Annotated in this window: 108 protein-coding genes and 1 pseudogene (2 of these 109 running past the window's edge); 78 read left to right on the top strand and 31 right to left on the bottom strand. The window is 74.9% G+C overall.

Features of this window, described 5'->3' with window-relative positions; translation table 11 throughout:
- The 3 genes in view from ACYX4T_RS18920 to ACYX4T_RS18910 are tightly spaced (at most 29 nt apart) and all read left to right on the top strand, a layout consistent with a single transcriptional unit that may run on beyond the window.
- Nucleotides 1-213: the end of a hypothetical protein gene (locus ACYX4T_RS18920; RefSeq protein WP_476010826.1), read on the top strand. 702 nt of this gene lie to the left of the window's left edge; 213 of the gene's 915 nt are visible here — the last part of the coding sequence; its start codon lies beyond the left edge, outside the window; it ends in the stop codon at nt 211-213.
- Nucleotides 210-1244 carry a hypothetical protein gene (locus ACYX4T_RS18915; RefSeq protein ID WP_476010825.1) on the top strand — a complete coding sequence of 345 codons (1035 nt, stop codon included), beginning with the start codon at nt 210-212 and terminating at the stop codon, nt 1242-1244. The genes ACYX4T_RS18920 and ACYX4T_RS18915 overlap by 4 nt, the downstream gene beginning before the upstream one ends.
- 29 nt (nt 1245-1273) lie before the next feature.
- Nucleotides 1274-1753 (top strand): nitroreductase/quinone reductase family protein, encoded by a 480-nt coding sequence (locus ACYX4T_RS18910; protein ID WP_476010824.1) that lies wholly within the window; start codon nt 1274-1276, stop codon nt 1751-1753.
- A 9-nt stretch (nt 1754-1762) separates the two neighbouring features.
- On the opposite strand, the gene ACYX4T_RS18905 is transcribed toward ACYX4T_RS18910, so the two are convergent.
- Nucleotides 1763-3010 (bottom strand): alpha-hydroxy acid oxidase, encoded by a 1248-nt coding sequence (locus tag ACYX4T_RS18905; RefSeq protein WP_476010823.1) that lies wholly within the window; start codon nt 3008-3010, stop codon nt 1763-1765.
- Nucleotides 3011-3200: 190 nt separating this feature from the next.
- Here ACYX4T_RS18905 and ACYX4T_RS18900 point away from each other — a divergent pair, with 190 nt between their 5' ends.
- From ACYX4T_RS18900 to ACYX4T_RS18795, 22 genes are all read left to right on the top strand, one after another.
- A complete protein-coding gene (locus tag ACYX4T_RS18900) occupies nt 3201-3809 on the top strand; it encodes a hypothetical protein (protein WP_476010822.1) in 609 nt (202 codons plus the stop codon).
- A gap of 168 nt (nt 3810-3977) precedes the next feature.
- Nucleotides 3978-4856: a methyltransferase domain-containing protein gene (locus ACYX4T_RS18895; protein ID WP_476010821.1), complete on the top strand. Its 879-nt coding sequence runs from the start codon at nt 3978-3980 to the stop codon at nt 4854-4856.
- A 124-nt stretch (nt 4857-4980) separates the two neighbouring features.
- Nucleotides 4981-6744, top strand: a complete 1764-nt coding sequence (locus tag ACYX4T_RS18890) for a PHA/PHB synthase family protein (protein WP_476010820.1) — start codon at nt 4981-4983, stop codon at nt 6742-6744.
- Between the two features lie 169 nt (nt 6745-6913).
- Nucleotides 6914-7102 (top strand): hypothetical protein, encoded by a 189-nt coding sequence (locus tag ACYX4T_RS18885; protein ID WP_476010819.1) that lies wholly within the window; start codon nt 6914-6916, stop codon nt 7100-7102.
- Nucleotides 7103-7255: 153 nt separating this feature from the next.
- Entirely contained in the window at nt 7256-7630 is a 375-nt protein-coding gene (locus ACYX4T_RS18880; RefSeq protein WP_476010818.1) for a hypothetical protein, read from the top strand.
- A gap of 19 nt (nt 7631-7649) precedes the next feature.
- The gene (locus tag ACYX4T_RS18875) at nt 7650-8066 is read left to right on the top strand and encodes a helix-turn-helix domain-containing protein (protein WP_476010817.1); all 417 of its coding nucleotides are present in this window, start codon (nt 7650-7652) and stop codon (nt 8064-8066) included.
- Complete coding sequence (locus ACYX4T_RS18870) at nt 8063-8893, top strand: alpha/beta fold hydrolase (RefSeq protein ID WP_476010816.1); 831 nt, start codon at nt 8063-8065, stop codon at nt 8891-8893. Before ACYX4T_RS18875 ends, ACYX4T_RS18870 begins: the two co-directional genes overlap by 4 nt.
- 25 nt (nt 8894-8918) lie before the next feature.
- On the top strand, nt 8919-10568 hold the full coding sequence (locus ACYX4T_RS18865) for a class I adenylate-forming enzyme family protein (protein ID WP_476010815.1): 1650 nt from the start codon (nt 8919-8921) through the stop codon (nt 10566-10568).
- A 9-nt stretch (nt 10569-10577) separates the two neighbouring features.
- On the top strand, nt 10578-11033 hold the full coding sequence (locus tag ACYX4T_RS18860) for a hypothetical protein (RefSeq protein ID WP_476010814.1): 456 nt from the start codon (nt 10578-10580) through the stop codon (nt 11031-11033).
- Nucleotides 11033-11893 carry an Fpg/Nei family DNA glycosylase gene (locus ACYX4T_RS18855; protein WP_476010813.1) on the top strand — a complete coding sequence of 287 codons (861 nt, stop codon included), beginning with the start codon at nt 11033-11035 and terminating at the stop codon, nt 11891-11893. The genes ACYX4T_RS18860 and ACYX4T_RS18855 overlap by 1 nt, the downstream gene beginning before the upstream one ends.
- Before the next feature lie 5 nt (nt 11894-11898).
- Nucleotides 11899-13101, top strand: a complete 1203-nt coding sequence (locus tag ACYX4T_RS18850; RefSeq protein WP_274231209.1) for a histidine kinase — start codon at nt 11899-11901, stop codon at nt 13099-13101.
- Nucleotides 13102-13176: 75 nt separating this feature from the next.
- On the top strand, nt 13177-14064 hold the full coding sequence (locus tag ACYX4T_RS18845; protein WP_476010812.1) for a S49 family peptidase: 888 nt from the start codon (nt 13177-13179) through the stop codon (nt 14062-14064).
- A 109-nt stretch (nt 14065-14173) separates the two neighbouring features.
- On the top strand, nt 14174-15895 hold the full coding sequence (locus tag ACYX4T_RS18840; RefSeq protein ID WP_476010811.1) for a hypothetical protein: 1722 nt from the start codon (nt 14174-14176) through the stop codon (nt 15893-15895).
- Entirely contained in the window at nt 15892-16638 is a 747-nt protein-coding gene (locus ACYX4T_RS18835; RefSeq protein ID WP_476010810.1) for an ESX secretion-associated protein EspG, read from the top strand. The genes ACYX4T_RS18840 and ACYX4T_RS18835 overlap by 4 nt, the downstream gene beginning before the upstream one ends.
- A complete protein-coding gene (locus ACYX4T_RS18830; RefSeq protein ID WP_476010809.1) occupies nt 16635-16997 on the top strand; it encodes a hypothetical protein in 363 nt (120 codons plus the stop codon). Before ACYX4T_RS18835 ends, ACYX4T_RS18830 begins: the two co-directional genes overlap by 4 nt.
- Before the next feature lie 182 nt (nt 16998-17179).
- Nucleotides 17180-18037, top strand: a complete 858-nt coding sequence (locus ACYX4T_RS18825) for a LytR/AlgR family response regulator transcription factor (protein ID WP_274201091.1) — start codon at nt 17180-17182, stop codon at nt 18035-18037.
- Nucleotides 18034-19386, top strand: a complete 1353-nt coding sequence (locus ACYX4T_RS18820) for a DUF485 domain-containing protein (protein ID WP_476010808.1) — start codon at nt 18034-18036, stop codon at nt 19384-19386. Before ACYX4T_RS18825 ends, ACYX4T_RS18820 begins: the two co-directional genes overlap by 4 nt.
- A 4-nt stretch (nt 19387-19390) precedes the next feature.
- Complete coding sequence (locus ACYX4T_RS18815) at nt 19391-21130, top strand: sodium/solute symporter (RefSeq protein ID WP_476010807.1); 1740 nt, start codon at nt 19391-19393, stop codon at nt 21128-21130.
- A gap of 213 nt (nt 21131-21343) precedes the next feature.
- Entirely contained in the window at nt 21344-21700 is a 357-nt protein-coding gene (locus tag ACYX4T_RS18810) for a DUF485 domain-containing protein (protein ID WP_476010806.1), read from the top strand.
- Nucleotides 21697-23313, top strand: coding sequence for a solute symporter family protein (locus tag ACYX4T_RS18805; protein ID WP_476010805.1), 1617 nt, complete (start codon nt 21697-21699; stop codon nt 23311-23313). The genes ACYX4T_RS18810 and ACYX4T_RS18805 overlap by 4 nt, the downstream gene beginning before the upstream one ends.
- 111 nt (nt 23314-23424) lie before the next feature.
- Nucleotides 23425-23763 carry a rhodanese-like domain-containing protein gene (locus tag ACYX4T_RS18800; RefSeq protein WP_420791610.1) on the top strand — a complete coding sequence of 113 codons (339 nt, stop codon included), beginning with the start codon at nt 23425-23427 and terminating at the stop codon, nt 23761-23763.
- 10 nt (nt 23764-23773) lie between these two features.
- A complete protein-coding gene (locus ACYX4T_RS18795; protein WP_476010804.1) occupies nt 23774-24802 on the top strand; it encodes a DUF4328 domain-containing protein in 1029 nt (342 codons plus the stop codon).
- On the opposite strand, the gene ACYX4T_RS18790 is transcribed toward ACYX4T_RS18795, so the two are convergent.
- A complete protein-coding gene (locus ACYX4T_RS18790) occupies nt 24728-25279 on the bottom strand; it encodes a ferritin (protein ID WP_476010803.1) in 552 nt (183 codons plus the stop codon). The two genes, ACYX4T_RS18795 and ACYX4T_RS18790, sit on opposite strands and share 75 nt — an antisense overlap.
- A 30-nt stretch (nt 25280-25309) precedes the next feature.
- Nucleotides 25310-26695 (bottom strand): ferric reductase-like transmembrane domain-containing protein, encoded by a 1386-nt coding sequence (locus ACYX4T_RS18785; protein WP_476010802.1) that lies wholly within the window; start codon nt 26693-26695, stop codon nt 25310-25312.
- A gap of 468 nt (nt 26696-27163) precedes the next feature.
- On the opposite strand from ACYX4T_RS18785, the gene ACYX4T_RS18780 reads away from it, so the two are divergent.
- On the top strand, nt 27164-27895 hold the full coding sequence (locus ACYX4T_RS18780; RefSeq protein WP_476015311.1) for a class I SAM-dependent methyltransferase: 732 nt from the start codon (nt 27164-27166) through the stop codon (nt 27893-27895).
- A gap of 135 nt (nt 27896-28030) precedes the next feature.
- Here the strand turns inward: ACYX4T_RS18780 and ACYX4T_RS18775 are convergent, their stop codons facing one another.
- A complete protein-coding gene (locus ACYX4T_RS18775; RefSeq protein ID WP_476015310.1) occupies nt 28031-28969 on the bottom strand; it encodes a Rieske (2Fe-2S) protein in 939 nt (312 codons plus the stop codon).
- A gap of 167 nt (nt 28970-29136) precedes the next feature.
- The gene (locus ACYX4T_RS18770; RefSeq protein ID WP_476010801.1) at nt 29137-30345 is read right to left on the bottom strand and encodes an arginine deiminase; all 1209 of its coding nucleotides are present in this window, start codon (nt 30343-30345) and stop codon (nt 29137-29139) included.
- Nucleotides 30346-30384: 39 nt separating this feature from the next.
- Here ACYX4T_RS18770 and ACYX4T_RS18765 point away from each other — a divergent pair, with 39 nt between their 5' ends.
- Nucleotides 30385-31296: an SDR family NAD(P)-dependent oxidoreductase gene (locus ACYX4T_RS18765; protein WP_476010800.1), complete on the top strand. Its 912-nt coding sequence runs from the start codon at nt 30385-30387 to the stop codon at nt 31294-31296.
- Nucleotides 31297-31369: 73 nt separating this feature from the next.
- Here the strand turns inward: ACYX4T_RS18765 and ACYX4T_RS18760 are convergent, their stop codons facing one another.
- Nucleotides 31370-32185, bottom strand: a complete 816-nt coding sequence (locus ACYX4T_RS18760) for a CPBP family intramembrane glutamic endopeptidase (protein WP_476010799.1) — start codon at nt 32183-32185, stop codon at nt 31370-31372.
- A gap of 71 nt (nt 32186-32256) precedes the next feature.
- Between ACYX4T_RS18760 and ACYX4T_RS18755 the strand changes: the two genes are divergently transcribed.
- From ACYX4T_RS18755 to ACYX4T_RS18745, 3 genes are read left to right on the top strand one after another with little or no spacing between them, the layout of a single operon-like run.
- Nucleotides 32257-33474 (top strand): FAD-dependent monooxygenase, encoded by a 1218-nt coding sequence (locus ACYX4T_RS18755; RefSeq protein WP_476010798.1) that lies wholly within the window; start codon nt 32257-32259, stop codon nt 33472-33474.
- Nucleotides 33475-33498: 24 nt separating this feature from the next.
- Nucleotides 33499-33933, top strand: coding sequence for a hypothetical protein (locus tag ACYX4T_RS18750; RefSeq protein WP_476010797.1), 435 nt, complete (start codon nt 33499-33501; stop codon nt 33931-33933).
- Nucleotides 33930-34268, top strand: coding sequence for a DUF3817 domain-containing protein (locus ACYX4T_RS18745; RefSeq protein WP_274231190.1), 339 nt, complete (start codon nt 33930-33932; stop codon nt 34266-34268). Before ACYX4T_RS18750 ends, ACYX4T_RS18745 begins: the two co-directional genes overlap by 4 nt.
- Here the strand turns inward: ACYX4T_RS18745 and ACYX4T_RS18740 are convergent.
- On the bottom strand, nt 34243-35085 hold the full coding sequence (locus ACYX4T_RS18740; RefSeq protein WP_476010796.1) for a DUF2470 domain-containing protein: 843 nt from the start codon (nt 35083-35085) through the stop codon (nt 34243-34245). The genes ACYX4T_RS18745 and ACYX4T_RS18740 overlap by 26 nt on opposite strands.
- A gap of 159 nt (nt 35086-35244) precedes the next feature.
- Between ACYX4T_RS18740 and ACYX4T_RS18735 the strand changes: the two genes are divergently transcribed.
- From ACYX4T_RS18735 to ACYX4T_RS18725, 3 genes are read left to right on the top strand one after another with little or no spacing between them, the layout of a single operon-like run.
- Nucleotides 35245-36147: a hypothetical protein gene (locus ACYX4T_RS18735; protein WP_476010795.1), complete on the top strand. Its 903-nt coding sequence runs from the start codon at nt 35245-35247 to the stop codon at nt 36145-36147.
- Between the two features lie 43 nt (nt 36148-36190).
- Entirely contained in the window at nt 36191-37174 is a 984-nt protein-coding gene (pheA, locus tag ACYX4T_RS18730; protein WP_476015309.1) for a prephenate dehydratase, read from the top strand.
- Nucleotides 37171-37827 (top strand): histidine phosphatase family protein, encoded by a 657-nt coding sequence (locus tag ACYX4T_RS18725; protein ID WP_476010794.1) that lies wholly within the window; start codon nt 37171-37173, stop codon nt 37825-37827. The genes pheA and ACYX4T_RS18725 overlap by 4 nt, the downstream gene beginning before the upstream one ends.
- Before the next feature lie 26 nt (nt 37828-37853).
- Here the strand turns inward: ACYX4T_RS18725 and ACYX4T_RS18720 are convergent, their stop codons facing one another.
- Nucleotides 37854-38198, bottom strand: coding sequence for a metallopeptidase family protein (locus ACYX4T_RS18720; RefSeq protein WP_476010793.1), 345 nt, complete (start codon nt 38196-38198; stop codon nt 37854-37856).
- A 10-nt stretch (nt 38199-38208) separates the two neighbouring features.
- Nucleotides 38209-39483: a septum formation family protein gene (locus tag ACYX4T_RS18715; RefSeq protein WP_476010792.1), complete on the bottom strand. Its 1275-nt coding sequence runs from the start codon at nt 39481-39483 to the stop codon at nt 38209-38211.
- A gap of 117 nt (nt 39484-39600) precedes the next feature.
- Between ACYX4T_RS18715 and ACYX4T_RS18710 the strand changes: the two genes are divergently transcribed.
- The 5 genes from ACYX4T_RS18710 (at nt 39601) to ACYX4T_RS18690 (ending at nt 46386) form a co-directional block, all read left to right on the top strand.
- On the top strand, nt 39601-40518 hold the full coding sequence (locus ACYX4T_RS18710) for a hypothetical protein (protein ID WP_476010791.1): 918 nt from the start codon (nt 39601-39603) through the stop codon (nt 40516-40518).
- Between the two features lie 28 nt (nt 40519-40546).
- Complete coding sequence (locus ACYX4T_RS18705; RefSeq protein WP_476010790.1) at nt 40547-41707, top strand: glutathionylspermidine synthase family protein; 1161 nt, start codon at nt 40547-40549, stop codon at nt 41705-41707.
- Nucleotides 41708-41847: 140 nt separating this feature from the next.
- Entirely contained in the window at nt 41848-42660 is an 813-nt protein-coding gene (locus ACYX4T_RS18700; protein ID WP_476010789.1) for a hypothetical protein, read from the top strand.
- 78 nt (nt 42661-42738) lie between these two features.
- Nucleotides 42739-43149: a DUF350 domain-containing protein gene (locus ACYX4T_RS18695; protein WP_476015308.1), complete on the top strand. Its 411-nt coding sequence runs from the start codon at nt 42739-42741 to the stop codon at nt 43147-43149.
- 123 nt (nt 43150-43272) lie between these two features.
- Nucleotides 43273-46386 (top strand): arabinosyltransferase domain-containing protein, encoded by a 3114-nt coding sequence (locus ACYX4T_RS18690; RefSeq protein ID WP_476010788.1) that lies wholly within the window; start codon nt 43273-43275, stop codon nt 46384-46386.
- Nucleotides 46387-47302: 916 nt separating this feature from the next.
- On the opposite strand, the gene ACYX4T_RS18685 is transcribed toward ACYX4T_RS18690, so the two are convergent.
- Complete coding sequence (locus tag ACYX4T_RS18685; protein WP_476010787.1) at nt 47303-47932, bottom strand: endonuclease; 630 nt, start codon at nt 47930-47932, stop codon at nt 47303-47305.
- 75 nt (nt 47933-48007) lie between these two features.
- On the opposite strand from ACYX4T_RS18685, the gene ACYX4T_RS18680 reads away from it, so the two are divergent.
- From ACYX4T_RS18680 to ACYX4T_RS18665, 4 genes are all read left to right on the top strand, one after another.
- Nucleotides 48008-48820, top strand: a complete 813-nt coding sequence (locus ACYX4T_RS18680) for an HAD family hydrolase (RefSeq protein WP_476010786.1) — start codon at nt 48008-48010, stop codon at nt 48818-48820.
- A 125-nt stretch (nt 48821-48945) separates the two neighbouring features.
- Nucleotides 48946-49518, top strand: coding sequence for a phosphatase PAP2 family protein (locus tag ACYX4T_RS18675; RefSeq protein ID WP_476010785.1), 573 nt, complete (start codon nt 48946-48948; stop codon nt 49516-49518).
- Nucleotides 49515-50573, top strand: a complete 1059-nt coding sequence (locus ACYX4T_RS18670) for a decaprenyl-phosphate phosphoribosyltransferase (protein WP_476010784.1) — start codon at nt 49515-49517, stop codon at nt 50571-50573. The genes ACYX4T_RS18675 and ACYX4T_RS18670 overlap by 4 nt, the downstream gene beginning before the upstream one ends.
- A 2-nt stretch (nt 50574-50575) precedes the next feature.
- Complete coding sequence (locus tag ACYX4T_RS18665) at nt 50576-51025, top strand: GtrA family protein (RefSeq protein ID WP_476010783.1); 450 nt, start codon at nt 50576-50578, stop codon at nt 51023-51025.
- Between the two features lie 29 nt (nt 51026-51054).
- Here the strand turns inward: ACYX4T_RS18665 and ACYX4T_RS18660 are convergent, their stop codons facing one another.
- Genes ACYX4T_RS18660 through ACYX4T_RS18650 form a run of 3 tightly spaced genes read right to left on the bottom strand, consistent with a single transcriptional unit; the run spans nt 51055 to nt 53881 of the window.
- Nucleotides 51055-51504: an FHA domain-containing protein gene (locus ACYX4T_RS18660; protein ID WP_476010782.1), complete on the bottom strand. Its 450-nt coding sequence runs from the start codon at nt 51502-51504 to the stop codon at nt 51055-51057.
- Nucleotides 51501-52733 carry a PP2C family protein-serine/threonine phosphatase gene (locus ACYX4T_RS18655; RefSeq protein WP_476015307.1) on the bottom strand — a complete coding sequence of 411 codons (1233 nt, stop codon included), beginning with the start codon at nt 52731-52733 and terminating at the stop codon, nt 51501-51503. The genes ACYX4T_RS18660 and ACYX4T_RS18655 overlap by 4 nt, the downstream gene beginning before the upstream one ends.
- Nucleotides 52733-53881 (bottom strand): protein kinase domain-containing protein, encoded by a 1149-nt coding sequence (locus ACYX4T_RS18650; protein ID WP_476010781.1) that lies wholly within the window; start codon nt 53879-53881, stop codon nt 52733-52735. Before ACYX4T_RS18650 ends, ACYX4T_RS18655 begins: the two co-directional genes overlap by 1 nt.
- A gap of 554 nt (nt 53882-54435) precedes the next feature.
- Between ACYX4T_RS18650 and ACYX4T_RS18645 the strand changes: the two genes are divergently transcribed.
- On the top strand, nt 54436-54618 hold the full coding sequence (locus ACYX4T_RS18645) for a hypothetical protein (RefSeq protein ID WP_476010780.1): 183 nt from the start codon (nt 54436-54438) through the stop codon (nt 54616-54618).
- Nucleotides 54619-54703: 85 nt separating this feature from the next.
- Nucleotides 54704-55081 (top strand): hypothetical protein, encoded by a 378-nt coding sequence (locus ACYX4T_RS18640; protein ID WP_476010779.1) that lies wholly within the window; start codon nt 54704-54706, stop codon nt 55079-55081.
- Between the two features lies 1 nt (nt 55082).
- Here the strand turns inward: ACYX4T_RS18640 and ACYX4T_RS18635 are convergent, their stop codons facing one another.
- The 4 genes from ACYX4T_RS18635 to ACYX4T_RS18620 all read right to left on the bottom strand — a co-directional run bounded on the left by ACYX4T_RS18635 (nt 55083) and on the right by ACYX4T_RS18620 (nt 58682).
- Nucleotides 55083-56702: a peptide chain release factor 3 gene (locus tag ACYX4T_RS18635; RefSeq protein ID WP_476010778.1), complete on the bottom strand. Its 1620-nt coding sequence runs from the start codon at nt 56700-56702 to the stop codon at nt 55083-55085.
- A 55-nt stretch (nt 56703-56757) separates the two neighbouring features.
- On the bottom strand, nt 56758-57726 hold the full coding sequence (locus ACYX4T_RS18630) for a TIGR03557 family F420-dependent LLM class oxidoreductase (protein ID WP_476010777.1): 969 nt from the start codon (nt 57724-57726) through the stop codon (nt 56758-56760).
- Nucleotides 57727-57873: 147 nt separating this feature from the next.
- Nucleotides 57874-58170 (bottom strand): PASTA domain-containing protein, encoded by a 297-nt coding sequence (locus ACYX4T_RS18625; protein ID WP_476010776.1) that lies wholly within the window; start codon nt 58168-58170, stop codon nt 57874-57876.
- Nucleotides 58167-58682, bottom strand: coding sequence for an ATP-binding protein (locus ACYX4T_RS18620; protein WP_476010775.1), 516 nt, complete (start codon nt 58680-58682; stop codon nt 58167-58169). Before ACYX4T_RS18620 ends, ACYX4T_RS18625 begins: the two co-directional genes overlap by 4 nt.
- 215 nt (nt 58683-58897) lie before the next feature.
- Between ACYX4T_RS18620 and ACYX4T_RS18615 the strand changes: the two genes are divergently transcribed.
- The 15 genes and pseudogenes from ACYX4T_RS18615 to ACYX4T_RS18545 all read left to right on the top strand — a co-directional run bounded on the left by ACYX4T_RS18615 (nt 58898) and on the right by ACYX4T_RS18545 (nt 72025).
- Nucleotides 58898-60412 (top strand): alpha/beta hydrolase, encoded by a 1515-nt coding sequence (locus tag ACYX4T_RS18615; protein WP_476010774.1) that lies wholly within the window; start codon nt 58898-58900, stop codon nt 60410-60412.
- Between the two features lie 157 nt (nt 60413-60569).
- Complete coding sequence (nhaA, locus tag ACYX4T_RS18610) at nt 60570-61868, top strand: Na+/H+ antiporter NhaA (protein ID WP_476010773.1); 1299 nt, start codon at nt 60570-60572, stop codon at nt 61866-61868.
- Nucleotides 61869-62019: 151 nt separating this feature from the next.
- A complete protein-coding gene (locus tag ACYX4T_RS18605) occupies nt 62020-63129 on the top strand; it encodes a ParA family protein (RefSeq protein WP_476010772.1) in 1110 nt (369 codons plus the stop codon).
- Entirely contained in the window at nt 63126-63908 is a 783-nt protein-coding gene (locus ACYX4T_RS18600; RefSeq protein WP_476010771.1) for a PadR family transcriptional regulator, read from the top strand. The genes ACYX4T_RS18605 and ACYX4T_RS18600 overlap by 4 nt, the downstream gene beginning before the upstream one ends.
- Nucleotides 63909-64354: 446 nt before the next feature.
- A complete protein-coding gene (locus ACYX4T_RS18595; protein ID WP_476010770.1) occupies nt 64355-65362 on the top strand; it encodes a hypothetical protein in 1008 nt (335 codons plus the stop codon).
- Nucleotides 65355-66605, top strand: a complete 1251-nt coding sequence (locus tag ACYX4T_RS18590; RefSeq protein ID WP_476010769.1) for an SRPBCC family protein — start codon at nt 65355-65357, stop codon at nt 66603-66605. The genes ACYX4T_RS18595 and ACYX4T_RS18590 overlap by 8 nt, the downstream gene beginning before the upstream one ends.
- Nucleotides 66606-66706: 101 nt before the next feature.
- A complete protein-coding gene (gene gvpJ / locus ACYX4T_RS18585) occupies nt 66707-67087 on the top strand; it encodes a gas vesicle protein GvpJ (RefSeq protein WP_476010768.1) in 381 nt (126 codons plus the stop codon).
- Nucleotides 67088-67096: 9 nt separating this feature from the next.
- Nucleotides 67097-67903, top strand: coding sequence for a GvpL/GvpF family gas vesicle protein (locus ACYX4T_RS18580; RefSeq protein ID WP_476010767.1), 807 nt, complete (start codon nt 67097-67099; stop codon nt 67901-67903).
- A 7-nt stretch (nt 67904-67910) separates the two neighbouring features.
- Complete coding sequence (locus ACYX4T_RS18575) at nt 67911-68147, top strand: gas vesicle protein GvpG (protein WP_476010766.1); 237 nt, start codon at nt 67911-67913, stop codon at nt 68145-68147.
- Entirely contained in the window at nt 68144-69502 is a 1359-nt protein-coding gene (gene gvpO / locus ACYX4T_RS18570; protein WP_476010765.1) for a gas vesicle protein GvpO, read from the top strand. The genes ACYX4T_RS18575 and gvpO overlap by 4 nt, the downstream gene beginning before the upstream one ends.
- Before the next feature lie 36 nt (nt 69503-69538).
- Nucleotides 69539-69901: pseudogene (locus ACYX4T_RS18565) on the top strand (gas vesicle protein); the annotation flags it as partial.
- A 260-nt stretch (nt 69902-70161) separates the two neighbouring features.
- Complete coding sequence (locus ACYX4T_RS18560; protein WP_476010764.1) at nt 70162-70920, top strand: GvpL/GvpF family gas vesicle protein; 759 nt, start codon at nt 70162-70164, stop codon at nt 70918-70920.
- Nucleotides 70921-70961: 41 nt separating this feature from the next.
- Nucleotides 70962-71183 carry a gas vesicle protein gene (locus tag ACYX4T_RS18555; RefSeq protein WP_476015306.1) on the top strand — a complete coding sequence of 74 codons (222 nt, stop codon included), beginning with the start codon at nt 70962-70964 and terminating at the stop codon, nt 71181-71183.
- The gene (locus ACYX4T_RS18550; protein WP_476010763.1) at nt 71176-71487 is read left to right on the top strand and encodes a gas vesicle protein K; all 312 of its coding nucleotides are present in this window, start codon (nt 71176-71178) and stop codon (nt 71485-71487) included. Before ACYX4T_RS18555 ends, ACYX4T_RS18550 begins: the two co-directional genes overlap by 8 nt.
- Before the next feature lie 52 nt (nt 71488-71539).
- The gene (locus tag ACYX4T_RS18545) at nt 71540-72025 is read left to right on the top strand and encodes an Asp23/Gls24 family envelope stress response protein (protein ID WP_476010762.1); all 486 of its coding nucleotides are present in this window, start codon (nt 71540-71542) and stop codon (nt 72023-72025) included.
- 1 nt (nt 72026) lies between these two features.
- Here ACYX4T_RS18545 and ACYX4T_RS18540 read toward each other — a convergent pair whose 3' ends face one another.
- Nucleotides 72027-72635, bottom strand: coding sequence for a dTDP-4-dehydrorhamnose 3,5-epimerase family protein (locus ACYX4T_RS18540; RefSeq protein WP_476010761.1), 609 nt, complete (start codon nt 72633-72635; stop codon nt 72027-72029).
- Between the two features lie 60 nt (nt 72636-72695).
- Between ACYX4T_RS18540 and rfbB the strand changes: the two genes are divergently transcribed.
- Entirely contained in the window at nt 72696-73712 is a 1017-nt protein-coding gene (gene rfbB / locus ACYX4T_RS18535; RefSeq protein WP_476010760.1) for a dTDP-glucose 4,6-dehydratase, read from the top strand.
- Nucleotides 73709-74605, top strand: coding sequence for a glucose-1-phosphate thymidylyltransferase RfbA (gene rfbA / locus ACYX4T_RS18530; protein WP_476010759.1), 897 nt, complete (start codon nt 73709-73711; stop codon nt 74603-74605). Before rfbB ends, rfbA begins: the two co-directional genes overlap by 4 nt.
- On the opposite strand, the gene ACYX4T_RS18525 is transcribed toward rfbA, so the two are convergent.
- From ACYX4T_RS18525 to ACYX4T_RS18515, 3 genes are all read right to left on the bottom strand, one after another.
- Nucleotides 74602-74997: a DUF2267 domain-containing protein gene (locus ACYX4T_RS18525; protein WP_476010758.1), complete on the bottom strand. Its 396-nt coding sequence runs from the start codon at nt 74995-74997 to the stop codon at nt 74602-74604. The genes rfbA and ACYX4T_RS18525 overlap by 4 nt on opposite strands.
- A gap of 98 nt (nt 74998-75095) precedes the next feature.
- Nucleotides 75096-75248: a hypothetical protein gene (locus ACYX4T_RS18520; RefSeq protein WP_476010757.1), complete on the bottom strand. Its 153-nt coding sequence runs from the start codon at nt 75246-75248 to the stop codon at nt 75096-75098.
- 88 nt (nt 75249-75336) lie between these two features.
- A complete protein-coding gene (locus tag ACYX4T_RS18515) occupies nt 75337-75585 on the bottom strand; it encodes a hypothetical protein (protein ID WP_476010756.1) in 249 nt (82 codons plus the stop codon).
- Between the two features lie 148 nt (nt 75586-75733).
- Here ACYX4T_RS18515 and ACYX4T_RS18510 point away from each other — a divergent pair, with 148 nt between their 5' ends.
- Both ACYX4T_RS18510 and ACYX4T_RS18505 read left to right on the top strand, forming a co-directional pair.
- Entirely contained in the window at nt 75734-75994 is a 261-nt protein-coding gene (locus ACYX4T_RS18510; RefSeq protein ID WP_476010755.1) for a hypothetical protein, read from the top strand.
- Nucleotides 75995-76067: 73 nt separating this feature from the next.
- Nucleotides 76068-78023, top strand: a complete 1956-nt coding sequence (locus tag ACYX4T_RS18505; protein WP_476010754.1) for an aconitate hydratase — start codon at nt 76068-76070, stop codon at nt 78021-78023.
- 13 nt (nt 78024-78036) lie between these two features.
- On the opposite strand, the gene ACYX4T_RS18500 is transcribed toward ACYX4T_RS18505, so the two are convergent.
- Nucleotides 78037-81297: an arabinosyltransferase domain-containing protein gene (locus ACYX4T_RS18500; protein WP_476010753.1), complete on the bottom strand. Its 3261-nt coding sequence runs from the start codon at nt 81295-81297 to the stop codon at nt 78037-78039.
- A 183-nt stretch (nt 81298-81480) separates the two neighbouring features.
- Between ACYX4T_RS18500 and ACYX4T_RS18495 the strand changes: the two genes are divergently transcribed.
- Together ACYX4T_RS18495 and ACYX4T_RS18490 are read left to right on the top strand one after the other, a co-directional pair.
- Entirely contained in the window at nt 81481-82773 is a 1293-nt protein-coding gene (locus ACYX4T_RS18495; RefSeq protein WP_476010752.1) for a lipopolysaccharide biosynthesis protein, read from the top strand.
- Nucleotides 82770-83462, top strand: a complete 693-nt coding sequence (locus ACYX4T_RS18490) for a class I SAM-dependent methyltransferase (RefSeq protein WP_476010751.1) — start codon at nt 82770-82772, stop codon at nt 83460-83462. Before ACYX4T_RS18495 ends, ACYX4T_RS18490 begins: the two co-directional genes overlap by 4 nt.
- Before the next feature lie 45 nt (nt 83463-83507).
- Here ACYX4T_RS18490 and ACYX4T_RS18485 read toward each other — a convergent pair whose 3' ends face one another.
- Nucleotides 83508-86861: an arabinosyltransferase domain-containing protein gene (locus tag ACYX4T_RS18485; protein WP_476010750.1), complete on the bottom strand. Its 3354-nt coding sequence runs from the start codon at nt 86859-86861 to the stop codon at nt 83508-83510.
- A gap of 238 nt (nt 86862-87099) precedes the next feature.
- Here ACYX4T_RS18485 and ACYX4T_RS18480 point away from each other — a divergent pair, with 238 nt between their 5' ends.
- Both ACYX4T_RS18480 and ACYX4T_RS18475 read left to right on the top strand, forming a co-directional pair.
- A complete protein-coding gene (locus ACYX4T_RS18480; RefSeq protein WP_476010749.1) occupies nt 87100-88248 on the top strand; it encodes a glycosyltransferase family 4 protein in 1149 nt (382 codons plus the stop codon).
- Nucleotides 88249-88274: 26 nt separating this feature from the next.
- Nucleotides 88275-89012 (top strand): class I SAM-dependent methyltransferase, encoded by a 738-nt coding sequence (locus ACYX4T_RS18475; protein ID WP_476010748.1) that lies wholly within the window; start codon nt 88275-88277, stop codon nt 89010-89012.
- A gap of 70 nt (nt 89013-89082) precedes the next feature.
- On the opposite strand, the gene ACYX4T_RS18470 is transcribed toward ACYX4T_RS18475, so the two are convergent.
- The 5 genes from ACYX4T_RS18470 to ACYX4T_RS18450 all read right to left on the bottom strand — a co-directional run bounded on the left by ACYX4T_RS18470 (nt 89083) and on the right by ACYX4T_RS18450 (nt 96985).
- Nucleotides 89083-90960: a glycosyltransferase gene (locus ACYX4T_RS18470; RefSeq protein ID WP_476010747.1), complete on the bottom strand. Its 1878-nt coding sequence runs from the start codon at nt 90958-90960 to the stop codon at nt 89083-89085.
- Between the two features lie 65 nt (nt 90961-91025).
- Nucleotides 91026-93131 carry an acyltransferase family protein gene (locus tag ACYX4T_RS18465; protein ID WP_476010746.1) on the bottom strand — a complete coding sequence of 702 codons (2106 nt, stop codon included), beginning with the start codon at nt 93129-93131 and terminating at the stop codon, nt 91026-91028.
- 122 nt (nt 93132-93253) lie between these two features.
- The gene (locus ACYX4T_RS18460; RefSeq protein ID WP_476010745.1) at nt 93254-94147 is read right to left on the bottom strand and encodes a class I SAM-dependent methyltransferase; all 894 of its coding nucleotides are present in this window, start codon (nt 94145-94147) and stop codon (nt 93254-93256) included.
- A 91-nt stretch (nt 94148-94238) separates the two neighbouring features.
- On the bottom strand, nt 94239-94874 hold the full coding sequence (locus ACYX4T_RS18455; protein WP_476010744.1) for a hypothetical protein: 636 nt from the start codon (nt 94872-94874) through the stop codon (nt 94239-94241).
- A 53-nt stretch (nt 94875-94927) separates the two neighbouring features.
- Complete coding sequence (locus tag ACYX4T_RS18450) at nt 94928-96985, bottom strand: acyltransferase family protein (protein ID WP_476010743.1); 2058 nt, start codon at nt 96983-96985, stop codon at nt 94928-94930.
- A gap of 259 nt (nt 96986-97244) precedes the next feature.
- Here ACYX4T_RS18450 and ACYX4T_RS18445 point away from each other — a divergent pair, with 259 nt between their 5' ends.
- From ACYX4T_RS18445 to ACYX4T_RS18420, 6 genes are read left to right on the top strand one after another with little or no spacing between them, the layout of a single operon-like run.
- Nucleotides 97245-98123 (top strand): DMT family transporter, encoded by an 879-nt coding sequence (locus tag ACYX4T_RS18445; protein ID WP_476010742.1) that lies wholly within the window; start codon nt 97245-97247, stop codon nt 98121-98123.
- A complete protein-coding gene (locus ACYX4T_RS18440; RefSeq protein WP_476010741.1) occupies nt 98120-98944 on the top strand; it encodes a hypothetical protein in 825 nt (274 codons plus the stop codon). The genes ACYX4T_RS18445 and ACYX4T_RS18440 overlap by 4 nt, the downstream gene beginning before the upstream one ends.
- Nucleotides 98945-98946: 2 nt before the next feature.
- Nucleotides 98947-102468 carry a lysine--tRNA ligase gene (lysS, locus tag ACYX4T_RS18435; protein WP_476010740.1) on the top strand — a complete coding sequence of 1174 codons (3522 nt, stop codon included), beginning with the start codon at nt 98947-98949 and terminating at the stop codon, nt 102466-102468.
- Nucleotides 102465-102965, top strand: coding sequence for a hypothetical protein (locus tag ACYX4T_RS18430; protein ID WP_476010739.1), 501 nt, complete (start codon nt 102465-102467; stop codon nt 102963-102965). Before lysS ends, ACYX4T_RS18430 begins: the two co-directional genes overlap by 4 nt.
- Entirely contained in the window at nt 102962-104377 is a 1416-nt protein-coding gene (locus tag ACYX4T_RS18425) for an APC family permease (protein ID WP_476010738.1), read from the top strand. The genes ACYX4T_RS18430 and ACYX4T_RS18425 overlap by 4 nt, the downstream gene beginning before the upstream one ends.
- A complete protein-coding gene (locus tag ACYX4T_RS18420; RefSeq protein WP_476010737.1) occupies nt 104374-105504 on the top strand; it encodes an alpha/beta hydrolase in 1131 nt (376 codons plus the stop codon). Before ACYX4T_RS18425 ends, ACYX4T_RS18420 begins: the two co-directional genes overlap by 4 nt.
- Here ACYX4T_RS18420 and ACYX4T_RS18415 read toward each other — a convergent pair.
- Complete coding sequence (locus ACYX4T_RS18415; protein ID WP_476010736.1) at nt 105501-106463, bottom strand: helix-turn-helix transcriptional regulator; 963 nt, start codon at nt 106461-106463, stop codon at nt 105501-105503. The genes ACYX4T_RS18420 and ACYX4T_RS18415 overlap by 4 nt on opposite strands.
- Before the next feature lie 124 nt (nt 106464-106587).
- On the opposite strand from ACYX4T_RS18415, the gene ACYX4T_RS18410 reads away from it, so the two are divergent.
- Nucleotides 106588-108018, top strand: a complete 1431-nt coding sequence (locus ACYX4T_RS18410; protein WP_476010735.1) for an amidase — start codon at nt 106588-106590, stop codon at nt 108016-108018.
- Between the two features lie 27 nt (nt 108019-108045).
- Here ACYX4T_RS18410 and ACYX4T_RS18405 read toward each other — a convergent pair whose 3' ends face one another.
- Nucleotides 108046-110100 carry an HNH endonuclease signature motif containing protein gene (locus tag ACYX4T_RS18405; RefSeq protein WP_476010734.1) on the bottom strand — a complete coding sequence of 685 codons (2055 nt, stop codon included), beginning with the start codon at nt 110098-110100 and terminating at the stop codon, nt 108046-108048.
- 167 nt (nt 110101-110267) lie between these two features.
- On the bottom strand, nt 110268-110708 hold the full coding sequence (locus tag ACYX4T_RS18400) for an SRPBCC family protein (protein WP_476010733.1): 441 nt from the start codon (nt 110706-110708) through the stop codon (nt 110268-110270).
- 54 nt (nt 110709-110762) lie between these two features.
- Here ACYX4T_RS18400 and glf point away from each other — a divergent pair, with 54 nt between their 5' ends.
- The 4 genes from glf to ACYX4T_RS18380 all read left to right on the top strand — a co-directional run.
- Nucleotides 110763-111974 (top strand): UDP-galactopyranose mutase, encoded by a 1212-nt coding sequence (glf, locus tag ACYX4T_RS18395; RefSeq protein ID WP_476010732.1) that lies wholly within the window; start codon nt 110763-110765, stop codon nt 111972-111974.
- Between the two features lie 285 nt (nt 111975-112259).
- The gene (locus ACYX4T_RS18390) at nt 112260-114326 is read left to right on the top strand and encodes a glycosyltransferase (RefSeq protein ID WP_476010731.1); all 2067 of its coding nucleotides are present in this window, start codon (nt 112260-112262) and stop codon (nt 114324-114326) included.
- A 103-nt stretch (nt 114327-114429) separates the two neighbouring features.
- On the top strand, nt 114430-115041 hold the full coding sequence (locus ACYX4T_RS18385) for a DinB family protein (RefSeq protein ID WP_476010730.1): 612 nt from the start codon (nt 114430-114432) through the stop codon (nt 115039-115041).
- A 46-nt stretch (nt 115042-115087) separates the two neighbouring features.
- Nucleotides 115088-115343: the beginning of a hypothetical protein gene (locus tag ACYX4T_RS18380; RefSeq protein WP_476010729.1), read on the top strand. The gene runs 455 nt beyond the window's last position; only the first 256 of its 711 coding nucleotides appear in the window; its start codon is at nt 115088-115090; its stop codon lies beyond the right edge, outside the window.

The raw sequence follows: 115343 nt of genomic DNA, 5'->3' as shown, positions 1-115343 counted from the left end.
CCCGCCGGCGGCACCGAGCGCATCCCGGGCGCGCCCGGGGGCGGCCCGGGCCAGTACAGCGGTTCCCCAGCAGGAGCAACGGAGCGGATCGAGCCGTCACGCGGGGGTGCGCCCGGGCAGGGAGCGCCGCCCGCACCGGCCGGTCCGGGCCGGCCACCGTCGGCGCCCCCGGCGACCGGCGGACCCGACGGACACCAGGAGCGCAGGCGATGAACCACCCCGAACAGAGCCGCCCCACCGGTCACGAGCAGGCGGGCCACGCCCGTCCGGGCGGATACGACGAGGACCCGCGCCAGAACGAGGGCGGACCCGGACGCGCCGACGACCCCTACGGCCGCGAGGCCGCCGGGCAGTTCGGCGACCAGCAGGGCCAGCAGCACGGCGACCCCTACGGCGACCCGTACGTCGGCGCCCAGCAGCAGCACGGCCAGCCGCAGGGCGGGCAGTACGGCGGCCAGCACCTCGGCGGCGGGCCGTACGACCAGCCCGGCGGCCCGGCCGGCCAGCACGCCGGCGGCGGGCAGTACGACCAGCCCGGTCAGCACGGCGGCGGCCAGTACGACCAGGCGGGCGTGCAGCCGGGCCAGCACGGCGGCGGCGGGCAGTTCGACCAGGCGGGCCAGTTCGGCGGTGGCCAGTACGACCAGGCCGGCCAGTACGGCGGCGGCCAGTACGACCAGCCCGGCGCCCAGCCCGCCCAGCCCGGCCAGTACGGCCAGCACGCGGGCCAGGCGCCCGGCCAGCAGTACGCCGGGCAGGGAACCGGGATGCCGACCGGTGCCGGCCCGGGCGGACCCGGCGCCGACGGCCCGTCGGGGATGGGCGGGCAGCCCGGGGCCTACCCCGGTCCGCCGGACCACGCGGGCGGCGCGCCCGGCGAGCCGACGGGCGGCCGTGACGGCGGCAACGGCTTCGGCGGGCCCGGAGGCCCGGGCGAGCCGACGTCGGACGCCGGGCGGGGAGGCGCCGGCCCCGCCCACGACACGATCATCGACCCGCAGCGGGCGGCCCAGTGGCGCTCGCAGTGGGAAGAGGTCCGCATGACCTTCGTCGACCAGCCCCGGGATGCCGCGGCGCGGGCGGACGGCCTGGTCGGCGAGGTGCTCGAGGAGCTCTCGCGCACCTTCGCCCAGCAGCGCAGCGCGCTCGACCCGAACTCGCTGGAGGGCGACCCGTCCACCGAGGAGCTGCGCCGCGCCGTGCAGCGCTACCGCGAGTTCTTCGACCGGCTGCTCACGCTGTAGCCCCCGCTACCCGCCGGTACGGTCCGGCCGTGGTCTCGACCCAGGACTTCGGCCGTGCCCTCGACCGCCTCGCCCCCGTGGTCGGGGCGGTCACGAGGGCGCACATCGCGCTCTACCGCCGTACCGGCGGGCGCCTCGGGCACTCGCTCCCGGGGTTGCCGACGATGCTGCTGCTCGACCACGTCGGGGCGCTCAGCGGGCGCCCGCGCACCACACCGCTGCTGTACTTCACCCACCCCGACGACCCGGACGACCTCGTCGTCGTCGCCTCCTACGGCGGGCACCCCCGCCACCCGGCCTGGTTCCACAACCTGCGGGCCCATCCGGACACGACCGTGCAGGTCCGCGACGAGGTCCGCCCGGTCCACGCGCGCATCGCCGGCGACGCCGAGCGCGAGCGGCTCTGGCCGGCCGCCGTCGCGACGTACGGACCCTTCCGGGGCTACCGGCGCCGCGCGGAGGAGGCCGGGCGCACGATCCCGTTCGTCGTGCTCACCCGGCGGCGGTAGCTCCGGCTCCTATCCGCGCAGCCGGACGTGGTCCGGGGTCAGGTCCTTGACCGACGACACCCCGAGCAGCGCCATCGTCCGGCGGATCTCGGCGGTGAGGATGGTCGTCAGGTGCTCGACGCCGCGCTCGCCGCCGGCCATGAGCGCGTAGAGGTAGGCGCGACCGACCAGGCAGCCCGAGGCGCCGAGAGCGACGCCGGCGACGATGTCGGCACCGGACATGATCCCCGTGTCGAGCAGCACCTCGGCCTCGTCGCCGACCTCGGCGACCACCGACGGCAGCGTCTCCAGGGGCACCGGCGCGCGGTCGAGCTGGCGCCCGCCGTGGTTCGAGACGACCACGGCGTCGGCGCCGGCGTCGACCACCCGTCGCGCGTCCTCCGCGGTCTGGACGCCCTTGACGACGAGCTGCCCGTTCCACGTGGATCGGAGCCACGCGAGGTCGTCGAGGTTGAGCGCCGGGTCGAACATCGTGTTGATGAGCTCGGCGACCGTGCCCTCCCACGACGTCAGGGCCGCGAACTCCAGCGGGTCGGTCGTGAGGACGTTCAACCACCAGTGCGGGTGGCGGGCCATGTCGACCAGGGTCCGCGCGGTGAGGGCCGGCGGGATGGTCAACCCGTTGTAGGCGTCGCGCAGGCGGGCCCCGCCGACCGGGGTGTCCACGGTCAGCATGATCGCCTCGTTCCCGGCCTCCTGCGCCCGGCGCACGACCTCCTCGCTCGCGGCCCGGTCGCGCCACAGGTAGAGCTGGAACCAGCGCCGGGTGTCCGGGGCGGCCGCGGCGAGGTCCGCGGGCGAGATGGTGCCCATGGTCGAGAGGGTGTGCGGCACCCCGATGCGGCCGGCCACGCGTGCCACGGCCGCCTCGCCCTCGTGGTGCATCATCCGCGTGAACCCGGTCGGCGCGAACGCGAACGGGTAGGCCGAGGGCCCGCCGAGCATGGTCGTCGAGGTGTCGATCTGCGAGACGTCGCGCAGCACCGAGGGCCGGAACTCCAGGGCGGCGAAGGCGTCGCGGGCGCGGCGCAGCGAGAGCTCGGCCTCGGCGGCGCCGTCGGTGTAGTCGAAGACGGCGCGCGGGGTGCGGCGCCGGGCGATCTCCCGGAGGTCGGCGACCGTGTGGGCGCGGGCGAGCCGCCGGCGCACCGGGTCGGGATCGGGGCGGGCGAGGCGCAGGAGCGGGCGCAGCTCCGACGGCCGCGGCAGCCGGCGCGCCGTGCGGCCGGTGGTCGGGTGCTGCTGCGGGGTCGACATCGGCCACGCTCCTCCTCGCGACGGCAGGGCCCTCCCACCGAACGGGGCCGGACGCGGAACGTCAAGGACGGGCGACGAAGCGCGAGCAGCGCGCACGGGGAGGGGATGGTCCCCCCGTGGCGGCCGGCTCTGCGGTACAACCGACCGTGACGGGGCCGAGCACCGACGGTCCGGGGGAGAGGACGAGGTCGTGAGCTACCCGCAGCGCTCGTGGGACGACGGCGACGTGGAGGTCCTCGGCAAGAGGCTCTGGGCCGGCGGTGTCGCCACGGCCATCGTCGCCGCGGGCATCGCGATCGTCGGCGTGCTGATCATCTCGAACGTCTTCGAGCTCGGCATCCAGACCGCGGAGCGCAGCGGCGCGCTGGTCGACAACGCCATGACGATCATCCCGGTGTGCGCGGTCATCGCGGCGCTCGCCGGCACCGCGCTGCTGCACCTGCTGCTGCTCACCACGCCCCGGCCGGCGACCTTCTTCTCGGCGATCGTGCTGCTGGTGCTCGTGGTGCTGCTCCTGCAGGTCTTCCTCGCCCGCGGCGGCATCATCGACCACATCGCGACCGCGGTGCTCTACGCCGCGATCGGGCTCGCGATCATCTCGATGCTCTCGGGCGTCTCGCGGACCGCCGTGCGCCCCGCGTCGTCGGGCGGCTGGGGCGGGCGCCAGTACGACGGGCGCTACGACCAGCGCTACGGCAGCTACGAGCAGCCCCGCGAGCCCTACCCCGGGCCCTACGGCCAGGACGAGCGCACCACGCGTTACGACCCCCGCGGGCAGCAGGGCGGCCGCTGGGGGTAGTCGTCCGGGCGGCGACCGTGACGTTGATTCTATTGACGCCCCTTCCCTTGACCCTCCGTGCGGCGCCTGACGACGATCGAGGCGCGTGATGCTCCACGCGGGCGATCCCACCTGTCCGCGTCCAGCTCCGTCGCCCCCGGTGGGCGACACCGGGAGGAGAGGTCAGCGATGGCACCCACGGCGGTCAACGGCACGAGCAACGGCACGAGCGGCCGCGAGCACGAGGTCGTGCGTCGGGCACCGGCGCCGGGCGAGGCCTCGGGCACGACGCCCCACCACCCCGTCGACCTCGAGGCGGCCCGCCAGTCGATCCGCCTCGCGCTCCCCGAGCCGGGCAGCAAGTTCAGCCAGGACGACGAGTTCTGCGTCGTCGCCCAGCCCGACGGCTCGTGGGGCGAGTTCCGGTTCCACGACTACGACCGCATCTTCCAGGTGCCGGGGCTGTACGAGAAGATCTTCTACGACGTGCTGGGCTGCGACTCGCCGCGGTTCATGGTCGGGCTCCTCGACGACGCGCTGGCCGCCTCCGGGGTGGCGGCGTCCTCGCTGCGCGTCCTGGACCTCGGAGCGGGCAACGGGATCATGGCCGAGGAGCTCGCGGCGGTCGGCGTCGAGCACTCCGTCGGCGTCGACATCCTCACCGAGGCCCGCGAGGCCGCCCTGCGCGACCGCCCGGGCCTCTACGCCGACTACCAGGTCGCGGACCTCACCGCGCTCCCGGCCGAGGACCGCGAGGTACTCGCCGGCCACGGGCTGAACACGCTGACCGTGGTCGCGGCCCTGGGCTTCGGCGACATCCCGCCCCAGGCCTTCCGCACCGCCTACGACCTCATCGCCCCCGACGGCTGGGTCGTCCTGACCATCAAGGACGCCTTCCTCGAGGCCACCGACACGTCGGGCTTCGGCGGCATGATCGGCGAGTCGATCCGGTCCGGCGCGCTCGAGGTCGTCCGTCGCGAGCGCTTCCAGCACCGCCTCGCCACCGACCGCAGCCCGCTGCTCTACGAGGGCATCGTCGCGCGCAAGCGGGGGGCGCTCGCCGGCTGACCGGGCCGTGAGAGGGACCTCGGACTCGTCGGTAACCGTGTGATCCACGTCCCAGCGGGGCACACTCGTCGACGGGGCGTGTCAGGCGCGGCACGCCCGGTGAGTCGACGTGGAGGTCGCCGACATGACCGTGGACCAGGCCCGTACCGGAGCGCAGCGGAGCCCGGCCGTCCCGACGTTCCCGACCGTGGACGTCGCCCGTTCCCTGGAGTCGGTGGTCCCCGCCGACCTGCTGGCCGAGGTCGACCCGGCGCTGTGGGGACGCACCGTCGTGCAGCTCGCGCAGGGCCTGGCGACCCATCCGTCCGACGTGGGACGGGTGGTCGCCGGGCACGCCGCGCTCGCCGCGCGCATCGGCACGGCCACCGTCGCCCGGGCCTTCGGCTCGACCGCGGACGGCCCGGTGCCGATCGAGAAGGACGGCCGGTTCTCCGACCCGACGTGGGAGGAGAACCCGGTCTACTGGGGTCTGCGCCAGCAGTACGTCGCGCTGACCTCGACGCTGCACGACCTCGTCGACGCGGCCGGGCTGGACCCGGCGTCGCGGGAGCGGGCCGCGCTGCTCGCCGACGTGCTGGGCAGCGTGCTCTCGCCGACCAACCTCCTGCCGGGCAACCCGGCCGCGCTCAAGCGCGCCTTCGAGACCGGCGGGTCGAGCGTGGTGTCGGGCTTCCGGCAGATGCTCGACGACCTCGCCACCAACCAGGGCCGCCCGCGCCAGGTCGACCGGACGAACCTGCGCGTCGGCAAGGAGCTCGCCGCGACGCCGGGCAAGGTCGTCTACCGCAACCGTCTCATGGAGCTCATCCAGTTCGAGGCGCAGACCGACGAGGTCCACGAGATCCCGATCCTCGTGAGCCCGCCCTGGATCAACAAGTACTACGTCATGGACCTCGCGCCGGGTCGCAGCTTCCTCGAGTGGGCGGTGCAGCACGGGCACACCGTGTTCGTCATCAGCTACCGCGACCCGGACGAGTCGATGGCCGAGACGGGCCTCGACGACTACCTGGAGCTGGGCGACCTCGCCGCGCTCGACGTCGTGCAGGAGATCACGGGCGCGGAGAAGGTCAACCTCGTCGGGCTGTGCCTCGGCGGCCTGATGGCCACCATCACGCTCGCCATGCTGCACGCCCGGGGCCAGGGCGACCGCGTCAACTCGCTGACGCTGCAGAACACGCTGCTCGACTACAGCGACCCGGGCCCGGTGGCGAGCTTCGTCGACCCGGAGATCGTCGAGCGGCTCGAGCGCAAGATGGCGAAGACCGGCTACCTGCCCTCGGAGTCGATGGCGGGCACGTTCGACCTGTTGCGCGCCAACGACCTGATCTTCAACTACGTCGGGCCGAACTGGCTGGAGGGCAAGGCGCCGCCGGCGTTCGACATCCTCGCGTGGAACGCCGACTCCACCCGGATGCCGGCCAAGATGCACGCGTTCTACCTGCGGCACTTCTACCTGGAGAACGAGCTCGCGCGCGGTGAGCTGGAGCTGCTCGGCGAGCACCTCTCGCTGAAGTCGATCACCAACGACACGTTCATCGTGGGCGCGGTCAACGACCACATCGCCCCGTGGCGCACCTCGTTCACCTCCACCGGGCTGCTCGGTGGCGACGTGACCTTCACGCTGTCGAACGGCGGGCACATCGCCGGCGTCGTCAACCCGCCCGGCAAGAAGGCCAAGCATTGGATCGGCACCGTCGGCGGCGACGCCGCGCCCGACGCCGACACCTGGCTGCAGCGGGCGACCGAGGTGCAGGGGTCGTGGTGGGAGCCGTGGCGCGACTGGGTCGCCGAGCGCGGCGGCGGGATGCGCCGGCCGCCGTCGGTGGGGTCGGAGGCCCACCCGCCGCTCGGTGACGCCCCGGGCAGCTACGTCCTCGGGACCGGGTGACCTCCGCGGCACGGTCATGACCCCGGTGTGACCCTGCGTAACAGCGGGAGGTCGGCGGCCGATCGACGGTTGACGGCACCGGCCCGGGTCGTCACCGTGTTGCACGGGGCGCATCGCGTGCGCGTCCCCTGCAACCGGCCGCCTGCCTTCACCACCGAGGGTGTTGCCCGTGAACCGTCACGCCTCCGTCGCCCTGCGCCGCAAGGTCGACGCCGCCGTCGATCCCGTCTACGACCAGGTGTTCCTGCGCCTGGACCTCCTCCTGGCGACCCGCGAGGGCCGCTGCGGGTGCGATGCCTGCGTCGCGAAGGTCGCCGGGTGGCGCGATCGGCTGGTGGGGACGCTGCCGGCGCTGTGACCTGACCCCCGTGATCTGACCGCTGTGATCTGATCCTGTGATCTCACCGTGGCCGTGCGGTGACCGGACGTGACCGAGGCCACCGAGCCCCCGCGCCCGGACGGGTGTGCTTGGTAAACTGAGCGCTCGTCACCGACGACGGAGGGACCCCTCATGGCAACGCCGACCGCGCCGAAGGCCGACCCGGACCTCGACCAGCTCCGCGACCGGGCCGTCGACACGATCGCGCAGGTGCAGGAGGCCGGTCTGCGTCTCGCCGGCTCCGTCGCCGAGAGCTGGGGACCGGCCCTGCGCGGCCTGCCGGGCGTCCCCGGTCTGCCGGGCCTGTCCGGCGTCCCGGGCGCCGCGCAGGCCGCCGACCACGGCGTGGCCGGTCTGCCGCGCACGCCCGCCGAGGTCGTCGACCGGGTCTACGACACCGGTGTGCAGATGCTCGAGGCGCAGCGCTCGGTGGCCCACCAGGTGCTCGAGGCGGTCGCCCCGGCGCTCCCGTCGGCCCGCGCGACGGTGACGTCGCCGCGGCGCTGACGTCGTGGGCTGACGAGAAGTGGCCGGCCCGGGCGGGCCGTGGGAGGACCACCGCCGCGCCCTGGGCGGGTTCATCCGCAGCCAGCGCAAGCTCGCGCGCCTGTCGCTGCGGCAGCTCTCCGCCCTGAGCAACATCTCGAACCCCTACCTGAGCCAGATCGAGCGGGGGCTGCACGAGCCCTCGGTCCGCGTGCTGCACGCGATCGCGGAGGCCCTCGACATCTCGGCCGAGAACCTGCTCCTGCAGGCCGGTCTCGTGCGCGAACAGGCCGGGGGCGCCCCGGCGGACGCCGGCGAGCGGGGGGACTCGTCCACCGAACGGGCGATCCGTGCCGACCGTCGGCTCTCGGACGCCCAGAAGGAGGCCCTGATCTCCGTGTACCGCAGCTACACCGCGGGCTCGCCGACCGGCGGTGCCCCGGGAGCGACGTCGTGAGCGCGCTCGCCATCCCCGAGCCCACCTCCGCCCCCCGCGACGAGTGGGTGGGCGACGTCGTCGTCGCCGGCCACCGGCTCCACGTCGCCCACCGCCCCGGCGCGCCCGGGCGGCTGCCGCTGGTGCTGGTCAACGGCATCGGCGCGAGCCTCGAGCTGTTCGAGCCGCTCGTCGCCGCGCTCGACCCCGACCGGCCTCTGGTGCGCTTCGACGTGCCCGGCATCGGCGGGTCGCCGCTGCCGTGGGTGCCGCTGCCGATGGCGGGGCTCGCCGCGCTCCTCTCGGGGCTGCTCGACGAGCTCGGTTACGCGCGGGCCGACGTCCTCGGCCTGTCCTGGGGCGGCGGCATCGCGCAGCAGTTCGCGCTGCAGCACCCCGACCGCACCGCGAGCCTGGCCCTGGTGAGCACCGGGACCGGCGCGATGATGGTGCCCGCCCGCTTCAGCGTGCTGGCGAAGATGCTCACCCCGCGGCGCTACAACGACCGCGCCTACCGTCGCGAGGAGGGCGCGGAGATCTACCAGGGCGAGTCCCAGGTGGACGTCGACGCGGTGTTCTCCCGCGTGCACCCGGTGAAGTTCCGCGGCTACCTCTTCCAGCTCATGGCTCTCATGAGCTGGACGAGCCTGCCGGTGCTGCCGTTCATCGGGGCGCCGACGCTGGTGCTCGCGGGCCGTCGCGACCCGGTGATCCCGATCGTGAACGCGCACATCATGGGCGCGCTCCTGCCGCGCGCGACCGTGCACCTGCACCACGGCGGGCACCTCGGTCTGCTGACCCGGCCCGACGAGCTGGGTCGGGTCCTCGAGGACTTCCTGGACAACTGACAGCCTGCCAATAAGGTTCACCACCATGACGGCGGTGGACTGGCGGACCTGGGTGCCCGAGCAGCTCGCATATCCGGAGGTGCCCGTCGGGGCACTGCTCGACGGCGCCGCGCGGCGGTGGGGCGAGCGCACGGCGTTCCGCCACCACGACCGGGAGATCGGCTTCACCGGGCTGTGGCGGGCCGCCTGCGGCCTGGCGCACGACCTGCAGGCGCGCGGGGTCGCCCCCGGCGACGTGGTCGGCGTGCACCTGCCCAACGTGCTCTCGTTCCCGATCGCCTACTACGGGATCCTGCTGGCCGGGGCGACGTTCACGCCGGTCAGCCCGCAGCTGCCGCCCGACGGCGTGGCGGGCCAGCTCGCCGACGCCCGCGCGGTGGCGGTGATCGGCCTGCAGGACACCGGGTCGGGCGTGCCGCTGATCCCGACCGACGGCGTCACCGTGGGCGACGGCGCGGAGGCCGACCAGCCGCCGGTCGTCGACCTCGACCCGTCCGTCGCGCGGGCGCACCTCGCCTACACCGGCGGCACCACCGGCCGCCCCAAGGGCGTCGTGCTCACCCACGCAGGAGTCGTCACCAACGTCCTGCAGTACGCGTGCCACGGCAGCGGGTCGCGGCCCGTGCCGGGCGTCGGCGGGGACGTGGGCCTCGAGCAGCTCGGCCCGGCGCAGGAGTGGCCGGTGCGCCTGGGCGAGGGCTCGGGCATCGCCGTCGCGCCGTGGTTCCACGCGATGGGCACGATCGGCGGCATCGGCGTCGCCGTGGTGTCCGGGTCGACGAGCATCGTGCACGAGCGCTTCGACCCGGTCCGCCTGCTCACCGACGTCGAGACCCACCGCGTCACGACGATCTCGGGCGCCCCGCCGCTGTTCCACGCGCTGCTCGCGCACCCCGAGGCGGCCGGCCGCGATCTCACCTCGGTGCGGACCGTGACCTCGGGCGCCGCCCCGATGCCGCTCGCGCTCGCGCAGCGGATCGCCGCGCGGATGCCCGAGGCGGTCATCGTCGAGGGCTACGGCATGACCGAGGCGACGATGGGCCTCACGATGGGCGCCACCGCGCGCTCGGCGCACCGCCGCGTCGGCACGGTCGGCGTCCCCGTGCCCGACACCGAGATCCGGGTCGGCCCGTCGCCGTCGGAGCCGGTCGCCGCCGGGGAGGCGGGCGAGGTGTGGGCGCGCGGGCCGCAGGTGATGGTCGGCTACCTCGACCGGCCCGAGGCCACGGCGGAGACGCTGGTCGACGGGTGGCTGCGCACCGGCGACATCGGGGTGGTCGGCGAGGACGGCCAGCTCGAGATCGTGGACCGCGCCAAGGACATGCTGCTCTACAAGGGCTACAACGTGTACCCGCGCGAGCTCGAGGAGCTGCTGGTCGCGCGGCCCGAGGTCGCGTCCGCCGCGGTCGTCGGCCGCCCCGACGTCGCGGTCGGCGAGGAGCCGGTCGCGGTGCTCGTGCTCGCACCCGGGCAGGAGGCCTCCGCGGAGCTCGCGGCGGGCATCGTCGCGTCCCTCGACGAGCAGGTGGCGCCCTACAAGCGGCTGCGCGCGGTCCACGTCGCCGACGCCCTGCCGGTGTCCGCGGCGGGCAAGGTGCTCAAGCGGGAACTGCGCGACCAGGTCCGCGACGCGGGCCCGCTCGGACCACCCGTCTGGCGGCGTGAGCAGGGCTAGAGTGAGGTCATGGCCCGGATCCGCATCGTGCGCGCCGCCGACGGACGGCAGTGGATGGTGCGCCAGAAGCTGGAGTGGATCGACCCGGCCACGGGCGAGGACTTCGAGCACGACATGCAGGGTGGCCGGCTCGCCGCCATCGGCATCGTCTCGATCATGGGTCTGCTCTGGGTCGCGCTCCTGGCCTGGTGGTTCACGGGCAGCCAGGGTGTCGTCGTGCCGGTCTGGGTCTGGCTGATCCTGCTCGCGATCGCGCTGTTCTTCCCGAGCCGCTGGGTGCTGCGGCGCCCGCGCACCCTCGTCGCCGAGACGCCCGGGGGCAGCGACGGCTCGGCCCCCGAGCGCTGGGTGGGCTGGGTGCGGGGCACCTCGGCGGCGCGCGAGGAGATGATGCAGACGGTCCGCAGTCTCGAGACGCGCGCGACGCCCGCCTACGCCGACAGCCCGCTGCAGCCGGTGAGCTGATGCCCGAGCTGCCCGAGGTCGAGGCCCTCGCCGAGCACCTGCGCACCCACGCGCTGGCGCGGCCGGTGGCGCGGGTCGACCTCGCGAGCATGACGGTGCTCAAGACGTTCGACCCGCCGCTCTCCGCGCTCACCGGGCGATTGGTCACCGGCGCGGCGCGGCACGGGAAGTTCCTCGACGTCGAGCTCGACGGGCTCCACCTCGTCGTCCACCTGTCGCGGGCGGGCTGGCTGCGCTGGCACGACCAGGCGTCGACGACGCCGCCGAAGCCGGGCAAGGGGCCGCTCGAGCTGCGGGTGCACCTCGAGACCGTCGGCGGCCCCGGGTTCGACCTCACCGAGGCCGGCACCCAGAAGCGGCTCGCCGTCTACCTCGTCGAGGACCCGCAGCAGGTCCCGGGCATCGCGAAGCTCGGGCCGGACGCGCTGACGCTCGGGCGCGCCGAGTTCGGCGAGCTGCTCGCCGGGCGCACCGAGCGGCTCAAGACGGTGATCGTCGACCAGCAGGTGCTCGCGGGCATCGGCAACGCCTACTCCGACGAGATCCTGCACGTCGCGAAGCTGTCGCCGTTCGCCGCGGCGGGCAAGCTCGACGCCGAGGCCGTCGACCGGCTGCACCAGGCGATGGTCGGGGTGCTCTCCGCGGCCGTCGACCGCGCGGTGGGCCAGGACGCCGCCCGCCTGAAGGGCGAGAAGCGCTCGGGGATGCGGGTGCACGCGCGCACCGGCCTGCCGTGCCCGGTGTGCGGCGACACGGTCCGCGAGGTGTCGTACGCCGAACGGTCCTTCCAGTACTGCCCCACGTGCCAGACACAGGGTCGCGCGTTGGCGGACCGCCGGCTGTCGCGTCTGGTCAAATAGCTGTCGTGTTCAGCTGGTTGACCGATCCGCGCGTGCTCGCCGCCGTCGGCGTGGCGATCGCGCTGGTGGTCGCCGTCCTGGTCTACCGGCGGGTGAAGCGGCGCAACGAGTTCGCCTCGCCGCTCGAGCGCGCGACGTTCTCGACGCTGCACACGGTCTCGCTCGCCGCGCCCGCGCTGCGCGAGGGGCTCTCCGAGGGGTCGGCACAGTTCGCGGTGCCCTACCTGCGCACGCTGCTCGACACCGAGGCCCTGTCGATGACCGGGTCGGACTGCGTGCCGCTCGCCTGGGACGGCGAGGCCGAGCACCACAGCCTCGACGTGCGCCAGTACGCCGAGAAGGTCATGCGCACCGGCCGCCAGCAAGTGGCCAGCCGCAAGGACATCGAGTGCGGCTCGCAGGACTGCCCGGTGCGCGGCATCGTCGTCGTCCCGCTCGAGGTCGACGGCAACGTCGCGGGCACCCTGGCCGCGGTCAGTGCCGACACCCCGGGGCCGGTGCTGCTGCGCGCCTCGGCCGAGGTGGCGCGCTACGTCTCCAGCCAGCTCGAGCTCGCCGACCTCGACGAGTCCCGCGCTCGTCTCAACCGCGCCGAGGTCCGGGCGCTGCGCGCGCAGATCTCGCCGCACTTCATCTACAACGCGCTCAACACCGTCGCCTCGTTCATCCGCACCGACCCGGAACGGGCGCGCGAGCTGCTCATGGAGTTCGCCGACTTCACGCGCTACTCGTTCCGCCAGGCCGGCGAGTACACGACGCTGGCCGACGAGCTGAAGAACATCGACCGCTACCTGGCCCTCGAGCACGCCCGCTTCGGCGCGCGGCTGACGGTGAAGGTGCAGGTCGCGCCCGAGGTGCTCTCGGTGGTCCTGCCGTTCCTGGCGCTGCAGCCGCTCGTGGAGAACGCGGTGCGCCACGGCCTGTCGGGCAAGCCGGGCGGGGGGACGGTGACGCTGACCGCGGAGGACTCCGGTGCCGAGTGCACGATCATCGTCGAGGACGACGGGGTCGGCATGGACCCGAAGGCGCTCAAGGAGGAGAACCGCGACGCGCACCTCTCGGGGGCGCACGTCGGCCTCGGCAACGTCGACGACCGGATGCGCTCGGCGTTCGGGCCCGACTACGGGCTGATCGTGGAGACCGAGCGCGGCGCCGGCACGAAGATCATCCTGCGCGTCCCGAAGTTCCGGGCCGGCGTGCGCGTGTGACCGCCGGCTGCCGTGGTCGCGTCGAGCTGATCACCGGTCCGCCGGGTCCCGCGCATCGCCGTTAGCGTGGGTGGCATGAGCTCGCGTCTCGGTTCCGCCCTGTCGTCCGTCCTGCCCGGCCCCCTCGCGGCGGCCACGGGCCAGCGCACGGTGAGCGTCGTCCGGCTCCAGGGCGTGATCGCCGCGAACAGCGCGCCGGTGCCCCGGGCGGTCATCAACATCACCGCGGTGGAGGACGCCCTGCGCCGCGCGTTCACGGCCGACCGCGTGCAGGCCGTCGCGCTCATGATCAACTCGCCGGGCGGGTCGGCGACGCAGTCCGCGCTCGTCGCCGACCGCATCCGCGGCCTCGCCCAGGAGCACGAGGTCCCGGTGCTGGCGTTCTGCGAGGACGTCGCCGCGTCCGGCGGCTACTGGCTGGCCTGCGCCGCCGACGAGATCTACGCCCACCCGACCTCGCTCGTCGGCTCGATCGGCGTCGTCTCGGGTGGCTTCGGGCTCACCGGGCTCATCGAGCGCTACGGCATCGAGCGTCGCCTGCACACCGCCGGGCAGAACAAGGCGCGCCTCGACCCGTTCCAGCCGGAGAAGGCCGAGGACGTGGAGTGGCTGCTCGGGATGCAGGGCGAGCTGCACGAGATGTTCATCGAGTGGGTCCGCACCCGGCGCGGGGACGCGCTGCAGGAGACCGGCGACCTGTTCACGGGCGAGGTGTGGACGGGCAGGCGGGCCCGGGAGCTGGGCCTGGTCGACGAGCTGGGCACGGCGCGCGAGGTCCTCGCGCGCCGCTTCCCGGACGCCGAGCCGGTCACGGTCGAGCCGCGCCGCCCGCTGCTCGCACGCCTCGGGCTGGGCGGGGTGCTCGCGCCGCTGGCACCGCTCGCGGGGGCCGGTGCCGACCCCGTGGGCTCGGCGCTCGAGTGGGTCGAGCACCGGGCCCTGTGGAGCCGCTTCGGGCTCTGACGCGTCCCGCATTCGTTACCCACCGTCGCCCGGTCGGACCTAGGCTCCCGGGGTCAGGGCGAGGCGGGGGCCGGCCGTCGGGGCGGCCCCGTGCGGGAGGTGGTGGACCGTGCCGGTCCCCGACGTCCCGTGGGGCGGGCGCGACACGTCCGTCCTGAGCCACGAGCTCATCCACCGCTGGGTCAACGACGGCGCCGACCCCGCCGCCATCGACTCGGCCCGTCGGCGCCACGCCGCGCGCGGCGACGAGCTCCGTGCCGCCGCCCAGCGGCTCGAGCGCGCCCACGTGCAGCTGGGCGCCTCGTGGCGGGGTCGTGACGCCGACGCGGCCACCGCGCACGTGCGGACCCTCGTGGCGCGGATGAGCCGCCTCGGCGACGCCGTGACGGGCCAGGCCGGTAGCCTGCAGGGGGTCCGCGACGCGCTGGCCCGCGTCCAGTCGCTGGTCGGGCCGCCGCGCGCGCCCGCGCTGCCCGTCCTCGGCCGCACCCCGGCCGCACCGGGTCTCGCCGGCGCGCTGGCGGCCGGTGGCCCCGCCGACGGCTTCGGGGCCTTCCAGGCGGCACAGGCCGAGGAGCGCGCGGCCCAGGGCGCCTACCGGGCCTATCTCGAGCAGACCGGGCTCGCCGCGCGCGGGGCCCCGTCCGCCGTCGACGGACTCGCCGGGCGCTCACCGCTCGCCGCGCCCGAGGTCGGCGGCACGGCGCGCGGCGCCATGGCGTCGCCGGCGGGCCCCGGGGCGGGCGGTGGGGCCACGGCGCGCGGGGGCGTGCTGGCGCGGGCGGCGGGTCCGGCGCGGGCGCCCGGGGTGCCGGGTGTCGGTGGTGGGCCGCTCGGGGGTGCGCCCGGGGGCGCGACCGCCGCCGGCCGGGTCGCGGCGCCGCCGGGCGGTGCGGCGGCCGGTGCTCCGCCCGGTGCCGCGCGCGCCGACCCGGCACGGCCCGGGGCGGTCGGCCGGTTCGTGACGCGGCTGCTCGGGGGCACGCCGCCGGCGACGGGCGAGGCGCCGGGACGCGCGTCGGCGGCCGGCACAGGGCCCGGCGGCGGGGCCGGACCGGCAGCGGGTGCTGCCGGTCCGGGGGGCCGGTCCGGCAGCACCCGCTCCGCCGTGCCGCCCGGCGCCGGCAACGCCTCCGGACGCGGGCCGGGAGCGCCGTTCGCGCCGACGCCCGCGGACCGCCTCGCCGGCGGCGTCGGCCCGGGTCGCGGGGGAGCGACCGAGCGGCGCCCGGACGAGCGGCGGCCGCCCGGCGCCGGTCGCGGGGGTGGCGGTGTGTCCGGTGCCGGGGGCTCGCCCGACGCCGGGCCCGGGACCGTCTCGCCCCCGGGCAGCGGGTCGTCGCCGGGCTCGTCGAGCGGCGCTCCGCCGTGGCCGGGACCGTCGGCGTCGGCGTCGGCGTCCCCGTCTCCGTCTCCGTCTCCGTCCCCGGGCTCCTCGCCGGCCGGGCCGTCGGGCTGGCCCGCGCCGGACGGCCCCGCCCGGACGGCCTCGTCGGGCACCGCGGCCACCTCCGGACCCGCGGGCACGTCCCCGGCGCTCGGTGCGGGCGCCGCGGTCGGTGCCTCCGACGCCGCGCCCCCGGACGTCGGCTGGACCGCGACGGGGAGCCCGCCGACGGCGTCCACCGGCGCCGCCGGCCCGGGCGCACCCGGCGTCCCGTTCGTCCCGCCGGCGGGCGGCGCCGCGGCAGCGGGCGGGCCCACCGGCTCCTCCGCGGTCCGCCACCCCGAGTACCTCGTCGACGCCGACCCGTGGCGCGACCCGACCGGCGACCCCGACGAGCGCCGCCTGGTGACCCCACCCGTGATCGGGGAGCAGGACGACCGGTGACCGGCGTCGTGCTCGACCGTCACGAGCTGCTCTGGGTGCTCGAGCAGTGCGGTGCCGGGTGGCCCTACCCGCTGCGTCCGGTGCACTGGTCGGCGGAGACCGACGAGGAGGTCCGCCGCCACCGCACCGCCACCGAGCAGGCGCTCCGGTCCCGCGGCCTGCTCGAGCCCGCCCCCGCGCGGCTGCTCCTCGACGCCGGGCAGGCGGTCGCGGGCTGGGCGGTCGCGGTGGACCTGGTCCGCCGGGACGCGACCGCTCCCCTCGCGGCCGTGGCGCTGACCGACGGCCGCACCGCGGTGCTGCTCGCGTCGCCCGAGCACGCCGCCGCGCCCGTCCGCGTGTCGCCCTGCCCGCCCGACGGTCTCGCCGAGGCGCTGTTCGCGCTGGTCCCGCCCGTGCCGCCCGGCGAGGGCCCGCCCGTGCCGGTACCCGTGGGCACCACCGCCGCCGACCTGCCCACGACGCAGCGCACCGCCCGGTCCCGCGACCGCGCCGAGGACCTCCTCGCCACCGTCACCGCCGTCACCCAGGTCGGGGTGGCCGACCGCCGCGACGGCGTGCCCCGCCGCGTCGCCCCGCCGCTGTGCTGGCTCGACGGCCCGCGCGGGCGGCACGTGCTGCGCTCGCCCCCGGCACGCCCGCCCCTGCTGGTTCCCGCGACCGACGGACAACTGCTCGCCGACATCCGTACCGTGCTGATCGACGCGGCCGTGCCGCGCCCGTCCGGAAGGAGCACCGCATGAGCGCGCCGGAGCCGCCGAGGGAGGCAGCGGGCTCGGCGGGCGGCGAGGCCGCCATGAGCCCGGACGAGGCGCGCGCGTTCGCCGGGAGGGTCGACGCCCTCGAGCAGGGTGTGACGGAGGCGCAGGCGGCGCTCGACGGGCTCGGGGCGGAGTCGCTGGCGGTCGGGTCGGGCGAGGACAACGCGGCGATCGCCGCCTGGTACCGCGAGCTCGTGATGTCGGACACGGTGCCGGCGGCGCGCGCGCTCGCCGCGGAGCTCGCCGAGCTGCGGCAGGCCGTCCGCGACAGCGCCGCGGTGTGGGAGCAGGCCGACGCCGACGCGGCCGCGTCGGTGCGTCTGGAGCCCGGGCAGGAGTGAGGCGCGGCCCGTCACGTCGATCGGGTGGCCCAACGAGGTCCCCCCGAACGGGTGGTCCGTGCTCGCCACGCCCGCATCGGGCGACGGCACGCCGGGCGCGGACGATGGGGCACGGCAGGGTGGCGAGCCGATCGGGTCCTATCGTGGACGTGCGAACCTCGGCTGGGCAGGATGGCGTGGCAGTGAACACGAACGAGAACGACGGACTCGTAGTACTCGCCGTCGACGACGAAGAACCGGCGCTCATGGAGCTCGCCTACCTGCTCGAGCAGGACCAGCGGGTGGGCACCGTGCTGCGGGCCTCCGACTCGATCTCGGCCCTGCGGATCCTCACCGGTGGTGACCGGGTGGATCTCGGCGGCTTCTCGGGCGGCACCCCGCCCGCGGGTCTACCGGCGCCCGCGAAGCAGTCCGACGTGGACGTCCTGTTCCTGGACATCCGCATGCCCGGCCTCGACGGCCTGGAGCTGGCGAACGTCCTGTCGCGGTACGTCATCCCGCCGTCGGTCGTCTTCGTGACCGCGCACGACGACCGCGCGGTCGAGGCGTTCGACGTCGGCGCGGTCGACTACCTGCTCAAGCCGCTGCGCCCCGAGCGCCTCTACGCGTCCCTGTCGCGGATCCTGTCCTCGCGCGGCACCACGGTGCCCGTCGAGCCCGCCGCCGACGAGGAGGGCGACGACGAGGTGATCCCGGTCGAGCTCGCCGGCACCACGAAGCTGGTGCAGCGCTCGACGGTGCGCTGGGTCGAGGCGCAGGGCGACTACGCGCGCCTGCACACCACCGAGGGCAGCCACCTCGTGCGCATCCCGCTCTCGGTGCTCGAGGAGCGCTGGTCGGACGCCGGGTTCGTGCGGATCCACCGCTCGTACCTCGTCGCGCTGCCGCTCATCACGGAGCTGCGCCTGGCCGGCTCCGGGTACGTCGTGCGGCTGGGCAGCGGCGGCGACGTCGCCGAGCTGCCCGTCAGCCGCCGGCACACCCGCGAGCTCAAGGACCGTCTCGTCCGCTCGACGAAGCAGGCGTGGGGCCGACGGTGACCTCCCCCGGCGGTCCGGTGCGGGCCCCGGGGCCCGTCCCGGAGACCGCCGGGACGGACGGGGCCGACGGTCCCGGACGAGGCTCGGCCGGCGGCGCCACGACCGGCTCGTCCGGCCCGACCGGCGGAGCCGGTGACGGGGCCACCGACGGGACCGGGGCCGGCTCGGGCGACGGCTCCGCCGACCCGGCCCCGTCGGGCACCTCACCCACCTCGGCCACCTCGGCCACCTCCGCTACCTCCACCACCTCGGCCACCTCCGCCGAGGGCCTGCGCCCGGTGCCCGAGCCGCAGCCCGACGGCGACGCCGCGCACGCCGACCCGGCCGGCAGCGCGCCGGTCGGTGCCGGGATGCCGCACGAGACCTCCGAGGGGTGGTCGGGCGAGGGTCCGGACACGGGCACCGTGCGCCGGTCGCGCCCGTCCCGCGCCCCGCGCACGAGCGGGGTCCCGACCCCGCCCAGCCCGATGAGCGCCACCACCGGACCGGCGACGGGTCCGCAGGGCCCGACCGGTCGCGCCCCCGTCGTGGTGCCCGACCCGCCGCGGCGGCCGGTGCCCCCGACGTTCGCCTCGCCCGGCCAGCCCCCGCCCGGCGTGGCCCGCCGCCACGGCCGGCACGCGCGCCCGGAGCAGCCCGGCGCGGTGCACACCCCGCCGAGCGGCTACCGCCCCCGTCACGCGGCCCCCGACGCCGAGACCGAGCAGTTCGCGGCGACGCCGATGACGGGGCCGGGCGGCGTCGGCCCGATGCCGCTCGCCGCCCCCGTGGGCGCGCCGCCCGACGGCGACGCGGGCGTGGACGGCCGGGCTGTCGACGGCGGTGTCGACGGCGGTGTCGACGGCCGGGGTGGCCACCGCGGTGCCGACGGCCGGGGGGTCGACGGGGCCGCCGTCACCACCGACACGCCCCTGAACGCCGCGCCCGGCGGGGCCTTCCTGCACACCGGCCCCGGCGTCGTGGTCCCGCCGATGGGCGAGGGGACGGACACCGGGTCGGAGCGCGTGCGGGTCGTGCTCGCCGAGCGTCGGGTGCCGACGCGGGCGGTGCGCACCGTCGCCGAGATCGAGCAGCAGACCGAGACCGGCGAGCTGCTGCTGCGTAACCTCCTGCGCGCGCAGCTCGCGCTCGGGATGCGGCTCGGGCTGGTCGCGGTGTTCGTGCTCGGCGCGCTGCCGGTGCTGTTCCTCGTGCTCCCGCGGTTCGGGTCGTTCGAGGTCGCGGGCGTGACGCTGCCGTGGCTGGTCCTGGGCCTCGCGCCCTACCCGTTCATGCTGGCCCTGGCCTGGCTCTACGTCCGTACCGCCGAGCGCAACGAGCTCGACTTCGCCGACAACGTCGAGGACTGAGCGCGTGGACCTCGCGGGCATCGTCGCGCTCGCCGCCGTCGTCGTGGTCGGCGTCGTCACCATCGTCATCGGCTCGCTGGGCGTGCGGGTCGCGCGCACCACCGACGACTTCCTCGCCGCCTCGCGCACCGTCGGCACCCGCGCCAACGCCGCGGCGATCTCCGGGCAGTACCTCTCCGCGGCGTCGTTCCTCGGCGTCGCGGGCATCGTGCTCAAGGACGGGGTCGACGGGCTCTGGTACCCGATCGGCTTCACCGCGGGCTACCTCGCGCTGCTCTTCTTCGTCGCCGCGCCCCTGCGCCGCTCCGGGGCCTACACGGTGCCCGACTTCGCCGAGGTGCGGCTCGACTCGTCGCTGCTGCGCACGGTGACGACCTGGTTCGTGGTGCTCATCGGCTGGCTCTACCTGCTCCCGCAGCTCCAGGCCGCGGGGCTCGCGCTCACCGTCATCACGACGTGGCCGACGTGGGTCGGGGTGGTGGGCGTCGGGCTCGTGGTCACCGCCAGCGTGACCTTCGGCGGCATGCGCTCGATGACCTTCGTCCAGGCGTTCCAGTACTGGCTCAAGCTCACCGCGCTCGCCGTGCCCGTGCTCGTGCTCGTCGGGGTCTTCACGTTCGGGCCGGAGCGCGGGGACGCGCCCCCGCCGCCCTCGTTCACCGAGGTCACGACGGTCGAGGTCAGCACGCCGGTGACGCTGCAGGTCGCGACGCCGGTGGAGATCGGGGTCCGCGGGGAGGTCGACGGCGCGACGATCAACGGGCCGGTGTCCTGGGCGCCCGGCCTGCACACCGTCGACGCGGGCACCGAGCTGCGCTTCCCGGCGGGCTCGCCGGTCCCCGTCGTCGCGGACGCGGACCCGGACGGTGAGGCGTGGTCGGCGCCGCTGACCGGGTTCGCCGAGGACGGGCACTCGCTGCTCGCGACGTACTCGCTGATCGTGGCCCTGTTGCTCGGCACCATGGGCCTGCCGCACGTCCTCGTGCGCTTCTACACCAACCCCGACGGCCGGGCGGCCCGCCGCACCACGGTGGTCGTGCTCGCCATGCTCGGCGGCTTCTACCTGCTCCCGGTGGTGCTGGGCGTGCTCTCGCGGCTCTACGTGCCGCAGCTGCTCGTCACCGGGGAGACCGACGCGGCCGTGCTCCTGCTGCCCACGGCGGCGCTCCCGGGCTGGGCGGGTATCGCCCTCGCGGCGCTCGTCGCGGCCGGGGCCTTCGCGGCGTTCCTGTCGACGTCGTCGGGCCTGCTGCTCTCCGTCGCCGGCGTGCTGTCGACGGACCTGCTGCCCCGCCGGCTGGGGGACTTCCGCATCGCCGCCCACGTGGGCGGGGTGGTGCCCATCGTCGCGGCGCTCGGCGCGACCCGCCTCGACTTCTCCCTCACGGTGTCCCTGGCGTTCGCGCTCGCGGCCTCCACCTTCTGCCCGCTGCTGGTGCTCGGGATCTGGTGGAAGGGCCTCACCGACCGCGGCGCCGTGGTCGGCATGCTCGTGGGCGGCGGGGTCGCGGTCGCCGCGGTCGGGTCGACCCTCGCGGGCGTCGCCCCCGAGGGCTGGGCGGGTGTGCTGCTCGCCCGCCCCGCGCTCGTCACGGTGCCGCTGACCTTCCTGGTCATGGTGGTCGTCAGCCGGTCCACGCCACAGCGCGTCCCGGCGAACGTGGGGCGCACGCTGCTGCGCCTGCACGCCCCGGAACGCCTCGGACTGGGCGACGCCCGGCGCGGCTCCCGGCCCTCGGTCTGAGCCTCCCGTACCGTCCCGCACGCTCCGTACCGAGGCGCTTCCGCACGGTGAGATACGACGAACCGGACGAAGCTCGCCGATCGGTCGGCCCATCCTCGGCCGCTGGTCGAGTGAGAACGCGGTGAGTAGTCACACGAAAGGAGTAAGCGGTGTGATGCACATCAGTTTAAGGTTCGCCCCGATCGTGACGTCCGACGACCCCGCGGAGACCTCGTGAGTGCCACTGACGACGGGCAGGGTGGCTCGCCCGCGCTCGACGACCCGACCCCTTACCAGGAGGTCCAGCGTTCACCGGAGTTCGTCGCCCTGCGCAAGCGCTGGCGGGGCTTCATCTTCACGATGAGCGCGATCTTCCTGACCTGGTTCATGGTCTACGTGCTGCTGGCCGACTTCGCGACCGGCTTCATGAACACCCGGCTCGGCAACACGAACCTGACCATCGGTCTCGTGTTCGGCCTGCTGCAGTTCGTGTCGACCTTCGCGATCGCGACGCTGTACGTGCGGTTCGCCGACAAGAACCTCGACCCCGAGGCCGAGCGCCTCCGGCTGCGCGTGGAGGAGAAGCTGTGAGGACCCCGACGGCCGCACCGCCGCCCCCGACCCCCGAGGTCGGCTCGCCGATCCTCAACATCTCGATCTTCGCGCTCTTCGTCGTCGTCACCCTGGTCGTCGTCTACCGCGTCAGCCGCGGCCCGCGCACGGCCAACGACTACTACGCGGCGGGGCGGTCGTTCACCGGCCCGCAGAACGGCATCGCCATCTCCGGCGACTACCTCTCGGCGGCGTCGTTCCTCGGGATCGCCGGTGCCATCGCGGTCAACGGCTACGACGGGTTCCTCTACTCGATCGGGTTCCTCGTCGCCTGGCTGACCGCCCTGCTGCTCGTCGCCGAGCTCCTGCGCAACACCGGTCGCTTCACGATGGGCGACGTCCTGGCCTTCCGGATGCGCCAGCGGCCCGTGCGCGCCGCGGCCGCCGTCTCCACCCTGGTCGTCTCACTGTTCTACCTGCTCGCGCAGATGGCCGGCGCGGGCGGGCTCATCGCCCTGTTGCTGGGGATCGACGACAACCCCGACACGATCTTCGACGGGCAGGCGCTCGTGCTCGTGATCGTCGGCGCCATCATGATCGTCTACGTGCTGTACGGCGGCATGAAGGGCACCACCTGGGTGCAGATCATCAAGGCGACGCTGCTGGTCATCGGCACCGCAGTGATCACCGTGTGGGTCCTGGGCGTCTACGGGTTCAACCTCTCGGCGCTCTTCGGCGCCGCGGACGCGGCCTCGCCCGACAACCTCATCAACGCGGGCAACCAGTACGGGACGAGCACCACGACGAAGATCAATTTCATCTCGCTGGCCATCGCTCTCGTCCTCGGCACCGCCGGCCTCCCGCACATCCTCATGCGCTTCTACACCGTGCCGAACGCGAAGGAGGCCCGCCGCTCGGTCCAGTGGGCGATCTGGATCATCGGCATCTTCTACCTGTTCACCCTGGTCGTCGGGTACGGCGCCCCGGCCCTGGTCCCGGGCGGGGTGGAGGCCATCCAGAACGCCCCGGGCGAGGAGAACTCCGCCGCGCCGCTGCTGGCCTACGAGCTCGGCGGGACGTTGCTGCTCGCCATCATCGCCGCCGTGGCGTTCGCGACGATCCTCGCGGTCGTCGCCGGCCTGACGATCACGGCGTCGGCGTCGTTCGCCCACGACGTCTACGCCAACATCATCAAGAAGGGCGAGGTCGACTCCCGCGGTGAGGTCCGCGTGGCCCGCATCACGGTGGTCGTGATCGGCGCGCTGGCGATCTTCGGAGGCATCCTCGCGCTCGGGCAGAACGTGGCGTTCCTCGTGGCGCTCGCGTTCGCGGTGGCCGCGTCGGCCAACCTGCCCACGCTGCTCTACACGCTGTTCTGGAAGCGGTTCAACACCACCGGTTCGCTGTTCAGCATGTACGGCGGCCTGATCAGCTGCGTGGGGCTGATCCTGATCTCGCCGGTCACGCTGGGACAGGAGGCCGCCATCTTCCCGCTGCAGAACCCGGGCATCGTGTCGATCCCGCTGTCGTTCATCCTCGGCATCGTCGGCACCTACGTCGGGTCGCGCGAGGTCGTCAGCGAGCAGCGGTTCGCCGAGATGGAGGTCCGGTCGATGACCGGTGCGGGCGCGGCGAGCGCCAGCGACGAGTAGCCGTCGGTCCGGCAGCGCTGCGGAGCCCGTCTCCCCGGGGTGGGGAGGCGGGCTCCGTCGCGTCCGGCGGCCGGCGTCCGCTCACGGCCGCCTCGCCGGGACTGTGATGGGATGGGCGCCGTGAGTCACCCCGGACCCCCGTCGGTCGGACCCGGCCAGATCCCGCCCGGCGCCACCCTGCTCGACGTGCGCGAGGACGACGAGTGGGCGGCCGGGCACGCGCCGGACGCGGTGCACCTGCCGATGTCGCAGATCACCGGGCGGCTCGACGAGATCCCCGAGGGCCCGCTCGCCGTGGTGTGCAAGGTCGGGGGCCGGTCGGCGCAGGTCACCGCGTTCCTCGTCCAGCGCGGGCACGAAGCGGTCAACGTCAGCGGCGGCATGCTGGCCTGGGAGGCCGAGGGGCGGCCGATGACCGCCGAGGGTCCCGGGCCGGCCGCGGTGATCTGAGGGCCGCGCCGTGACCTGTCCGCGGTGCGGGCGGCCCCAGCCGCCCCTGGACGCGCCGGGTGCGCCGCGCGCGGGGGCGACCCGCTACTGCGTGCACTGCGGCCGGGTCCTCGCGGGCGTGCGCTGGGTGGCGCTGCCCCCGGACGCACTGCGCCCCCGCGAGCCGCGGACGCCGCGACGGCCGTACACCGGGCCCCCGCGCTACCGGGCGACCCCGCGCTGGAGCCTGCGCAGCTGGATGCCCGCCCCCGAGCCGGGCGACGAGGGCCCCCTGCCGGTCGCGCCGCCGCGCGAGCCCGACGAGGTCCTGCGCCGCACGGGCGATCTGCTCGCGCGGGTGGCGACGGTGACCGCCGTGCTCGCCGGGCTCGGGGCGCTCGCCGAGGCCGTCCGCTACGGGCTGCTCGTCGCGAGCCGCAGCGCGGCGCTCCCGTCCGGTCCCGTGACCGCCTCCGACGCGCTCGTCGCCCTGCTCGGCGTGCTCGCCCCCGCCGCCGCGCTGGCGACCGGCGTGCTGTTCCTGTGGTGGCTGCACCGGGCCCGCGGGATCGCCGCGACGCTGTCGGGCACGCGGCCCGCGCGGCGCTTCCGGGCGGTCGTCGTCGGCAGCGTGCTGCCGGGGCCGAACCTCACCGTTCCCGGGTCGGCGCTGACCGAGCTCGAGCACGCCGCCTCCGGGCTGCCGCGTGACGAGCGCCCCCGACCGTCGGCGCCGGTGCGCCGCTGGTGGGTGGCGTGGGACGCGAGCGTGGTGCTCGGCATCGCGGCCGTCATGCGCGGCCTGGGCGCGAGCACTCAGGCGCTCGCGGACTCGGTGCTCCTGCACGCCATCGCCGACGTCGCGGCGGCCGTCGCGGCGCTCGCGACCGTCCGCGTCGTCACCCACCTCACCGAGCTGCTCGCCCCGGAGCTGCGGCCCGCGGGGCGGGAGGCGGTGCTGGGGGTCGGGCCGGCGTCGTCCGGCTCAGTCGCCGCTGCCGAGGACGGCGACGCCGCCGGCGGCGGGCGGGGCCGTGGGGTCGGTGCCGAGGTCGGGTGACATCTCGCGGGCGACGAAGTCCTCGACGTGGAAGAGGTTGGCACCGGCGCGGCGCACGATGCGCAGGAGCGTGGTCATCGAGGCGACCTCCTCGACCTGCTCCTTGAGGTACCACTGCATGAACTGCTCGCCGAGGTAGTCGCCCTCGTCGCGGGCCGTGCGCGCCAGCGTCGCGATCTGGTCGGTGACCGCGCGCTCCTGCTCGAGCACCAGCTCCACGACCTGCTCGACCGAGTCGAACTCGGCGCGCACGTCGTCGACGCCCGGGATGGACACGGGCAGGTCGTTGTCGAGCAGGAAGCGCACGATGCCCATGGCGTGGTTCCGCTCCTCGAGCGCCTGGGCGTAGAAGTGCGCGGCCAGCCGGGGGAGGTCCTGGTCGTCGCAGTAGACGGCGACCGCGGTGTACTGCTGCGACGCCGTGAACTCGTTGCGGATCTGCGCCCGGAGCAGTTCGTGGAACGTCGCGGCGGCCATGCGCCCGAGTCTAGGTGTTCCGCCCGGTCCTCAGGTGCGTGCCGAGCGGCGGCCGTGCTTGCCGCCCGAGCGCGGGGCGGGCACCTCGGTGCTCGTGCGCCCCGCCGCGCCGTCGGCGACCGGGATGGCCCCCGACCAGCCGAACTGCTCGGTGTGGATGCGCGTCGGCGGCACACCGAGCTGGTCGAGGGCGGCCAGCGAGCCCGCCGTGACCGACGGCGAGCCGCAGACGAAGAAGTCGAGCTCGCGGCGCGCGGCGGGGTCGTCGGGCAGGACCTCGTCGAGCAGCGCGGCGTCGATCCGGCGGCCGTCCGTGCGCGTGACCTGCAGGTCGAGACGCCGGGACAGGGCGGTGAGCTCGTCGGCGAACAGCGGCTCGGTGCCGCGCTCGGCGAGGACGAGGCGGTGAGTACGGGTGTCGCCGCCGTCGGCGAGGGTGCGCAGCATGCTCATCATCGGTGTGATCCCGACGCCCCCGGCGAGCAGCACGAGGCCCGCCGACCCGGGGGCCGCGGCGTCGGTGAACGAGCCGTGGGGGCCGTCGAGCCAGACCTTGCTGCCGGTGCGCAGCGTGGACAGCAGCCCGGAGAAGTCGCCCTGGTCGCGGACGGTGAGCTCGAGACGGCCGGTGACGCGGGCGCTCGAGGCGATCGTGAAGGGGTGCTCCTCGGTGCCGACCACCGCGCGGCGCAGGCGCAGCCAGACGAACTGGCCGGGCGAGAAGCGCAGGCCGCCGCGACGCAGGTGCACGGGCGCGAGCACGAGCGTCGACACCGTCGGGCTCTCCCGGCGCACCCCGTAGACGACGTAGGCGCCCTGGCGGGAGAACAGCGGGCGCCACACCCAGCGGTGCGCGAGCACCCCGAGCAGCACCAGGACCAGCGCGGACAGCACGACGCGCATCACCGGGTCGGTGACGAGGTTGCCCAGCCAGAACACGTGCAGGCCGGCGAGCACGAGCGCCGCCGCGGCGAGCAGGACGTGCAGGCGCGCCCAGATCTCGTAGCGCGCACCGGGCCGCCGGCCCCGCACCGCGACCAGCCCGACCAGCAGCAGCGCGCCGACCGACGTCCACCCGGCCAGAGCGGCGTCGCTCGCCCGGAAGGGGTCGAGCAGGATCGGGTGGTTGACGACGGCGACGACGAGGTGCAGGCCGACCAGGAGGATCGCCAGCGTCCCGAGCCAGCGGTGCAGGCCGATCACCTTCTCGACCCCGAACGCCCGGGTCAGCGAGCGCACGCGGCTCGGGACGACGACCACCACGATCAGCAGGCTCAGCGCGAGCAGTCCGAGCCCGACCGAGAGCATGCCGATCACCGAGGTCCCGCCGGCGCGGGAGGCCATGAGGGCGACGGGGACCACCACGAGGGCGGCGAGCGCCGCCGTCCAGAGGGCACGGGTCAGCTTCAACGGCACGGCGCGGAACGGTAGGCAGCGTCGATCAGCAGCCCGGCGCGTCTGAGAGCCCGGGGTGGCGTGGCGCGACGACGGGCGCCCGCCGCGCGCCCACCCGCCCCCGGTTCCCCCGATCGGACCTATCCCTGCGCTGTCTGCGGTTCGCGGTTCTCAGGTTCGTGGGGCGGTACGAGCGATGCGGCATCGCTGGCACTGATCGCCAGGATCGCCACATCCTCGCCCGCGCGACACGCCGTCTGCCGGAGCCGAACGGCGCACGGGGTGGTGCCGGCGTCGCGTCCGCGCTGGCACTCACCGTCAATTGATCCCCCACCTCGCACCGTCGCGCGCCGGTCCGGGGCACCGTGCAGGATGCACCGCGTGATCCCGTCCTCGAGCACCTCCCGGTCGCAGCGGCGCCGACGGACCGCCGCGGTCCTCGCCCTCACGGCGGCGACCGCCGCGCTCGTCCCGCCGGCGCTGCGGTCCCTGCGCGGCGGGCAGCGGTTCGACCGCGCGGCCGCGGCGGCCGGGGTGTCGTCGCAGTTCGACCAGGACGCGAGCTCCTACGACCGCCTCGTCGGCGCGAACCCCGGCTACCACGAGCACCTGCGCCTGTCGGCCCGTCGCCTCGACCTGCCCGACCGCGGCGCCGGCGCCGTGCTGCTCGACGTCGGGTGCGGCACGGGGCTCTCGACGTCCGCGCTGCTCGAGACCTACCCGGAGGCCCGGATCGTCGCGGTCGACGCGTCGGCGGAGATGCTCGCGAAGGCCCGGGAGAAGGACTGGCCGGACACCGTGCGCTTCGTCCACGCGCGGGCCGAGGACATGCACGCCGCGCTGGCCGGCGAGGGCCCGTTCGACGGCCTGCTCGCCGCCTACCTCGTCCGCAACCTCCCCGACCGCGATGCGGGCGTGGCCGTGCTCGTCGAGCACCTGCGGCCCGGCGCGCCGATCGCGGTGCACGAGTACTCGGTCGCCGACTCCGGCTACGCCCGCGTCGTGTGGACCGCCGTCTGCTGGGCCGTGATCATCCCGCTTGGCCGGCGCGTCACGGGCGACGGCTCGCTCTACCGCTACCTGTGGCGGAGCGTGCTCGCCTTCGACGGCCTCGCGCGCCTCGAGCAGCGGCTGCGCGACGCCGGACTGCGCGAGGTGCACACCCGGCCCGTCGACGGCTGGCAGCGCGGGATCGTGCACACGGTGCTGGGGCGCCGCTGAGCCGGTGGATCCCCTGGCGTCCGACGCCCGCACGGCCGCGAGGCTGACGACACGCCGTGCCTCGCGCGGTCGAGCATGTGGCGATCCTGGCGTCAGACGCCAGGGATGCCGCATCGCTCGTGCTCAGCGCCCGGGTCAGCCCCGGCGGCGGGCGGCGCGGACGGCGTAGGTGCGCTCGGCGTACTCGATGTCGTCGGTCCAGAGGCGCTTGGCCGCCCACTCCATCGCCGGCCGCACCAGCGCCTCGACCCGCCGGGCCTTCGCGAACCCCGGGCGCGGGGAGTGGGCGATGGTCGCCTCGACGACGGCGGTGCGGGGGCGGCCGTCGGGGTGGGGCGCCAGCGGGGTCGCGTGGGTCTCGACGACGCTGCCGGCGCCCTCGCCGTCGGTGATGTGCATGACGATCGTGCGCGGCTCCGGGCAGGTGAACCGCGCCCGCACCGGCACGCCCCAGTTCCTCGTCAGCCGGAAGGCGACGCGCAGGTCGAAGTGGTCGTCGGCCTCGGACGCGTCGCGGCCCGGTGCCCGCTCGACGCGCAGGTCGGCGAACGAGTGCGGGTGGAACCACGCGCCGTGCCAGGGATCGAGCCGGTTGGCGATGACGTCGGCGGGCTCGCACGTGCCGACCATCGACGCCACGGCCACGAGGCTCTGGGCGACGGGCGGGCGCGCGGGCAGGATCGGCGCGTCGGTCGGTTCCTCACCGCCGACGGCGTCGAGGCGCACCCAGGCCAGCGCGCCGTCGTCGTGGGCGGGCAGGGTGCGCCAGCCGGCGCGCCCCGACGGGCCGAGCGCGAGGCCGTGCCAGCGGCAGATCAGCTCGCAGCCGGACTGCACCGCGGTGGACATGTCCGCCCCGAGGTGCGGGCACGCCCCGGGCCCGGCGTGCAGGGACCCGTCGGGCGAGCGCCACAGCACCAGCTCGACACCCGCGACGGTCGTACCGAACGGCGTCCCGGTGCGGATGTCGCGGCTCGCGCCGACGACGTACCAGTTGCCCGACGGGCGGGCCCGGGCGCGCGCCAGCGCGGCGTCGATGATCCCGACCTTGGCCTCGCGCCAGGTGGGCTCCATCGCCGCCCACTCCTGCCCGGACAGCCGCCGCAGCGGGTGGACCGGTTCGCGCCGTCGCGCCTTCAGCACGCGCCGCACGGTAGGCCGGGCGCCGTCGTGCCGCAGTGGGGGGACGCGGCCTGTGGCCGGATGCACGTGCTGCTGCGCCGAACGAGCACGTCAAGCGGTCAGACGAGCGGAGCCCGCTCCCACGGGCACGACAGGCAGCGCGGACCGCCGCGCCCGGAGCCGAGCTCGAACCCGGCGATCGTCAGGACCTCGACCCCCGCGGCCGCCAGGCGAGCGTTCGTCGTCGTGTTCCGCTCGTAGGCGACGACGCGGCCCGGTGACAAGGCGAGGGTGTTGTTGCCGTCGTCCCACTGCTCGCGCTCGGCGGCCACCGACTCCAGGCCGGTGTCGACGGCCCGCAGGGTGTCGATGCCCATCGCGCGCGCCGCGGCCGGCCGGAACGGTTCGGGGCCGGTGATGTGCAGGTGGTCGGGCCCGTCGGGGCGGACCGTCCACGCCTCGAGCCCCTCGAGCACGCCCGGGTAGATGACCATCGTGTCGACGTCGACCATCGTCGCCACCGTGTCGAGGTGCATCGTCGCCCGCCGCTGGGTGATCGGGACGGCGAGCACGGTGTGGGCGAGGCCGTCGACGAACATCGCCCGCGCGAACGACTCGGCGCCCGCGGGGCTCGTGCGCTCGCCCACCCCGATGGCGAGCACGCCGGGGGCGAGCAGCAGCACGTCGCCGCCCTCGACCGCCGACGGGTCGCGCGGGGCGGTGGGGGCCACGACGCCCAGCTCGGGGTGGTGGCGCTGGGCCAGCGCGACCAGCGAGGCCTCCCGGCGCCTCGCCGGCATGCCCATCGACGCCGCCACGACCCGCGTCCCCACCCGCACCGACGAGTCGCGGGTGAACATGAGGTTGGGCAGCGGGTCGACCGCGAAGTCGTGCGGTCCGGCCATCGCGCGCACCAGCGACTGGCCGGTGACGCCCAGCTCGGCGAACGTGCGTCCCCCGATGAGCGCGTCGGCGACGGCGTCGTCGTCGAGAGCCGCCAGCTCGGCGAACACGGCCGCGGCCAGCTCGCGGCCGAGCACGCGCTCGTCGACGGCGGCCTCGATGCCCGCTTCCCGGGCGTCCGGGGCGGCCGCGAGCGACTCGCGCAGCACGTCGCCCAGCAGCAGCACCCGCACACCCTCCCCGCGCAGCAGGTCGGCGAAGGCGTCGTGCTCGACCTGCGCGCGCTCGACCCACGGGATGCCGTCGAACAGCAGCCGGTCGGCGTTGCGGGGCGTCAGCCGCTCGAGCTCGGGGCCGGGGCGGTGCAGCACGACGGTGCGCAGGGCCCCGACCTCGGTGTCCACGTGTGGCGCGTCCGACTCCACGGTCGGCGACCCTAGGGTGCCCGCTCTACTGTGCGCGCCATGGGACTGCTCGAGGACAAGGTGGTCGTGGTCACCGGCGCCGGGCGCGGCATCGGCCGCGGTGAGGCGCTGGAGTGCGCGCGGCAGGGGGCGGCGGTCGTCGTCGCCGAGTTCGACGCCGAGGCCGGCGAGGAGGTGGCGAAGGAGATCACCGCGGCCGGCGGCCGGGCGATCTCGGTGCCCGGCGACGTCGCGGACGCCGACGTCGCCGACGGGCTGGTCACGGCCTCCGTCGAGCAGTTCGGCGCGCTCGACGCCGTCATCAACAACGCCGGCATCCTGCGGGACCGGACGCTCGTGAAGATGTCCGACGCCGAGTGGGACGACGTCGTCCGCGTGCACCTGCGCGGCCACTTCGCCCCCACGCGCGCCGCGTGCCGCTACTGGCGCGAGAGCGAGCGGCCCGGGCACCTGGTCCACACCGCGTCCACCTCGGGGATCCTCGGCAACTTCGGCCAGAGCAACTACGGCGCGGCCAAGGCGGGCATCGCGGCGTTCTCGACGATCGTCGCCATGGAGATGGCCCGCTACAACGTCACCTCCAACGCCATCGCCCCCTCGGCGCTGACTCGCATGACCGAGGCGCTGCTGCCGCCGGACGTGCGCGAGGACCGGCGGGCGAGCCTCGAGCGCGGCGAGTTCGACTTCTTCGACCCCGACAACGTCGCCCCGTTCGTCACCTACCTCGCCTCGGACGCCTCGTCGCACATCAGCGGCAAGGTCTTCGGGGTCCAGGGCGACTCGGTGGAGCTCTACCAGCCGTTCACCTCCGTCGCGGAGATCCGGGGCGACGGGCACCGCTGGGACCCCGAGGCGATCCCCGGCCGCATGGACGAGCTGTTCACCGAGGCCGGGATCGATCCGGCGCCGGAGAACATGATGGCGCGCTCCCGGCACCGCATCGTCGGCTAGGTGGGCCCCGCGCAGGTGAGCAGAAGGAAGTGCTCCAGCACTTCTTTCTGCTCACTGGGCGCAGCCCACCCACCTAGACGGGCAGGAACGGCAGCGCGCCGCGCAGCAGCGCCGAGCCGACGAAGGCGACGACGTCGAGCAGTGCGTGGGCGCCGACCAGCGGCCAGAGCCGCCCGGTGCGCTGCCAGTACCGCCCGAACACCAGGCCCATGAGCAGGTTCCCGAGCCCGCCGCCGAAGCCCTGGTAGAGGTGGTACGACCCGCGCAGCACCGCTGAGATCGCCAGCGCCCGGTTCTCCGTCACGCCCAGGCGGCGCAGGCCGTGCAGCAGGTAGCCGACGACGAGCACCTCCTCGGCCCAGGCGTTGGCGCACGCCGAGATGATCAGCACCGGCACCGTCCACCAGTGCTCGTCGAGCAGCGAGGGGATGACGGTGGTGTTGAGGCCCAGGGCACGGCTGGCGAGGTAGAGCCCGAGGCCGGGGATTCCGATGAGCGCGGCCAGGCCGACCGCGCCGAGCGCGTCGCGGCCGGGCCGGCGCGCGTCGAGCCCGACGGCGCGCGGGCCCGCCCCGGCCCGGACCAGCAGGTACAGGCCGAGCGCGCCCCACGCCACCAGGGCGAACGAGCTCGCGAGCTGCGCGGCGAGGTCGGCCCACGGGCTGCGGGCGAGGCTCTCGTCGATCGCGACCCGGCGCTCGTCGAGCCGTACGGGCGAGGCCAGCGCGTCGAGCAGCGAGACCAGGCTCCGCACCGCCGAGAGCCCGAGCGTCACGGCGAAGACGACGACCAGCTCGGTACGCAGCAGCCGCCGCTCGCGCGGGCCGAGGGGGGCGACGTCGGGCTGCCCCGGGCGGGCCCAGCTCCGCCACACCTCCCGCGCCGTCACGGCGCCACGGTAGTCGGGCGCCGGCCGGGGACCACGCGGGACGATCGTGCCCGACGGGGTAGCCCGCCCCGGTGACCCGCCACGCACTGATCTCCGGGGCCAGCATCGCCGGCCCCGCGCTCGCCCACCAGCTCGCCGCGCGGGGCTGGCGCACGACGGTCGTGGAGCGGGCGCCGCGCCTGCGCGACGAGGGCCAGAACATCGACGTCCGCGGCGCGGGGCGCGAGGTCCTGCGTCGCATGGACCTCGAGGACGCCGCCCTCGCCGCCGGGACGGGCGAGGTGGGCCTGCGGTTCGTCGACGACGACGGTGCCGCGGTGGCCGAGTTCCCGGCCGGCCGGGGCGACACGGCCGGCGGGACCGCGGAGATGGAGATCCTGCGCGGCGAGCTCTCGCGCCTCCTCCACGAGCGCACCGTCGACACCACCGAGTACCGCTTCGGCGAGCAGATCCGCGAGCTCAGGAACGACACGGACGACACCGACCACGGCGGACGCGTCACCGCCCGCCTGGACAGCGGCGAGGAGATCGAGGCCGACCTGGTCGTCGTCGCGGAGGGCACGCGGTCGCGGACCCGGGACCTGGTGTTCGGAGACGTCGAGGTCACCGAGCTCGGCCTGCAGGTCGCCTACCTCACGATCCCGCGCACCGCCGACGACGACCGCTGGTGGCGCTGGCACTCCGCCCCGGGCTCGCGCAGCACGAGCCTGCGCCCGGACAACCGGGGCACCACCCGGGCGATGCTCGCGTTCCTGTCCGACGTCCGCGGGCTCGGCGAGCTCGACCGCGACGCCCAGGTCACCGTGCTGCGCCGCACCTACGCCGACGTCGGCTGGCAGGCCCCCCGCGTCCTCGCGGCGCTCGACCCGGACGTGGGTGCGGCGATGTACCTCGACGCCGTCGCCCGGGTCCGGCTGCCGCGCTGGAGCACCGGGCGCACCGTGCTGCTCGGCGACGCCGCCTGGGCCACCGGCCCGTTCGGCACCGGGACGACGCTGGCACTGGTCGGCGCGTACGTCCTGGCGGGCGAGCTGGGCAGCACCACCGACGTGACCACCGCGCTCGCCCGCTACGAGCAGCGGATGCGGCCCTTCGTCGCGCAGGCCCAGGACGTCCGGCCGGCCGCCCTGCGCGCCATGAACCCGGGCTCGAGGGCGGGCCTCGCGGTGCAGCGCCGGCTGCTGGGCCTCGCGGGCTCGCTGTCGTCGGTGTTCGGCGGGGTGCTCGAGAAGCTCGGGAGCCGCCCGACGGAGGCCGTCGAGCTCCCCGACTACCGCACCGTCGTGTGACGGGACGCCGGTAACCTCGAGAGTGTGCTGCGCCTGCTCGCCACCCCCCGCTGGATCGGGTGGACGCTGTTCGCGCTGGCCGCCGTCCTCGTCTGCGGCGCGATGGCCTGGTGGCAGGTCGTGCGCGCCGAGTCCCCGGGCGGGTCGCTGCTGAACGCGGGCTACGCGTTCCAGTGGCCGCTGTTCGGCCTGTTCTTCGCCGCGCTGTGGTGGCGCATGCTGCGCGCCGAGGCGAGGGCTCTCGACGACGTGCAGGCGGAGCGGCGGGTCCGGGAGGCCCCGGCGCCCGTGCGCGCCGCCCCCGCCGACTCGCCGTTCGGGCCGCGCCCGGCCGGGGTCCGCCCCGGCGGGCCGGACGACGCGGAGGCGGGGAGCGAGCGGGCGCGCTGGAACGCCATGTACGCCGCGCTAGCCGCCGGCGAGGAGTCCCGCGAGACCCCGGAGGAGAGACCGTCGTGACCACCAGCAGTCCCCCCGACGCCCCGCCCACCCCGGAGGTCGTCGCGGCGCTGCGGCGCTACCGCGTCGGTGCGTGGGTGGTCGGCGTCGGCCTGCTCGTACTCGTGCTGGTCGGCATGCCCCTGAAGTACCTGGGCGGCGACGGCACGGTGGTCGCGATCGTCGGCCCGATCCACGGTTTCCTCTACATGGGCTACCTGCTGCTCACCGCGGACCTCGCCTACCGCGACCGCTGGGCGGTCGGCAAGGCGGTCCTGGTGGCGCTGGCCGGGACGATCCCGTTCGTGTCGTTCGTGGCCGAGCGGAAGATCACGCGTCCGCTGCGGGACGCGTGACGGGCCGCAGGCCGGGGACGTCCTCGCCGCCGCCGATGAGGGCGCGGACGGCCTCGCCGAGCTGACCGGGGCACGACAGCGGGGCCCCGAACGGCAACCGCACGTCGTGGTCGTCCCCCGCGGTCTCGACCCGCAGCCGCAGTCCGAAGCGGTCGACGCCCAGCGGCGCGAGCCGGTGACCGGGGCGGCGCAGGTGCACCGGCAACCGCGGGACCAGCGCGGACAGGGTGCCCGCGTGGGCGGCGGCGAGGTGGGCGAGCCACGGGTCGCCGGTGGCGGCCACGGGGTCGGGCGGCGCGGCGGCCATCGCGGTCGGGGCGAGCGCCTCGGTGCCCTCGGCGTCGGAGAGCACGACCATGGCGGGCTCCAGACGCAGCAGCGTCTCGCCGTGGCCGACGTCGAGCAGGCGCTCGTCGGGCAGCTCGGCGGCGATGCGCAGCGCGGCGCGGCGGGCCACCCGCAGCGGCAGCACCCGCAGCCGCCCGCTGACCCAGAGCAGCCCGCGCACCGGCCGCCGGACGGTCACCGGGGCGACGTCGGCCAGCTCCAGCATCACCGGCAGCAGTGCCTCGCCGCGCTCGCGGGCGCGCAGCACCAGCGGGTGGTCCTCGGGGAACTGCAGGGTCGCCGCACCCGTCGACGGCACGTGGTGCAGCGTCGGCGTCGCGCGGAGCTCGCCGTCGCCCGACCCGCCGTGCTCGCCGACGGCCTCGCCGATCACCGCCGCGTGCCGCGCGCGGCCGGCGAGTGTCCGGGCGCGCTCGGCGGGCGGCGGGACGGGCGGCAGCGACGTTGCCGGCGGTCGGCTCCTGGACATCGGACTCCCTCGGTGCGACGAACTAAGGGGAGCCTAATCAAACTTCGGCACGGAGCGCGAGACCCTGGGCCGGCAGAGCGGGGGCGTCGCCGTGGATCCACCCCGCTCGGCACGGACCGGTGGGCGGACCGCTCCGGGCCGCCCGCTACCGTGCCGGACGTGTCCACCGTCCCCCAGGCCGGCGGGGCACCGGTCGACGGTGTTCCCCCGCTGCTGCGCGCGATCGTTGACGACGCGACGCTCGTGGCGGAGGGACCGCGGCCGGACATGGCGACCGTCGTCGACGAGCACCTCGCGGCCCGCGCCGCCGACGCCGGCGGCCTGCTCGGCTCGCTGGTCGTGCCCGTCTCACGGCTCTCCGAGCTGGTGTCGGTGCTGGTCAAGCGCCGGCCGTCGGCGCCGTTGCCGATCGCCCTGGCCGTCGACACCGGGCTCGGCGGGGTGCCCAAGGCGCTGTCGCTGACGTCGTCGCGCGCGGCCCTGCTCGACCCGCGCACGGTCGAGATGCCGGCGCCGCACGACGTCGACACGATCTGGCTCGAGCGGGTCACCGAGTTCGTCCCCGACGACGTCGTCGCCGTCGTCGAGCCGCGCCGCCCCGACGCCGAGGGTTCGGCGGACTGGCTCGACGGGGTGCGCCGGGTCGTCGACCACGGCTGCCGGCCCAAGCTGCGCTGCGGCGGCGGGCGCGCCGGTGCCTTCCCCGGCATCGGGGACGTCGCGGGCTTCCTGGCCCTGGCCCTCGACGCCGGGCGGTCGTTCACGGCGAGCATCGGGCTGCGCTCCGCCGTGCGCCACACCGACCCCGCCACCGGCTTCACCCACCACGGCTGGCTGAACCTCCTGGCCGCCACGGTCCGCGGGCTCGGCCCGGGCACCGACGCGCCGGTCGAGGAACGCATCGGCGAGGCGCTGCTCGTCACCGACGGCGACGCCCTGGCCGGCGAGCTCGCCGCCGTCGGGCCCGACGCCGCCGTGCGCGTGCGCTCGCTGTTCTCGTCCTTCGGCTCCACGGCGGTCACGGAGCCCGCCCCGGAGCTCGCGCGGCTCGGCCTGCTCTGAGGTCCCAGCCCGGCGGTCCGTAGGCTCGGGTGACGTGACCGGTCTGCGCGTGGCGTTCCTCGGCCCGCACGGCACCTTCTGCGAGCAGGCGCTGCGCACCCTCACCCCGGACGTGCTCGGCGAGGCCCTCGGCGACCCCGAGCCGTCGCTGCACCCCTTGCCGAGCACCACCGCCGCCCTCGACGCCGTGCGCGACGGCAGTGCCGCCGGCGGGGCGGACGCGGCGTGCGTGCCGGTGGAGAACTCGGTCGAGGGCGGGGTGCCCGCCACCATGGACGGCCTGGTCGCCGAGCCGCCGCTGGTGATCGTGCGCGAGATCCTCCTGCCGGTGCGGTTCTCGGTGCTCGTGCGCCCCGGCACGACGATCGCCGACGTCGGTTCCGTCGCCTCGCACCCCCACGGCGAGGCCCAGACGCGCCGGTGGATCGCCGAGCACCTGCCCGCCGCCGAGGTGCGCCTGACGTCGTCGACGGCCGCGGCCGCCGCGCAGGTCGCCGCGGGGGAGGTCGACGCCGCGGTGTGCGCGCCGGTCGCCGCGGCGCACCACGGCCTCGTCGAGCTCGCCGCGGGCGTGCACGACTCGGGCGACGCGGTGACGCGGTTCGTGCTGGTCCGTCCGCCCGGCCCGCCCGGGCTGCCCGCGCCCACCGGCGCCGACCGGACCTCGCTCGCCGCCACGACCGTCAACCGGCCGGGCGCGCTGCTCGCCGTCCTCACCGAGATCGCGGTGCGGGGTGTGGACCTCACCCGCATCGAGTCCCGCCCGCTCAAGGACCGCCGCGGCGAGTACTGGTTCTTCCTCGACGGCATCGGGCACGTCGCCGAGCCGGCGATGGGGGAGGCGCTGGCGGCGCTGCGCCGGCGCTGCACCGACGTGCGGTTCCTCGGCTCGTACCCCCGCGCGGCGGTGCCCGGCGGCGACGAGCCCGGCGGGCGCCTCGCCGACCCGGGCCCGGGGCAGACCGTGAAGGACTACACCGAGGCGGCGTCCTGGCTGGCGTCCCTGCGCGAAGGGACCGGTGCATGAGCGACCTGCGGCTCGTCCTCGCCCGCCACGGGCAGACGCAGTCCAACATCGACCGCGTCCTCGACACGGTGCTGCCCGGGCCCCCGCTCACCGAGCTCGGCCGAGCGCAGGCCAGCGCCCTCGGGCGGGAGCTCGCCGCGGGCGCGGAGGGCACGGTCACCGGGCTGTACCACTCGCTCGCGCGCCGGGCGGCCGAGACGGCGGGGCTCGTCGCGGAGCACCTCGGGGTGGCGCCGGTGGAGGTCGGCGGCGTGCACGAGGTGCAGGTCGGCGAGCTCGAGGGCCGCAACGACGAGCCCGCGATCGGCGCGTTCCGCCGCGTGGTCGAGCGCTGGCAGACCGGCGAGCTCGACGTCGCCCACCCCGGTGGCGAGACGGGGCGTGACCTGCTGGCGCGCTACCTCCCGGTGGTCGCCGACCTGCGCGACCGCCACCCCGAGGGCGGCACGATCGTGCTGGTCAGCCACGGCGCGGCCCTGCGGCTGGCGGCGATCGAGCTCGTCGAGCACGTCGGCACCCCGCCGCTGGACGAGGAGCACGTCGCCAACTGCGGGCGCATCGTCCTGCGCCCGCGCGGCAGCAGCTGGGAGCTCGTGGCCTGGCGCAGCGCCGTCCCCGGCGGCCTGCCCGCCACCGACGACCCGACGGGCTAGGTGCGCCTCACGAGCGCGGAGCGCACCTAGCCCCAGCCGAGGCGGTGCAGGGTCTCCTCGTCGATGCCGAAGTGGTGCGCGACCTCGTGCACGACGGTCACGGCGACCTCCTCGCGCAGCTCGTCCTCGTCCTCGCAGACCTCGGCCAGCGCCGCGCGGTAGAGCGTGATCCGGTCGGGCAGGAAGCCGCCGTAGTCGCTGTAGCGCTCGGTCAGCGCGACGCCCTCGTAGAGCCCGAGCAGGTCCGGCTCCTCGGGGTGGCGCTCCTCGACGAGCACGACGACGTTGTCCATCGCGCGGGTCAGCGGGGCGGGCAGCTCGTCGAGGGCGTCGGCGACCAGCTCCTCGAACCGCTCCGGGCCGACCTCCACCGGCGGGGGGTCAGTTGCCGAGGCCCGGCACGGGCAGCGACGACGGGAGCGGCAGCGGCGCGCCGCCGCCCTGCTGCCCCGCCTGCCCGGCGCCGCCCTCGCCCGCGGTGCCGCCCGTGGCGGTGCCGCCCTCGGGCGCTGGGGTGGTGCTCGAGCCCGGCACCGACGCCGGCGCCCCGGGGCGCAGGGTCGGGGCCGTCGTCGCCGGCGCCTCGCCGCCGATGGTCACGCCCTCGGCCGCCGTGCCCGTCAGCGGGGCGAAGCCCGAGCTGTCGGGCAGCAGGGAGCCGAGGTTGCAGCTCACGCGCCGGGTGCCGGCGGTCCAGGACTCCTCGGCGAGGTTGGTCCAGTACACGGTGAGCTTGGAGTCGGTGAGCTTCTGCGCCGAGCCGACGTACTGCTCGGCGATCCGCTGGCACGTCGGCTGCAGGTAGTTGTCCTGGTCGTCGACCGACGGGAAGCCGTCCGGGAACTCGGTGCCGAGGTCGACGGTGCCCGCGACCTCCGCGGCGTGCGCCTCGGCGCACGAGGTGGGGTCGGCGACCTCCTTGCCCGCGAGCCCGAGGCACGTGCCCGGGTCGAACACGACGGCCTGGTCGGATTCGGCCACCCGGCCGCTCGACGCGAAGAGCGCGCCGGTGCGCCCCGGCGCCTGCAGCCCGCAGCGCACGGTCCGGTCCCCGGACTCCCACGCCGCCTGGGTCGGCTTGAGCGCGCCCGGCTTGTAGCGCCCGGCCGGGTCGAGCCGGCCCTGCAGGTAGTTCCGGGCCTGCGGGGCGCACTGGTCGGTGACGAGCTGCTGCCACGCCGGGTCCGCCGGGAACGGCGCACCGGGCGGCTGCGCGGCGGTCACCGCGCCGACGCTCTCGAACAGGTGGGACTGCGCGCAGTCGACCTCGGCGACGTCCGCGGCGTCGTCCCGGGTCCACGTGAGGCAGCGACCGGGCTCGGTGGTCAGCGGGGGCGCTTCCTCCTCGTCGTCGTCCGCGGGCGCGGCCCCGCCGGCGCTCGAGCCGCCGTCGTTCGCGAGGCCCAGGACGTCGGGCCCCGAGCCGGTGGCGGCGAGCGCGGTGGCCGCGATCAGCATGACCAGCGCGCCCGCGAGGATGCCGACGACGCCCCGGCGCATCGCGCGGCGGCGCGGGTCGCGCCCGTCGTCGGCGCCGAGGACGCGGTCGAGCCAGCGATCGACACCCCGTCCACCGGCTCGCCCGCCGGCAGCATCGTCGTCACCGTCGGGGCGGCCCTCGCCGGACGGCCCGGACTGTCGTTCCCGCAGCAGCATCGCCCTGTCATCATGCCGCCCTCGGGATTCCCCGAGCCGGGTGATCCGGTGTCGGGCAGGATCGGTGGTGACCGGCGCGCGCCGGACGGTGCCGGTGGACGGTGGGACGGAGGGGCCATGACGGGACGAGACGACGAGCGGGAGCTGCCGTCGGAGCGCCGGGCAGAGCAGGTCGACGTGGGCGCGTCCTCCGACGAGTCCGGGCGTCCCACCGAGCAGGTCGACACGTCGGCGGTGTCGTCCGGGTCGACCCCGGGGTCGTCGCCGTCGGGTGGCCGCCACCGCGGCCTGGACGACGACACCGACAGCACGCCGCCCTCCGGGGTGCCCGCCGCGTCCGCGGGGTCGGGGAGCGGTGAGCTCCCGGCCGTGGGCGCCGGTGCCGGCGCCGGCGTCGGGGCGCCGCAGGCCGAGGGCACCCGCCGGCCCGGTCGCGTCCGCTACCAGGACCCGGCGACCACCAAGCCCCGCGAGCCCACGGTGGCCGAGCAGCGCGCCCGCCGCGAGGCCCAGCGCCGCGAGCGGGCCCAGCGCGACGCGGCGGCCGCGGCGGAGGAGCGCAAGCGCAAGGTCCGCAAGCGGGTCCTGGTCGGCGGCGGGGTCGCCGTCGGCGTCGTGGCGCTCGTCGCCGTCGTCTACGCCGCCAGCCAGCCCGACGAGGAGGTCACCGCCCAGTGCGTCGACCCGGCCGGCGTCGTCGTGCCCGACGAGAACTGCTCCGGCCCCCAGCAGGGCGGCTACTACAACAGCGGCGGCGTCTTCGTGCCGATCTTCCTCGGCGGGTTCGGCAACCAGTACCACTACAACTACGGGACCAACGCGCCCGTGGGCACCGTCGCGGGCGGGGGGACGACCACCCCGCCGTCGAGCGGCACCAGCGTCCGCAGCGGCACGACGGGCAGCTCGCTCGGCAGCACGACCAGCAGCGGCACCGTCAGCCGGGGTGGTCTGGGCGTCGGCGGCAGCTCCAGCGGCACCGCGGGCCGGGGCGGCAGCTCGAGCAGCAGCGGCGGGAGCAGCTCCAGCGGGAGCTGAGCGGCCGGCATCGGGCAGGATCGACGCCGTGCAGCGCGCGACCGGCAGGCCCCGTCCCGACTGGCAGTCGAAGATCGAGGAGCAGGGGCTGGTGTTCGGCACCCCGGCGGCCGGGTTGAACGGCGCCCGGCCGTACTGGGACGAGTCCGTGCACTACGTGTTCGAGATGGCCGAGATCCTCTCGCTCGAGGCCGACGTCGAGCTCCTGCACTCCATGTGCCTCGAGGCCGTCGATCACGTCGTCACCACCGAGCGGTTCCGCGACTTCGCGCTGCCCGAGTGGAGCTGGGAGGCCGTCGCCGCGTCGTGGCGCCGCGGTGACCCGCACCTCTACGGGCGCTTCGACCTGCGCTACGACGGTGCCGGCCCGGCGAAGCTGCTGGAGTACAACGCCGACACCCCGACCTCGCTGCTCGAGGCCTCGATCTGCCAGTGGTACTGGCTCAAGGACGTCCACCCCGACGACGACCAGTGGAACTCGCTGCACGAGAAGCTCGTCGAACGCTGGGGCGAGATCGCCGCCAAGCTGCCCCGCAACGAGGTGCATTTCTGCTGGTCGCAGGCCGACCCCACCGGCGAGGACCACGTCACCGTGGCCTACCTCCAGGAGTGCGCGGCCGAGGCGGGGCTCGACACCGTCGGCCTCGCGATCGAGCAGCTCGGGTGGGACTCCGCGCTCGACCGCTTCGTCGACCTCGAGGAGTCGCCGATCGCGGTCGTCGACAAGCTCTACCCCTGGGAGTGGGTGCTGGGCGACGACTTCGGCAAGCACGTCGCGCGCAGCCTGCCCGAGACGGCGTGGATCGAGCCGCTGTGGAAGTCGCTGCTGTCGAACAAGGCGTTGCTCGCGGTGCTCTGGGAGATGTACCCGGGACACCCGAACCTCCTGCCGGCGAGCTTGGGCGACCCCGGGATGCTCACCGAGTACGTCCGCAAGCCGCTGCTGGGGCGCGAGGGCGCCAACATTGCGGTCGTCGCCCCCGGCTACGAGACCGAGACCGGCGGGGTCTACGGGGAGGAGGGCTACGTCTACCAGCTGTTCGACCCGCTGCCCGAGTTCGACGGCTACCGCCCCGCGTTGGGTGCCTGGATCGTCGGTGACACCGCCGCCGGCCTCGGCATCCGGGAAACCACAGGGCTGATCACCGACAATGGTGCGGCGTTCGTACCTCACCGTATTCCCGACTAGGCTGGACAGGTGGCATGAGGGTCGATCCGCTCGGTCCTCGGTCACGATGAGTACATGACGAGCACGGAGCAGCCCGCGGAGCGACCATCACCGCCGAGGCCGCGGCGGCGGTCCCGCGGCCCCTGCGGTGGCTGCTGCGGGTGCAGAAGCCGTGGGCCGGCCCCGTCGCGGGCGTGGTCGCGGGCGGCGTCGCGATCTTCACGATCGTCTGCTTCGTCGAGGTGGTCGACCGTGGTCGGCCACCGACCTGGGCCGGCATCGGCCTGGTCGCCGGCCTCTTCCTCACCATCGGGCTCGGTGTGTTCGCGGTCACCCTGCTCCGGAACGCCGGGCGCCGCTTCCGGACGCTCTACGCGGAGCTGGGAGCCGACCGGCCACGCCCGCCGGCACCGCCCCAGGCCACCGACGAGGTCCGGCTCGCGTGGGACTCCCCGGAGCGCGCCGTCGTCCGCCGGGGCGGCCGGCGGATCGGCGAGCTGCTCCCCGACCTGCCGATGGCCACTCCGTTGCTGACCCGTCCTCTGCTCGGCCACGGAACGGCGGTCGACGGTGAGGTCGGGCGGCTCGCCAGCGCCGTCCTCGACCGCGACGGCTCGCTGTGGCGGCTCGCACCCGGGTTCGCGGAGGGCCCGGACGGGATCGCCCACCGGTGCCGGCCGGGTGGCGAGAACGAGCCGGCGGAGTACCTCGAGGTCGACGGGCGCGGAGCGCTCGAGGTGCAGCGGTGGCTCGCCGACGCCGACCTGCGGTGGTGGGAGCTCCCCGTGCCGACCGTCGAGGCGCTGCGCCGCGGGACCGTGCTCGTCTGGCCGGACGTGCCGCAGCACCTCTCGGACGACGCCGTCCTGTTCGTGCTCTGGCGGCGCATCGCCGGCGCGCTGCGCGACGCGGCCCGCCACGAGCGCGGCGAGCGCGAGCGGTCCGGATCGCGCATGGCCACCACCCTGCCCTGACGCCCGTGCCCTAGTCTGGCGCCCCGTTCGTCCGGATGGAGGGCTTCAGACGTGCTCGCTCCCGATTTCTGGTCCACCATGGGCGTGAACATCGGTCTCATCGTGGTGTACGCGGTGATCGGCGCCGTGCTGATGTACGCCGGCTACTTCGCCATCGACCTGACGACGCCGGGCGACCTGCGGGGGCTCGTGCGCGAGGGCCGCCCGAACGCGGTGGTCGTCGCCTCGGCGGGCCTCGTGTCCATGGCGTTCATCGTCGTCACCGCCATCTACATCTCGTTCGGCAGCTTCGTCGGCGGCATTCTCAACACCTCGATCTACGGCCTGGTGGGGATCATCGCCCAGGTCCTGGCGGTGCGGGGGCTCGAGGCGGTCTCGCGGCTCGACGTCGACGCCTGCCTGCACGACGACCGTCTCACCGCCGACTCGTTCGTCATCGCGGCCATGCACGTCGCGCTCGGGCTCGTCGTCGCGGTCGCGATCATCTAGCGGGGGATCCCCGGGACACGCGCCCACCCCAGCCCCTCCACGGGGTCCTCACGACCTACCCTTCCCCGTGGTGCCCACCCTCGTGCTCGACGCCTCCCCGACCGCTCGTCCCCGGGATGCCCGGTGACGACGCTGGTGCGCGCCGACCACTCCACCTCGCCGCAGGAGGAGGCCGACCGGGCCCCTCGCCTGTCCGGAGGGTCGCTACTCGTCTGGGCCCTGCTGACGATCGTGCTGGGCCTCGCGGTCCCGCTCGCGCCGGTCACCGCCCAGGACACCACCGTCACGTGGCCGGGGCCGGCGGCCGCTCCCGGCGCCCCGATCTCCACCCAGCTCGCCCTCAACCCGCCGCGTCCGCTCGGGTTCTCCGCGACGGTGCCCTGCGCCGCGCTCCGTGCGGGCGGGGACGTGCTGCGCACCCTGCCCGGCGACCCGACCGGCGGCGGCCTCGTGCTCGCCTCGACGGGCGCGGCCGCGAGCCTCACGGTATCCGGGCAGACCGTCGCCGCCGGGCCGGTCCCGCCGGGCGACTGCGTCCTCGCGATCGAGGTCGACGGCGCGGGGCTGCGGGTCACCCGGGACGGCGCGCCCCTGCCGCTCGCGTGCGGCGACTGCGCCGGCGTCCTCCCGCCGATCATCGCCCAGCTCAGCACGAGCACCGACGGCACGCCCGCGGCCGCGGGACTCGGGGTCTCGGTGCGTACCGACGACCGGTACGCCTCGACGCCGGGCGTGCTCAAGACGATCCTGCTCGTCGCGCACCTCGCGGCGCTCTCGGTGCTGCTGGTGCTCGCCTACCGCCAGGGTCGCTGGCGGCGGGCGCGGGGCTGGGTCGCGCCGCGGTCGTGGCCCGGCCGGCTGCGTCGCCACCTGTCGTGGGCCGACGGCCTGGTGCTCGCGATCTCCGCGGGCTGGGTGCTCGTCGCGCCGATGAACTTCGACGACAGCTGGTACCCGCTCATGGCGCGCGACGCCGGCGAGGCGGGCTACATCGGCAACGCCGTCTACATGTTCAACGTCACCGAGAACCCCTTCGTGGCCTCGCAGTACGCGATGCAGGCCTGGGGAGCGATCGGCGGCTGGGGGATCGTCTGGCAGCGCTGCCTGCCGCTGCTCTACGGCCTGGCGACCTGGGCGCTCCTCCGCGCGTTCTTCGTGCTGATCTCCCGGCGGACCAACGTCCGCCGCGTCTGGGTGCCGTGGGCGCTGCTGACCGCCCACCTGCTGTGGTGGCTGCCGTTCGGGCTGACGCTGCGCCCCGAGCCGCTGATCGTGCTGCTCTCGGTGATCGTGCTGCTGCTGGTCGAGCTGGCCCGGGACCGCGGCACCCCGTTCCTCTACGTCGGGGCCGTCATGGCCGCGGCGCTGGCCCTCGCCTGCTCACCGACCGGGCTCGTCGCGGTCGCCCCGCTGCTCGTGGAGATCCCGCGCGCCTGGCCGCACATGGTGGCCGCCCCCCGGCGACAGCAGCTCACGTTGCTGCTGGTGCTCGCGGCCGCGTCGTCGGTCGCGGTGCCGGTGGCGTTCGCCGACGCGTCGCTGGGCGACGTCGTCGAGGCGTCGGCGGTGCACGCGTACTACTACGACACCGTCCCCTGGTACGACGAGCTCGTCCACTACCAGACCCTGCTCGGGCCGGGCCGGACGCCGTGGGCCGCGCGGGCCCCGATCCTCATCACGCTGGGGCTGACGCTGCTGGTGGCGGCGGGCAGCGGGCTGCGCGGTCCGGAGGACGACGCCCTGCGCCGCGTGCTGCTGCACTCCGCGGCGACCACCGCGCTCGCCTTCGTGCTGGTCGCGGCCAGCCCGACGAAGTGGGTGCTGCACTTCCCGGTCATCGCCGCCTCGGGCACGGTGCTCATCGCGCTCGCCCTGCTGCGCGGTCCGATGCCGCGCCACGACCGGGCGCTGGCCACCGTCGGCGGGGTCGCGGTGCTCGTGCTCGCCACGTCGGTGAGCTACGCCGGCTGGAACCTGTGGCGGCCCTACACCGACCGCGGCCAGTTCTTCGGCGACCACGCCGACCCCTACCCGACGCCCCTGAGCCAGAACCTGCTCGCCCCCCACTTCGGGCCGATCTTCCTGCGTAACCCGCTCGTCTGGGTCGGGATCGCCGTGCTCGCCGCGGTGTGGGCGCACTGGTCGCTGCGCCGCTGGCCGGACCGCCGGCTGCCCCGCCCGGAGCCCGACCGCGCGCTGCTCGCCGTCGCGTGCGGGAGCGTGGTGATCGGGCTGATCGCGGTCATGGTGCTCGCGCCGCTGCGGCAGTACCCGGGCTGGACGGTCGCGCTCGGCAACGCCAAGGACGTCGTCCGGCAGGGCTGCGGGCTCGAGGACAACGTCAGCGTCCTGCGCCCGACACCGGCCCTGCTCGGCGCGCCCGTGACGCCGGCGGTGACCACCGGCGACATGGTCGACGACACCGTCGCGCCCGTCCCCGAACCCGTCCCGGGCCTGGGGCGCGTGTGGCACGACGCCACCGACGACTCCAGCGGCCGCGGCACGCTGGTCACCGGCTGGTACCCGGTGCCCGCCGACTCCGGCGCGACCGACGTCGTCGTGCCGCTGCTCGAGGACGGCCCGCCCGACGAGCGGGTGTCGGTGGAGTTCGCCGACGGCCCCGCCACGGCCCCGCGGGTGCTCGGGCGCACCGGGATCGACTACCTCCCCCAGGCCGACGAGCGCACCTGGCAGCAGCGGCCCGTGTCCCTGGTCGACGCGCCCGGCGACCCGACGTTCGTGCGGGTGGTCGTGGACTCGACCGGCGTGCGCGGCTCCGACCGCCTCGCCGTCGCCCAGCCGTTCCTGGCGCGCCCGGAGCCGATCGCCCCGCTGCTCGCGGGCCAGCCCGTGCTGGTCGACCAGATGTCGACGGTGCTGTGGCCCTGCGTCGACCAGGTCGCGGTGCACGACGGCATCGCCCCGCCGTCGACGATCCGCATCCACGCCGACGAGGACCTCACCTCGGCGTACTATGGGCTCCAGGACAACCGCCTGCGCGGCGGCGTGTGGCGCTTCGACACCGTCGGCGTCACCTATGTGCGGCTGGCGACGGCCGTGCCGCCGGGATCGCAGCCCGCCAAGCCGTGGGGCCGGGTCGACCTCGTGGTCCGGGACCTCCCGACCGGCCGCTTCGGGGTCACCACGACCGAGCGCTCGAAGTCGGGCTGGGAGCGGGGCCCGACCCTCGCCCGCGAGGAGTACGTCGGCGTGCCGTACCAGGGCGCGGTGGGCTGACCCGGCGCGACGTCCGCGCCGGATCCCGTCGGGAGCGAGGGTGTGGGCCGCGGTGGCGGGGACCGGCGATGACCTATGCCCAAGATCGCGTCGGGACCGACGGGGTGGGCGTCGGCGATCGCGGGTGTCGTCGGTGACGTATGCCCAAGATCGCGTCGGGGCCGACGGGGTGGGCGTCGGCGATCGCGGGTGCCGTCGATGAGCTAACCCAAGATCGCGTCGAGAGCGACGGGGTGGGCCGCGGTGGCGCCGGGCACCGTTGGTGACCCCTGCGCACGAGCGCGTCGGGACCGACTCGGCGCTCCCGAGCACGGTGTGTTCGTGGCCGGTGCCCGTCACGAAGATCGGGCCCGACGGACCGACGGCCGCGCGCCCGGGGGCAGGGCGCCGGCGCGTTGCTCGCCCTCCTGTCCGGCGGCGTTGCGCGTCCGTGCGCAGCGAACGGCGCGCTCGCTGCTCGCCAGGGCGTCAGTCACCGAGGTCACAGCGCCGGCATCGGCGCTCCCGCCAGCGAGAGGGGTCAGCTCGTTGCGGTGCCGACGTGTGCCAGGAGCGGCGCCGTCGGCGGGGGTGCGGCCGCGTGCCCTCGGTGGCGCTCGCTCGCCCCAGAGGGATGGTCGGTCTCGACGCGATCTTGTGCATAGGTCGCGGGCCCACGCCGCCGGCACCGATCTGACGTCCCGGGGTGGGCGCCGGCAGCGACCTCGCCGGCCGGATGCCCCGGTGGTGCTCGCCCCGCGGGGCGGTCGGTCTCGTTGCGATCTTGGGCATAGGTCGCGAGCCAGCCCGGTGCGGTACCGAGCTGCAGCGCTGACGTGTGCCAGGAGCATCCGGCTCGGGTGCGGCCGCGTGCGCCCAGCCGGCGCTCGCTCCGCCGACCGGTCGGTCGCGGTGCGATCCCGTCCGCGGTGGACTCCTACCCCTCCCCGCGGACCTCCTCCCGCACCTCGTCGTCGCGGTCGGCGCGAACGAGGGCGGCGGCGAGGCGGGCGAGGTCGTCGCCCTCGACCTGCTCGGCGAGCTCCGCCGGGTCGGTCGGCAGCCCCAGCTTCTCGGCGCCCGCGAGGGCCTTCTCGTCGAGGTGCGGCCGGAACTCCGGCCACACCGCCTGGACCTCGCGCACGAAGATGTCGGCGCCGACCGGCCCGAGGCGCGGGAACGCGGTGAGGTGCTCGCGCAGGGCGGCGACGTCGCCGTCGGCGGCCTTCCGCATCCGGCGCAGGTCGCCGCCCCACTCGTCGAGGACGCGTTGCGCACCCTCCTGCAGCGCGGTGGTCGTCTGCTCGGTGCCCGTGTACCTCGCCCGCCCCAGCGTCCCGACGACGTCCTCCCACGACGCGTCGCGCATCCGCTCCGGGGTGCCGTAGCCGGCGTCGACGAGCTCGCGGCACGCCCGCGTCCCCAGCTTCGCCTGCACGCGCCGGGACAGCAGCACGCTCAGCACGAGCAGGCGGTAGAGCGGCGCGGGCTCGTCGCGCAGGGTGATGCCGGCCTCGTCGGCGAAGGTCCGGCCGGCCTCGTCGAGCAGCGAGTCGATGGTGCTCACCGGGGCGGTTACCCGAGCCCCGAGGCCCCATGCGGTCGTCGTCGCGGTCGTCGTCGCGGTCATAGTCTCGGAGACGTGCAGAGACCACGGCTGGTCGCGACCGACGTCGACGGGACGCTCCTCGGTGGCGCCGAGGAGCCCTCGCCGCGCACACGGGCCGTCGTCGGGCGGATGGTCGACGCCGGTGTGCCCCTCGTCCTCGCCACGGGCCGCCCGCCTCGGTGGATCCCGCGGGTGTGCGAGGCGCTCGGGGTGCACGCGCTGACGGTGGCGGCGAACGGCGCGGTGCTCTACGACACCGCCGGCGACCGGGTCGTGGCCGCCGAGACGCTCGACGTCGACGTCCTGGCCGCCGTGGCCGAGGGGCTGCGCGCCGCCGTGCCGGGCTGCGGGCTGGCCGTCGAGCGGGTGGGGGCCGGCGCCTACGACCGCCGCGAGGACCAGTTCGTCTCCGAGGCCGCCTACGTGCACGCCTGGCCCCACCCCGACCACCGTCACGTGGGGCCGGGCGACCTGCTCGCGGAGCCGGTGGTGAAGGTGCTCGCCCGCCACCCCACGCGGACCAGCGCGGACATGGCGCAGGCGGCGCGGCGGGCGGTCGGGCACCTCGTCGACGTCACGTACTCGGCGGCCGGTGGGCTGCTCGAGTGCGCGGTTCGCGGCGTGACCAAGGCGACGGGGCTCGCGCGGGCCGCGGCGCACCACGGTGTCGAGCCCGGGGACGTGGTCGCGTTCGGTGACATGCCCAACGACCTGGCCATGCTCCGCTGGGTCGGTCACGGCGTCGCGGTGGCGAACGCTCACCCGGATGTGCTCCACGTCGCGGACGAGGTCACCGCGAGCAACCTCGACGACGGTGTGGCGTCCGTCCTGGAGAGGTGGTTCTGACGCCCGTCGACCGGGAACCACCGCCCGGCGTGGCGACTGGACCACCACGGGGCCCGTTGTCAAGGCCCGCGTACCATCCGCGTCGAGGCCGGACGTCCGCACGCCTGCACCGGGAGGACCACCACGTGCTCGATCGAGCCGAGGATTCCGGCGTCACCGTCGGGCCGGTCCGGGGGGAGGTCGCGGTCCTGCGGGCCGTGCAGGAGCACCTCGCGACCCCGCCCATGGTCGGTGCCGCCCGCGCGATGTCGCTGTTCGGCGAGCACGCCGCCGGGTGGATCGCCCTGGGCGCCGTCGGTGCCGCGCTCGACGCGCCGCGGCGCCGGCAGTGGGCCACCGCGGTCGGCGGCGTGGTCGCCGCGCACGGCGCGTCGATCGCCGTCAAGCGCGTGGTGCGCCGCCGCCGGCCCCACGACCCGCGGGTGGCCGTGCACGTCGGGACGCCCAGCCGTCTGAGCTTCCCGTCCTCGCACGCCTCGTCCACCACCGCCGCCGCCCTGCTCTACGCCGGTCTCGCCGGCGGAGCGACGGCCGGCGCGGCGTCCCTCGTCGTCCCCGGCATGGCGCTCTCGCGCCTGGTGCTGGGCGTCCACTACCCGACCGACGTGCTGGCGGGCTCGGTGCTCGGAGCGGCGTTCGCCTTCGGCGCGCGCCGGGTCGTGCGCCGGGGCTCGGTCGGCCGCTGGAGGACCGCATGACCCCCGTCACGCCGCCCAGCTCCGCCCGCGAGCAGGAGGGCGCGAGCTCCGCAGAGGCCGCCCCGACCACCGAGGCCGTCTCCGACCAGGTCGCCGAGGACGAGGCCCGCCCCACCGAGCCCGCGGCGACCACCGCCTCCACCCGCCCCCGGTCGCTGGCCGTGCCGCTGGGCCTGCTCAAGGCGATGCGCCCGCGGCAGTGGGTGAAGAACGTCCTCGTGCTGGCCGCGCCGTTCGCCGCCGGCCGGCTGCTCGACCTCACCGTCCTGCCCGACGTCGCGCTGGCGTTCATCGCGTTCTCGCTGGCCGCCTCCGGTGTGTACCTGATCAACGACACCAAGGACGTCGAGGCCGACCGCGCGCACCCGAAGAAGCGCCACCGGCCCATCGCGGCGGGCATCGTGCCGCCGACGATCGCGGTGCTCACCGGCATCGTGCTGTTCGCCGGCGCGATCGTGGTCAGCCTCCTCGCCGACCCGGACCTGGCCCTCGTCACCGGCATCTACATCGCCGTGCAGCTGGCCTACTGCCTGTGGCTCAAGCACGAGCCCGTCATCGACATCTGCATCGTCTCGTCGGGCTTCCTCATGCGCGCGATCGCCGGTGGTGCGGCGGCCGGGCTGTACCTGTCGCCGTGGTTCCTGCTGACGATGGCCTTCGGCTCCCTGTTCATGGCGTCGGGCAAGCGCTACGCCGAGATGCGCCTCTCCGAGCGCACCGGCGCGAAGATCCGCAAGTCGCTGGAGCGGTACTCCGCGTCCTACCTGCGCTTCGTCTGGTCGCTCTCGGCCACCGTCGTGATCATGGCCTACGGGCTGTGGGCGTTCGGCATCGGCGTGACGGCCATGCCCGGGCGGCTGCCCTCCGCGCCGTCCACGTGGGCGATCGTGTCGGTCGTCCCGTTCGTGGTGGCGGTGCTGCGCTACGCGGTCGACGTCGACGGCGGCAACGGCGGTGAGCCCGAGGAGATCGTGCTCGGCGACCGGGTGCTCCAGGTGCTCGGCCTGGTGTGGGTCGTGCTCATGGGTCTCGCGGTCTACACGGCGATGGCCTGATCGTGGCCCCGCGGGCGCGCGGGCTCCTCGGCGGGCTCGTGCGCTACGGCCTGGTGGGGGTGGCGAACGCCGCCACCTACTACGGGGTCTACCTGCTCGCGCACCCGCACGCGGGCTATCTCGTCGCGCACGTCATTGGGCTGGGCGCGGCGATGGTCGTGTCGTTCCTGCTCAACTGCCGCTTCACGTTCCGCGTCCGCCCGACGTGGACGCGGCTGCTGCTCTACCCGGCGTCGCAGGCGGTCAACATCGCCGCCACGACGATCGGCGTGGTCGCGCTCGTGCACCTCGGCGTCGACGAGCGCCTCGCGCCGCTGCTGGCCGCGGCGCTGGCGCTCCCGGTGAGCTTCCTGGCGGCGCGGTTCGTCATCACCCGCGCGCCCGGTGCGCCGATGTCGCCGGTCGTGTCCTGGGACGCCCCGACCGGCCCGATCCCGCTGGGCGGACGCTGAGGTGAGCTGAGCTGACCCGGTCGGTGGGCTCAGCGACGGTCCACCGTGAGCGTCGTCCAGGCGCCGACGTGGATGCGGTCGCCCGGGCGCAGGGCCACCGGCGTGTCCGGGGTCAGCGGCTCCTCGCCGTAGTTCAGCGTCGTGCCGTTCGTCGAGCCCGCGTCGATGACGACCCACCGGTCAGGCGGCAGCGCGAGGAGCACGGCGTGCAGCTTGGAGACGCCGGGATCGCGTGGGGGGCCGCCGAGGTCGATCTCCGGGGCCTCGGCGCCGGACCGGTCGCCCGCGCGCCCGACGCGCATCTCGTCCGCGGTCAGGGCGACCTCGCGGGGCGTGGAACCGCTCGGGAAGTCGCCGGGGAGGTCGGCCGGGTCGGCCGTGGTGCGGCGCGCGCGGACGAGCTCGAAGTAGTCGCGGTCGGCCCAGACGGTGACGACCCACGAGCCGCCGACCGGGCCGACGTCGGGGGTCTCGCTCACCGGTCGACCACCCCCGGCCCGTCGAGCGGGATCGGGCCGGTGCGCTCGTCCGGGCCGCGCGCGTCGACGGTGACCGAGGGCCGGTCGGTGTCGGCGGGCGGCACGACCGGCACGAGCGCCAGCGTGGCGTTGTCGGACCCGCCGTCGTCGAGGGCCGCGGCCAGCAGGGCGGCGGCGGCCGCGAGCGCCGGGTGGTCCGGCACGCCCTCGCCGGTCGGCGGCGAGCCCTCGAGCGCCGGGGCGGCGAGGCCGGCGAGGACCGCGGGGTCGGGCAGGTGGTTCCACAGCCCGTCGCTGCACAGCAGCAGCAGGCCCGGCGTCCCGACGCGCACGCGGCGGGCGTGGGCGGGGCCGCTCGGGGCGTCGTGCCCGAGCCACCGGGTCAGGACGTGCGCGCGACGGTCACGGGCCGCGTCCTCGCGCGACATGATCCCCGCGTTGGCGATCTCCTCGGCCCACGAGTCGTCGGTGCTCAGCAGGCGCGACGACCCGTCGCCGGCCAGCCAGTAGGCGCGGCTGTCGCCGATCCACGACACGACCGCATCCCCGCCGCGCACGACCGCGGCGACGTAGGTGCAGGCGGGCGCGTCGCCGCCGCCGCGCCCGAGGTCCGCCGCGGCGGTGGCGGCGGCGGCCGAGGCGGCGGTGGCCAGCGCGTCGAGCTCGCCGCTCACGCCGGTGCCGGCCCGGCCGGACGGGGCTTCGCCGGGGCCGACGGGGACCGGGCCCGTGTCGCTCGCCGAGATCGCCGGGAAGCCGGTGGGCGGGGTGGGCGGCGCGGCCGCGGTCTCCAGGGCGGCACCGACCGCGGCGCCGGCGGCCACGAGCGAGGCCTCATCGCCGCGACGCGCGGACGCGACGCCGTCGCACACGACGGCGACCCACGTCTCGATCCCGCCCTCGACGCGGCGGCCCAGCTCGACGGCGTCCTCGTTACGGCGCCGGCGCAGGCCCCGGTCGGTGATCGCCGCGGCGTCGCCGAGGAGCAGCTCCACGTGGTCGCGCAGGACCGGCCGGTGCGCACCGCACGTCGGGCACGAGCCGTCGGACGCCGCAGGCGCCTCCTCGCCGCACTGCGGGCAGGGCGGCGGGGTGCCCTCGGCGAGCTCGGCGCGCAGGTCGGTGCGCTCGACCAGCGGGCCGCCGCCGGCCGCGGCGCCCCCCGCGTCCCCGGCGCTCCTGCTGGGCCCGCGCTCGCCGGGCAGCGGGGAGGTCCCGGCCATCTCCATCACGGGATCGCTGCTCCTCGAGCGTCGCGGGTGTCGCGGGCGGCGCCGACCGGACGGCTCCCGCCACGTCGGGTGGCACCATCCTCCGGGTCCGCCCCGGCGCCGACGCCGACCCCCACGCCGCAGTCGCCCGGACGGGCGGTGTAGCGATCGGTGCCGCGCGTGTCGGTGCCCGGTGTGGCGGTGTCGTACCCTCTCCGGACCCGGCGTGCCTCCTGTCCGAACGCCTCCACGCTGCGGTGGCGACGGGCGGGGTCGGCGTCGGTGGCGCGGGCGAGCAGGGCGACGAGGTCGGGGTCGTCGCGCAGCACGGGGTGCGCGGCCGGGTCGGGCAGGCGCAGGGCGTGGTGGCGCAGGTGGTCGAACTCCGCGACCAGCACGGCGACCGTCCGCCCCAGCGCGAAGACCTCGGACGCCACCGACGGCCCGGGGCCGCCGGGGTGGATCTCGGGGGCGACGAAGCCGGTGGTGGCCCAGACGTCGCTGTGGCGGTCCTCGACACGGCGCACGCTGCCCAGGTCGAGCACCGTGATCCCGCCGGGCCCGCGCAGCAGGTTGCTGGGGTTGAGGTCGGCGTGCAGCAGGCCGTGCCGGTGCAGCGCGGCGACCGGGCCCACCGCGCCCAGCACGGCGTCGAGGGCCTCGGCCGGCGGGCACGGCCGGTGGGCGGAGAGCGGCTCGCCGGGCACGTGGTCGAGCACGAGCAGGCGCACCGGCCCGTCGCGGCCGTCGGCGCGCACCACGTCGCGGGCGCGCACGAGCCCCGGCACGTCGAGGTCGAGCAGGACCTCGGTCTCCTCGACGGCCAGCGCACCCGCGGCGGGGCCGTCGGGGCCCTCGAGCCGCCCGAGCACGACGAGCGCGCCGTCGGAGGTCCGCGTGGCCGTGTACGACCACCCGCGCGCGCCGCGGGACATCGGAGCCCGGACCCGGTAGCGCTCGCCCGCGCGGCCCGACACGACGGCTCCGTCGGCGCCGACCGCGAGGTCCGGGCGGACGTCGTACGCGGCGCCGCACCACGGACAGGTGCCGCGCTCGGGGCCCGGGCGCCCGCCACGCCCCCGACCGACGGGCCCGTCGCAGCGCGCGCAGAACCGCGCCTGCTCGGGCACCGGGGGATCGCTGGTCCCCGGGCCGGGTCCGCCCATGCTCCGTCCGTCCGTCCCGCTGCGCTGCCCGCACCCGTCGTGCGCGGTCTCCACGCCATCGTGTCATCGCCCCGCGGGGTGCCGCGCTCCGCCGTCGGGCGTGATCAGCCGTCACCCGCTCGGGGACTCGTCCGTCCGGGTGGCTGCGGACGTCCGCTCAGCTCATGGGCCTGCCGCCACGGTCGCGGGACGCCCCCGCGGGGGAGGGTGCCGGGGCCGAACGGGTCTCCGCCTGCCATGCTGTCGCGGCACCGAAGCCGATCGGGGGGTTGGTGCCGCGCCCTTCGCGGGCCGGCGCGCGGCCACCCGTGCCGAGAGTCCGGAGGTCGTGCCCGTGAGCGCAGCCGACGACGTCGACCGTCCCGTCGGGTCCGACGAGCCGACCGGGGACCGGTCCGCTCAGCACCGCCGTCCCGAGGACTCGCGGAGCCCCGCGGGGGAGACCCTCACCGACGGGCTCAGCATGCCCGGTCCGGGAGCGGGTGCGCCCGCCGCCACGCCGGGCGAGGGCGGAATCCGCCGCGAGTGGGTCCGCCGCGGGTGGTGCGTCCTCGGTGGCCGACGCGGCCGCCGAGGCCGAGCGGGCGCTGGCGCAGGCCGCGCGCGACGCCGAGCAGGCCGTGCGGGACGCGCACTCCGACGGCACGCAGGCCGTCGAGAAGGGCTTCGCGGACGCCCAGCGGGCGACGGAGCGTGCCTACGAGGAGGCCTCGGCGAAGAACGACCGGCTGGCGTGACGCGATGGTGACGGGACCGCGCCCCGCTCCCGGGCCCCGTCGGCCGGCCCGCCCGTCCGGCGCGTCCGCGCGGGGTGGGTGAGACATGGCGGTCCAGATCCGCGTCACCGCCGACGGCGTGGTGGTGCGCTTCACCGGCACCGACCGCGTCTGGGCGTGCCGGCGCGGGGTCTACCTGCCGCTGAGCCGCGTGCTGCTGGCGCGGCCCATGGCCCGGCGCGACGCGGTCTCGGCGAGCCCGCGCGTGCACCTGCCCGGGGTGAGCGTGCCGACCGTGCTGCGGGCCGGCTCCTACGGCGTGGGCGAGCGGCGCCAGCTGTGGATGGTCCGGCGCGCGCAGAGCCTGCTGGCCATCTACCTGCGCGGGGACCCGTACCACCGCATCGTCATCGAGGTCCCCGACCCCGAGGCCACCAGCAGGACGATCAACGAGGCGCTGCCGCCGCGACGACTGCCGGCCTGATCTAGAGCGCGTCCGCGACCAGCGGCGCCAGCAGCAGGTCCGGGTTGTTCTGCGCCACGGCCTGCAGCCGCCACTTGTGCGGGAACAGCGCGAGCAGCTGCCCGTCGAGGCGCCGCGTGAGCACCTCGATGCCGACCGCGCCCTTGAGGGCCTCCGCGCCGGCCGCGTCGGTGGCGCGCGCGAGCTGGTAGTCGAGGCGGTCGAGCTTCACCGGCGCGCCGAACTCGTCGGCGAGCCGGGCCGAGACGACCTCGAACTGCAGGGGGCCGACCGCGGCCAGCACCGGCGCCTGGTCGCCGCGCAGGTCCGACGAGAGCACCTGGATGACGCCCTCGGAGTCGAGCTGGTCGATGCCCTTGCGGAACTGCTTGGTCTTGGACATGTCCGCGACCCGGCAGACCGCGAAGTGCTCGGGGGCGAAGCTGGGGATCGTCGGGAACGTGACCGGGTCCTCGGCCCACAGCGTGTCCCCGGGCCGCAGGGCGGTGGCGTTGACCAGCCCGACGATGTCGCCGGGGAACGCCTCCTCGATCGTGGAGCGGTCGCGGCCGAACATCGCCTGCGCGTACTTGGTGGCGAACGGGCGCCCGGTGGCGTCGTGGGTGAGCACCATCCCGCGCTCGAAGCGCCCCGAGCAGATCCGCACGAACGCGACGCGGTCGCGGTGGGACTTGTCCATCGAGGCCTGCACCTTGAACACCAGCCCGGAGAACGGCGCCTCGACCGGGCGCGCCTCGCCCTTAGCGTCCGGGCGCGGTCCCGGCGCCGGCGCGAGCTCGACCAGCGCGTCGAGCAGGCGCGCCACGCCGATGTTCGACAGCGCCGACCCGAACATCACCGGGGTCGCGGTGCCGGCCTGGAAGGACTGCTGGTCGAAGCCGGCGCCGATCTCGTCGAGCAGCGCGAGCTCCTCGGTCGCCCGCTCCCAGTCCGGGCCCTCCTCGGCGGCGGCGCGGTCGGCGTCGAGCACCTCCGAGGCCGCCTTCGACGCCCCGTGGGCGGTGCGGGTGAAGCGGTGCATCGTGCCGTCGGCCCGCTCGACCAGCCCGCGCAGGTCGCCCGCGATCCCGACCGGCCACGTGATCGGCATCGGGCGCAGCCCGATCGTCTGCTCCACCTCGTCGAGCAGCTCGAGCGGCTCGCGGCCGGGCCGGTCCCACTTGTTGACGAACGTCAGCACCGGCACCCCGCGGTCGCGGCAGACGTCGAAGAGCTTGAGGGTCTGCGGCTCGAGGCCCTTGGCCGCGTCGAGCAGCATCACCGCGGCGTCCACCGCGGCGAGCACGCGGTAGGTGTCCTCGGAGAAGTCGCCGTGACCGGGGGTGTCGAGCAGGTTGATGACCTGGTCGCGGTAGGCGAACTGCAGCACCGCGGAGGTCACCGAGATGCCCCGCTCGCGCTCCATGTCCATCCAGTCCGACGTGACGCCCCGGCGCCCGCCCTTGCCGTGCACCGCGCCCGCGGCCGAGATGACCTCGGCGTGCAGGGCGAGCGCCTCGGTCAGCGTCGACTTGCCCGCATCGGGGTGGCTGATCACCGCGAAGGTGCGCCGGCGCCGGGCCTGCGTCCCGGGGTCGTGGGTCGGCCCGTCCGACGTGGCCTCCACCGGCACCGCGGTCATCGTTCTCCTCCCTCGGGCCGCACGGCACGGCCCGTACCCGAGGGTACGACCGACCTCAGGAGGAGGGACGCAGCGCCCGCAGCGGCTCGGAGAGCTCCTTGGCGAAGTGGTCGAAGAACCCGTCGACGTCCGTGCCGGCGTTGATCAGCGCGAGGTGGTCGTAGCCGCCGTCGACGAACTGCTGGGCCACCGAGAGCTGCTTGTCGATGTCCGGGCCGCAGGCGAAGGCCTCGCGCATGTGGTCGGCGGTGATGGTGGCCGTCGCCGCGTCGAAGTTGACCGGGTTGGGCAGCTCGGCCTGGACCTTCCAGCCGGTGATCCCGAACCGGAACAGCCGGCGGGCCTCCTCGGCGGCCTCGTCCTCGGTGGCGCCGAAAGCCATGGGCACCTCGGTGTAGCGGGGGCCGTCGCCGCCGGCGTCGGTGAAGGCCTGGACGAGGTCGGCGCGCGGCTCGGTGGTGAAGATGCCGTCGCCCAGTTCGGCGGCGAGCTTCGAGGCCTGCGGCCCGCCGGTGGCGACGACGATCTTCGGCAGCGTCTCGGGGAGGTCGAACACCTGCGCGTCCTCGAGGGTGAGGTGCTTGCCCTCGTAGCTCTGGTAGCCGCCCTGCCACAGCAGCCGGATGATCTCCAGCGACTCGCGGAACATCTGGTGGCGCACGCTGACGCTCGGCCAGCCGTGCCCCACGACGTGCTCGCTGAGCCGCTCGCCCGACCCGACGCCGAGGGTGAAGCGCCCGTCGGAGAGCAGCGCGGTGGTGGCCGCCGCCTGCGCGATGATCGCGGGGTGGTAGCGGATGAAGGGGCAGGTCACGCCGGTGGCCAGCTCGATCCGTTCGGTCTTCGCGGCCATCGCGGCGAGCATCGACCACGCGAAGCCGGAGTGCTGCTGCTCGGAGACCCACGGGTGGTAGTGGTCGGAGATCTCGACGAAGTCGAAGCCGGCCTCCTCGGCGCGCACGCACTGGCGCACCATCTCGGTGGGCGAGTAGGCCTCGGCGATCAACTTGTAACCGATCTTCACGGACGGACACCTCCGGGGTCGCGGGCGTCCGCCGGGTGTTCCCGATCGCCCCGGGTGCACACGCGTAACGCCGCCCCGCCCGCGGACGACACCCCGGTCGGCTCCGGGGGTCGTCGGACCCCCGACCCGACGATCCCCGGAGCCGTCCTAGTTCGCGCCCGCGCCGTCGAGCGGCTTGTCGGGCTGCACGCGCGGCATGTTCCCGCCGCCGCCCCCGCCGCCGCCGCCCCCGGAGTCGGGCTCCACCCAGATCGTCACGGCCTCGCCGGCGGGCACCCGCGTGCCCGGCTCGGGCTGCTGGGCCGTCACCGTGCCCTCGACCGTGGGTGGCGTGTCGGGGTCGGGGTCCACGGCCACCACCCGGGCCGTCATGGCGACCTCGTGCGCCTGGGCCGCCGGCAGCCCGACGAGCGCGGGCACGAGCACCAGCTCGGGTGTCCTCATGCACCGCGACGGTAGTCAGCTCCGGGCGGCCGGTGCCACCAGAGCCGCAGGCGGGTGCCGTCCTCGACCGTCTGGAGCTCGTGCCCGTCGGTGAGGCGCGAGACCAGCAGCAGGCCCCGGCCGCGGTGCCCGGGGTTCGGGGGCGCCGGCCGCCAGCCGCCGTGGTCGGCCACGACGATCTCGAGCCACGGCCGGTCCGGGCCTCCCGTCGCGGCGAGGCGGGCGGTGACGTCCACGGGTCCCGCGCCCTCCGGGTAGGCGTGGTCGACCACGTTGGCCAGCGCCTCGTAGAACGCCGTGGCGATGTCGTCCAGCCGGTCCGCCAGCGCCTCGCCGTCGGGGCCGTCGGGGCCGTCGGGGCCGTCGGGGTCGTCGGGGTCGTCGGGGTCGCCGGGCAGCTCGGCGGCCGCGCGCACCCAGGCGACGAGCTCGCTGCGCAGGGCGCGGAGGTCCTCGACGTGCACGGTCGCGCGGGCGACCTCGTGCACGACCTCGTGCACCACCTCGGGCACGCCACCGCGCGCCCCGGTGCCCGGACGACCTTCCACGCCCCGTGGGTCGTCGGTGACGGACACGGCAAACCCGCCGGGGTGGGGGACGCGGGTCACGCAGGGTGACGGCGGTCGCGGTCCGGAGCCCCGCACGGGTGCGACGACCGGGCGGGCATGATGGGCCGCCCGGCGCACGCGGGCGCCCGGGAGCTCGAGCGGGGACGGCGGGAGTGGACATGGCCCAGGAGCACGTCCGGTCGGCCTCGCGCGTGACCGGGCGCCGGTCCGCCCGCGGCGTGCTGGCCGCCGCCGCCGCCCTGACCACCGCGGCGCTCGCCCTCGTCGGCTGCGCGCGCGGCCCCGAGCCCGGCGTGCCCCCGATCCCGCTGTCCTCGTCGGCCCCCGTCGCCGCCCCGGCCCCTCCCGGACCGCCCGGCGGCCCCCGTTTCACGCCCTGTCGCGGCGGGCTCGAGTGCGCCTCGGTGCCGGTCCCGGTCGACTACGCGAACCCCACCGGGCCGACCCTGCCGATCGCCATCGCCCGGCGGCCCGCCACGAACCCGGCCGCCCGGGTGGGCGTGCTGCTCGTCAATCCCGGCGGGCCCGGCGGATCGGGCATCGAGCTCGTGCAGGCCGGCGTGCTGCCGCGGGAGGTCACCGACCGCTTCGACGTCATCGGCTTCGACCCGCGCGGGGTCGGCGACAGCATGGGCCTGCAGTGCCCGCTGGGCCCCGACACCCCCTACCGCGGCGACCCGGACCCCGGCGACCCGGCCGACGAGGCGGCCACGAACGACGCCGTCGACCGCTACGACCTCGCCTGCGGCCAGCGCTACCCCGACCTGCTGCCCCACCTCGGCACGCGCAACGTCGCCCGCGACATGGACCGCATCCGCGAGGCGCTGGGCGAGGAGCGGATCGACTACCTGGGCTTCTCGTACGGGACGTCGATCGGCCAGGCCTACGCCCAGCTCTTCCCGACGCGCCTGCGCTCGATCGTGCTCGACGGCGTGGTCGACGTGAGCAAGCCCGGCCTGGACTCCGCGCAGGCCGAGAGCTTCGAGAACTCGCTGCGCCAGTTCGACGCCGCGTGCCGCGTCGACCCGGTCTGCCCGGTGCGCGCCGACCCCATCGGCACCCTCGACCGGGTGCGCGCCCGCGTCGCCGCGGACCCGCTGCCCGTGGCGGGCACGAGCCCGCTGTCCGCGGGGCTGCTCGAGATCGGCGTCGTCTACCCGCTCTACAGCACCGCGAGCTGGCCGCAGCTCGCCCAGGCCCTCGCCGCCGCCGACGCCGGGGACGGCGCCCCGATGCGCGCGCTCGCGACCGCCTACTTCCGGAGCAGCAACTCCGACACGTACAACGCCGTGACCTGCCTCGACAACGCCTGGCCCACCGAGGACGAGCAGGTGTTCGCGGCGGCGCGCGCCACCGAGGCGCGCGCCCCGCACTTCTCGGGCAACGTGCTGGTCAGCGGCCTGACGTGCGCGGACTGGCCGGCGCCGCAGCAGCCGCTGACGCCGATCGAGGGCTATACCGGCCCGCCGATGCTCATCCTCGGCACGACCAACGACCCGGCCACGCCGTACCGGAACAGCGTGGCCCTGCGGGACCGCCTGCCCGGCTCGGTGCTGCTGACCTACCGGGGCGACGGCCACACCGTCTACACCAACGGCGTCCCCTGCATCGACGACGCGGTGAACCGCTACCTCCTCGACGGCACCCTCCCGCCGCCGAACACCACCTGTTGACGACAGGCGTGTCAGCGGAGTGGCTCCGCGGACGTTGAGTGTCCGTAACGCCACTCCGACGACCGCCCGTGGCCGACTGCTCTGACGTAGGGTCTCCCGCGCTGCGCCGGGAAGTCTGGTCGACAGTGATTGACGCCTGCCCTCCGGAGGATGATCCGTGGCCTCGTCGACACCCCGCCGCCTCTTCGCCCGCCGCTCGTGGGCAGAGACGGCGCGGATCGCGGACGTCCTGCGCCGCGAGACGGTGGGCGGGATCCTGCTGGTCTCCGCGGCGGCCGTGGCGCTGCTGTGGGCGAACTCGCCGTGGCGCGAGGCCTACACGACGCTCTCGGAGCTGCGGATCGGCCCGGCGGCGCTGCACCTCGACCTGACCCTCGCGACCTGGGCGGCCGACGGCCTGCTCGCGATCTTCTTCTTCGTCGCCGGGCTGGAGCTCAAGCGCGAGTTCGTCGCCGGCGACCTGCGGGAACCGTCGCGGGCGCTGCTCCCGGTGGCCGCCGCGGTCGGCGGCATGATCGCGCCGGCGATCATCTACACCGCCATCAACGTCGGCGGCGACGGCCTCGCGGGCTGGGCCATCCCGACCGCCACCGACATCGCGTTCGCGCTCTCGGTGCTCGCGCTCATCGGGTCCTGTCTGCCCGACGCGCTGCGGACCTTCCTGCTCACGCTCGCCGTCGTCGACGACCTGCTCGCCATCTCCATCATCGCGTTCTTCTACACCGACCAGCTGCAGTTCGTCCCGCTGCTGCTCGCGCTCCTGCCGCTGACGGTCTTCACGGTCCTGGTCCAGCGACGGGTCCGCTCGTGGTGGCTGCTGCTGCCGCTCGCGGTGCTGACCTGGGTGCTCGTGCACGAGTCCGGGGTGCACGCCACGGTGGCCGGCGTCCTGCTGGGCTTCGCGGTGCCGGTGGTCCGCAAGAAGGAGGGGCCCGGCCCCGGGCTCTCGGAGCACTTCGAGCACCGGTGGCGGCCGATCTCGGCCGGCGTGGCCGTCCCCATCTTCGCGTTCTTCGCGTCCGGCGTGACCGTCATCGGGGGCGGCCTGGGCGCCGCGTTCACCGACCGCATCACCCTGGGGATCATCGCGGGCCTGGTGGTGGGCAAGGTGGTCGGCATCCTCGGCGCGACCTGGCTCGTCCAACGGTTCACGCGCGCGCAGCTGTCCGAGGACCTGGCCTGGAGCGACGTGCTCGGCCTGTCGCTGCTGGCCGGCATCGGGTTCACGGTGTCGCTGCTCATCGGCGAGCTGGCGTTCGGCACGGCCAGCGAGGCCGACGACCACGTCAAGATCGGGGTGCTGACGGCGTCGCTGCTGGCCGCCCTGCTGGCGACGATCGTCCTGCGCTACCGCAACGCCGTGCACCGGCGTATTCACGAGGAGGAACGGGTCGACCGCGACCGGGACGACGTCCCCGACGTCTACGAGGAGGAGGCTCGCGAGCACGACCGGTGACGGCACCGCGCCGCGCGGTGCAACGGATTGCCCTGCCGGCCGGTCGTGCGTGCGACCGCGGGCGACGAGCGCTGCGGCCGAGTGGACGAAAGCGTCACCGGGTCCGGGTGTCGGCCTTGCCGGGGCGGGGGTGGGGCCGCACCCTCGCCGCATGACCGGACCGGCGGGCCGCGCCGCCCGCACCGCCACCGGCCGGCGACGTGGGTCCCGCACGGACCGTCCGGTGGAGCCGGTGCCCGCGCCGGAGCCCGTGGACCCCGTGCACACCGCTGTGGCGCCGGTGGCGTCCGTGGACCCGGTCGAACCCGCGCCCGACGGCGTCGACCGCGACGCGCTCGCCCGGACGATCGCGATGGTCAACGACAAGGGCGGGGTCGGGAAGACGTCGCTCGTCGCGAACCTCGCCGGACAGTTCGCCGCCGCCGGGTACCGCTGCCTGCTCGTCGACCTCAACCGGCAGGCCAACCTCGCCGACGACCTCGGCTTCCGCGACGGCCCCGCCGACGACCGCGGCGCGGGGCTGCTCGTGTCGGTCGTCGCCGGCACGCCGCTGCGCCCCGTCGAGGGTGTCCGCCCGGGTCTCGACGTCGTCGCGGGCGGGGCGCGGCTGGTCGACCTCGTGCCGCTCATGGTGTCGCGGGTCCAGGAGCAGGGCCGGGCCGCCTTCCTGGCGCTGGCCGAGGTGCTCGCGCCGGTCGCCGGCGACTACGACCTCGTGTTCGTCGACTGCCCGCCCGAGACCACGATCCTCACCGACCTCGCGCTCGCCGCGGCCCGCTGGGTGCTCATGCCGACCAAGTCCGACGGCGGCGGCCTGGTCGGGATGCGGCTGGTCGGCGAGCGCTTCGCCCTGGCCCGCGAGCTCAACCCGGACCTCGGGCTGCTCGGCGCCGTGCTGTTCGCGACCGGCTCGCGCTCGCGCGTCGTGCACGCCGAGGTCCGGGAGGCCGTCGGGCGCGCCTTCGGCGGGCACTCGCCGCTGTTCACGACGTCGATCCGGCACGCCGAGCGCACGGCCCAGGACGCGCGGCGTCTCGGTCGGCTGGCGCACGAGCTCGAGCAGGAGGTCGCGGCCCAGCCGGCCTGGTGGGCGGCGCTGCGTGAGGGTGGGACGAGCGCGACCGCCCGCCGGCTGTCGCCGACCGCTGCGAGCGTCGCCGGCGACTACCGCGACCTCGGCGTCGAGCTGCTGAACCTCCTGCGCACCGCCGAGGAGAGCCCGACCGCCGACGCCCGACCCGAGCAGGAGGCCACGTCGTGACCGCCGAGCCCACCACCTCCGCCGAGGGCCCCGACCTCAGCTCCGCCTTCGGGCGGCCGGCGGCGTCGAGCCTGCGCGGCCTGCTGCCGCCGCGGCCCCGGCGCAGCGCCGAGCAGGACGACCCCGCCCACGGGGCGGGCCGGGTGGAGCCGGACGGCCCGGCCGACGAGGACCTGGCGGACGAGGACCTGGCGGACGAGGACCGGGCGGACGAGGACCTGGCGGACGAGGACCTGGCGGACGAGGACCTGGCGGACGACGACCTGGCGGACGACGACCTGGCGGACGAGGAGCTGGTCGACGAGGCCCCGGCGCCCGCGGTCCCCGCCCCGCGCGAGCGGTGGGACCGGGCCGCCCGGCGGGAGCGTCGGGACACCGGGCGGCGGGCCGGGGACAGGGCCGACGCGGCTCCGGCCGTCCCGGCGCCGCGCGGCACCGGCACCGCCAACCACCGCTGGGGCTCGGTGCGGATGGCCTCGCGGGAGCACGTCGAGCTGCTCGTGCTCGTGGCGCTGCGGCGCGGCCCGGCGAGCGGACGCGAGCTCGCCGAGCGGCTGCGCGAGGACAGCGGCGGCGGGCTCGCTCCGCCCCCGACGACGGTCCAGCGGACCCTCCACCAGCTCGCGCGCCACGGACTCGTGGAGCGAGACGGGGACACCGCCCGGCGGCGGTACCGACTCACCACCTTGGGCATCCGCATCAGCCATGCCCGTGTGCGCGCGTGGCGAGCCATGCAGCGGGCGGTCGACGCCGTCGTGACCGCCGCCGACAAGGGCTGAATGCGGAATTATTTCCCGTTCTCGGAAGGCCATGACCCGCCCGGAGCTGTGCTCCGAGTGGACCACTGCCTCCGCGTGAATCCGGCAGCCGCACGACACCCGCGTGACGGATCGACCGTACCGACTACCGGCCGTACCCTCACGATCTCTTTGTGTCGTCACGCGAACGCGTACCGGGACAAGATCGTGCTTTCGGGCTACGAGAACCTTGCATCCTGACCAGCGGATCCTCGACAATCGGCGGTGGGAGTTTTCGCATCCGCTTCGCGCCCGAACGCCTGGTCCGTCAGCGTGCGCCCGTGATCGGTAATTGCGGCGAACGGCCTATCAACCATTTGATCTTCTCGGTCTAGCGCTTTCCGGAACGACGCGATGTAATGTCCGGCTCTGCAAGCGGCGGGCTGTGGTCCACCGCACTGGGGGACCAATCCGTTCGGAGGTGCACGGTGCCGGGAACCGGCCTGAAATTGGCCCTCGCGGTCATCGGCGGCTATCTGTTGGGCCGCACGAAGAAGATGAAGCTCGCCATCATGCTGGGCGGGGCGCTCGCCGGGAAGAAGATCACGACCGATCCCACGCAGCTGCTGGGCATGGTGACGAAGCTCGTGTCGGCCTCGCCGGAGCTCCAGAAGCTCGACCAGGCGGTCCGCGGGCGGCTGCTCGAGGCGGGCAAGGACGCCGCGCTGGCGGTTGCCAGCTCGCGCATGGAGGCGCTGACCGACAACCTGGTCAACCGCGTCGAGAACCTCGGCAAGCCCGCCGCGGACGCGACGGGTGCGGCCGGGCAGGCGGTCGGCGAGACCGCCGGTGCCGCGGGTGACGCCGTCGGCCAGGCCGGCGGCGCGGTCGGCGACGCCGCCTCGACGACGGGCAAGGCCGTCGGGGGTGCCGTCGGTGGCGCGGGCAGCGCTGTCGGCGGGGCCGCGCGCGGGCTGTCGGGCCGTGGCGGGCGTGGGAAGCAGGCCGAGGAGGAGCCCTCGGAGGAGGGCGTCGACGTCGCCGAGGAGATCGAGGACGCCGACGCCGACCGGGCCCCGGACGCCGAGGACGCCGAGGACGTCGACGAGACCGAGGACGTCGACGAGAGCGCCGGCGACGCGGGTGAGGACGAGTCCGGGGAGCGCGAGGAGCCGCAGCCGGCCCGCGCCTCGTCCGGATCGTCGGCGTCGTCCGGTCGTCGTCGTTCGACGAAGTCCTCCTCCGGTGGTGCGAGCGGCTCCGGGGGCTCGGCCGGCTCCTCCGGTGGCGAGCGGCGCCGTCGCTCCAGTTCGTCCTCCTCGGAGGACGGCGCGTCCTCGTCGCGGTCGACGAGCAACGGCGCGTCGCGCCGGTCGGGCTCGAGCGGTCGCTCGCGGTCGTCCTCGTCGTCCTCGTCCTCCACCGAGGGCACGTCCCGCAGCCGCGCGGCGGCCGGGTCGGGCTCGCGACGGACGGCGGCGAAGCGCGATGACTGAGGCAGCCACCGACGTCGCGTCCAACGGGCACCGGCCCGACACCGACGCCGGCTCCGGATCGCTCACCGACATCCTGCCGACCGATCGGCTCAAGCAGGCCGCGCAGGCCCTGCTCAAGGCCGCCACCGACAAGGCGGTCAACGCGGCGCTCGACCAGGTCGAGGGCCTCACCGGCAAGCTCACCGACGTCGCCGGGAACCCGGGCAACCTCGGCGCCGTGTTCGGTGGCTCGTCGGACGACGACGATGCGTCGAGCGGCGGCATCGGAGGGGCCCTGAAGGGCGGTCTCTCGACCGTGAAGGACAAGGCCCTGGGGGCGCTCGGCATGGGCGACGACGGCGACGGCGACGGCGACTCCGACGAGAGCGGCGGCGGGAGCGGCGGCGGCAACACCAGCGGCCGCGGCAAGTTCAAGTTCATGAACATCTACGAGGTCCAGGACGTCGGGGTGCCGCTGCGCGTCGCCTACGACCAGTGGACCCAGATGGCCGACTTCCCGAGCTTCATGAAGAAGGTCGAGACGGTCAACCAGGAGTCCGACGAGAAGGTCACCTGGACCGCGAAGGTGTTCTGGTCGCGCCGGTCGTGGGAGACCACGATCCGCGAGCAGGTGCCCGACAGCCACATCCTGTGGGTCTCGTCGGGGGCGAAGGGCTCGGCGGACGGCATCGTCACGTTCTCGGAGTTGGCGCCGAACCTCACGCGCATCGTCCTGATCATGGAGTACTACCCGCAGGGCTTCTTCGAGAAGACCGGCAACCTGTGGCGGGCGGTCGGCCGCCGGGCACGGCTGGAGTTCAAGCACTTCTGCCGCCACGTCATGATGGACACGCTGATCAACCGCGAGGAGCTCGAGGGCTGGCGCGGCGAGATCCGCGACAGCGAGGTCGTCAAGACCCACGAGGAAGCCCTCGAGGAGGAGCAGCGCGCGGCCGAGGCGGACCGCGAGGACGTCGACGACGAGTACGCCGACGAGGACGAGTACGTCGACGACGAGGCCGCCGAGGACGAGGACGACCTTGTCGCCGAGGACGAGGACGCCGACGAGGACCTCGAGGACGAGTACGACGACGAGGACCTCGAGGACGCCGACGACGACCTGGCGGACGAGGAGCTCGCCGACGACGAGCTCGAGGACGCCGAGGACGCCGAGGACGCCGAGGACGCCGAGGACGAGGTGTCAGAGGACGACGGCGACGCCGACCGTCCCCGCCGCTCCCGTCGGCAGCGCACCCCGGCCTGATCGCGCATCCCGGTTGAGACCACAGCCGGGCCGACCGTCACACCCCACGACGGCGCCGGCGTTCGCCGGCGCCGTCCCCCGACGCACTGGAAGGGGGCACGGTGACCGTCGCTAAACAGCAGGGCGGAGGCGTGCAGAAGGAGCCTCAGGGCGGGCTCGCGGAGGTCCTCGACCTCATCCTGGACAAGGGCCTCGTCATCGATGCGTTCGTCAAGGTGTCGCTGGTCGGCATCGAGCTCATCACCATCGACGCCCGCATCGTCGTCGCGAGCGTCGACACCTACCTGCGGTTCGCCGAGGCGACCAACCGCCTGGACCTGCACCAGAAGGGTGGCAAGGACCTCGGCCAGGTCGTCGGCGGCATGACCGAGGGCGCCACCCAGGGCGGGGCGAAAGGCAAGACCAAGGGCGTGCTCGACGCCGGCAAGGAGAAGTGGGACGAAGTGCGCGGTGAGCGTCAGAGCAACCGCGAGAAGGCGTAGGGGGCGGACGTGACCACGACGGAGGACACGAAGGGCGCCCAGGAGACCCGTCGGGGCTCCTACATCTACGGCATCGTGCCGGCCGGGGTGCGCATCCCGGACGGCCTCGACGCCATCCCGTACGGCGACCAGGACGGCGAGCTCGGCCTGGTCACCGAGGGGCGGCTGGCGGCGGTCGTCAGCGACGTCGCCGCCGATCGTGCCCTCGGCACCCGGCGGGACCTCATGGCCCACGAGGCCGTGCTGAACGCCATCGCGCAGGAGACCCCCGTGCTGCCGATGCGCTTCGGCGCGGTCGTCACCGACGACGACGCCGTCGCCGAGGAGCTCCTGGCCCCGCACCAGGACTACTTCGTGCGGGCGCTCGAGCAGCTCGAGGGCCACCTCGAGTTCCGCCTGCGCGGCGACTACGACCAGGACGCGGTCCTCGGTCGGATCGTCGAGGCCGACCCCCGCATCCAGCAGATGCGGGAGAAGATCGCCGGGGTCGACGAGGACGCGAGCTACTACGACCGCATCCGGCTCGGCGAGGCCATCTCGCAGGCGATGGATCAGATCCGCGAGGAGGACGCGCAGGCGTGCGTCGACGCCCTCGCGAAGTTCGCCGTCGCCACCGAGGTCAAGGAGGTCGGCGGGGACAACGGCGCCGTCCACCTGGCGTTCCTCGTCCGCACCGATCACCGCAGCGACTTCGAGCGCGCCGTCGACGAGCTCGGCGACTCGTGGTCGGGCCGGGTGGAGCTGCGGCTCATCGGTCCGACCGCGGCGTTCGACTTCCTGCCCGAGTTCGACGCGCCCGACGAGTCGCAGGCCTGAGGACGACGTGGGTTTCTTCACCGAGCTGCTCCTGCTGCCCCTGGCCCCGGTCCGCGGGGTCGCCTGGGTGGGCGAGAAGATCGCGGACCAGGTCGACCACCAGATGAACGACCCCGCGGTCATCCGGGCGCAGATCGACGAGCTCGACGCGGCCTTCGACCGGGGCGAGATCACCGAGGCCGACCGTGACGAGCAGCAGGAGGTCCTGCTGCAGCGTCTCGTGGGCGGCGGGGGTGGAGCGTGACCCGCTCGGCCGACACGCCGCCGCTGACCGACCAGGAACGCTCCCGCCGCCGTCGCCGCACCACCGGCGACGGCGGCGAGGGCGGCGGTGACCAGGAGCAGGCCGCCTCCCGCTCCGGGTCCGACGGGAACGGCACCGCACCCGACGGTGACCGTCCGCGGCGGCGGCGGACGTCCGACGACGCGGCGGAGCCCGAGCGGCCCCGCCGTCGGCGCCGGTCCGCCGGCTCCGACGAGGCCCCGACCGAGGACCGTCCGCGCCGCAAGCGCCGTCCTGCCGACGAGGGCTCGGGTGACGGGGCGGAGCGCGAGCGGCCGCGCCGGCGGAGGCGCTCGACCGAGGACGGGGCGACCGACGAGGATCGTCCCCGCCGCAAGCGCCGTCCCGCCGGCGAGGGCTCGGGGGACGCGACGTCGGGTGACGGGGCGGAGCCGGAGCGGCCGCGCCGGCGGAAGCGCCCGACCGAGGACGGGGCGACCGACGAGGATCGTCCCCGCCGCAAGCGCCGTCCCGCCGGCGAGGACCCGGGCGAGGACGCGGAGCAGGAGCGGCCGCGCCGGAAGCGGCGTCCCGCGGACGACGAGTCGGCCGAGAGCGACCGACCCCGCCGACGGCGTCGTCCCGAGGGCGACGGCGAGGAGCGTCCGCGTCGCCGGCGCACGGCCGCGGCCGGCACCGAAGGCAGCACGGAAGGGTCCGCCGAACAGGAACGCCCGCGCCGTGGTCGCCGGACCGCCGAGGACGGGTCGGACCAGGACCGTCCCCGACGGCGACGCCGTCCGGAGCCGGAACCGGAGGCCGAGGACGTCGACGCCGACGTCGCCGACGAGCCGGGGGACCGCGGCGACGAGGAGCCGGCCGGCGAGGCCGACGACCAGCCCGAGGACGACGTCGAGGACGGGGCGGACGAGGAGCTGGACGACCAGCCCGAGGACGACCTGGACGACGAGGCCGACGAGGACCTGGACGACGAGGCCGACGAGGCGGACGAGCCCGAGGACCTCGAGGACGAGGACCTGGACGACGAGGCGGAGGACGAGATCGACGAGCCGGAGCCCGAGCCGGAGCCGGAACCGGAGCCCGAGCCGCGGCCCAAGAAGATCCCCGCTCGCAAGATCGCTCGCTGGGCCGCGGAGCAGGTCCAGGAGATGAGCGGCAAGGAGAGCGAGGCGATCACCTCGGTGCGCAAGACCGAGGACGGGTACGTCGTCGGTCTCGAGGTCGTCGAGAGTCGCAAGATCCCCGAGACCAGTGACATCCTCGCCAGCTACGAGGCGGAAATGGACTCCGACGGCGAGCTGATCAGCTACCACCGGGTGAAGCGCTACACCCGGGGTCGCGGCGACGACGACTGATCGTCGGCCACCGGGGGGACACGAGAAGGAGAGATCATGAGTGACCCGGTGCGCTGGACCGGGCAGATGCCGTCCACCCCGAACCAGGGCGGTGGCCGTCAGCCGGCCGGTCAGGGCGGCGGGGACGGCACGAACCTCGCCGACATCCTCGAGCGGGTCCTCGACAAGGGCATCGTCATCGCGGGCGACGTCCAGATCAACCTGCTGGACATCGAGCTGCTGACGATCAAGCTGCGGTTGGTCGTGGCGTCGGTGGACCGGGCGAAGGAGATGGGCATCGACTGGTGGGAGCGCGACCCCACCCTCTCCTCGGGCCACCAGCAGCTCGAGGAGGAGAACCGCCGCCTGCGCGAGCGGCTCGAGGCACTCGAGGGTCGGAACGGCCAGGCGCCGTCGCTCGACCGCGTCGAGGACACCGACGACACCGACGACGCCGACGACGATGTCGAGGACGCCGACGTGGTGGACGACGACCTCGAGGAGGACCTCGAGGACGGCGTCGAGGAGGACGTGCCCGACGACGTCGAGGACGCCGAGGTCGTCGACGAGCCCGAACCGGAGCCGGAGCCCGCCCCGGCGCGCCGCCGCAGGAGCGAGCAGGGCGCGAGCCAGGAGCGGTCGGGTCGTCGGCGCGCCCCGCGCCGTCGGGAGGACGACCGGTGAGCGACAGGCTGACCTACGTCTACGCGATCGCCCGCGACGTCGGCGCCGTGTCCGGGCTGCAGGGCGTCGGCGGCGGCCCGGTCCGCACGATCGAGGTCGACGGCGTCACCGCCGTGGTGAGCGACGTCGACCGCGGCGAGTTCGAGGAGCGGGCGCTGGAGGAGCGGCTCGAGGACCTCGAGTGGCTGGCCGCGACGGCGCGGGCGCACCACCACGTCGTCGACACCCTCGGACGCGACCACCTGGTCGCCCCGCTCGCGCTCGCGACCGTGTACTTCGACGACGACCGGGTGCGGTCCGTCCTGGCCGAGGGCCGGGAGACGTTCGCGGCGGTGCTCGACCGTCTCGCGGGCCGGGCCGAGTGGGGCGTCAAGGTCTACGCCCGCAGGGGCGGGCGGAGCGCGCCGGCCGAGGAGGCCAAGCCGCGCTCGGGCGCCGAGTACCTGCGGGCACGGCGCAAGGCGCTGCGCGACACCGACTCCGCGCTCGACGACGCCCGCGAGGCCGCGGAGCAGGTCGACGACGCGGTCACCGCCCTCGCCGCCGCGACCCGCGCCCACCGCCTGCAGGACGCGCAGCTCTCCGGTGAGACCGACCCGATGGTCCTCAACCAGGCCTACCTCCTGCCCGTCGAGCGGGTCGACGAGCTGCGCGCGCTCCTCGCGTCCTACGCCGACCACCCCCGCGTCCGGGTCGAGCTCACCGGCCCGTGGGTGCCCTACTCCTTCGCGCAGGCGGCGCAGGGCGCGTCGTGACGGGGCCCGGCTCGGGCGAGCTCGAGCCCCGGGCGACGTCGTTGTTCGGGGACGAGGAGGTCGCGCTCGTCGACCTGCTGGACCGGCTCCTCGCCGGTGGCGTGGTGCTCGCGGGAGACGTGACGATCTCGCTCGCCGGCGTCGACCTCGTCCGCATCTCGCTGCGCGCGCTCATCACGTCGATCAGCCCGGTGGAGCGGCCGGGCACCCTCGCGGCGCGGACGGAACGCGCCGACCGGGAGCTGGAGGCCGGGCATGGCTGAGGAGAAGGAGGAGCCCGGTCACACCCGGACCAACCGCGTCGAGATCGACAAGGACGCGGTGCGCCGGGACCTCATGAAGCTGGTGCTGACGATCGTCGAGCTGCTGCGCCAGCTGATGGAGCGGCAGGCGATCCGGCGGGTGGAGCAGGGCGACCTCACCGAGCAGGAGGAGGAGGACCTCGGCACGTCGTTGATGCACCTCGCGGACGCGATGGACGAGCTCACCGAGCAGTTCGGGCTCACGCCGGCGGACCTCAACCTGGATCTCGGCCCCCTGGGCCCGCTGCTGCCCCGCGATCGCTGAGGATCGCCGATCCGGGCGACTCCCCCCGCCTGGTCCGGGGTATCTGGACGACATGACCAGCGCGGAGCGTCCGAGCAGCACCCCGTCCAGCCCGACCCCCACGGCGACCTCCGTCCCCGGTGCCGCCGGCGCCCCGACCACGGTCGAGGGCACCACCGAGGTCCTGCCGTCGGTGGTCCAGAAGGTGACGGCGTTCGCGGCCCGCGAGATCCCCGGGGTGGTCGCGCTGGGCGGCAGCACCTCGCGCGCGGTCGGCGCCGTGCGCCAGACGCTCACCGGCAACTCCGAGAACACCGCCGGCGTGCGCGTCGAGCTGGCCGAGCAGAAGGCGCACATCGGGCTCGACGTCGAGATCGAGTACGGCGTCGGTGCCCGCGAGCTGGTCCGCGCGCTGCGGCGTCACGTGCCGAAGGCCGTCGAGGAGATCGCCGGCGTCACGGTCGTCGAGCTCAACATCGTCATCACCGACGTCCACCTGCCCGGTGCGGACGTCGACGCCGACGCCGACCCGGTGGCGCCGCCGGCCGCGACGATCTGAGTCACGCCCTCAGCTCGTCCGCCCGCGCGTCGCAGGCCTCGATCGTCGGGAGCGCTCCGGCGGCCCGCGCGGCGGCGAGCGTCGGGGCGGCGCGGTCCTTGTCCGACAGCACGAGGTCCGCGGCGGCGACGTGGTCGGTCCACGGCAGCCCGAGGGCGGGGTCGAGCGGGTCGACCCCGTGCTCGGCGGACGGGTCGTAGGGCGTCGAGCAGAGGTAGCTCGTCACGGTGCCGTCCTCGAGCGCGAGGAACGCGTGCCCGAGGCCCTCGGACAGGTAGACCGCGGCCATCGACCCCGGGTCGAGACGGGCGGCGTCCCACCGCCCGAAGGTCGGCGACCCGACGCGGATGTCGACGACGACGTCGAGCACCGCGCCCGCCACGCAGTGCACGTACTTCGCCTGCCCCGGCGGCACGTCGGCGTAGTGGATCCCGCGCAGCACCCCGCGGCGGGACACGCTGGTGTTCGCCTGCGCCACGGTGAGCGGGTGGCCGACCGCCGCGGCGAACGGCCCGCCCTGGAACGGCGCGGCGAACGCGCCCCGGGCGTCCGGGAACACCGGCGGGGTGAACCGCCACGCCCCGGGCACCGCCAGCTCCTCGACCTCCACGTCGGGGGAGCCTAGGAGCGTGCGTGGGAGCATCGTCGGCAGACCTGTCCGAGGGGGACGATGAGTACGGTTCTGGTGACGGGCGCCGCGGGGTTCATCGGGTCGAACTTCGTGCGGTACTGGCGCGCGGAGCACCCGACCGACCGGGTGGTGTCGCTGGACGCGCTGACCTACGCCGGGGTGCGCGGCAACGTCGAGGGCCTTCACGGCGTGGAGTTCGTGCACGGGTCGATCGCGAACAGCGAGCTGGTGGAGCACCTGCTGCGCGCCCACGGCGTGGACGTGGTGGTGAACTTCGCCGCGGAGTCGCACAACAGCCTGGCGATCCTGCGCCCGGGCGACTTCTTCGCCACCAACGTGATGGGCACCCAGGGCCTGCTGGAAGCCGTGCGGCGGGTGGGGGTCTCCCGGTTCCACCACATCTCGACCTGCGAGGTCTACGGCGACCTCCCGCTGGACGTCGACGAGGCGTTCACCGAGGAGTCGCCGTACCGGCCGCGGACCCCGTACAACGCGGCCAAGGCCGGCGGTGACCACGTGGTGCGCGCCTACGGGCTGACCTACGGCGTGCCGGTGACGATCACCAACTGCGCCAACAACTACGGGCCCTTCCAGTTCCCGGAGAAGGTGATCCCGCTGTTCACCACCCGCGCGCTGGCCGGGGAGGCGCTGCCGCTCTACGCGTCGACGAAGAACCGCCGGGAGTGGCTGCACGTCGACGACCACGCCCGCGCCATCGACGCGGTGCTGCACCACGGCACCGTGGGGGAGACCTACAACGTCGGCTCCGGGCACGAGGTGGACGTCGAGGGCGTCGCGGACACGGTCCTGGGCGCGCTGGGGCTGGGGCCCGAGCTCAAGACGATCGTGCCGGACCGGCCCAGCCACGACCGTCGCTACCTGCTCGACTCCACGAAGCTGCGCACCGAGCTGGGGTGGGCGCCGCGGACCGGGTGGGACGAGGGGATCGCCGCCACCGTGGCCTGGTACCGCGACCACGAGGCGTGGTGGCGCCCGCTGATCGGGCGCAGCCCGGTCGTCGAGGGCGCCGAGAACAGCTGGGGTGACCAGCGGTGAAGGGCATCGTCCTGGCCGGCGGCAGCGGCAGCCGCCTGCACCCGGTGACCCGGGCGGTGTCCAAGCAGCTGCTGCCGGTCTACGACAAGCCGATGATCTACTACCCGATCTCGGTGCTCATGCTGGCCGGGATCCGCGACATCCTGGTCATCTCCACCCCGGTCGACCTGCCCGCGTTCCGGCGGCTGCTCGGCGACGGCAGCGAGCTCGGGCTGCGGCTCTCCTACGCCGAGCAGCCCGCGCCGAACGGGCTGGCCGAGGCGTTCCTCATCGGCGCCGACCACGTCGGTGACGACACCGCCGCGCTGGTGCTGGGCGACAACATCTTCCACGGCCAGGGCTTCGGCTCCATCCTGGCGGAGCAGGTCAGGCGGCTCGAGGCCGACAAGGGCTGCGTGCTGTTCGGCTACCCGGTGCGCGACCCGGGCCGCTACGGCGTCGGGGAGGCCGACGAGACGGGGCGGCTGCTCTCCATCGAGGAGAAACCCGCGGCGCCGCGGTCGAACCGGGCGATCACCGGGCTCTACTTCTACGACAACGACGTCCTCGACATCGCCGCCCGCCTCACACCGTCCGCGCGCGGCGAGCTCGAGATCACCGACGTCAACCGCGCCTACCTCGAGCGCGGCGACGCCCGCCTGTTCGACCTCGGGCGCGGGTTCGCCTGGCTCGACACCGGCACCCACGAATCACTGATCGAGGCCAGCCAGTACGTGCAGGTCCTCGAGCACCGCCAGGGCGTGCGCTTCGCGTGTCTCGAGGAGATCGCGCTGGCCAAGCGCTGGATCACGCCGGACCAGGCGCTGGCCCTCGGCGAGCGCCAGGCCAGCTCCGGCTACGGCGACTACGTCGTCGACGTCGCCCGCCGTGCCGGAGCTGGCGCGATCGGCTAGTGCTTCTCGACGGGCTCGGTGCCGAGGAAGTCCTGGAAGTCCTTCGGCAGCTGGCTGGTGAAGTTCTGCCACTCGCCGTCGGTCAGCGCCGTCTCGAGTCCCTTGGCGATCGAGCGGGCGTGCTGGCGCGCCTGGGCGACGGTGACGCCGTCACCCTCCTGCTCGGCGATGCGCTGGTAGAAGGTGTCGACGTCGAAGCGCTCGCCGGCACCCTCCGACGGCAGCGCGTCGGCCAGGCCGCCCGGCAGCTGGGAGGCCAGGTCCTTGGCCTCGCCGCCCTCGAGGCGCTGGCCGAGGACGGTGAGCGTCGCGCGGATCGCCCGCTCGGCGGCCGCGTTGTCCGGCAGGCCGAGGCTCTCCTTGACCGCGCTGACGAATTCGTGCTCCTGCATCGTTCTCCTCTCGCGCTTCGTGACCCACAGGGGTCGGGACGATGCGCGCGGGTGCCCAGGAGGACGCGCTCGTCACACGTCGCTGCGGGCGAGGAGCCTCAGACGAGGGCGCGGAAGAACTCGACGATCTGCTCGGCGAAGCCGACGAGCAGCGCCAGGATCGCGGTGACCGTCGCTGCTGCGCTCTCGGGCGAGCTGATGATCCAGAACAGCACGAGGGCCAGGACGAGGAGCCCTACCACACGTTGCATGCGGCACAGCGTAACCGCCGTGATCGTGTCCGTCACGCCGGAGAGATCGAATTGCTCCCGGGGGAGCACCCCCGACCTCCGGTCGGGCTCAGCCGTCGTCGAGTCGCGCGCTGAGGCCGCGATTCAATTCGGACACCTCGAGCGTCCGCGGACCCTCGGAGAAGGTCGCCGAGGCGATGACGCCGTAGTTGACGAGCACCGCCTGGGTGTCGGTGAACGTGTACCGGTGGACCTCGCCGTCGCTGATGAGCTGCTGGAACCGCGTGACGACGTCGTCGAGGGGCTCCTCGAATTTGAGGGTGAGCGGGATCTGGGGCAGCGACACGTAGACCGTCACGATTCTCCTCCGACTCGCCGCGTCCGGCTGCCGCACATTCGGCCGGTCGCCACAGGAAATGCTCCGAGTGCCGCGCGTACGGAGAACGACGGCCACCGATCCTAGATCGCGGAGCGCGTGGGCGGGTCGGGTCGGGGAGGCGGGTGCCATGGAGATCGACGGTGTCGAGGTCTTCGAGCAGGCGGAGGAGTACGGCTACTCCTGGCACTGGGACGACCCGCGCGGATTCCAGTCCGAGATCCTCTGGCACCGCGAGGTCGGCCACCTGAGCCTCGGCACACGTCTGCTCCCGGGCGGGTGGACCCACAACCGGCTCGACCCCACCGCGTGGGGGAGCGCGCGGACGATCTACGAGGCCCGGCAGGTCGTCGAGACCTACGTGACCCAGGCGGCCGCCAAGCCCGGCTGATCCGGATGCAACATCAGCGACCGGACGGGGTACCCGTGGCGTCACCGCCGCACGACCTCTCCGGGAGGCCTCCATGCCGCACGGCGTCGCCCACCAGCTGATCGCGTCCCACCTGGTCGAGGGGGAGATGACGCCGGGCGAGGAGATCGCCCTGCGCATCGACCAGACCCTGACCCAGGACGCCACGGGCACGCTCGTCATGCAGGAGCTCGAGTCGCTCGGGCTCGACCGGGCGCAGACCGAGGTCTCGGTGCAGTACGTCGACCACAACCTGCTGCAGGCCGACGAGAAGAACGCCGAGGACCACGCCTACCTGCGCTCGGCGTCCCGTCGCTTCGGGCTCTGGTACTCGCAGCCGGGCAACGGCGTCTCGCACCCGACCCACATGCAGCGGTTCGGCAAGCCCGGCAAGACGATGATCGGATCCGACTCGCACACCCCGGCGTGCGGGTCGCTGGGCATGCTCGCGATCGGCGTCGGCGGGCTCGAGGTGGCGCTCGCCATCACCGGCAAGCCGCTGAGCATCCGCATGCCCGAGATCTGGGGCGTCGAGCTCACCGGCGAGCTCCCCCCGTGGTGCTCGGCGAAGGACGTCATCCTCGAGATGCTGCGCCGGCACGGCACCAAGGGCGGCACCAACCGGATCATCGAGTACCACGGGCCCGGGCTCGCGGGGCTCACGGCGATGGACCGGCACGTCATCACCAACATGGGCGCCGAGCTCGGGGCGACGACGAGCGTGTTCCCCGCCGACGACGAGGTCCGCCGCTTCCTCGCCGGCGAGGGCCGCGAGGACGACTTCTCCGAGCTGCTCGCCGAGGAGGGCACGGAGTACGACGTCACCGAGCACATCGAGCTCTCGGAGCTCGAGCCGCTCATCGCGCAGCCGTCGTCGCCGGGCAACGTGGTCCCGGTCCGCGAGGTCGCGGGCACGTCGGTCGGCCAGGTGGTCATCGGGTCGTCGGCCAACCCCGGCCTGCGCGACTTCGCGATCGCGGCGCGCATGGTCGAGGGCCGGCAGACCCACCACGGCGTCAGCTTCGACATCAACCCGACCTCGCGCCCGATCCTCGCCGACCTGACCCGCTGGGGCGGCACGACCTCGCTGATCCAGGCCGGCGCGCGCATCCACCAGTCGGGCTGCCTGGGCTGCATCGGCATGGGTCAGGCGCCCGCGCCCGGGACGAACTCGCTGCGCACCTTCCCCCGCAACTTCCCCGGACGCTCCGGCGGCGGGGCCGACGACCAGGTCTGGCTGTGCTCGCCCGAGACCGCGGCGGCCAGCGCCCTGCGCGGTGAGATCACCGACCCCCGCGAGCTCGCCGACGAGCTGGGCCTGACCTGGGGCGACCTCGAGCTGCCCGAGCCCACCGTCATCCCCGGCATGCTCGAGGAGCCGCCGCCGGTCGAGGAGTCCCGGGACGAGGAGCTGGTCAAGGGCCCGAACATCTCCGGGCTGCCCGAGTTCGAGCCGTTCCCCGACGCCGTCGAGGTGCCGGTGCTGCTCGCCGTCGGCGACGACATCTCGACCGACGACATCTCGCCGGCGGGCGCCGAGGCCCTGCCGTTCCGGTCCAACATCCCGGCGCTGGCGCGGTTCGCGTTCACGCGGATCGACCCCGACTACCCGGCGAACGCCGAGGAGATCAAGGACTCGACCGGCCACGCCATCGTCGGCGGCGCGAACTACGGCCAGGGCTCGTCGCGCGAGCACGCGGCGATCTGCCCGCGCTGGCTCGGCCTGCGCGTGGTGGTCGCGAAGTCGTTCGCCCGCATCCACTGGCAGAACCTGGCGAACTTCGGGATCCTCGCGCTCGAGTTCACCGGCGAGGGCGACCGCGACAAGGTCCCCCAGGGCAGCACGCTGTCGTTCTCCGACCTGCACGACCAGCTGCAGAAGGGCAGCGAGGTCGTCGGTCAGGTGGACGGCACCGACATGACCTTCCGCCACCAGCTCTCCGACCGGCAGGTCCGGATGGTCCTCGCGGGCGGGCTCATCCGGCAGGTGGCCGAGGGCGCGGACGCGTGACGCGGCCACGCGGTCAGGGTGCGCCTCCCACGGTCTCCCGGCCGCGGATCAGGTCGTAGCCGCCGGTCGGGTAGGGCTGGCGGAACTCGAAGACGTGGACGTCGTCGATCTCGCCCCCCACGTCCCGCACCCGCGTGACGAGGAGGGTGGTGTCGGCCTCGCGCTCGGCGTGGCCGAGCAGCCCCCCTCGGCGCGGGTCGAACGTCCAGTCGCCCAGCGCCTGCTCCGGTGTCTCCCCGAAACCGATCGCGGCGACGGCCGGCTCGGTGATCCCCGCTTCCTGCCGGGGTTGGCGCTGGCAGGGGAAGAGAGTACCGATCTGCCACGGCAGGCCGACCGCGCCGCCGGGCGGGAGGTACTGCTGCAACGGCGTCCAGCGCCGCTCCACCGGCGCAGTGAAGGCCAGCCACCCACCGGTCGTGGTGCTGGCGTCGGTGGCGACGAGCCGGACGGCGTCCGCGCCGTCCGGCGGGGCCGCGTCGTCGAGGAGGGGCACGGTGCGCCAGGCCACCGACTCCTCGTCGGTGCCGAGGTACCGGTCCCGGACCGGCTCGACCCCGGTGGTGCCCGTCCGGCCGTACTCGACGCGCAGCGTGACGTCGCCGCGGGTGCGTCCCGCGACCAGGACGGCGAGGGCCGTGCCGTTCGACGGGTCGGGGAGGCGGAACCACCCGGTCGTCGAGGTCCCCGTGCGGGCGTCGGCGTTCGCCCCGGGGCCGGGCACGAGGAAGCTGCTCCACGCCGACGTATCGGCGGGTGGTCCGGCGGCACCCGCCGGGAGGGCGACGCCCGGCACGAACGCCTCGGTGGTCTCCTCCGATCGCGGGCTCGCCGAGCCGGGGACGGCTACCGGAGCCGACTCCGGCGTGCCCGCGACGGGAACGGGGGGCAGGGGCCGGGCGTCGCGGGGATCGAGGACGTCGATCTGCCCGGCCAGGCCGCAGCGGGTGCCCCACGGATCGCGCCAGGCGTCGACCTGGGGGGACCAGGACGTCGAGGTCCGGTGGGCCGCCCGCACGAAGTCACCGACGGTCCACGCGGTCGCCGCGCCGAGGTGGAGGCCGACGAGGAGCGGCACGGCGACCGCGAGGGCCAGCCGCCGCCGGTCCGGGTCACGCCGGCGGTGGGCGGCCAGCGCGACCGCGCCGGCCACCACCGCGAGCCCCAACGCCCACCAGAGCGGGCTGTCGAGCTCCGCCCCCCGGAGGGTGGGGAAGTCGCCGTCCGCCGGGCGGCCGAGACCCCACCCGTACGGCCACATCGCCCGCCCGTGCCACGCGAGGGCGATGACCACCACGGCCGACAGCCCGGCGGCGACGAGCGCGACGCGCGGCACACGGCGCTCCCGATCCAGGGCCGCGAGCAGGCGGGGACCGATCACCAGGACGAGGGCGAGGAAGACCGCGCCGAGGCCGGCGAAGGCGCCGAAGTGGTGCGTCGGCTTGCTCGGGGTGGGCAGCAGCAGGAAGAAGGCGAGCAGGGTGGACCACCCCGCGAGGGGGAGCCGCGCGGGTACCTGGAGGTCCCGGGCGCGTGCCGCCACGAGCAGCACCAGGAACCAGACCAGCGCGAGCAGGCAGAGCAGCACGGCGGCGCGACGGGCGTACGAGCCGTGGTGCGACAGCGTGTCGAGGAGCGCGTTGTAGCGCAGGAACTCCACGTACCACGTCTGGGCCCGCTGGATCGGCGCGAAGATCTCCTGGGAGCGGACGAAGTCGCGATACGCCCCGTCGGCGAAGCCGAGGAGGCTGGCCACGGCGATCGGAGCGGCGACGAGGACCCACCAGCCCGCCGCGTGGCGGCGGCTCGTCGACCGCTGCCGCACCAGCCGTCGAACGGCGGGCCCGGCGGCCACGAGGGGCGCCAGGGCGATGAACCCGGTCGGCGCCGCCGCGGCACCGAGGGCGGCGAACCCGACCGCGAGGCCGAGCACGTCGAACCGGCGCCGTTCGATGCCCTCGGCCACCGCGACGAGCGTGGCCGTGGTCGCGCAGGCGACGACCGGTTCCGGGCGGACCCCCATGTCGTAGGGGAGCCACCACGCCAGGAACGCGGCGGCGAGCGCCCATCGCGCCGCCGCGGGAGCCCAGCGGCCGGCGGCGCCGCGGTCGCCCAGCGGGGTGCGAGCCACGAACCAGCGCGCGAGCCACCAGGTTGCGAGCCCGAGCACCAGGGACGGGACACCCAGCGCGACCGGCGTCGTGCCCACCGCGTCCTGCCACCAGGACAGGGCGTAGTAGGGCCAGGAGAAGGGCGTGAAGCCCTGGTTGTAGAGCTGGTAGTAGTTCGGGACGTACCCGGAGAAGGGCACGTTGGCGGCCATCGCGCTGTAGTAGCCGTCGTCGTCGGTGAGCGGCGCCAGGACGAGCCAGACGAGCAGGACCGCCGGGACGACGAGGTCCACGAGCCGGGCCCGGCGCAGTCGGCGCGCGAGCCCGACCAGCTGGGGGCCCGGGCGCGGCAGCCCACCGGCGCCGGGGGTGTCCCCGCGTCCGGGCACCCGTCGCCCGCTCACGACGCCGGCGGCGACCGCCCCGATCGCCAGGGCCGTCGCGACCACGACGAGGAGGGCGACCTTGACCGGGCTCGGCGAATGGGCGAAGGCGTCGTCCAGCGTGAGCCGCACCGAGAGGTCGTCGGGCGTCGCGCCCGTCAGGGGCGGCACCGAGGTCCGTAGGGCGTCGACCTCGGGCAGGGGAGTGATGAGTCCGGGGTCCGGCTCGGATTCCGGGAGCTGGTCCGGAGCGGCGTCGTCGCGGCGGCTCGTGGCGGTCGCGAGCACCTCATCGTCGAGGGTCACGCGCAACGCATCGGCGTCACCCGCGATCGCGAAGCGACAGTCCCCCGGCGGCAGTGGCCGCGCGACGAGGTCCTCGCCGTCACTGCGCACCGTCACGCCGCCGTCCCGAGAGGTGACGGTCATCGCGCTGTCGGCGGTGTCGCGCGACGACGGGCCCATCGTGGAGATGACGATCCCGTCCGCGGACGAGGCCGCCGCGCGCACAGCCCGGCAGCTGAAGCGGACGTCGATGGCCGCGGGCTCGTAGGCCGTCAGGAACAGCAACGTCGGGTCCGGCGCCCCCTGCGCGGCGGGCCAGCGCACCTCGGGGACGCTCTGCGACACGGGAGCGAAGGGGAGCAGCAGCGCGCCGACGAGGGCGACGACCCCGGCCGCCACCGCCACGGCCCAGGCCGCGGAGCCGCCCGTCCGGCGAGGCGCCGGTGGGAGATCGTCGCGGTCGACCTCCACCCGGACCGGGGCGTCCGTGCTCACCTGCCGCCGCTCCCTCGTGGTCGTCCTGCGGCAGACCACGGTAGACCGGGTCGTCCCCGGGCCACGCCCGTACCCTGGGTGCAGGCCCCGGTCGAGCGGAGACGCGGCGGGGCGTCGCGACCGTGGACCCACCGCCCCGATACGCTGCATCCCATCGCAGCACCGAGTGAGGAGTCGCTCGCCGTGAGCGACCGGGCGCCCGGCCGGGTCGGAGCCAGGAGGCTGGTCGGCGCCGCCGGCCTCGGCGTCCTGATCTCCGGCCTGACCGTCAACGTGTACCTGGCCGTCGTGGCCCGGGCGCTGTCGCCTGCCGAGTACGCCACGTTCGGCTCGTTCTGGGCCCTGGCCCTCGTCGTCGGCTTCGGCGCCTTCCTGCCGCTCGAGCAGGAGCTCGCTCGCCGACTCCCCCTCCCCGGTGATCGCCGGGCGCTCCTGCGCGCGGCGAGCGGCGCGGCCGCCGTCCTCGCCCTGATCGCGCTCGCCGTCCTCGTCCTCGCGCTGCCGATCGTCTCCCGATCCCTCGACGGCGACCTCTCGGTGCTCCTGGCCCTCGTCGCGCTGTGCGTGGTGTCCGCCGGGCAGTTCCTGGTGCGCGGCACGCTGATCGGCACCGACCGCCTCGTGCGACACGCCGCGGTGATGGTCCTCGACGCCCTGATACGGCTCGGGCTCGCCGTCGCGGTGTTCGTCGTCGGCGGCGCCGACGCGGCGGCGTTCTGCTGGGCACTGGTGCTGGCGATCGCTCTGGCGCACCTCCCCCAGCTGCCGGGCGCCTGGCGACGCGCGATCGCGTGGGGCCGGTCGGGCACCCCGGGGCACGAGGTCGATCGAGTCTCGGTCCGGGTGCTCACCCGGGACGCCATGCCCCTCCTCGTGGGGTCGGTGTGCGCCCAGCTGCTGCTCAACGGGCTGCCGGTTCTGGTCGTGGCCCAGGCCGGGGAGAACAGCGAGGCGGCGGCGGGCGTCTTCGTCGCCGCGTTCACGTTGGCCAAGGCACCGTTGTCGATGGTGGTGCCCCTGCAGTCGGCCGTGGTGCCGACCCTGACCCGCCTCATCGCCGCCGACCGCCGTCGCGAGGTGCTGGTCCTGATGACGAAGGGGGCCGCGGCCCTCGTCGCGCTGGCCGCCGTCGGCGTGCCGCTCGCGTGGTTCGTGGGCCCGTCGTTGGTGTCGCTCGTCTTCGGACCCGACTACACCATCGGCGGCCTCGACCTCGCCGTCATCCTGTGCGGCGTCCTGGCCCACATCGGGCTCGTGGTCGTCACCCAGGTGCACGTGGCCCGGGGGCGGCACCGGGACGTCGCCCTCAGCTGGGGCGCGGCCCTGCTGGCCGCCGCGGTGACGTTCTGGGCGGTGCCGGGGGTGATCCTCTCCGGAGAGGTCGCCTTCGGCGTCGGCAGCACCGTCGGTGCCCTGGTGAGCGGCCTGATCCTGGCGGCCTCCCGGCGCCGCCCCGACGAGAGGAGCGAGGCGTGAGCGGTACCGAGTACGACGAGGGGTACTACCTCGCGAACGGCCAGGCCGACGACCGCCCCGCCCTGCGCTGGTACACGCGTCTGGTCCGCCGCTACACCGCGGGCGGCCCCTATCTCGACTTCGGCTGCGGCACGGGCCACCTCGTCCGGCGCCTCTCCGCCCTCGGCCCCGCCGCGGGCTTCGAGGTCTCGGAGTACTCGGCGCGGACCGCGCGGGCCAACGCACCCGGCGCGACGATCAGCACGGACCCCGCGGAGCTCGACGACGGCGGCTTCGGCGCCCTCACGGCGATCCACGTCCTCGAGCACCTCGACGACGCCGTCGCCGCCGAGACCCTCGCCACCTGGCGGCGGATCCTCCGGCCCGGCGGCCACGCCCTCGTGGTCATGCCCGACCCGGCCGGTCGGGGCCGGAGCCTCGCCGGCGAGGCGTGGATGGGTTTCGCCGACCCGACCCACATCAACCTCAAGCCGCACGCCCAGTGGCGGGAGTTCCTCACCGACCACGGTTTCCGCGTCGAGCGTGAGGGCACCGACGGGCTCTGGGACGTGCCCTACGGCCGGCGGCCGATGCTGCTCGACGCCGCTCGCTACGCGGTCCCGGCGTTCGCACAGTTCCTGTCGGGGCGTCTCGTGCTCCCCGCGGGAAGCGGTGAGTCGTCGGTGTTCGTCCTGAGCCGCCCCGCCTGAGCCCCCTCCGCGGACCGACCGACCGGCAGGCCCCGCGCCGGCGTACTAGGGCTCGTCCTGCTGCTCGTCTCCCTCGTCGACTCCCTGCTCGTCGATCGGCACCGACATCGTGGTGTTCGGAGCCGGAGCCCAGCCGCTGACGACGACCCGGCGCGGGTCGATCCGGTAGCGAGGCTCGACCGGGACGAGGGGGTCGAGCCGGTACACCTGCCCGGAGGCGGCGTCCGGGGCGACGCGCAGCCGGGTGACCAGCGCCGTCACCTCGGAATCGCGCAGGCTCTGGGCGAACAGTCCGCCGCGGCCGGTCTGCCAGATGCCGTCGAACCGGAACGCCAGCGGTCGGTCGCCCCACACCACCCCGAGGGTGGCCGGCTCGTTGATGCCGAAGGCCTGGACGGGCTTGCGATCGCAGGGGAAGAGGAACGAGTACTGCCAGCTGACCGCCGTCGCCTCTCCCGGGCGCCGGTACTCCTCGAGGGTCGTCCACCGCTGCACGCTCGGCGCCGCGACCGCGATCCACCCGCCCGGAGCCACCGAGGTGTCCTCGGCCACGAGGCGAAGGACCGTGGCTTCGGGTGGCGGCCCGTCGGGACCCTCGAGCAGCTGCGAGCGCCAGATCACGGAGTCGACGGCGCTGCCGTCGAGGTCGACGCCCAACGGCGAGCCGCCGACCGGCAGGACCCGGTCGCCCACCACGCGGCCGTACTCGACGCGCAGGGAGTTGCCCCCGCCCGTGCGGCCCGCGACCGAGGTGGTCATCGCGGCCCCGGGACGGTCCGGGGGGATCGCGTACCAGGGCGTGGAGAAGCCGCCCACGGTGCCGTCGGAACCCGCGAACACCCCGGGTCCGGTGGGGGGCGGAACGAAGCTGCCCCAGGCGGGCAGGCCGGTCGGGGGCGGAGGGCTCGAGGGGAACCAGCCTCCCGGCACGAACGGCGACGGCCCGCCGGGCACCGCCGCCGGGAGGGGGAGGGGCACCAGCGGGCGTGCGCTGGCCGGGTCGAGGACCTCGATCTGTCGGGAGGCCGCGCACCCGGTGGCCAGGGGGTCGCGCACGGCGTCGGCCCACGGCGAGTAGCCGTCGGCCGTGCGGAGGGTGGCCAGGACGAATCCGCCGACGAGGTAGGTCGTCGTCACCAGGAGCACGGCGCTCGCGAGCAGCGAGACCGCGACGACGGGCGCGACCGGGCGCCAGTCCGGCGCCCGGCGCCGGACGACGAGGACGGTGACCCCGGCGAGGGCGAGACCGCCGAGCAACCACCAGCCCGGTTGGTCGAACGCGACGAAGGCGACCTGGGGCACCTCGTAGGGGTCGGGGAGCCCGAGCATCCACGAGTAGGGCCAGGCGTGGTCCCCGTGGCCGGCCAGGGCCGCGAGGACGACCACCATCAGGCCGACCCCGACCGTGACCGGCAGGGGCGGGCGCCATCGCGCCCGCTCGCCGTCGAGATCGGCGCCGGAGGTCCCGTCGGGGCCGTTCCCGCGGAGGAGCAGCGGCGCGCCGACGACGACGAGGGCGATCACGGCGGGCCCGACGGTGCCGAGCGTGCCGAAGTGGTGCGTCCACTTGCTCGGTGTCAGCCACAGCAGGGCGAAGCCGAGGAGCAGCGTCCATCCCGCCGCGGCGACGCGCGGGGGCACCGGCCGGCCCCCCGCGGCCCGGCCCCGCGCCACGAGGGCGAGCAGACAGCCCAGCGCGAGCACGCCGAGGAGCACCGGGTAGCGCTTGGCGTAGGTGCCCATCGGTCCGCCGTCGTCGAGCAGGAAGCTCCAGCGGACGATCTCGGAGTACCACGTCTCCTGCGCCTGCATCCCGAGGAAGATTTGCTGGGCCCGGACGAAGTCGCGCAGCGACCCGTCGGCGAACGCGAGCACGCCCACCAGCGCGCCCGGCGAGGCGAGCGCGACCACCGTGGCGATCCGGCGGCGCAGCGTCCCGACCTCGGCGAGCTGCCGCCACACCGACGGCAGCAGGGCGAGCAGGGGCGCGAGCGCCACGAAGCCGGTCGGCGCGGCCGTCGCCCCGAAGGCGGCGGCGGCGACCGCGATCCCGGCGAGGACCCAGCGGTCACGTTCGAGGGCGACCCGCAGCGCCAGGAGGCCCGCGATGACGCTGGTGGCCACGACGGCCTCGGCGCGCACCCCGACGTCGTAGGGGAGCCACCAGGCGAGGAACGCCACCGCGGCCACCGCGTGGAGCGCCACGGCGCGCCGTCGCGTCGGACCTTCGGGGAGGGCGCGGGCGAGGAAGGCCCGCAGCAGGACCCAGCTGAACAGGCCGAGCAGGAGCGAGGGAACCCGTTGGACGACCGGGCTGAACCCCGCGACCTGCTGCCACCACGAGAGCACGTAGTAGATCCAGGTGAACGGGGTGAAGCCCTGGTTGTAGAGCTGGTAGTAGTTCGCCACGTAGCCCGTGTAGGGCACGTTGGCCGCCATCGCGGCGTAGTAGCCGTCGTCGTCCGACATCGGGGCGACGAACGTCCAGAGGACCAGGACGGCCGGCACCACCGCATCGACGATCCGGGGGCGTGGCCACTCCCGCCACGGTCCGCGCCACCGCTCGCGCCACGCCGACCACGACCGGCGCCACGACGAGGGCGCGGCGTCCCACCGCGCCGCCCGCACGACACGGTCCCGCTCGCGCAGCGCCACGAGGACGACGACGACCGCGAGGAGCAGGAGGACGACGACCGCGCTCTTGAGCGGTGTGGGCGACGTGGAGAACTGGTCGTCGACGGTGAGCCGGACCGCGAGCCCGGCACCGCCGGGGCGCGCCGGCACGGAGGTCACCAGCGCGTCGACGTCGGGGACCGCGTCGGGACCCGCCCGGCCGACGACGCGGCCGTCGAGGGTCACGGTCATGCCGGACAGGTCGCCGGAGATCCCGATGGCGCAGGGGCCGGCCGGGAGCGGGATGTCCGCGAGCGGCACGCCGCGGGACTCGACCGTCAGGCGCTCGCCGCGCACGGTCGCGAGCAGGCCCACCGGAGCGGCGGGCGAGACCGGGGGCAGGGTGGCCAGCAGCAGGCCGTCCCCCGGCTCGCCCAGCGCGCGCCCGGTGCCCGCGGACGCGGCGGCCCGGGCGGCGGTGCAGTCGGCCCGGACGTCGAGGGCGAGCGGTCGTTGGGTGGTCAGCTGCAACGCCGTCGGCTGCGGGTCGGCAGGATCGAGCGGCCAGCTGACCTCGGGCTGGGAGACGCTCACCGGGAGGAACGGGAGCAGCACCGCGCACACGAGCGCCACGACACCGGCGAGCGTCGCGACGGCCGGCCACGAGGGCCGGCGGCGCACGCGCCAGCCGCCGGCGACGTCGGGGGTCGTCGGCGCCGGGTCGTCGGCCTCTGCGGGCCCACCCTCGGGACCGTCGGGCGGCGAGGGCGGCGGGGAGGCGGTCACCGGGCGTGCTCCGGAGTCGGACAGTGGATGCCGCACGCTAGCAACCCGACGGGCCCGGGGGCGCAGGCCCGCTCGCGGCCTGACGGGCAGCTGACGATCGGGTGCACCGGGAGGCGGCTGCCCCGCGAGCCCGCGCGCCCACCGATACCCGGGGCATCCGGGACCTCTACAGTGACAGCTAGTGATCGGACGTCTCGGGCCCGTCCCGGAGGACCGTGGAGCAGCTCAGGGGAGGCTCATGGACGACCACCACCCGCATCACGACCTCTGCATCGTCCTGACCTACTACAGCCCCTACGTGTCCGGGCTGACCAACGTCGCCCGTGATCTGGCCGAGGGCCTCGCCGCGCGCGGCTGGCGGGTGTGCGTGGTCGCCTCCAAGCACGATCCGGAGCTGCCCACCCATGAGGTGGTCAACGGCGTACAGGTGGTCCGCGCACCTGTCCTCGCCAAGGTGGGCAAGGGCACGATCGGTCTGAACCTGACGCGTCTCGCTCTCCGGGAGATGTCCCGCTCGACCGTCGTCAACCTGCATCTGCCGCTGGTCGAGGCCGGCTTGCTGGCGCGGCTGTCCCCCGTGCCGGTGGTGTCGACCTACCACTGCGACGTCTCCCTGCCCACGGGCGAGGGTCCGCTCGCGCGGCGACTGGTGAACGCCGCCCAACACCGGGCGATCGACTTCTCGAGCGGCGCCGCGCTGCGTCGGTCCGCCGCGGCCGTGGTCTCCAGCGAGGACTACGCCCGGCACAGCCGGATGTGGCCCTCGATCGAGGGGCGCTTGGTCGCCGTGCCACCGCCCTGTCCGCCCCGCCGCCCGGGCCGGCCGACCTACCGCCGCACCGCAGGACTCCACATCGGCTTCCTCGGGCGCATCGTCGAGGAGAAGGGCGTGGAGAACCTCGTCGACGCCTTCCTGGCCCTCGACGACCCCGACGCGCGGCTGCTCGTCGGCGGGGACTACCTCGACGTCGCCGGGGGCAGCGTCGTCGCGCGGGTGCGACGCCACATCGGCGACGACCCGAGGGTCGAGATGCTGGGGTTCATCCCCGAGGACGACCTCGACGACTTCTACGCGTCCCTCGACGTCTTCGCCCTCCCGTCGGTCAACGCCTTCGAGGCGTTCGGCATCGTCCAGGTCGTCGCGATGATGGCGGGTGTCCCCGCCGTGGTCAGCGACCTCCCGGGCGTGCGCACCGTCGTCGAGGAGACCGGGTTCGGGGCGATCGTGACGCCGCGCGACGTCAGCGGCCTGACCGCCGCCTTCGCCCGACTGCGCGACGACCCGCCCGACCCCGCCGTCGGCGCCGCCGCGGCCTCCGCCCGCTACAGCGTGGAGGCCGTCCTGGACGCCTACGACGCCGTCTTCGCCAAGGCCGGCGGACGGTGAGCCCGCCAGACCCCCGGAGGAATTCCGTGAGCACCGACCACAGCGCCGGGATCGACGAGGTCTCGCGGACCTGGACGCGGCTCGGCCGCGAAGACCCGCTGTGGGCGGTCCTCACCGACCGGGACAAGTCCGGTCGCCGATGGACGACGTCGGAGTTCCTCGAGACCGGGGCCGCCGAGGTCGACGCCGTGCTCGCCCGCCTCGCCGGGATCGGCGTCGAGCCGGTACGCGGGCGGGCGGTCGACTTCGGGTGCGGAGCGGGGCGCCTGTCGCACGGCCTCGCCACGGCGGGCTTCGAGCACGTGATCGGGCTCGACATCTCGCCGACGATGCTCGAGAAGGCTCGAGAGATCGTCGACGCGCCCGCCTGCGAGTTCCGGCTGGCCACCGGACCGGCGCTCGACGTGGTCGAGCCGGGCACGGCGGACCTCGTCTACACCTGCCGGGTCCTGCAGCACATGCCCAGCGAGCTCGCCCACCGTTACATCCGTGCCTTCTACGGACTGGTGCGGCCGGGGGGTCTCGTGGTGTTCCAGTTGCCGACCGCACCGGCCGCGACGGCGGCCGGGCTCGCACTGCGCGCCCTGCCCGGGCCGGTGGTTCGCAGGCTGCGTCGGGGCATGGAGATGCACGGCACCCCGGAGACGGAGGTGCGGGCGCTCGTGGCCGCGTGCGGCGCCGAGGTGCTGGCTGCCGACCCCGACGACAGCGCGGGTCCCCGCTGGGACTCGCGGCTCTACGTCACGCGCGCCGACCGGGGCTGACGCACGCCCGCGCGGGACCCGGCGGACGTGACCACGACGGGCGCGCCGGGCGACGGCTCGGCGTCCGGGCTCAGCTCCCGGAGAACAGTCGGCGCCAGTTCTCGCCCGTCGTGAGCCGTGGTGCGGCGGCCCGCCACGCCTCGGCGGCCGCACGTCCCTCACGAGCGAGTCGCCACAGGGTCGCGGCCCCCTCGCGACCGAGGGTCTGGAGGGACTCGGGGTCCCGGCGGCGCACCCGGACCCCGCTCTGGCCGGCGTCGGTCACGGCGACGTGGTCGAAGAGCCCGACGTGCCACCAGTGCGCCTCACCGGCGCCGATGAGCCCGCCGTGGCGGGGGACGCGCCCCAGCCACTGCTGGGCCAGTCGCTTCGCCATCACGAGGCGCTCCCGCGTGGGCTCCGGACCCGCGCGGACGATCTCCATCTCGGTCGGGGCCAGGCCGGGGGCCTTGGTAACGGGGTGGGTGACGGTCTCACCGTGCCCGGCTCGGCGGCCGCGGACGCGGGCGACAGCGGCCACACCGCCGTCGTCGAGGACCTGCGGACCGGCGAGGAAGTCGTCGACGGCCGCGATGAGGGTGGTGGCCAGGCCGTAGTTCATGGCGACGAGGTACCGGCCCAGCAGATCCGCGAGGACCCCCGTCACGTGCCGCACCGGGAACGGCGAGTGCAGCGCGGCAGTGATCATCGCGTTGCGCAGGTTGAAGTACCGGTGCCAGTCGTCCCAGTCCTTCCACGGGAAGTCGGCGTGCCAGACACCCGCTCCCGGCAGGGTCACCGTCGCGACGCCGTGCGCCCGGGCCCGGTAGCAGTACTCGACGTCGTCCCACTGGAAGAACAGCGGCAGCGGATACCCGGCGCGGGCGACCAGCTCGGACGGGATGAGACAGGACCACCATCCGGTGTAGCCCGCGTCGACCCGCCGGTCCTGGACGTTCTTCGTGCCGTCGGGGAAGTGGGCGGTGACGTCGGACTCGCCGACCGCGCCCGGGCTGACGTGGCCGTTGGTGAGGTCGGTGAGCACCGCGTACTCGGCGCCGGCCAGGACCTGGGTCGGGTGCAGCAGGTTGAGCATCTGCGCACCGACGATGGTCGGGTCGGCGACACACCGACCGAACGCGGCCAGCCGCACGACCACCTCGGGCTCGCACCGGATGTCGTCGTCCATGAACAGGACGTCACCGTGCCCCGCCGCGCCCTCGACCACCTCGTGGAGACCGCGGGTGAACCCGCCCGACCCGCCGAGGTTCGGTTGGGGCACGTAGCGGAAGCGGTCGCCGAGTCGCGTGGCGACTCCGGCGAACCCCGCGCGGGTGTCGATCCGGTCGCTGCCCTGGTCGACGACGACGACGGCGTCGAGCAGAGAGAGGACGTCGTGCTCCGTGGTGAGCGCCTCGAGCGTGGCGACGCAGTCGTCGGCGCGGTTGTGCGTGCAGACCACCACGCTGGTGGTGCGCGGTGTCGTGGGGGCCGCCACGGTCCACCGGACGTCGTGGAGCAGCAGCTCCTCGTCGTCGGTGACGATCTCGATCCACAGTCCGCCACCGTCGAGGAAGCGGTCGAGCGTGGCGGTGAGACTGACGTCCTCGGTGCGGGCGTCGTCGACCGCGAGGGTGCGCGCGACGCCGTTCGTGTCGGACGCCCGGAGCATCACCCGACCCACTCCGCGGGTGCGGCCCTCGAAGCGCACCTCGGTCGCCGTCGTCCAGCGCTGCCAGTAGCTCGCGGGGAACCGGCCGAAGTACGTGTTGGTGGTGACGCGGCTGTTCGGCCCGACGTTGATGTGTCGGCGCCGCCGTTCGGCCCGGCCGTGGAGGATGTCCACGTAGAGCTCGTCCGGGACCTCCGGCCTCGGCCCCGTGAACAGCCCGCGACCCACCACCAGGCGGTCCTCGTCGTCGTCGCGGGACACGCCGTGGGAGGTCGCGAGGGTCGCGGTGTCGGTCATGCGGGACGGGCTCCCAGTGTCGGTGCGGTCGGCCGGTACTCGGCCCCCAGCGTAGGAGGGGCCCGTCATCGCGCCATGAGGGCCGCGACCTCGCGGCCGACGACCGGCGCCAACGACGCGGTGAAGGTCGCGGTCAGGTGGTTGTCGTCGAGGTAGACCATGACCCGCCCGATCTCCGGGGGGCAGGTCGTGGGCAGGCAGATGCTGTCGGCGAGGTCGAGCACGGACACCGACGAGGGCAGTCCCGACGGGACCGGGGGCGACGACGGATAGACCGCCGAGCGGGGGACGTCGCATTCCGGCGCACCGCGCCCGTAGGTGTCGACGCAGCTCGGCGGGGCGTAGCCGAAGCGCGGGTTGTCCCGGACGGCCAGGACCGGCACGCCGGCGCCGGCCAGCCTCTCCCACGCCTGGACCATGCCCGACGGGGTCGACTCGGTACCCCCGATGCGCACGTTGTGCGTGCCCTGCGCGACGACCAGCGCGGGGGGTGACGCGGTGAGGGTGGCGAGAGCCTGCTGGTTCCAGGTGATGCAGTCGACCTCGCCGGTGTTGGACTCGGAGGTCGTCGACAACGGACACCCGGGTCGGATGAGCGTCTGGACGCGCCACCCGCGCTCTCGGGCGATCGGTGCCACGGCGGGCAGGAACTGCTGCATGTGGGAGTCGCCGGCCACGACGATGGTCGGTGCCGCCGGGTCGGCGGCCGGTACGAAGGTGCACGTCTCCAGCGCGGGCTGGCCGGGGACGCCGGTGCAGCCGGTGCCGGCGTCGCGGTAGTCGACCCAGTCCTCGTAGGCCGACACCGCGGGCGGGATCGGCTCGGCATCCGGCGACCCACGGTCGACGAACCCCGGTTCCCGGGAGACGGCGCCGGGGTGGTCGAGGTCGCCCGCGATCCCGGACGGCGTCGCGCGTGCCGTGGTGACGCCGTGCCACACCAGGCTGAGCAGCAGGACCGGGATCAGGGCGACCAGGGCCACCCGGTGGTCGGCGAGTCGGGTCCGGGAGCCGCGCCCCCGGCGGAGGAGGGGGTCCTCGACGAGGTGCCGGGTGGCGGCGGCGAGCAGCACCGAGGTGAGCACCACGGCACCGCCGAGGAGGACGCCCGGCTGCTCGTCGTGGGTCGTCGCCTGGGCCAGGAGCAGGACCGGCCAGTGCCAGAGGTAGAGCGGGAAGCTGATGCTGCCCAGGTACTGCAGCGGCCGCGACGAGAGCAGTCGTGCGCTGCTCAGCGGATGGGCGGTGTCGCCCGCGACGATGACCGCTCCCGCGCACATCACGGGCCACAGGGCCAGGTAGCCGGGGAAGCCGCCCTGGACGTCGAGGACCATGCCGCACGCAGCGAGCCCGACGAGCCCGGCCCACCCGAGCAGGACCCCCGCCCACGCCGGCAGACGGAGGTGGTGGAGCCACAGCGCGAGGAGGCCGCCGAGGGTGAACTCCCACACGCGGGCGAGGGCGTCGAAGTAGGCGTAGGTCTGGTCCGCCGCCGTCGAGAAGATCGACCAGGCGAGGGAAGCGACGGTGATGGCCACGAGCGTCGTGACGACGGCCTGGCGCACGTCCACGGCGCGCCGGCGCGCGACGAGCGCGACCGCAGCGACGACGAGGGGGAAGACGACCGCGAACTGTCCCTGAATCGACAGCGACCAGAAGTGCTGCACGACGCTCGCGCTGTCGTGCGAGGCGTAGTAGTCGACCGCGTCGGCGGCCAGGCGCCAGTTCTCCACGAAGAAGGCCGAGGCCACGGTCTCGCGGACGGCTTGCGGCCAGCGGGACTCCGGCAGGAACAGGACGCTCGCGATCATCGTGCCGACGATGACGACCGCCGCCGGCGGCACCAGTCGGCGCAGGGTGCGACCCCACTGCGCGACCACGTCGAGGCGACCCCGCTCGCTCGCGCGCGCCAGCTGACCGGCCGCCAGGAAACCGGTCAGGGCGAAGAAGACGTCGACGCCGCCCGAGACGCGCCCGATCCACACGTGGTAGACGACCACCAGCAGGCACGCGACGGCCCGCAGGCCCTCGATCTCGGGCCGGAACCGCGACCCGTCGCTGGGCTGGCGCCCCGGGCCCGGCGCCGCGGGGCTGCCCGCGGCAGGGCGGTCCGGGGCGGCGGCCGGGGCGTCGACTCGACTCCCGAGCCGACGATCGGCCGTGGAGGTCATCGCGTCGACTGTGCCCTTCCCACTCGCCGTCCCGCACACCGGGGTCCACCGGGAGCAACGAAGCGGTGACACGCGGTGTCCGTTCCGCCCGCTGTGTGGCGGTTTACGCGCCGCCGGTCGGCTCAGCCGAGGCCGGTCGACACCTCAGTACCCCGTGGGGCCGGCGGCGGCACCTGCGCGCGCGGCCCTGTGACCACGACGACGACCTGCTCGTTGTCGTGGGTGAACGCCTCGTAGGTGAAGGAGAGCCCCGCGCGGGCCACGTACTCGGTCCAGGCGCGGTGCTCGCCGTCCTCCCAGCCGGCGTGGTTGAGGTACTCGTCGAACACGATCACCGAGCCCGGTCGCAGCCGGGGACCGACGTGCTCGAGCACCGTGGCCGTCGAGGAGTGGAGATCGGCGTCGAGGTGCAGGAGGTCCACCGGCTCGGGGTGCTCGGCGAGGAACGCGGGCAGGGTGTCGGCGAACCACCCGACGACGAGCTCGGCGCCCGGGACCTCCGGGGGCTCGACCTCGCCGAAGGTGCCCGCGCCGAAACCGGCGCGCCAGTCCTCGGGCAGGCCCTGGAACGAGTCGAACCCGTAGACCTCGCCGTCGCCGCGCGCCGCGGCGATGGCGCGCAGCGTGGTGCCGGTGTAGACGCCGAACTCCAGGGCCAGCCCGCCACGCGGTGCGAGCCCGAGGGCATGGGCGAGGGTGGCGCTCGGGTCGGGGAACGTGCGGGCCCCGGGCATGGCGTCGCGGACGAAGCGGGCGCTCGAGGCGACCGCGTCGCGCTCTCCCGCGGCGAGCATGTCGCGGCGGTCACGGACCTCGCGCGCGTGCAGCTCGGCGCGCAGCTCGTCGACCTCCGTCCGGGCCGCGGCGAGCGCGGTGGCCTGCTCGCGCGCCCGGGCCTCGAGGGCCTCCAGCCGCGGGAGGACCCGGTCGTCGACGACCGCGGCCACCCCGTGCTCGACGGCGCGCACCAGCCGGACGTTCAGGGCGTGGCGCACGCGGGGGAGACGGAACGGCATCCCGTCAGGGAATCGCAAGGACGCCGACCGCGTCGAGGACGTGTCGCGGACCGGTCGGCGCCGGCCGACGAGGGGTCGACGAAGGGGCGGGCTACGCCGCGGCCGCCACCGGGGCGCCCCGGCGGCGACCGGGGACCGTCGGGCGGGTCGCCCCAACGACGAGCAGCGTGTGCCCGATCGCGAGCATGACCATCGTGGCGACGCCGAACGGCCAGTAGATGTGGCTGGTCAGGAACGACCAGGCCCCGACGACCGCGAACAGGGCCCCGACCGCGGCGAGCAGGCGCCAGGCGCCGGGGGCGCGGACCAGCGCGAGCACCGCCGCGAGCACGCTCGCCGCGAGGTAGGCGTAGGCGCCCTGGATGCCGAGGGCGTCGGCGATCTCGAACAGCGTCGCGACCCACGGCCCCGGGCCGAGGCGCATGGTCTCGTGCCCGCCGCCGACCCCCGCGAGCGCGTCGAGCGCGCCGTAGAAGGCGGCGTAAACGAGACCCAGCACGATGGCGAGTCCCTCCAGCACCCAGCCGAGCGGGCCGGCGGGGCGCGCGGCGCGCACGACGGCCCAGGGTCCGAGCGCCAGGAGCGGGAAGAGCACGAGCCCGATGACGTGCAGGTCGCGCCACCACTGCGCCGACTCGGGGGTGAGCACCGCGGGGTGGGAGCTGCCGAGCACCGCGAGCGCCAGGGCGGGCAGTGCGGTGGCAGCGACCGCGGTAGGGAGACGCATCCGTTGCATCCTCGCAAACCGCCCGCGCCGGGGGCGGCGGGCCTCCCGGGTGCTCATCGATCCAGCGCGGCCGGGAACAGCAGCGACACGACCGGGGCGAGGCTTCGTGCGTAGGACGCCGACAGGTGGTTGTCGTCGAGGTAGACCATGACGTTGCCGATCTCCGGGGGACAGACGGTTTCGGTGCAGAGGTGGTCGGTGAGGTCGAGGAAGCCGACGTTGGCGGGGACGTCCACCGCGGCGTACGGCGGCTCGGCGTAGAGCTCGTCGCGCGGCAGCTCGCACTCCGGAGCGCCGCGGCCGTTGGTCTCCACGCACTCCGCGGGCCACCAGTCGAAGCGCGGGTTGTCGCGCAGGGCGACGATCGGGACGCCGCCCGCGTCGAGACGTCGCCAGGCCTCGACGAATCCCGGCGGCGTCTCCTCCGTGCGTCCCGCGCGCACGTCGCGGGTCGCGCCGGCGAGCACCGCGTCGGGCGGCTCGGCGAGGAGGTGCTCGATCGCCGCGGCGTTCCACTCCAGGCACGGGACCTCGCCGATGTTGGCGTCCGAGCCGGTGGAGAACGGGCACCCGGGCCGGATCAACGTCCGGATCTCCCAGTTGCGCTCGAGGGCCAGCGGCTCGAGTGCCGGCAGGAACTGCTGCATGTGCGAGTCGCCGACCACGGTGATCACGCGGTCGGGGGTCTCGGCGGGAAGGTGGGTGCAGAGCTCGAGGTTGGGGCGCTCGGGTGGGGCGACGCAGTCGTGCTGGTACTCCACCCAGTCGTCGACCACCGCCGCGGTCGACGGTCGCAACGGGGGGTCGGGCGCGCCGTCGTAGACGAACCCGGGCAGGCGGGCGACCGCGCCCGGGTGGTCGGGGTCGCCGAGCTCGACGTAGGCGCCCGCGCGCCGGTCGGTCGCCGCGTGCCAGGTGACGAGGACGACGAGGACGGGGGCGAGCGTCGCCGCCACGAGGGCGACGGGTCGCCCCGCGGGCGGTCCGGCCGGCGCGATCCGGCGCGCGGGCCGTTCCACGAGGTGGTGCGAGCCGACGGCGAGCGCGACCGACAGCGCCACCACACCCAGGCCGCCGACCAGCCCGACCTCATCGCGACTGCGGAACGCCAGGTAGAGGATCAGGACCGGCCAGTGCCACAGGTAGAGGGGGTAGCTGATCTCTCCGAGGTACCGCCCGGCGCGTGAGGTCAGCAGCCGGTCCACCCCCAGGCCGGAAGCGGTGCTTCCGGCGACCACCACCGCCGCCGCGGCCGCGACCGGCCACAGCGCGAGGTAGCCCGGGAACCCGGCCCCCACATCGAGCACGGCGCCGCAGGCCACGAGGGCGACGACCCCGAGCCAGCCCAGGAACACGCGCAGGCCGTGCGGCAGCCGGAAGCGCTCGATGGTCAGGGCCAGCACGCCACCGATCGCGAACTCCCAGGCGCGGGCGAGGGAGTCGAAGTAGGCGAACGGCTGGTCGGCGGCGGTCGTGATCACCGAGTACGTGAGGGACGCCGCGCCCACGGCTGCGAGCACCACGAGCAGGCTGCGCCGGACGTCTGCGCCCAGCCACCGGGCGCCGCCGGCGACGAGCAGGACCAGCACGGGCGCCACGACGTAGAACTGCCCCTGCACCGACAGCGACCAGAAGTGCTGGGCGACGCTGGCCGCGCTGTTGTCGGCGTAGTAGTCGACGGCGTCGGCGGCGAGCCGCCAGTTCTCCAGGAAGAACGCCGAGGCGAGCAGCTCGGAGACGTTCTGGGACCAGCGCAGCGGGGACATGACGACGATCGCGCCCACGGCGCTGACCAGCAGCACGAGGCCCGCCGTCGGGAGCAGGCGCCAGAACAACCGCAGCCAGGTCGCCGCGACCCGGAGAGTGCCGCGCCCCGCGCCACGGGCGAGCATGCCGACGACGAGGAACCCGGACAGGAAGAAGAAGACGTCGACGCCGCCGGAGACCCGACCGACCCAGACGTGATAGATCACCACGAGGACCGCCGCGAGGCCGCGCAGCCCCTCGATCTCGGGGCGGAAGCGCGCGCGGCGCGCCGTCGCGTCCTCCGTGCGCGGGTCCGCGGCCGTCGTGCGGGTCGGACGGTCGTCGAGCGGGCCGGCGCTGGGCATGGTCGACCCGGGTCCTCCCGTTCGGTGACGTCCGCGGACCCGGACCTCGCCTCCGGGCACGGGACGGTACTCACGCTCCTGTCGGGTTCTGGTGGGACGCCGGAGCGCCCCGCGCCCGTCCCTGCCACCCGGTGTCACCTTTCGGACGTGACGATGGGATGCCACTCGCCCGATAGGGTGGCTACGAGGAGATCCTGTCGCGTTGCGTGGTCACTCGGTGCTCCACTGACCGGGTGACTGCGGTCGGCCGGGCGGCGAGGTGACGCTCCTCGCGGGCGCGCTCGCGGTCCTGGCCGCCCTCCTCTTCGCCATCGCGTCCGTGGCCCAGCGCGGCGCGGCCGCCGCGGTGCCCGACGACCAGGCGCGCGGCGGGCGGCTGATCGCCCGCCTCGTCCGCTCGCCGCGCTGGTGGGCCGGCACGGTCGGCGACACCGGCGGCTTCGTCGTGCAGGCCGCGGCGCTCGGTGTCGGCGCGCTGCTGCTCGTCCAGCCGCTGCTCGTCACGACCGTGCTGTTCGCGCTCCCGCTCGAGGCACGGCTGACCGGGCGGCGCATCGGACGCTCCGAGGTGCGGTGGGCGCTCGTGCTCGTCGCCGCGCTCGCCCTGTTCGTCGTGGTCGGCGAGCCGACCGCCGGTGTCGACCAGGCACCGTTCCGCGTCTGGTGGCCGGCGCTGGTCGCCCTGCTCCTGGCCCTCGTCGCGGCCGTCGTGGTCGCCGGCCGGCGGCGCGGGCCGCGACGCGCGGCGATGCTCGCGGTCGCCACCGGCCTCGCCTACGGCCTCGTCGCGGCGCTGACGAAGTCGGTCGTCGACCTGCTGGGCGAGGGCCCGCTCGCCCTGCTCACCGCATGGGAGACGTGGGCGCTGGTCGCGGCCGCGGTCGGCGGCACCCTGCTGCAGCAGGCGGCCTTCGGGGCCGGCCCGCTCGCGGCGTCGCTGCCCGCCGTGACCGTCGGCGAGCCCGTCGTCGCGGCGGTGCTCGGCGTCGTCGTGCTGGGCGAGCAGGTCCGCGCCGACGGGCTCGAGTGGGCCCTCGTCGGCGCCTGCGTCGTCGCCATGGTCGCGGCCACCGCCGCGCTGTCGCGGTCGTCGGCCGCGACCTCCACCCGAGAGCCCGAGCCCGTGGGGGCGCCGTGAGCCTGACCATCGACCTCGAAGCACGTGCCGCGGCGGCCTGGATGTTCGGGTCGTTCGTCGTCGTCTTCCTCGCCACGCGCGTCGTCGTGCGGCTGATCCGGGCGGGGAAGGGCCCGTTCCGCAACCAGTCGGTGGGCGGCGTGCACCTCCACCACCTGGTGTGGGGCATCTTCCTCATGCTCGTGGCGGGCGTCGCCGAGTTCACGTACTCGCCCGAGCCGCCCTGGCGCTACGTGCTCGCCGCCGCGTTCGGGGCAGGCGCGGCCCTCGCCCTCGACGAGTTCGCGCTCTGGCTGCACCTCTCCGACGTCTACTGGGAGCGCGAGGGGCGGGTGTCGGTCGACGCGGTGTTCGTCGTCGGCGCGCTGATGGCCCTGCTCGTCCTCGGCTTCAACCCGTTCGACCCGGACACCGCCGACGGCATCACGGTCGTCATCGGGACGATCGTGATCAACGGCCTGCTGTGCGTCGTCGCGCTGGCCAAGGGCCGCCCGCTGCTCGGGCTGCTCGGCTTCCTGGTCCCGGTGCTCGCGCTCGTCGGCGCCGTGCGCCTGGCCCGCCCGACCTCGCCCTGGGCGCGCTGGCGCTACCCGGAGGGCTCGAGCAAGCGGCTGCGGAGCCTGCGCCGCTTCCCCGAGCGCGAGCGGCGGCGGTGGAACGCGTTCGTCGACGCCGTGGCCGGGGCGCCGAACGCGCCGGCCGCACCGGCGCAGCCCACCGAGCCGGCGCAGCCCACCGAGCCGGCGCAGCCCACCGAGCCGGCGCCGCCCACCGAGCCGTCGGTGCCGGTCGAGTCGCGGGAGCAGGAGGGAGCACGCTGAGCATGGACGCCCCCACGGACGCCCACCCCGACGCCGACGGGCCCGGCCCGGACGAGGACACCGGCCACCCCGACGACCACCCCGACGAGCACGGCGTCCACCTCGGCCAGCAGGACATCCGCACCGCGAAGCTCGCCGCCCGGCGCGCCGCGGGGGAGACCGAGCCGTACCGCTGGCCGGTGGACGGTGGCGAGAACACCGCCCTCGCCGACATCCGCGCCGCTCACGCCGACCTCGCCCCGGACACCGTCACCGACGACGAGGTCTGGGCCGCCGGGCGCCTCACCGGCATGCGCCGGCAGGGCGGGCTGAGCTTCGGGACGCTGCGCGACCGCACGGGCGCGGTGCAGCTCTTCGTCGACACGGCCGTGGTCGGCCACGACGCCCACGTCGCGATCGACGACCTCGACCGCGGCGACTGGGTCGGCATCCGCGGCCGGGTGATGACGACCCGGCGCGGCGAGCTCTCCATCCGCGTCGAGGAGTGCGCGCTGCTGGCCAAGGCGCTGCGCCCGCCGGCCGGGGGACACCACGGCCTCGCCGACGTCGAGACCCGCTACCGCCAGCGCTACGCCGACCTGCAGGTCAACGAGCGCAGCCGCGACATCTTCCGCATCCGCCACGCCGCCGTGCGCGCCATCCGCAACCACCTCGCGGACCAGGGCTTCACCGAGGTCGAGGGCCCGGTGCTGCAGAGCATCCAGGGCGGGGCGTCGGCGCGGCCGTTCGTCACGCACCACAACGCCCTCGACCTCGACATGTACCTGCGCATCGCCCTCGAGCTGCACCTCAAGCGGCTCATCGTCGGCGGCATGGAGCGGGTGTTCGAGCTCGGGCGGGTGTTCCGCAACGAGGGCGTCGACACCCGCCACAACCCCGAGTTCACGATGCTCGAGGCCTACCAGGCCTTCGCCGACTACCACGACATGATGGACCTGACCGAGGGCATGGTCGTGGCCGCCGCGCACGCGGCGCTCTCCGACGACATCACCGTCCACTACCAGGGCCAGGCCATCGACCTGCGTCCTCCGTGGCCCCGGCAGCGCTTCGCCGACATGATCACCGAGAAGACCGGCGCGGTCATGCATCCGGACATGCCGCTCGACGAGGCCCGCCGGATCCTCGACGGGCTGGGCATCGCCTGGGAGCAGGGCTGGGGCGCGGGCCGGCTGATGAAGGAGGTCTACGACGAGCGCGTCCAGCACGACGTCGTCGGCCCCGTCTTCTGCATCGACTACCCGCGCGAGGTCTCGCCGCTGGCGCGCGCGCACCGCGAGGACCCCGCGTACAGCGAGCGCTTCGAGCTGATCGTCGCCGGCTTCGAGCTCTGCAACGCCTACTCCGAGCAGAACGACCCCGCCGAGCAGATGGCGGCGTTCGAGGCCGAGGCGCAGGCCAAGCGCAACGGCGACCCCGAGGCCGGCGACATCGACCTCGACTACGTCCGCGCCCTCGAGTACGGGATGCCGCCGACCGGCGGGCTCGGCATCGGCATCGACCGGCTCGTCATGCTCCTGGCCAGCGTCGACTCGATCCGCGAGGTCATCCTCTTCCCGACGCTGCGCCCCGAGTTCGCCCCGCCGCCCGGCGGCGGCCCCGGCGGTGCCCACCGCCCGGTGCTGCCGCCGACGCCGATGCCGGCGGCCGCGCTGACGGCCGCGGTGCCGCAGACCCCGGTCGCGGTGGCGAGCGCGGCGGGTGCGGCGGGTGCGGCCGGTGCGGTGGGTGCGGTGGGTGCGACACGGCCGCCGGAGACGCCCCGCCGGCCCTGGACGGTCACCCTCGTCGCCGCACTGACCGCGCTCGCCGGCCTGCTGCACCTGCTCGTGCACATGCCGGTCGTCCACGAGCGCCTCGGCGAGCGGGTCGAGGTGGACCTCGTGCCGCCGTGGTTCGCCGTCACCGGCCACGTGCTCTCGGCCGCGATCGGCCTGCTCCTGCTGCTGCTCGCCGACCAGCTCGCCAAGCGCAAGCAGACGGCCTGGCGCGTGGCGGTGGTGCTGTCCGCGGTGGCCGTCGTCGCGCACGTGCTCAAGGGACCGCACCAGGTGGGCCTGGGGATCAGCGTGGCGCTGCTGGTGCTGCTGATCGTCGCGCGCGGGCAGTTCCGCGCGCCCGCCGACCCGCCGTCGCTGCTGCGGCTGCTGCGGTTCGTCCCGATCTACCTGGCCGCGGTGCTCGCGTTCGGCTTCGTCTCGCTGGGCCTGCAGAGCGGGCGGATGACGCCGTCGCTGACGTTCTGGGGCGGCCTCGAGACGATCTTCGGCGGCCTCGTCGGGCTCGACGGACCGTACGTCTTCGACCGCCGCGTGTTCGCCGAGACGTTCCCGTACGCGCTGCTCGCGCTCGGGATCGTCGGGCTCGTCGTGTTCCTCGTGCTGCTCTTCCGGCCGCTCACCGCACGCGACCCGCATACCCGCGACGACTGGACCCGCGCCGAGACACTCGTGCACACCTACGGCTGGGACACGCTCGCGGCCTTCGCGCTGCGCGACGACAAGAGCTTCTTCTTCGGCTCCGACGGCCGGGCGATGATCGCCTACACCTACCTCGGCGGGTACGCGCTCGCCGCCGGCGACCCGATCGGTGACGAGGCCTCGCTGCCCGCGGTCGTCGACGAGTTCCTCGCGATGTGCGAGCGGCGCGCCTGGACCCCGGCGTTCCTCGCCGCCCGCGAGGAGGACACCCGCGAGGGCGGGCTGCTCGCGTCGCGGGGCTTCCGGTCGTTCTACCTGGGCGACGAGGCGATCATCGACTGCCCGTCGTTCACCCTCGAGGGCCGGGAGCGCAAGAGCGTGCGGGCCGCGGTGCGGCGCGTCGAGCGCACCCACCGGTTCCAGCTGCTCGCGGAGTCGGCGGCGTCGCCGAAGCTCGTCGAGGCGCTCAACGCGATCTCGGAGAAGTGGCGCGGGAAGAACCCCGAGCGCGGCTTCACGATGTCGCTCTCGCAGGACATCACCGGCGCGGCGGCCAACAGCGACTTCCTGCTCTGCGTCGCGCTCGACGCCGACGGCGTGCCCGGCGGCTTCCTGCGCCTGGTGCCGGCGTACGGCGGCCCGGCCACGGGCACGACGTTCGGCTATACGCTCGACCTCATGCGCCACGACCCCGGCGCGCCCAACGGCATGACCGAGTTCCTCATCGCGAAGAGCGCCCTGGCCCTGGCCGAGCGGGGCGTGGTCCGGCTGTCGATGAACTTCGCGATGTGGGGGCGCCTGTTCGCCGACGACGTGCCGTTCACGGCGACGCAGAAGCTCGCCCGGCGCGCGGTCGGCGTGCTCAACCCGTTCTTCCAGGTCCGCTCGCTGCACGACTTCAACGCGAAGTTCGGACCGCAGTGGCTGCCGCGGGTGCTCGCCTACCGCAGTCCCGCCGACCTGCCGCGCGTCGGCCTGCTCTACGCCGGCGCCGAGGGCTTCCTCGCCGTGCCGGGGCTCGGGCCGATGTTCGTGCCCGCCGCCGTCGGGGGCGCGCCCGCGCCGTCGGGGGCGGCGCCGGACACGACGACCCCGGCCGCGGCGTGAGCGTCATCGAGCGCCACCCCCGCCGCACCCGGGGGAACGGCTTCGGCGACGTCGTGCTCGTGGTGGTGCTCGTCGCGATGGCGCTGGCGGTCGTGGTCACCGTCGTCGTCATCGCCGGCAGCCGCGACCGGAGCTCGCCGGGCCCGCGCGGCGCGGGCGCGCTCGACGCGCTGCAGGCCGACCTCACCGCGGCGGGGCTGGTCGTCTGCCGGCGCAGCGACCTCGCCGACCCGCGGGCCACCGACGCCGTCGCCGCCCGCACGCTCGTCGTGGCCGTCGAGTGCCGGGACGGGCAGACCGCCACGGTGCAGGCCGACGCCTTCGCCGACGACGCCGACCGCGACGCGGCCGCGCGCAGCATCTCCGGGGCGGTGCGCCCGCGGGCGTCGGCGACCGTGCGCACGTACGGCGACCTCGTCGTCGTGGTTGCGGGGGGCGCGGAGGACGTGGTGGCCGACCGGATCGACGCGGCGCTGCTCGCGAAGGGAGCCGCGTGAACGCCAAGCTCGGCGTGCTGGCCCTGGCGATGATCAACATCGCGGCGATCGTCAGCGTCCGCAACCTGCCGGTGATGGCCGAGTACGGCTGGTCGATGCTGGCGCTGTTCGCGCTGTCGATCGTCGTGTTCCTCGTGCCGATCGCGATGGTCGCCGCCGAGCTCGGCACGGGCTGGCCCCGCGACGGCGGCGTCTACGCCTGGGTCAAGGAGGCGTTCGGCGAGCGCGCGGGCTTCCTCGCGGTCTGGTGCGACTACGCCGAGAACGTCGCCTGGTTCCCCACCGTGCTCTCGTTCATGGCCGCGAGCCTCGCCTACGCGCTGGACCCGTCGCTCGCCACCGACAAGGTCTTCCTCGTCGTCGTGATGCTCGCGTTCTTCTGGGCGACGACGATCGTGAGCCTGCGCGGGGTCGGGACGTCGTCGTGGATCGGCTCGGTCGGCACGGTGGCGGGGTCGATCGTCCCCGCGATCGGCGTCGTCGTGCTCGCGGCGGCCTACCTGGCGCAGGGCAACCCGACGCAGATCCCGTTCTCGGCCGGCGCGCTGGTGCCCGACGTGGAGATCAACAACCTCGCCTTCCTCGGCGGGATCATCCTGCTGTTCACCGGCATGGAGATGGCGGGCTTCCACGCCCGGGACACGAAGGACCCGGGCCGCACCGTGCCCCGGGCCATCGCCCTGTGCGTCGGGGTCGTCGTCGTGTTCTCGGTGCTCGGCTCGCTCTTCCTCGCCATGGTCGTGCCCGCGGGGGAGATCAGCCTGGTCAGCGGGACGATGGAGCTCTTCTCCCGGGTGCTCGAGCGCCTCGGTCTCGGGTGGGTCGTCGCCCCGCTGGCGCTGGTCGTCGCGTTCGGCGGCATCGCCCACCTCGCGCCGTGGATCCTCGGCCCCGCGAACGGCGTGGCCGCGGTGGCGGCGCAGGGGTCGGTGCCGCCGCGGCTGGGCCGGCGCAACGCGCACGGGGTGCCGGTGACCCTGCTGCTGCTCCAGGGCGCCGCGGGTACCGTGTTCACGCTGCTGTTCCTGCTGGTCCCGAGCGTGAGCACGTCGTACTGGATGCTCTCCGCGGTCACCGCGCAGATCGTCATCGTCATGTACGCGCTGATGTTCGCGGCGGTCGTGCGGCTGCGGCACACCCGCCCCGACGTGCCGCGGCCCTACCGCATCCCCGGCGGGCTGCCCGGCGTCTACCTCGTCGGCGGGGTCGGCCTGGTCGGGCTCGCGGTGGCGTTCGTGCTCGGCTTCGTGCCCCCGGGCCAGCTCGCGACGGGCAGCACGGTCACCTACGTGAGCCTGCTGGCCGTCGCCGTCGTGGTGCTCTCCTCGCCGCCGTTCGTCTTCGCCGCGCTCGCCCGGCGGCGGGCGCGGCGCGACGCCGGCTCCGACGACGGGGTCCCGGTGCCGGCGTGAGCGTCCGCGGTGTCGCCGAGATCGACATCACGACCACCTCGTTCCTCGGCGCGCTGGCCCTGCTGACGCTCGGCGTGGTGCTGCTGCTCGTGCTCGTCCTGCGCAGCCGCCTCGGACGCTTCAGCCGGTTCGGCCGGACGATCACGCTGCTCGTGACCTCGGTGCTCGTGCTGGTCGCGGCGGCGGCGGGGGTGAACGCGCACTTCGACTACTTCCGCACCCTCGGCGACGTCGTGGGCCTGCCGCCGTCGGACGAGGTGGAGCTCGCCGCCCTGCTCGCGCGCACCGACCGGCCCGACCGCGGCGTCGTGACGACGACGGCCCTGCCCGGGCGGACCTCGGGGTTCGTGGCGCGGCCGGGCACGGTCTACGTGCCGCCGGCGTGGTTCGCGCGACCGCGCCCGGAGCTGCCCGTGGTCGTGCTGCTGCACGGCACGCCCGGCACCCCGCAGGACTGGCTGGACGGCGGCCAGGCCGCGGCCACCGCCGACGCCTGGGCCGCGGCGCACGGCGGGACGGCCCCGATCCTCGTCATGCCCGACGTCAACGGCGCGATCGACGCCGACACCGAGTGCGTCGACGGCCCCGCGGGCCGGGCCGAGACCTACCTGACCGTCGACGTGCCCGCGTTCGTCCAGCAGGTGTTCCACACCGCGGCGCCCGGGCGGGGCTGGGCGGTGGCGGGGCTGTCCGAGGGCGGCTCCTGCGCGCTGGTGCTCGCCCTGCGCCACCCCGACCTGTTCGGCACGTTCGGCGACTACGCCGGGCTGGCCGGGCCCCGCGCCGGCGACACGAACGCCGACACCGCCTCCGCGGTCGCCCAGCTCTTCGGCGGCTCCCCGCAGGCGTTCGCGGCCCACGAACCGGCCGACATCCTCGCCACGCGCCGCTTCCCGGGGCTCGGCGGCTGGTTCGAGGTGGGCGACGCCGACCCCGAGCCCTACGCCGCCCTGGGCACCGTGGTCCCCGCGGCCCGGCGGGCGGGGATCGCGACCTGCGAGGTCGTCGTGCCCGGCGGCGGGCACACCTTCGACGTGTTCTCCCAGGCGTTCTCCGACTCGCTGCCCTGGATCGCGGGCCGCATCGGCGCCGGCCCGCCGGTGGCGACCTGCCCCCAGGGCCCCTAACCGAGGAGCAGGCCCCAGCGTGCGGCGCGGCGGGCGGCCGCCACGCGGTTGCGGGCCCCGGTCTTGGCCAGCACGTGCTCGACGTGGGTGGCCACCGTGCGCGGGCTGATCCCCAGCCGCGTCCCGATCTCCGGGTTGGACAGGCCGTGGGCGACGCCGTCGAGCACGTGCAGCTCGCGCACCGTGAGCCCGGCCGGCGGGTGCACCGCCCGGTGCAGCACGAGCACGCCCGACGCGGTGGGGTGCAGGTCGACGCCGACGACCTCGCCCGCCGCCGTCACCAGCAGCACCGGCCCGGGCACGGGCGCGCCCGCCAGGACCTCCGCGACGACCCCGGCCAGCGGCGACGGCGGCGCGACCAGCTCCGGCCGCCCGCCCGCCGAGAGCACCGCGACGCGCTCGGAGCGCTCGACCAGCAGGCCGTCCGTGCCGTCGGACCCGGGCGCGGCGGTCCGCGGGGCCGGCACGGGGACCGGGTCCAGCGCGGCGGCCAGGTCGGGCGCGAGCAGCTCGAGCAGGGCGACGGTGTCGTCGTCGGGGTGCCGGGCGTCGAGCATGCTGGCGTTGACCATGCCGACGTAGCGGTCGTCGGCGGTGAACAGGCAGAGCGTGACGCCGTCGCGGAAGCCCTGCGGGACGATGATCCGCTCGAACACCTCGCCGCGGCGCCGGGCCGGCTCGAGGTCCCGCACCCGCACCGCCTGCCGGCCCGCGCGGACCAGGGTGAACAGGCGGTCGGTGTGCATCCGCCGGTCGATCAGCGTGGTGACCGCGGCGGGGTAGGACGACGCGAGCGTGCGGTGCTCGCCGGCCGCCGGGTCCCACCGCGAGAGGGCCACGCAGTCCGCCGGCACCACGTCGGCGAGCCCGTCGAGGACGGCGCGGGCCGAGCCGGAGGTCCGCGCGCCGTGACGCCGGAGGAACGACCGCAGCTCGCGGGCCGCGACGACCGCCGTCATGCCTCGCGAAGCTACGCGCGTCGGGCACGCCGGACCAGGGACGACGGCCGTATCCGTCGACTGACCGATGTGCGCGGGGCGGCCGGGCGCCACGGTCGTCCGACCACGACCACCCGGAGGTCCCGTGAAGTTCGAGGAGTACGCCGAGCTCGACGCCACCGCCCTCGCCGCCCTGGTGCGCGACGGCGAGCTGTCCGCGCAGGAGGTGCGCGACGCCGCCACGTCCGCGCTCGACGACGTCGCGCCCCGGCTCAACGCCGTGGTCGGCGAGCGCTTCGACGCGCCGCTCGAGCACGCCGCCGACGGCCCGTTCGCGCACGTCCCCTTCGCCATCAAGGACCTCATCGCCCACGCCGCCGGCGTCCCCCAGCGGGCCGGCACGCGCCTGCTCGGCGACGGCGTGCCGATGCCGGCCGACACCCACCTCATGACGCGCTTCCGCCGCGCCGGGCTCGCGACCCTCGCCCTGACCGCCACCCCGGAGCTGGGCTTCAACGCGACGACCGAGTCGGTGGCGACCGGTCCGGTGCACAACCCCTGGGACACCTCGCGCAGCCCGGGCGGGTCGTCCGGCGGCTCGGCCGCCCTCGTCGCGGCCCGTGCCCTCCCGGTCGCGCACGCCAACGACGGCGGCGGCTCCATCCGCATCCCCGCCGCGGCCTGCGGCCTCGTGGGCCTTAAGCCCAGCCAGGGGCGCACCTCGCCGGGCCCCGACTACGCCGACCCGCTGCTCGGCATGGGCGTCGAGTTCGCCGTGACCCGCACGGTCCGCGACGCCGCCGGCCTGCTCGACGCCGTGCACGGCTACGAGCCCGGCGACCGGTACCTCCTGCCCGACCCGCCGCGGCCCTACGCCGACGAGGTCCCCGGGGGGAGCCGCCGGCTGCGGGTGGCGCTCTGGACCACCCCGTTCTCGGGCCACGGCGCGGTCGACCCGCGGTGCACGGAGGCCACCGAGGCAGCCGCACGGACCCTCGAGGGCCTGGGCCACGCGGTCGAGGTCGCCGGCCCGGAGCTCGACGCGGAGGCGTTCGACGCCGCCAACCTCGTCGCCTGGACGAGCTTCCTCGCCGACGGCGTCGACGTCCTCGCCGCCGCGCTCGGGGTGACGCCGGGGCCGGAGCACCTCGAGGCGGCGACGCTGGCCTGCGCCGAGCACGGCCGGACCCTGCGGGCGTCGGACCTCTACGCCGCCGACCGCGTCTTCAACGCCACCCGGCGGGCGGTCGCGGCGTTCCACCAGCGCTACGACGTCGTCCTGACACCGACGATGAACGTGCCGAACACGCCGCTCGGGTACCTCGACCAGAACGACGCCTCGCGCGACGCCCGCGGCTGGTACGACCACATCTTCTCGACGGCCGGCTTCACGGCGCTGTCGAACGTCACCGGCAACCCGGCGATCTCGCTGCCGCTCGGGCGCACCGAGGAGGGCTGGCCGGTCGGTGTGCAGGTCGTGGCGCCGTACGGCGACGAGTCGACGCTGATCGCGCTGGCCGCCGACCTGGAACAGGCGATGCCCTGGTCCGGGCACCGCCCGCCGACCCTCACCTGACCCCTGCCACGTGGGTTCCGGACGGCCTCAGAACGGGGGCGGGTCGTCGGGGTCGTGACGGGCCGGCGGTGTCGTCGCGGGTGGTGTGGGGGTGCGCCCGAAGTGGGCGGCGAAGTGTCGGCGCCAGTCGTCGAGGTGTTCGGTGTCCTGGTCGGGCCACCCGTCGTGGGGCAGTGCTCGTGGTCGGTCGGCGGGCCGGGGTGCGGGGAGTGGGCGCAGGATGCGTGGTGGTCGGGTGGTGTGGGTGATGCCGGCGCGGGTGCGGATGACGAACCAGCCGGGCAGGGGTTGGCGGACGTGCCAGCGGGCGTGGTGCTTGGCGCGGTGGTCGTGGGTGCACCAGGCGCCGAGGTTCCCGGTGACGGTGGGGCCGCCGTGGGCGTGGTCGCGGGTGTGGTCGATCTCGGCGCGGTGGGCGGGGCGGCGGCACCAGGGGACGACGCAGTGCCGGTCGCGGGTGCGGGTCCAGCGTTCGGCTTCGGCGCCGGGTCGGCGGCGCAGCCAGTGGTCGGGTGCGGAGCCGGCGTCGGGTGGTTGTCCGAACTCGCCGGAGGCCTCGAGGGCGGTGAGCCGGGCGTGGAGTTCGGTCAGCAGCGGCGCCCACGCCCCGTGATCGTTCGGGGTGCGGGCGGCGAGCACTGTCGTCGGAATCTGGAGTTCGACGATCGCGCCGGTCCGGGTCGCGCCCGGTGCCTTCCCCCGTGTGCGGGGGCTCGCTGGTCGGCTGCGGGCGAGCAGGACGTGCTGGAGGTGCCCGTCGCCGTCGACGAGGACGACGCGCCATTCGCCGTGGTGGCGGGCGGCGAGCAGGTCGCGGGCGATGGGAGCGGTGACCGCGCCGTAGCCGGGGACGGTGGCGGGGTGCTCGTCGAGCCCGAGCGCGGTCGACAGCCGCAGCCTGACCTCGACCGTGCCGTGGCGGACCCGCCCGTCCCGCCGCTCGGGCTCGACCACCGGATCGGGGAGGTGGGGGAGATCGAGGACGCCCTGCGCGGTCTCCCGGCCCGGGGCCGGCATGTCGAGGTCGAGGTGGTCGCTCCCGACCGGCTCGTCCCCGCCCGAGCCGGGCCCGCGGCCGTCCGGCCCGTCGCCATGGTCGCCGTCAGCCGGGCTTCCGGCATCGGGACCGCGATCGTCCGGCCCGTCGTCCGGTCCGTCGTCCGGCCCGTCGTCCGGCCCGTCGTCCGGATCGGCGTCGGGCCCTTCGTCGTCGGGTCCCTCGTCGTCGAGGCTGCTGCTGCCGTCGGCCGTGTGCGCGGCGCGGTACTCGGCCGTGAGCAGTGCGACGATGTCGGGGTCGGTCATGCCGGCGGTGGAGCCGTTGAGCAGGCGCATCCCGACCTGCAGCCGCAGCTGGTTGACCGGGGTGAGCACCCCGGCCGCGCGTAGCTGCGCGGCCAGCGCCTCCACCCGCGCCATGGACGCTATCCCGTCCGGGGTCGGCGCGTCGGCGAACGACAGCGTCGCCGTGCCCGACGGGTTCGCCGCCAGCGTGACCCGCCCGCGCGCCTCGGCGCGGCGCCGGCGCCGTTCCGCCCAGTCCGGGTCCAGCGCCAGCGCCACCTCCCCGACCCGCTCGCGCAGCGCCATCACCGGCAGCTCCGCGGCCTCGGGCAGCACCTCGGCCACCGCCGCCCGCGCATGATCGTCGGCCAGGTCGGCGACGCCCTCGCTGATCGCGCGGACCTTGGTCTCGTCCACCTCGCCACGCCACAGCGCCTCGCCCAGGGCAGGCAGCCGGCAGAACAGGTCATCAGCCAGCTCCAGGCGCCGCGAGGCCATCGTGCGCGAGCACCCCAGCACTCCGGCGACCTCGTCCCCGGAGAACTCGTCCGAGCTCGACAGCCGCCGCGGGCGCCCCTCGGCGTCCTCGGCCGCCAGCCCCAGCTCCCGCAACCCGGCCAGCAGCTGGGCCTCGGCGCGGTTGTGCACCGCGAACCGGGCCCGCACGAACGCCGCCAGCTCCGGCCCGTCCAACCCGGCCGGGTCGATCGTGTCCAGCAGCTCCGTCAGCTCGCCGTCGGGGGCACGACCAGCCAGCCGGGCCGCCAGCCCGGGTCGCTGATCCTGCTCCACGCTCATACCGAGGACGCTAGAACCGACCCCCGACATCGCCGGCGGGGAAACCCCAGCTCGAGCCCGGGCCGCCAGGTCACGGACCGGTAACGATCCCGGGGTCGCGAGGACACGCGAGGTCACGGGGCCGCACCGTCGGGAGCCGACCAGGTCCGGCGCGCCGACGGCGTTCCTCAGGTCACCGGGAGCTTCTCCAGGGCCGCCTGCAGGGTCTTCTGCGCCTCGTCGCCGAGGCTGTCCAGGGCCGGCACGAGCAGTGGCGTGGCGAGCTTCGCGACGCCGTGGAAGGTGAAGGTCGCCGTGTAGCTCAGCGTGCTCCCCGGGCCGTCGGCGGTGAGGACCAGGTCGTCCTCGCTCATCACGGTCTTGTTCCGCCCGACGATGCGCAGGTGGCCGGGGTCGTCGCGCTCGAGCGTGTAGATCAAGGTGGTCTCGCGGCCGCGGAACTTCGAGACGTTGCGCCACTGCTTGCCCACGCCGACCGGGGTGTCGTCGATGGGCGTGCACGAGATCGTCCCGGCGTCCCACTCCTCGGCGTTGGCGAAGTCGCGCAGGTAGGCCTGCACGGTGCCGACGGGGGCGGGTGAGTGCACGGTGCGCGTCACGGTGGGCATGTCGCCGGATACCCGGACCCGGGATCACCCACCGCCCCGGCTACCGTCGGTGGCATGGGTGCGGATCCGGACCTCGCCAGCCCCGATCTCGTCGTGGTCGGCTCGGGCTTCTTCGGGCTGACCGTGGCCGAGCGGGCCGCCAACGAGCTCGGCAAGCGCGTCCTGGTGGTCGAGCGGCGCTCCCACCTCGGCGGCAACGCCTACTCCGAGCCGGACCCGGAGACCGGGATCGAGGTGCACCGCTACGGGGCGCACCTGTTCCACACGTCGAACAAGCGCGTCTGGGAGTACGTCAACCGGTTCACCGACTTCACCGGCTACCAGCACCGCGTCTTCACGATCTACCAGGGCCGCGTCTACCCGCTGCCGGTGAACCTGGCGACGATCTGCGAGTTCGCCGGGAAGGCGATGACGCCCGACGAGGCCCGCGCGTGGGTCGCCGAGCACGCCGCCGAGATCGACGTCAACGACGCGCAGAACTTCGAGGAGAAGGGCGTGGCGCTCGTCGGGCGCCCGCTCTACGAGGCGTTCTTCGAGGGCTACACCGCCAAGCAGTGGCAGACCGACCCGAAGAACCTGCCGGCGTCGATCGTCAGCCGTCTCCCGGTGCGCTACACGTTCGACAACCGGTACTTCAACGACACCTACGAGGGTCTGCCCGTCGACGGCTACACCGCCTGGCTCGAGCGGATGGCCGACCACCCGAACATCGAGGTCCTCCTCGACACGGACTGGTTCGACCTGCGGGACCGGCTCGGCGACGACGTCCCGACCGTCTACACCGGCCCGCTCGACCGCTACTTCGACTACAGCGAGGGCGAGCTCGGCTGGCGGACGCTGGACTTCGAGCCCGAGGTGGTCACCACCACCGGCGACTTCCAGGGCACGCCGGTGATGAACTACGCCGACCGGGACGTCGCCTTCACCCGCATCCACGAGTTCCGGCACTTCCACCCCGAGCGGACGACCTACCCGAAGGACAAGACGGTCATCGTCCGCGAGTACTCGCGCTTCGCCGAGCACGGGGACGAGCCGTACTACCCGATCAACACGCCCGAGGACCGCGCCAAGCTCGAGCGCTACCGCGAGCTCGCGCGCAAGGAGGCGACGAACCGCCGGGTGCTCTTCGGCGGCCGCCTCGGGACGTACAAGTACCTGGACATGCACATGGCGATCGGCTCGGCGTTGACCCTCTTCGACAACCACATCGCCCCGTGGTTCACCGAGGGTGCATCGTTCGAGGGTGCCGACCTCGCCGAGACCTGAGCCGATCACTCGTTCGGTTGCTTCGGCACCGACTCCACGGGCGGCGAGCACCGGGAGGGCGGGCACACCGCGCCGCACAGCGGCAGCCACCCGACCTCGCACCACACCACGGCGCCGTCGGGGCCGACGGGCGAGTTCGACCCACGGAACTGCCCCACCGGCCTCGTCTGCTGACCGACCGCGGCCCCCGCCGCGGCTCCGCGAGGTGCCCGTCGGGGTGGCCGGCGACCTCGCCCGGCGGGGTGCTCCCCGGGCCGCGGGCGTCGCGCCGTTACCGTCGTGGACGTGACGAGCGCGGTCGGCAGGACACGGCGCGGCAGCGCCGCCGGGACGGTGGAGATGACGGCACGCCCCGCAGGATCCGCGCTGCTGCAGCGCGTCATCCTGCCCCGGCCGGCCGACCCGACGTCGGTGCGCGCGCTCTACCTCGACGAGGGCACCGCCACCTCGGTGCAGAGCGCGGCGCCGACCGCCTACCGGCCGGGCACCTACGACGACTCCGTCGAGGAGTTCGTGCTGCACGTGCGGCGCTCCGGCGAGCGGGTCGCCGACGTCACCTCCCGCACGAGCGTGCGCCTGCCCGAGCGCAGCGAGGTCTCGTTCGCCGCCTACTTCAACGCCTTCCCGGCCGCGTACTGGCGGCGCTGGTCGGTGCTCGACGCCGTGACGCTGCGCCTGCGGGTGAAGGGCCGCGGCCGCGTCGACGTCTACCGCTCCACCGCGCGGGGCGTGGCGGTGCACCTCGCGGGCGAGGTGATCGACACGACCGGCGGCGACACCGGGCACGACGCCGGCCCCGACACCGAGCACGAGGTCGTCGTCCCCGTGTCGCTGACGCCCTTCGCCGACGGCGGCTGGACCTGGTTCGACCTGGCGAGCGAGCACGGCAGCCTCGAGCTGGTGGCCGGCGGCTGGTTCGCCGACCGCGAGGCGCCCGGACGCGCCGCAGTGACCGTCGGGATGCCGACGTTCAACCGCCCCGCGGACTGCGTGGCCACGCTGCGGGCGCTCGGCGACGACCCGCTGGTCCGCGACACGCTGACCGCGGTGATCATCCCGGACCAGGGGTCGTCCAAGGTGCGCGACCAGCCCGGGTTCGAGGAGGCCGCGGCCACCCTCGGGGACCGGCTGCGGATCGTCGACCAGCCCAACCTCGGCGGCTCCGGCGGCTACGCGCGGATCATGTACGAGGCGCTCGAGAACACCGACTGCGAGCAGATCCTGTTCATGGACGACGACGTCGTCCTCGAGCCGGACTCGGTGCTGCGCGCGCTGGCGTTCTCGCGGTTCGCCCGCGACGAGATGCTGGTCGGGGGCCAGATGCTCTCGCTGCAGGCGCGCTCGCACCTGCACGCGATGGGGGAGGTCGTCGACCGCGGGCGCTTCTTCTGGCAGATCGCCCCGCACACCGAGGACGACCACGACTTCGCCGTCCACCCGCTGCGCGAGACGTCGTGGATGCACCGGCGCACCGACGTCGACTACAACGCCTGGTGGATGTGCCTGATCCCGCGCTCGGTGGCCGAGCGGATCGGGCTGCCGCTGCCGCTGTTCATCAAGTGGGACGACTGCGAGTACGGCCTGCGCGCCGGCAGCCACGGCATCCCGACCGCGACCGTGCCCGGCGTCGCGATCTGGCACATGTCGTTCGTCGAGAAGGACGACACCTCGGACTGGCAGGCGTACTTCCACGTCCGCAACCGCCTGATCGTCGCGGCGCTGCACGGCCCGGACAACCCGCGCGCGATGCTCGCCGACTCGCTGAAGCGGACCCTGCGCCACCTGTTCCTGCTCGAGTACTCGACGATCGCGCTGCACCACATGGCGATGCGCGACTTCCTGTCCGGGCCGCGCGCGCTGTTCGGGGCGCTGCCGACCGCACTCGGTGCCGTGCGCGCCACCCGCGCGGAGTTCCCCGACGGCACCGTGCACCGCGGCGCCGCCGAGCTGCCCCGCCCGGCGATCGGCGCCCGCGACGCCCAGCTGTGGCCGAAGCCGCCGGTGGGCAAGGTCGCGCAGGTCGCCGCCCTGGCCCGGGGCCTGCGCCACCAGCTGCGGGCGGTCGACCCGACCGCCCACGAGCGCCCGCAGCGCGACGTGCCCGCCGAGCACGGTCAGTGGTTCATGCTCTCGATGCTCGACGGGGCGGCGGTGACGACCTCGGACGGCTCCGGCGTGACCTTCCGCAAGCGCGACCGGGAGATGTTCTGGTCGATGCTGCGCGAGTCGGTGCGCCTGCACGCCGAGGTCGCGAAGGGGTGGTCGGCGCTGCGGCGCCGGTACCAGGAGGCCATGGGCGAGCTCGTGAGCCGGGAGTCCTGGCGCGAGCAGGTGTTCGACCGCTTCCGCTGAGGATTCCTCGGCGGTTTCTCCTGCGCAGGGCGGGAGGAGGACCGGACCTGTCCGCCTCCCGCCGTAGCTTTCCTCTCGTCAGGAACGAGGAGGAAGGCTCCCGATGACCACCATCGCCGCGCAGGAGGTCCCCATGACGACGGCCACCACCGCCACCGACGCCGACGAGCGTGCCGACCTCCTCGCCGAGCTGGCCCAGGCCCGCCACTGGCTGGTCTTCCCCACCCGCGACCTCACCGACGAGCAGGCGGCGTCACGCCCGACGGTCTCGCAGCTCTCGCTCGGCGGGCTGATCAAGCACGTCACGAAGGTCGAGGAGGGCTGGATGCGCTTCGCGCAGCACGGGGCCGGCCCGGAGGAGGGCTTCGAGCTCCCGGAGGGCATGTCGTTCGACGACTTCGAGGGCTGGATCGCGAGCCTCGACGAGAAGCCGGACTGGCTGGTCGAGCGCGAGAACGAGTTCCGGCTCCTCCCCGGCGAGACCCTGGCGGGTGTCGTCGCGTCGTACCACGAGACGGCGGCGCGCACGGAGCAGGTGCTCGCCTCCCTGCCCGACCTCAACGTCCGCCACGAGCTGCCCAGGGCCCCGTGGCACGAGCCGGGCACGTCGTGGTCGGTGCGCCGGGTGATCCTGCACATCATCGCCGAGACCACCCAGCACGCCGGCCACGCCGACATGCTGCGCGAGCACATCGACGGCGCCACCTCGATGTGAGTGTCCCGCTTCGCTCCGTCACGGCGCCGGTGACAGGATGCCCCGCGTGACGGAGCAGGCGGACACGCAGCGCAGCGAGGGCCAGGTCGACACGACCGATCGGACCGAGACCGACACGACCACTCAGGCGGATAGCGACACCGCCACTCAGGCCGGCACGGACTCGACTAACCGGACCAACTCCGACGGCGACGCCGCGTCGTCGGGGTCGTCGTCGGAGTCGGCGGGGTCGTCGTCGGGGGACGCCGGCGGCGGTGCCGGTCACGGCGACGGCTCGGGGGGATCCTCGGGCGATGCCTCGC

The sequence above is a fragment of the Actinomycetospora sp. ABD4_176 genome (assembly GCF_056311855.1).
The sequence above is the reverse complement of the archived record's forward strand: the minus strand, read 5'-3'. Positions and strand labels throughout refer to the sequence as shown.

Coding starts and splice junctions, on each gene's coding strand:
- ACYX4T_RS18915 (WP_476010825.1), top strand. CDS start 210: ATGAACCACCCCGAACAGAGCCGCCCCACCGGTCACGAGCAGGCGGGC.
- ACYX4T_RS18695 (WP_476015308.1), top strand. CDS start 42,739: ATGGGCGTGAACATCGGTCTCATCGTGGTGTACGCGGTGATCGGCGCC.
- ACYX4T_RS18905 (WP_476010823.1), bottom strand. CDS start 3,010: ATGTCGACCCCGCAGCAGCACCCGACCACCGGCCGCACGGCGCGCCGG.
- ACYX4T_RS18865 (WP_476010815.1), top strand. CDS start 8,919: ATGACGGCGGTGGACTGGCGGACCTGGGTGCCCGAGCAGCTCGCATAT.
- ACYX4T_RS18605 (WP_476010772.1), top strand. CDS start 62,020: ATGACCGGACCGGCGGGCCGCGCCGCCCGCACCGCCACCGGCCGGCGA.
- glf (WP_476010732.1), top strand. CDS start 110,763: ATGGGTGCGGATCCGGACCTCGCCAGCCCCGATCTCGTCGTGGTCGGC.
- ACYX4T_RS18590 (WP_476010769.1), top strand. CDS start 65,355: ATGACTGAGGCAGCCACCGACGTCGCGTCCAACGGGCACCGGCCCGAC.
- ACYX4T_RS18625 (WP_476010776.1), bottom strand. CDS start 58,170: ATGAGGACACCCGAGCTGGTGCTCGTGCCCGCGCTCGTCGGGCTGCCG.
- ACYX4T_RS18710 (WP_476010791.1), top strand. CDS start 39,601: ATGACGGGACGAGACGACGAGCGGGAGCTGCCGTCGGAGCGCCGGGCA.
- ACYX4T_RS18775 (WP_476015310.1), bottom strand. CDS start 28,969: ATGGAGCCCACCTGGCGCGAGGCCAAGGTCGGGATCATCGACGCCGCG.
- ACYX4T_RS18880 (WP_476010818.1), top strand. CDS start 7,256: ATGGCAACGCCGACCGCGCCGAAGGCCGACCCGGACCTCGACCAGCTC.
- ACYX4T_RS18455 (WP_476010744.1), bottom strand. CDS start 94,874: ATGCGTCTCCCTACCGCGGTCGCTGCCACCGCACTGCCCGCCCTGGCG.
- ACYX4T_RS18550 (WP_476010763.1), top strand. CDS start 71,176: ATGGCTGAGGAGAAGGAGGAGCCCGGTCACACCCGGACCAACCGCGTC.
- ACYX4T_RS18860 (WP_476010814.1), top strand. CDS start 10,578: ATGGCCCGGATCCGCATCGTGCGCGCCGCCGACGGACGGCAGTGGATG.
- ACYX4T_RS18465 (WP_476010746.1), bottom strand. CDS start 93,131: ATGACCTCCACGGCCGATCGTCGGCTCGGGAGTCGAGTCGACGCCCCG.
- ACYX4T_RS18385 (WP_476010730.1), top strand. CDS start 114,430: ATGACCACCATCGCCGCGCAGGAGGTCCCCATGACGACGGCCACCACC.
- ACYX4T_RS18450 (WP_476010743.1), bottom strand. CDS start 96,985: ATGCCCAGCGCCGGCCCGCTCGACGACCGTCCGACCCGCACGACGGCC.
- ACYX4T_RS18505 (WP_476010754.1), top strand. CDS start 76,068: ATGCCGCACGGCGTCGCCCACCAGCTGATCGCGTCCCACCTGGTCGAG.
- ACYX4T_RS18725 (WP_476010794.1), top strand. CDS start 37,171: ATGAGCGACCTGCGGCTCGTCCTCGCCCGCCACGGGCAGACGCAGTCC.
- ACYX4T_RS18470 (WP_476010747.1), bottom strand. CDS start 90,960: ATGACCGACACCGCGACCCTCGCGACCTCCCACGGCGTGTCCCGCGAC.
- ACYX4T_RS18405 (WP_476010734.1), bottom strand. CDS start 110,100: ATGAGCGTGGAGCAGGATCAGCGACCCGGGCTGGCGGCCCGGCTGGCT.
- ACYX4T_RS18525 (WP_476010758.1), bottom strand. CDS start 74,997: ATGCAGGAGCACGAATTCGTCAGCGCGGTCAAGGAGAGCCTCGGCCTG.
- lysS (WP_476010740.1), top strand. CDS start 98,947: ATGGACGCCCCCACGGACGCCCACCCCGACGCCGACGGGCCCGGCCCG.
- ACYX4T_RS18520 (WP_476010757.1), bottom strand. CDS start 75,248: ATGCAACGTGTGGTAGGGCTCCTCGTCCTGGCCCTCGTGCTGTTCTGG.
- ACYX4T_RS18640 (WP_476010779.1), top strand. CDS start 54,704: ATGGCGGTCCAGATCCGCGTCACCGCCGACGGCGTGGTGGTGCGCTTC.
- ACYX4T_RS18415 (WP_476010736.1), bottom strand. CDS start 106,463: ATGACGGCGGTCGTCGCGGCCCGCGAGCTGCGGTCGTTCCTCCGGCGT.
- ACYX4T_RS18740 (WP_476010796.1), bottom strand. CDS start 35,085: ATGTCCAGGAGCCGACCGCCGGCAACGTCGCTGCCGCCCGTCCCGCCG.
- rfbB (WP_476010760.1), top strand. CDS start 72,696: ATGAGTACGGTTCTGGTGACGGGCGCCGCGGGGTTCATCGGGTCGAAC.
- ACYX4T_RS18545 (WP_476010762.1), top strand. CDS start 71,540: ATGACCAGCGCGGAGCGTCCGAGCAGCACCCCGTCCAGCCCGACCCCC.
- ACYX4T_RS18655 (WP_476015307.1), bottom strand. CDS start 52,733: ATGGAGATGGCCGGGACCTCCCCGCTGCCCGGCGAGCGCGGGCCCAGC.
- ACYX4T_RS18855 (WP_476010813.1), top strand. CDS start 11,033: ATGCCCGAGCTGCCCGAGGTCGAGGCCCTCGCCGAGCACCTGCGCACC.
- ACYX4T_RS18615 (WP_476010774.1), top strand. CDS start 58,898: ATGGCCCAGGAGCACGTCCGGTCGGCCTCGCGCGTGACCGGGCGCCGG.
- ACYX4T_RS18650 (WP_476010781.1), bottom strand. CDS start 53,881: ATGGGCGGACCCGGCCCGGGGACCAGCGATCCCCCGGTGCCCGAGCAG.
- ACYX4T_RS18765 (WP_476010800.1), top strand. CDS start 30,385: ATGGGACTGCTCGAGGACAAGGTGGTCGTGGTCACCGGCGCCGGGCGC.
- ACYX4T_RS18400 (WP_476010733.1), bottom strand. CDS start 110,708: ATGCCCACCGTGACGCGCACCGTGCACTCACCCGCCCCCGTCGGCACC.
- ACYX4T_RS18460 (WP_476010745.1), bottom strand. CDS start 94,147: ATGCCGTTCCGTCTCCCCCGCGTGCGCCACGCCCTGAACGTCCGGCTG.
- ACYX4T_RS18845 (WP_476010812.1), top strand. CDS start 13,177: ATGAGCTCGCGTCTCGGTTCCGCCCTGTCGTCCGTCCTGCCCGGCCCC.
- ACYX4T_RS18895 (WP_476010821.1), top strand. CDS start 3,978: ATGGCACCCACGGCGGTCAACGGCACGAGCAACGGCACGAGCGGCCGC.
- ACYX4T_RS18790 (WP_476010803.1), bottom strand. CDS start 25,279: ATGGCCGCCGCGACGTTCCACGAACTGCTCCGGGCGCAGATCCGCAAC.
- ACYX4T_RS18670 (WP_476010784.1), top strand. CDS start 49,515: ATGACCCCCGTCACGCCGCCCAGCTCCGCCCGCGAGCAGGAGGGCGCG.
- ACYX4T_RS18890 (WP_476010820.1), top strand. CDS start 4,981: ATGACCGTGGACCAGGCCCGTACCGGAGCGCAGCGGAGCCCGGCCGTC.
- ACYX4T_RS18635 (WP_476010778.1), bottom strand. CDS start 56,702: ATGACCGCGGTGCCGGTGGAGGCCACGTCGGACGGGCCGACCCACGAC.
- ACYX4T_RS18715 (WP_476010792.1), bottom strand. CDS start 39,483: ATGCTGCTGCGGGAACGACAGTCCGGGCCGTCCGGCGAGGGCCGCCCC.
- ACYX4T_RS18480 (WP_476010749.1), top strand. CDS start 87,100: ATGGACGACCACCACCCGCATCACGACCTCTGCATCGTCCTGACCTAC.
- ACYX4T_RS18800 (WP_420791610.1), top strand. CDS start 23,425: ATGGGCGCCGTGAGTCACCCCGGACCCCCGTCGGTCGGACCCGGCCAG.
- ACYX4T_RS18510 (WP_476010755.1), top strand. CDS start 75,734: ATGGAGATCGACGGTGTCGAGGTCTTCGAGCAGGCGGAGGAGTACGGC.
- ACYX4T_RS18830 (WP_476010809.1), top strand. CDS start 16,635: ATGAGCGCGCCGGAGCCGCCGAGGGAGGCAGCGGGCTCGGCGGGCGGC.